Raw genomic sequence first — 115343 nt, 5'->3', positions numbered from 1 at the left:
TTTCTTCGGGTGTAGGATCGTAGCCAGCGCCATAGAAAGCGGAGAGTGCTCCCAGATCAGGGTAATGAGAGGCTGTGGTATAGGCGAGAAAGCCGCCGAAGCAGAAGCCAACGAGCCCGAGCTTCTTAGGCTCAACGATGTCCATATTCTTTATGACATTGAGCGCGCCAATGATCTCCTTGACCGCACGATCTATATTCTTTTGTGCCATCATCATGAGACGCATCGCATCATTGGGTTCGGTCGCGACTTTGCCATGAAAGAGGTCGGGGACCGCGACGACAAAGCCTTCTACGGCTAATTTTTTCGCTAGATCTTGTATATGCGGCTCAATCCCCCACCATTCTTGAATAAGAACAAGACCGGGATGAGTTGCATCATCATCGGGCTGAGCGACAAAGGCGTATGCATTGTCACCGTTGACTGGTAGCTTGACCTGGGAAGTACGAATGACCGCCATGTGAATAGCTCCTTTACTATCGTCAATGCTGGGCCGAAACGCCCTTAGATTGCCCGTTTCTAGTAGAGATAAACGGCGTAGTATGATATTGTACCGTTAGCATAAGATCTTCTTGCATTATATATCATGAATACGAGAGATAGGCTGTACTGGACAGCGAGCTGTAGAGATATCGCGTTTACATCTAGGTGGCATATTGACGCCGCTTCTGTTGTTCTATACAATAGAGATACCATAGAGATGTAGAGCTTCCCCGTCAGGGGTGATGATTCGAGTGAGAAGATGACTGATATACAGCGACAAGACATGTTCATGCTAACAATAATGCGTGTCTCGATGTGCCAGATGCCGATGATGGTATTGGGTAAGATGTCGCTGCCCTTCTCCAGGCCTATTCCGCTCTCGGTGTGAGAGCATCCCAGTGCAAACCTTCGAGGAGTGAGCGATATCCGCCCACTCCTCTTTCTTTTGCCTATTGATAGGCCGTTGATGACGCAATATGCCTGCCAGGGCGACAATGAGGAACGAGAGGTAAAACATGACCAATGTACAGACGCAAGACACGTCATCTGAACGTGTGTATGAGCCAGCCGTGACCGAACGCTATTATGTGACCACTGCCATTGATTATCCAAACGCGCCGCCACATATTGGGCACGCGCTGGAGAAGGTGCTCACGGATGCTATCGCGCGCTATCACCGCTTACGAGGCGACGACACCTTCTTCAGTATGGGTGTGGATGAGAATAGCCTGCATGTCTTGCGTGCGGCGCGCGCGGCTAATGTTGAGCCCCAGGTGTGGGTAAAGGAGCTAGAGGCGGCTTTCCGTCTGGCCTGGAGCAAGCTTGATATTAGCTATGATCGCTGGATTCGCACGACGGAAGTACATCATCGCAAGGTCTCTCAGGAGATCTTTCGCCGGGCACAGGCAAAGGGAGACATCTATCGCTCTGTCTATTCTGGCTGGTATTGTCCTAATTGCAACACTTTCTATAAAAGTGAGGACTTAATTGATGGTCGTTGTCCCAATCATCCAACGTTAACGCCCGAATGGCTGGATGAAGAGAATTACTTCTTCTCGCTTTCGCGCTACGGCGAGCGCCTGCTTGCTCATATCGAAGAGCATCCTGAGTTTATTATTCCTGCCGCGCGGCGAGCGGAGGTTATTAGCGTTATTAAAGAAGGGTTGAAGGATTTTTCTATCTCGCGCCAGGTTCGGCCTGGTCTTGAGAACTGGGGCATTCCAGTGCCGGGAGATCCACAGCAGGTTATCTATGTCTGGTTCGACGCGCTGACAAACTACCTGACGAATGTAGGTTTTCTGGAAGATGAGGAGCGTTTCGCCCGTTACTGGCCTGCTGATGCGCATGTGATTGGTAAAGATATCACCCGTTTCCACTGTTTGTACTGGCCTGCTATGCTCCTCTCGGCGGATCTACCATTGCCCAGGCAGATCCCGGTACATGGATTTATGACGCTGGAGGGACAGCGTATCTCCAAGACAAGAGGCAATGTCATCGATCCAGTGCAGCTTGCCGACAAGATTGGCAGTGACGCTATTCGGTATTATCTGCTGCGTAACCTGTCGCTTGCAGTAGATGGTAACTTCACGCGAGAAGGGTTGCTGCGTGCTTACAATGATGAGCTTGGAAATGATCTTGGCAACCTGCTCCAGCGCTTTGTTGCCATGAGCAAACGCTACCGGGGAGGCGCGATTCCGCAGCCTGACCCCGCGACGGCACTTGATAACGAGCTTCAGAGGCTGGCTGAAGAGTGTGGCTTACGGGTGGCACAGTCCCTGGAGGCGTGGGAGATTGGGCGCGCTTTAGAGGAAGCCTGGAGCTATGTGCGGCGAGTCAACCAGTATATTGAGCAGTGTGAGCCGTGGAAACTGGCACGTCAGGAAGGGCAAGAGGCACGCCTCGATAGCGTGCTTTACACCGTGGCGGAGAGCTTGCGCTTACTCTCAATCTGGCTCACGCCTTTCATTCCGTCAGCATGTCAGCGCTTGCGAGCGCAATTGGGATTAGAGACACTTCAGAATGGAGCATGGCGCGAAGATGGTTCCTGGGGGGCTTGCCCACTGAGCCACGTCGTACCCGGTCCAGTGCTCTTCCCGCGCCTGGATGAAAGTGTGGAGGTGTGATGGTATGTAGTGCACTCGCTCAAGCGTCGCGCCCACATATGGTAGCGATCAGGTCTGCGATATATTGTTGTGAATGAAAGCGTGTGAAGGTGATAAAGGCGAGGGCGAGATGCTTACAAGAAAGCATCTCGCCCTCGCCTTTGTGTGCTAGTTTGCGGCAGGAATGATGGGAAGCAGGATCGAAGAGGGATGCTCAGCATCGTGAAGAATCGTTTGCTGAGCTATGGCAAACTCGGCGTCCACGCCCAGGTCATGCCCCGTATTGGGATTGCGGTCCCAGCGGGGGAAACTGCTACTCGTTATGTCGACACGGATGCGATGACCCTGTTTAAAGAGATTGCTGGTAGACCAGAGATCAATCTCATACTCGTATGCCTGTCCCGGCTCAATGAGCGAAGGAGCCTCACCTTTCGCGTGGTGGCGATGGCGCGCGCGAATGATGCCATCCGTCAAGTTCTGTGCGTAGCCATCAGGGGAGACATCAACCAGGCGAGCGATGAAGTCAGTATCCGGAGCGCTGGAAGTTGCCCATAAGCGAACTGTAATGGGACCGGTCACCTCCGTATCTTGCTCTAGTGGAGGTGTGCTATACACCAGTACATCCTCGCGCTGTTCGATAGGGCGCTGATCGTAGGGACCGGAGCGGTATTCAGGTGTCATCAGGAGCGCGCCGCCACGGGTGGAAACTGGATTCGCGGGATCGTAGGTATAGTTGTCGGATTCTTCTGCCTCAGGTGGTGTCGTACTAAGCGTACCATCACCCTCAAGCGTATTGGCGTGCCCATTGCTATGGAGATAGTAGCGTGTCTCTACCGCGCGCGCCAGGGGCCACTCCTGCTCGTCGCGCCAGATATTGGCTCCCATGACGAAGAGCTTGATAGGAGCTTCGGCCTCAATGCCGTTCTCAACGCCTTTCAGATAGTGATCAAACCAGCGTACCTGCAAGCTAACTAGGTCAATCTTGAGATCGATGAACGCGGCAGTCGAGCCCATGCCAAAGTTGAGTTCTCCTATGGGATTGTTCATCCCACCGTGGCTCCAGGGGCCGACCAGGAGCTTGCTCTGGCGTGCCTCAGGTGTTTTGCCCTCAGTGCGCATGATGCGGAAATTCTCGATGGTGTCTTGTAGGAAGATATCGTACCAGCCAGCGATATTGAAGGTTGGTACTATAACTTTCTCATGCTTGCCAAGGATGGTCATATAGTTAACGCGGTCCTGCTGCATCTCATAGGGGAAAGCATCGAAGAAGGCCGGAGCGACATCGTTACGCTTGAGAGGCGCGAATTCACGCAGTGGGAGTGAGGCGTAGCCTTGAGAGCCGAGCGCGTCGATGTCATTGATCAATTGGTAGAGTGCGGCTCCCAGGATGCGCGGATCGGCCTCGCCTCGATGGCGACGTAAGAGTACGTCGAGACCCATCATCATTTGCCACTGAGCTGTGGTCCCTAGTTCGAGCGCGCCACCACGGAACGTTGTACCGTTTAGCGGATTGTTCCAGGTCTGAATGGGAATGGCTGTTTTTAGCGCGGGCGGCTGGAGGGTCATGGCGGACCATTGCGTAAAGCCGAAGTAGGAGATGCCAAACATGCCTACCTCGCCATTACTATAGTTTAGTTTGGATGCCCACTCAATAGTGTCGTAGCCATCCTCTGCTTCAGCTTGCATTGGTGTCCACTCACCGCCAGAAGTAAAGCGCCCACGCGTATCCTGAATAATGACTACATAACCCTGGCGTGCGACCTGAAGGGGATCAAGGAGCGCGCCAGCCATTGGAAGATCCTTGCCATAGGGTAAGCGCGTTAGCAGAACCGGCCATTGGCCTTCGCTGGCGGGACGATAGACATTAGCGCGCAAGATGGTTCCATCTCTCATCCTGGCAGGAACATCAAAATCGACGGCGACCTGGTGACCCCTGGATTGTGTCATAAGAAATAGCTCCTCTCGCTGTGATGGATCTCTCTATTTATGTATCTCTATCTTGGTATCATACAACGCTGAAGGGGATGGCGGCTAGAAACAGGTTGGCGTCTTCTATCGAGATAGCAAGCGAAAATACTTTTTGAAACGTATACTATAAGTGGTGTCAGCGTGCATGAAATAGGATGGTCTATGTGGTTCTACTATGCGAGGTTGCATGTTGCTAGGAGTGGGAGAAAGCATAAACTGTGCCATTGAGTAATACGTATAAATGCTACCCCTTTTGAGCTTGACACATTTTAAGGCAATTCGTTATACTCTCTTCACATTAAGGATTTATACGAAAACTAATCCTTATGTAAGGGCATCACCTAAATGTGGCATGGTGGTGCCACCGTCATAGCAAGCGCGAACACCTTATGAGAAGAAGCCCATATGCCGGTTTGCACATCGGCGTTTAGATAGAGTGCGTGGAGCATTATGGATCAGGACTTTTCGACGACTGCTTATCTGCTCATACAGAAGGGACCTCTGGTGGGGAAGCGGGTAGAGCTGTGGAAGGATTGTACCACAATCGGACGAAGCCGTGATTGCGACCTCTTTTTGGAGGATATCACTGTTCATCGTAAGCAGGCTAGTATTTTGCGTCTTCCTAATGGCTTTGCCTTGCGCGACGATCATGGGAGTGGCGATAGTTTTGTCAATGGTCAACCGGCGCAGGAGCAACTTCTATACAATGGTGATGAGTTGGAGTTTGGGCACACTCATATGGTCTTCTATGATAGCGAGGGGACACGCCCGTTCCAACTGCCATCCTCACGTGGGCGCGAGTCCCTAAAAGGGAAAGATGCAGAATCTCAGTCAGTAGCTGCTTCATATCTCTATCCAGTTGGTGGACGCAGCAATGTCAGCCAGTTTGAAATCTTTCCAGATATGACGATTGGGCGAAGTCGTGAGTGTGATCTCTTTTTGGAAGACCTCTCCGTTAGCCGCCATCATGCGACCCTGCACGAATTAGAGGGTGGCATGTATGAATTGCTTGATAATAGCTCTGCTGTTGGCACCTATATCAATGGGCGGCGTATCACGCGCCAGGTCTTGCGCGAAGGCGATGTCGTGCAGATAGGTTCTATTCGCTTTGTATATCGGCAGAGCAAGGGTTAATAGGCTTACTGCTCCGTAATGCTTCCAGAAAGAGAATAGCATTGGTCTCAGGTCGGTTGTGTACCGAGAAGACGGGAAAGGGCCTGAACGCGCTCACCATAGTAATCGCGTAGGCAACCGTTGCGCTCGCGTAGTGGTTGCATATAAGCCCGTGTATGCCACATAAATTCCCATACCTCGCGTGGAATAGCCTGCTCATACCCTTGGTCCTGCCGGCGGATATGTGTCGCTGAAATTTCGCGATATGTGTTATTCAAGGTGAGTGGCTGAATATAGGCCGCGAAACGCGTATTCTCAGGCCGCTCTAGTAGCGCATGTAGGGCTTCTGGCCCGTCATTCCCACGTGGTGCGACTAGAAGGCGTGCCTGGGCAAAAAGCCCTTCCAGAGCTTTATCTCGATCCTCATAGTAGCGCGGATCAAGGATTTGAACGATTTTATCAAACCCCATTAAGAAGTAAATCGCCCGTACGTTGGGCAAGCTGTGACGAATCGCCAGTGCTTGCTCCGCATACAAGCCTCGATTAAAGAGTAGGACCCCCGAAGAGCGAAAACGCCTCATTAATCTTGTTAGCAGTTCCAGGCGATCTAGAAAGAGCGGGCGGGTCACACTCTCTTTGTCAACTGTCTGTTTGCTCATGGCTGTGTAGAGACGCATGGGAGCGTGGGCACGTGCGTATTGTTGTGCTTGCTTGAGCATAGCCAGATGTGCCAGGGTGGGAGGATTGAATGAACCAGTGAAGACGATAATATTGCCCTCGGGGGTGGGGGAGCCGGGAAGCGACAACGCGAGCGGTTCGCCACGTGGATCGAGCTGATCCAGGGTATGCTGGATACCTCGCAAGCGCTTCAAGCTTCGTGCGGATAGATAAAGATGTGAGTTCATAGTTTTATTGTATCACCTGTTGGATGAGAAGGTGACTCATAATAGCGAGCATATACGTCTTTATAGTATTGGACTGTTTTTGTGTAGTCAAGAATACTTCTCTTCGTTTGTCGCTGATATATGTATTATGGGGGCGAGTCGATGAAAGTGGTACTCTGATGAGACCGGGTAATCAGGGACTGGGTGGTCTAGTGAACGTCAATTGAGGGAGGGGACTAATGGTATCAACAACGCAGGCTCCAATATTGTTTGTAGAAGATAGCGAAGAGGATACAGAGGTATTTCGTTGGGTGCTGCATAAACTGGCGCTCAATATTCCTCTAGTGCGGCTTGAGGATGGTGAGGAAGCGCTTGATTACCTCTATCAGCGGAACATTTATAGTGCTCCTTCAGCCGCACCCCGACCAGCGCTTATTCTGCTCGATTTAAATTTAATTGAGACTGATGGCAGGGAGGTGCTACAAACGATTAAGTCAGATGATGATTTGAAGGCGATCCCCGTTATCATATGGTCGGGGTCAGATGAAGCACAGGATGTGAAGATCAGCTTCCAGGAGGGAGCAACCAGCTATATTAGCAAACCGCTTGATATCCACAAATTAAAATATGTTGTTGAGATGATTCATCATTATTGGTTTGGTGTGGTTGTGCTGCCTGAGAATACAGAGGGTAAGGCATAACAGAAGCATTAAGGTGAGGTTGAGCCCGATCTGAACAGAAAACGTAGGGGAGGCTGCCCCTGGATAGGCATCCAGAGACAGCCTCCTCTATACTGCTTGTAAGCGCTGCTTACGCCTGAATCAGGCGGCGGAGTACCGTCAGTAAGATACCGCCGTTCTTATAGTATGTTACGTCGATAGGGCTATCCAGGCGCGCGATAGTCTCGAACGTAAAGGTGGAGCCATCCTCACGCGTAACCTTGACAGTGACTGTCTGGCGTGGCTTGAGTTCCTGCTCGATACCCAGGATATCGTACGTCTCATGCCCGGTCAGACCTAATGACTCTTTGCTTTCGCCGGGGCGGAATTGAAGCGGGAGAATGCCCATACCTACGAGGTTGCTACGATGAATACGCTCAAAGCTTTCAGCGATAGCGGCGCGGACACCAAGCAATAGCGGGCCTTTCGCTGCCCAGTCGCGCGAACTCCCTGAACCATATTCCTTGCCAGCGATAATCAGTAAGGGGGTCCCCTCTTGCTGATAGCGCATGGAGGCATCATAAATGGTCATCTCGGTGCTATCGGGCTGGTGAGAAGTATAGTAGCCTTCTTTGCCATTCGCCAGGTGGTTACGTAGACGAATATTGCCGAAGGTGCCGCGCATCATAACCTCATGGTTACCCCGGCGTGCTCCGTACGTATTGAAGTCGCGGCGCTGTACCCCATGCTCCAGCAGGTATTGTCCAGCGGGGCTCTGAGGTGCGAAGCTACCAGCGGGCGAGATATGATCGGTCGTAATAGAGTCATCCAGCACTGCCAGAACACGCGCGTTGCGAATATCCTGTATAGGGGCTGGGTCTCCGCTCATCCCTTCAAAGAAAGGTGGCTCGCGCACATAGGTTGATTCGGGGTCCCACTCGAAGAGCGTCCCCGTAGAATTGGAGAGTGCTTGCCAGTGCTCATCACCCTCGAAGACGCGCCCATAGTTCTCGGCAAAAACTTCGGGTGTTACTGATTTGGTAACAAGCTGGCTGATCTCTTCCTGGCTCGGCCAGATGTCGCGTAGGAAGACCTTTTCGCCTTTATCGTTGATGCCGACAGGCTCATTGACCAGATCAATATCCACGGTACCAGCCAGAGCATAGGCCACGACCAGAGGGGGCGATGCCAGGAAGCTTGCGCGGACCTGGGGATGGATGCGGCCCTCAAAGTTGCGATTTCCGCTCAACACAGCCGTGACCACCAGATCGTTCTCCTGTACTGCCTCGGCGACTGGTTCAGGTAGTGGACCTGAGTTGCCTATGCAGGTTGTGCATCCAAAGCCAACGAGATTGAAGCGAAGCTGTTCGAGAGAGGTGAGCAGGTCGGCATTGCGCAGGTAGTCGATGACGGCGCGTGAGCCCGGTGCCAGACTGGTCTTGACCGCCGGGTTTACCTTCAGGCCCTTTTCGACCGCGCGTTTGGCGAGCAGGCCCGCCGCGATCATCACAGAGGGATTGGAGGTGTTGGTACAACTGGTAATAGCTGCAATAGCCACGGACCCATGTCGTAAATGGGTTTGCTGCCCATCGAGATTGAGTAAGATGTCTTTCCCCTCAAGCACGCTATGTCCGTTGCCGTTGGCGTGTGCCAGGGTTTGCTCGGCATCCTCTTGCGCCTCAACGGCATCAGGGGTTGCGATACCACCCTCGTTGCCCAGGCGAATATTCGCGTTCTCGGTGGTTACATTGGTGGCAGCGGCTTTGAAGCGGTCGGCATAGGCCTCGCGGAAAGCCGTGCCCAGAGCTTTCATAGAGACACGATCCTGTGGACGGCGCGGACCGGCAAGGCTGGGCTCAATGGTACTTAGATCAAGTTCAAGCAGATCATCGAACTGTGGCTCTGGAGTCTTGTCGGTGCGGAAGAGCCCCTGAGCCTTTGTATAGCGCTCGACTAGGTCAACGAGTTTGGGATCGCGTCCGGTAACCCGCATATAGCGCAAGGTTTCAGCATCGACAGGGAAGATGGTTGAGGTCGCGCCAAACTCAGGCGACATGTTCGAGATGGTGGCGCGGTCAGCCAGACCTAGATAACTGAGGCCAGGGCCGGTAAATTCGACAAATTTGCCGACAACGCCGCGTTTGCGCAACATCTGTGTAACTGTGAGAACCAGATCGGTCGCGGTTGCCCCCTCTGGGAGCGCGCCGGTCAGGCGCATGCCAATGACTTCAGGTGTGAGCAAATAAAGTGGCTGTCCGAGAAGTACCGCTTCTGCCTCAATACCACCCACACCCCAGCCTAGCACTCCCAGGCCATTGATCATCGTAGTATGTGAATCGGTACCAACGAGGGTATCCGGATAGGCGACCTTAGTGCCATTATCATCTTTCGTCATGACGACCGAGGCTAGATATTCCAGATTGACCTGGTGGACAATGCCTGTGCCAGGAGGGACGACCCGGAAGTTGCTAAATGCCTGTTGCGCCCAACGCAGCAGAGCATAGCGTTCGCCATTACGTTCATATTCGCGCTCAACGTTCTGCGTGAACGCAAATTGAGTACCAAAGGCATCGACCTGTACTGAGTGGTCGATTACCAGGTCCGCTGGGACGAGTGGATTGATTTTTTCGGGATCACCTTGCAGGCGAGCAACCGCTGAGCGCATCGCGGCGAGGTCCGCGACCGCTGGAACACCGGTAAAATCCTGCAACAGGACGCGCGCGGGCAAAAAAGGATATTCAGCTTCGCTGGTTGCTGCCTGCCGAGGTGTCCAACGAGCCAGGGAGAGAACATCTTCCTGTTTAATCAAATTGTTGTCAGCGTGACGGAGCATATTTTCAAGAATGATTCTGACCGTGAAGGGCAGATGATCGAGGTTTGCTATGCCATATTGCTCAAGCGCGCTGAGGCGGAAGTATTCTACAGCCTCTGATGTGCCCTCGAGCGATGTGCGAGCATGAAATACATCTTTGTATGCCGTCATAAACACAAATCCTTTACTCCATATTCGAGAACCTGAGCGCAGCCTCCTTTATACGAACCCCCAACGCTGCCATTGAGGCAGTTAGCGCTGACGCGCTCAGGCATTCGGTGTAGAGTCCTCGCTAGCCGCGAGAGCGGCGTTAGTTTTCGTATAAGATCTTAGTGGAGAAAAACTAGCGTGGAGGGTGATGAACAATCACGAAATCCTCCAGGGGATTGTTTATCTATGCCTGGAAGTGAATCCTGTGGCCTATGAACATAATCATTATATAACAGGCTGAGGGTGCGATGTACACTTCATATAGACGGTCGAAAGCGCGCCAATATCCGTTGGAAAAGAGAAAATGTGTTGGCCTTGGCATATACTAGATATAGTAGGGAGAGACTGGGATACTCTTGCATGTTTCCTGGTTCCTTGCTATAGTCCATTCTAACTTCTTTTGTGCGGACCGCTGATTGGCCTGCAAAAGAAGCGCCTAATTGACGTCTACCTTTGAGAATCCTCTGGCTGAGTTTGTAGGGTGGGGGGACCATGCAAGCAGCATTAAAAGTAATAGGTTTTTCTTCTCTACATAAGTCTTATAATAGGTGCCATATGTATTGACAAGCTGGCGACATTTTCGATACAGTAGTGGTAACAAAGTCGCTTTTGCGTTAATAGTTTTAGTAATATGCAGGCTAGGGAGGAAGGTGTGTTCATGGGGCTATGTTTGGATCGGGAGGGATGTAATTTCGCGAATCGCGAAAAGGCGCGATTTTGCGCGCGATGTGGTATACCCTTAGCAGGGACCGTGCTGCTAGAGCGGTATGAAATCCTGGATCTAACGAGCCAGGAACGTGGCTCGGTGACGCTCAGCGCCCGTGACCGCCAGCAACAGTTGCAAGTGCAGGTACGTGCGTTGATCCCTCAGGGAGTGACGGTAAGTGAACGCGATGACTTTTTACAGAACGCGGAAATGGCTGCTTCGCTCTCACAACGGATGAATGAGCCAGGGAGTATTCGTGTGCTTGACTACGGCCAGGATGGACCGTTGGCCTTCCTGGTAAAGGTGGAGCAGAAGAGAGATGTGTGGGCTGCTCCTCGTCGTGAGCAGGAGGCACAACGAGCCTGGGATGCTTCTCACGGTGAGGAGGAATTTGGGCTTGATATAGAGAATAATGATGACGATGAGACAACTATCGTGCGTCTTTCCGTGCCGAAGCAGAGGTCGATAGCCAGTCCACATCAGTCAGATGCGCTTCCCCAGGGGCACCTGGCATACGAGCGAGGTGAGTACGAAGAGGCTCTCACATACTATGACCAGGCGATTGAACAAGATGTTGTATCTATTGATGCCTGGAGCGGCAAAGGGATGGCGCTCTTGAGCCTGGGACGCCTGGAAGAGTCGTTGCTGGCATATGACCACGCTATTTCGCTTAATCCTAGCGAGCCTGAATTGTGGACCTCGCGTGCGAATGTATTACATGAATTGCGGCAGTTCGATGAGGAAATGGATTGCTATGATCAGGCATTGAGGTGTGACCCTAACTATATTTATGCCTGGAGCGGGCGTGGTATGGCCCTGGCAGAGCAAGATAAGCCAGAAGAGGCGCTTATGGCTTTCGACAAAGCATTGCTTCTTGATCCACGGCAGAGTGTCGTCTGGCAGGCCATGAGCGATACACTATATAGCTTGCATCGCTATGAAGAAGCGCTTATCGCGGTCGACCGAGCCTTTGAGATTGATGATAGCAATGTTTCGTCCTGGGATACCAAAGGCAATATTTTGCGTCGTTTGGGGAATGCAGCAGAGGCTTTACCATTACATGAGCACGCACTTGAGCTTGATTCTGAGAACGCGACGCTCTGGTTTGACAAGGGGAATGATCTACGTGATTTGGCGCGCTATGACGATGCCCTGGCAACATATGATCGCGCCCTTGAAATTGATCATAGTCTGGCTGGCGCGTGGTATAATCGAGGAAATGTTCTAGCTGCGCAGCAGAAGTTCGAAGATGCTCTGGATTCGTATGGTCATGCCCTTGAATTTGACGATGGTTTGACCTCAGCCTGGTACAATAAGGGAAGCCTTTTGCATGAGCTACAGCGCTATGAGGAGGCCCTGGTGGCCTTTGATCGCGCTCTAGCGGGAGATATTCACTACATCGCAGCCTGGAATAACAAAGGTTTATCGCTCTACGCGCTTGGTCGTTTTGATGAGGCTCTGGCCGCATTGGATCAGGCTACCTCTTTCGCTCCCGAAGAGCCTGATGCCTGGTACAATAAGGCTGTGGTTCTACAAAAAGTTGGTCGAAACCAGGAAGCGATCTCTTGTCAGGAGTGGGCGCGCTCTTTGGAGCAGCAAGCGAGTGGGAGTGAGGTTTCTTAGCTTTATGTGTGGTTGTTGAGATGGGTGGTTTCACCACTAGTGGTTGCTGGTGAGCAAGAGCCATTTGTGTGTTTTTTGAGGCATCACCATCGAGAGGAATATCTGCTCGCAGTAACTTTATGACTCGGAGGAGGGAATGCGACGCTGCGCCGATCAAGTTGATTGTGGTTATGAAAACCGAGACAGCGATTTATTTTGTCGTGCCTGTTCCTTACCGCTCATACATACTATGTTAGCGGGCCGGTATCGTGTAGATGCTTTAATCAGTAAGGGAGGGTATGCTGCGGTCTTCCGTGGCGTAGATCGCAACCTTTCACGTTATATTGGTATTAAAGTCCTTCTGCCCAGTCGCACAACAAATAGCGAACACGAACATTTTCTGCGTGAGGCCCGAATCGCGGCGACGCTGGATCATCCAAATATAGCGCCAGTCTTGGATTATGGTCGGGATGGCCCCAGTGTATTTCTTGTGATGCCGCTCTATACGGCGGGCTCCTTAAGGACACGCCTAGCACATGCCAATGGCCCGTTACCTTTGTCAGAGGCTAAGAGCAGCTTTACCCAGCTTGCCAGTGCGTTAAACTATGCACATACACGTCCTCGACCTGTTATCCATCGTGATATTAAGCCAGAAAATATCCTTTTGCACCAGGATGACCATCGCCTGGTGATTACGGATTTTGGGATTGCGCGTGCTTTAGAACCTGGAGCGCGTGTGGGTAGAACTGTCACCGTACGAGGCACAGTTGGATATATGGCACCTGAACAGACGAGCGGTGTGGTTGATCCACGTAGCGATCAGTATGGGTGTGCTATTGTGCTCTACGAGATGTTAACAGGCTATCATCCGCTTGATCCTGCGGGTGGGACGGTGCCTCCTGTAACGTCGTTAAACCCTGATTTGCCGCAGGCCCTGGATGATGTTGTGCTGCGTGCCATTGCCTCCAACCCTGAGAGTCGTTATGCCGATATGCAGGAGTTTATGCAGGCATTCGACGCGGCGTTCACAACCAGCGCTAAAGTTCCCAGGGTGCGTGTCCCGTATCAAAATCCTGTCGCTCCAGATGTTCACACAGTTCCTTCCTCGCGGCAAGGTTCACGGGGGGCAGTACAGCCTCGCATTCTGGTAATACTGGTAAGCAAAGCGTCGTAGCGCAGAGCACTACTCGGCGAGCCAACACTACGAGTATTGCGGAAAAGTGCCGGGAGGGTGACCTCTATCTTGAGCAGCAGCGTTACTCACAGGCCCTTCAGGCGTATGAGGAGGCTTTGAGTATGGATGCCTTGAACTTCTATGCCTGGAATGGAAAGGGTACTGCGCTCTATAACCAGGGCTATTATCGCAAGGCGTTGGATGCGTACCTGTACGCTACTGAGATTGACGCGAGCAACCCTGTCGTCTGGGTGAGTGCTGGACTGGTGTTTATGCGTTTACAACGTTATCAGCAGGCCCTGGCGCATTTTGAGCGCGCGCTCTCAATCGATGCTCAGTATGTCGCGGCCTGGAATGGGAAAGGCGATGCGCAGCTTGATATGAACCAGCCTGAGGAGGCGTTGGAATCCTATCAACAGGCCCTGGCGCTTGATCCAAAGAGCTTCCAGGCCTGGAATGGTCTGGGCAATGTGCATTCCAGCCTGCTCGACTATGCCGGGTCGGTTGATGCCTATACGCGAGCCTTGATCGTCAATCCTTCCAGCGCGGTGGCCTGGTGTAATAAAGCTGAGGCCTTATTGCGCCATGGACATAATCGGGCAGCTCTGGATGCACTCAATGAGGCGACTGAGATGGACAAAGGCTATGTTCGTGCCTGGCTCTTAAAGGCCGAGGTCTATGAGGCTCTAGGTAATACACAAGAGGCGCAGAAAGCGCGCAAGCGTGCGCGCGCCTGGACCTTGAGAGGCTAGCTAGCAATTGGTGTTTGCCGATACTGTAGATCGTCTTCTGTCTGGCTTGTCGCGCACTGGTATGTGATTCAATATCTTTGAAAGGTTCAATCTATTTTTGTTATTAGTCGAGCAATTGGCTACGAAGATAAAATAGATAAATATCTACCAAATGAAGTGGCATTGTGTATCTATATCTTGAAGACCTACATTTCCGATTGAAGGCTCAGTGGAGATGCCTTTTGCCGAAGCGAGAGACTGTAAATGTCATATAAATGGCATTCAGGGAGCATCTGAAAATGATAGCTCCCCTTTGAATTATCTGGCATGCCCTAGTAGAAGCATTGTCAAAAGCATACCGACCGTCAAGAGAAGCAAGAAAACCAGACCTACAATGATGATACCAAAGGCTGTTGATTGTTGTAGGAGATACAGCGGGAGTGTCTTGAACTGCATACTACGAAATGGCATACTGGCGGCGACTAGTGAGGAGAGAGACGCGTGTTGTGCATCTGAAGCATTGCTATTTTCTCTCCGTCGAGCTGGGGAGAGTAGTCCTTGTTCCTGAGCAGCAGCTACATGTACGGTCGCTGAGGATATGCTTGGAATTTGAGATGGCGCGCGCACTTTGCCAATAAACTTATCAATTGGAGGCATGGGAAGTGTTGTCGCCTCGCGTTGATGGTTGGGCATGATATATGCTTCATCCTGGGGTTGTCGCTTGCCCCCTCAAGTCCGCGTGCCGGGGCATGAAGATGTATCTGTGTGCGCTCCTTCAAAACGTTGTCATAGGCCTGTGCAAATGCCATAATGTTGGGGTAGCGTTGCTCGGGCTTCTTCGCGAGTGCGCGGAGAAACACCTCATCTAACTCGGGTGGGAGCGTAGAAATATACGAGCTGGGAGGTGTTGGTGTCGTATTATGATGATGGTGAAGTAATTGCGATGCCGTTCCCTCGAAGACCGCGCGTCCGGTAATAAGTTGGTACATCATGACCGCAAGAGCATATTGATCCGCCGAGGGACCAACGTGCACCGAGGTTGCCAGCGTGGGATCATCAAATTGCTCTGGAGCCATATAGAGTGGTGTACCCACTGAGCGATGTAGCGAACGCCCATTGCGGTAAAAGGCAGCCAGTCCAAAGTCGGCCAGGAGCAATTTCGGGCGGCCATGCGGAAAGATCAGTGGCAAATTGAGGTGCTGATGCCCTTTGGGATTGCCTCGCTCAACCCGTATCAGGAAGTTTGTAGGCTTAATGTCGCGATGAATAATGCCATGATCGTGAGCATATTGAAGTGCTGCCGCAGCCTGCAAGAGATAATAGCCACCTTCTTCCGCCGAAATAGGCCAGCCAAAACCATACTGCTGGGTGCGTTTCTGTAGCCAATTCCATAGTGAACCTTCTGACATGTAAGGCATGACCAGATAGGTAATTGCAGGTCCATCGGGCTCCATACATTCATCACCAAAGTGATAGAGTGGCAGAATATTCTCATGGTCTAATTCTGCCACAGCGCGAGCTTCGCGCTCAAATCGCGCCGCAGCCTGCTTCCCTTCGGGGGTATTTGGAACCGCTCGTAAATCTCCACAGACAACTTTGATGGCTACTTTTCGCCCAATGCGGGCATGTTGAGCCAGATAGATATCACCCATACCACCACTCTCGACAAGATGTATTAGGCGATAACCGCCGAGAGTTTTCCCCACCAACATATTCATCCAACATTCCCTTAGAGAGAAGGTGCGAGCATAATACGAACTGGTATTTTGCTCACACGTTCTTATTGATACGCTTTTCTACACACAGTATACACTCTACGTAGAAAAAGTCTCCTAACAATGAGAAAAAGGTGCTATTAAATAGTTGATGTATACGCCTTCTGAGATGCGATATTAAAGTATTTGATTTTAAAATATATAGAGATAAAGTACATGTATAAAATAAAAATATCGATATTTACCAAGAAGGTATCGTATAGTGTGATATAAATCAGAAGTATTCCATGTTTTCATTTGGGGAGGATGTGGGTAAGGGAGGGGCCTGTCTAACAAGGCAACTCTCATCTCTTACCCACGCTTGTCACTGGGGAAGATCATACATAGTGAGAATGTAGTCAGAGGCTACTTGTAAGCTAGTTATATGTGCTGGTTGTCTTATCCGTAGAAGTAGCCTGCCGTTCGCAAAGAGTGCGTTCGATGAGGGGGCGCAGGGTCGCATCTGAGGTGTGCAGTGCATTCGATAAAAGGTCGTTTCCCGTTTCATGCAACCACTGTTCTATTTCAGGCATCATGGGTAGACATGGAGTGATATGTGAAAGTATGGCACTTTGTACACCATCACCATATTGCATGGCTTGCCAATAATGTCCTAGTAGCTTCCCCAGTTCATGGAGGGCGAGTGCGTCTTGCCAGGTACGATGGTATCGCGCGCTGTAGAAGAGCGCACAGACATTATCAGAAAAGCGACCATTTTCAAAAAGTGGTTGTGGTGAGCTATCAGGTTCCAGGGAGGGGGTATGTTCGCTAAACATCCAATAGAGGAGAAACGCCGCTTGAGCTGAGAGTTGTGGCTGGTACAGATATGTATCAAGGGGAAGCGTGTGATAAAGCGCGTGCGCGGCATATGGTTCCAGACCATGTAGCCGCTGTAATCCACTCGATAATAATAGAGGATAGAATGCCTCCTGTTGAAGCGACAGGCAGCATTTCAGGATATCTATTTTGGGCCAATCCTGGGCCTGAGCAAAGCCATGGAGCAACTCCTCTAGAGCTTCGCAAGTTCCCATTATGGCAAGGGATCGAGAGGCATATTGCGAGATCGATGGGTCCAGTAACAGGGAACCGAGGAAACGTGTGAGTTCTTGAGACTGAGTTTGGTCCGCGAAAGTAATCAGCGAATGATGTGTGGACATTGGTCGCTTATAATAACCGAGAAGCAGGATTGCCATACGCCGTGTGTAGGCTTGAATATTAGTGGTTGGATCGGTTTGGCGTGAGATGTGAGGCGGATCACCTCGCTCAATTAGACGCAGCCAGATGGGTAGGAGACTGCCCATGCGATCAATCTCATAGAGCATTGCTGGAAGCACACTTCGCCACTGCTGAAACGGGCCAACCTGAATTAATGAGACGATCTGGTTAGCGATCTCATCTTCTGTGATTTTCCGCCACCGTTTCAGCATTAGTAAATGTGTCATCTCATTTCTCAGAAGACTCAATCGTTGTTTTACTTCAGGAGCATTGGTATCGAGCGGAGGTATGGGGCGAAGGGCTAACAGGTGTTCTACCGTACCGGGAAGTGGAGTTGCCTCCATTATTGTATCTTTGGTTGAACTTCCTTGAAGTGGAGATGATAACCTTTCTTGCATCATATATATATTGTCTGATATGTCTCTTTCTGCCTCTTCTGGCATCACTAATGAGGCGTTATCAATATGGCTGCGATTAGTGGTTGTGTCTGACATCTGCTTCTTCCTCCTCAACTTTCCACTATTGTATGCGTAAATATAATTTTGATGGAAGCACGCTTATTGTATCCCGGTGTTATCTGCTGGTCAAGACATACTCGGCGATTTAATTTGGAGTATCTATGATATTTAGCAGGTGCTGGCTGTTTGTTGGTATTATACCTATACTAGACTAAATACAAGCTATTTATGTGGTAGGGAGATTGTATGTCTTCTGTTGATGCTATATTTGAACAGATAATCACACAGGTCCGAGCGTTGTTATATTGTGATGTTGTTTATTTAGAGCTTGTATGCCCTGAACCCCAGTTCGCTCATCCTCTCCTAGCCTGTATCAACAAGCGGAAAGGACTGGTTTCTGACTATGGAAAGCCCGAGGATTGGGATAACGCGAGTCGTAACACAGTTTATGCGTTGCGTGATATGGCGATCCAAACAGGAAGACCATGGATTGGGAATGCGGCGAGATTGCCAGGACAGAGCATCGTAGGGAGCGTCGCTGTTGTTCCATTAGGGGAGCCTGGAGGGATGCTGGGCTCGTTAGTGTGTATGGATATGCAGCCAGATGCATTCTATTATGGTGAAATGTGTTTGCTGGAGCAGATGCTTCCCAGGATTATGCACCAGGTGCTTGAAGGTGTAATACGACTCTGTGAGGTGGATCTGCTTATTTACCAAAAAGAAAAGGCCAGAGCAGATTTTTATGCACAGCAAGAATTTCTCTCCCTCTTATGCCATGAATTACGTCGTCCGATGACCGCTCTCAAGGGATATACAGAATTATTTTTGACATATGGTAGTGAAGAGCCTAAGGTGCATACCGAGTTTGACTGGCAGGCATATTTGCATATGGTACAAGAAAAGACGCTTCAGTTGGAGGAATTGGTCGATGATGTGCAGGATGTCGTTCGTATGAGCAGAGGCTATTTGCGGGTATGCTCGCGTCCGGTTGATGTTGTACGTTTGTGCAGAGACATGGTAAAGCAAGAGCAGAGCCGTTTAGAGCAGCTGGCCCTGGGGATTATCGACTTTGCCTGGAGATCGCGCGTGATATGCCTCTAGTCTGGGCGGACCCGGTGCGTCTACGTCAGGCGCTTGCCAATTTACTTGATAATGCCGTAAAGTATTCTCCACATGGTGGGCTAATTGAGCTCCTGGTTACAGACCAGGCTCCCTATTTGGAGCAGTCCTATTCTGTCATCAGACCAGAGCGAGCGCTTCAGATTGACCCGACTACCAGTTTGGGCGAGCCTCCAGGTGACTCTTACCTTTATATTACTGTTCACGATCATGGTGTAGGCATTCCTCCCCATTTGCAGCAAACGCTTTTCCGTCCCTTCACTCGCCTGGAGCATGATATGCAGATCCGTGTGCCTGGGAGTGGGCTGGGGTTGTATCTCGTTTTGCTTCTGGTTGAACGCATGGGAGGGATACTCCTACTTCAGAGCGATGAAGGGCGTGGCACAAGTATTACACTGGCGCTTCCTATAGTGCAAAAGCACATTGCTGAAGATAGGGTGTCTACGTTGTTAGAGACGCAATCATATCCATTATCGGTCTCTAACGTTAACCATCAAGCGTGGAGTCTACCAGGATAGTAGAGGGCCAGCTTTCTATGCTCTGTGCATCCATTGTATGTAGTGTACCATCCTGACGCAATTTTATACCTACTCCAGTGGATTGTCTTGGGGTGGATAATAGCTTTTTGGATACGGGTGAACATTAGAACGATGTTCACCCATACTCATCAATTTTTCCGCGCCGTAGGCACAAAAGCTTACCCATGAAGAGGGCGCTAGTTGGGAAATGGACGAGTTCTGACAACGCTCGATTGGCTCTTGCTAAATACAGCACAGTTTGTTATAGTGTGCGTATATATTCCTCGTATTAGATGCTTTCGAAGGGAAAAAATATGCGAGTAGGTCTACTTGAAGACGATGTTGCCATTCAGGAAATGGTAATGCTCGTGCTGCAAGATGAGGATTATGAAGTCATCGCGTATCCCGATGCTGAAGCGTGCCTGGATGCCTTGCGTATAGAGGCACCAACATCTAAAACTACCTCCATCGATTTATTGATAGTTGATTGGCGCCTCAACGGTACAATGTCAGGTATTGAGGTCATAAAGTGTGTGCGTAGTGTACCATACCTGGCTGAACTTCCCATTATCTTAACGACAGCTGCGACTTTTACAGATATTGAGTCATTAAGAGATTTGCAAGTATCGCTTTTGGAAAAACCCTTTTCTGTTGATGAGATTATTTCTCTAATCAAGCGTGTTACTGGTCCCTTGGCATCCTCATAGTGCCCAAATGTCCTAGTTACTCTTAGAGCCTGCCTTCATAATTGCTTTTTCTTAGCCTCTAAAATCTCAACCAGGATCAAGCTTTGCTGAGTTTTTGCGCGTTTTACTTCTTCAATCTAACTACAGCAAGCGCTAAATCTCTTCTTTTCCTTAAAAATTGCTGAGCATACATTAGAGTCTGCTGAAAATTTACGAAAAGGGGTTGTCCCCTCTTTGTGGATGCTGTTATGCTTTAACTGTTAACGGACACAGCAATCAGTTTTCGTCTATGTGTTGTAGATGGAATATGCTGTGACGGAGAAGGTAGCTCTCGTAAACACGAAAAGCGCGTACTGAGCGAGGAGCAGAGGGGAATGGCTTGGAGATCGTAGTTCTTCTAGGAGTGATTGGTATATACCGTGTAGCCTAATGAGGTCTTAGACGGAAGCCAACCCTGGAGGGAGCGATATCCTGGTGTGGTTAGCACTGACATACCCTGGTTTTCGCAAGGTGAGTAAGGTACTGACCAGTAAGAGATAGTTTCTTTATAGTTATCTCTGCTGTATCCAAATTGCTGCATGCGTCGTGTTTACTAGTATGAGGTATACAACAGTTTGGCTCTAATAAGCGATAGGGTCAACGGAGAGCTTATCTTCATTGCGAGAGTTGGAGAGGTTGTCTGTTTCAGCTCTCTAGTGTGATTCGCAAGCATTGACGACGAGTAGTCACTAGAAACTGAAGAGGAGAAAATCAATGCAGTCACAAAAAGGTCGTGGTCGCGGTTTTGCTTCTATGAGCCCCGAAAAGAAACGTGAGATCGCCAGCAAAGGCGGAAAAGCAGCTCACGCTCTTGGTACGGCCCACAAATGGACCAGCGAAGAGGCTCAGGCCGCTGGACGCAAGGGCGGCTCAATCAGCCGTCGTCGCTCAAAATACAACGTTCAGGCGTAGCCTACGGTACTGATGTACAGGCATACGTATGCCTGCATCTTTGCTTTAACACTTTCCCACGAGAAGTTTTAAACACCAAAAAGAGAGGTCGATGGCTTTTTTCCGACCTCTCTTTTGTTTGTGAATTACTAGAGTTTCAGGGCCCTTTAGGGTAGAGTAAGATATTTTGTTGGATCCTTAAAGCTGTTGTTGTCTACAACCATGAAATGCACATGTGGGCCAGAAGAGGCTCCTGTACTGCCTTCGTACGCGATAATATCGCCCTTCTTTACATTTTGCCCTACATTCACGATAAAGCTTGCTAGATGTCCGTACACGGTGGCGATATAGCGCCCGTGATTGATTTTGATGGCATTACCTAATCCCGACCAGTCCCAGCCTACCCAGATGACCTGCCCATCATCGGCTGCCTGGACCGCAGTGCCATAGCCGTCTGTCGCAGCCAGGTCAATGCCTGTATGTGGTTTAACACATCCGCACCAGGTTTGATATTCGGGTGAGCCAAAGGGCTGCGTTATCCTCTCGCTCTTCATCGGTCGTATCATCTCTCCAGTGCCCATGACACCGCTATCCGTAACTGCGGTCGCGCAGATACCCCATAAGCCCATGTAAGGTGCATTACAGGAGCCTTCTAAGGTGGTCAGGGCTGGCGTTGGGGTTGGAGTCGCAATATGTTGTGAGATTGATGAGGCCCCTTGCATATTGGTCAGTATGAAGTTGCCAACACCTTGAAAGAGAGGCGTATTTGATCCACCTAGTGGGGTACTGATAAAGATGGTTAGGAGTATTACCACTACCACTCCAACCGTTGAAATGATGGAGAGACGTGAGCGGACTTGTGGCGTGATTTTGTGCTCTAGTTTGCGGGTTTGTCTCGCGTTTGGTGTTGGGGCGGGAATGTAGGTTAATGGTCTGGTGAGCTTGCGTGTTGGGCGACTGCCTGGAAGGGGATTAGTGGTAACCCGGGGGCTCATTGCTGGAGACTGGGGCGTGGGGTAACCGAGTGACATCGATCTCGGGTGCTCTTCATTCGAATGTGTGAGTGGTCCAGTGAAGCCAACGTTGGGCGATTGAGGCTGCCATGCGTATGTCTTGTTCCCCTGATGAAATGACTGACCGGCTATTGGTGTTCTGGAACCAGGCTGTGACCACTCCTGGGCTGGCGTTGTCATGGAAGAAGGAGGGACTGCCTGGGCCGGTTGCCAGGGAGCAGGCATGGGTATGGGGGGAACGTTGGTTGGCGCATAGGTACTCTGCTTTGAGTGTGCCGCCTTTTCATCTGATGAAAACATATTCAGTCCTCGTTGATGGCCTGACCGCCGCATTTTTTCGATTTCCCTTAAATGTAACTGATAAAACTGGGCCTTTCCAGGTTCTGAGTGCCCATATAGCTGAAATAGGCTACCTCTGCTATATTGCTATACCCTGAGAATGAAGATAGCCATATGAAAATACCTCGGGATGATGACGTTTTTGTAATGAAAAGGCCGAACAATGTCTATACATACGATTTTAAGTTGTAAATGCACTAATATTGGAGTAGGTGCATAGATGCATATAGAAAACAAAAGAAATAAAGCAGTACTTTCTGCTGAGTTCATTTTGAGAAATATGAAGCCTATGAGTATACTGTTCTAGTATATTTTTATGTGCATTTATATTTGTATTGCATTATGAGGAGGGGATGGCGCGTGCATGTCACAAGAAATTCCTGAAACAAGTATTAAGAATTGGCAGGATGAGGAGATGAGGAGTGCTTTGGATGCTTCTGGAAACGTGGGCCTCACCAGTGTCGCGGATACGCCTCACCCTCTCCAGGAAAAGCCCTCGCGCTTCAGGCGCGCCTGGGGTGGCCGCACCTTTCGCTTCAATTTAAGCAATTTCCGCCTGAATGGTGGACTTTCCTCGCGGCGCTTTAGTATTGTTGAGGCTTCTGTTTTATTGATTCTAGGCATCCTGGCCTCTAAGGGGCTAGGAGTACTGCGGCAAAGCATTTTCAATGCCTTCTTTGGGATAGGGCCGGAGGCGAACGCATTCTATGCTGCGATTCGTCTTCCAGATGCACTCTTTAATCTCATTGCGGGGGGAGCGTTAAGCCATGCCTTTATTCCTGTATTTCTTGCCTACGAGAAGCGACAAGGACAGGAAGAAGCCTGGAAGCTCTCAAGTCTGATATTTAATGTGATGCTGCTTGTGCTGACTGTTGTGGTAGTGGTAGGCGAGTTCTTTGTTCCGGCCTTTACACGTTCGCTCCTTGTCCCTGGCTATACTGAGGCAGAGAAAGAGTTGACTATCACGCTAACGCGTATTATGCTCTTTCAGCCCTTGATTCTCTGTCTGGGCACCATCGTGACAGGTGTGCTGAATAGCAAGCGGCAGTTCCTACTGCCAGCCTTCGCGATTGCGATTTATAATCTGGGCCTGATTGCGGGCCTGATTTGCACGCGCCTGGTGCCAGAGGTGGGAATATATGGACCAACCATTGGTGTGCTTATCGCCTCGCTCTTACAGGTGGTAGTACAGGTCGTACCGCTGCTCAAGCAGGGAGTTCGCTATTCGTTTATCTGGAACCTGAGGCATCCAGGTCTGCTTGAGGTGTTACGTTTGCTGGGGCCGAATTCGCTTTCGCTCGCTGTAGTGTATATTGCACTAATTATTGAGACATATTTTGTGTCGTATCTGCCTGATGCTGGCAGTCTGGCAGCATTGCATAATGCCGACATGCTTCAGTTGTTGCCCTATTCGTTACTCTCACAGGCTATTGGGCAGGCACTCCTGCCCCATTTGACCGTACATGCGGCAGCAGGTCGTTTCGTGCGTATGAGGCAAATGGCGCTGAGAGTAATGGGGGCTTCAATTCTGTTGACTGTTCCAGCGGCACTCATGCTGGCGCTAGGTGGTCAGTGGCTAATTCGCCTGATTTTTCAGCATGGGGCTTTTGACACACACTCAACTGAGCTAACATATCTGGCGTTGTTAGGCTATGTCTTTGCGATACCCGGAGTGACGGCGGGTGACCTGATGACGCGTGGTTTTTTGGCTTTGAAGGACGCGACTACGCCATTGATTACCAATGTTGTAGCTCTGCTCTGTCGTGTGGGAGGTATTGTAATGTTCCTGTGGCTTTTGCCACGGCCTTACATCATTCTCTCGATACCCCTGGCATATGCCCTGTCGGCCTTGCTAGAGGCGCTCTTATTGAGTGCTCTACTCTTCGGGAATTTGCATAGAAAGGTTCGTCAAGACCGAGGTATGCAGCGTTTACTTCGTTATCGCCTTCACCTAGTCGGAGCGCGTGCCAAGAAAGGATGAGTTTGACTTTTACAAGGGCTTTCATTCTATCATCTCATCCCAGATTTCTCTGGTGGCAATGCGTGTGCTTTTCTGTACTGCTATTATAGGATCAGGGGCATGCATGAATGATTGTTGGCATTGTGAGCGGAGGTTGGGCTCTGAAGCCGTAAAGATTAACGGATAGACCAAATTGTCGTTTGCCCCTGATGGCCTCTGGGATGGCAAGGGAATAAACCCCAAATAGAGAGAAAGGAGTGTGCGGCTTACCTCTCAATCGTAACGCCTTTGTTTGTAGAGCATGCAAGGATAATGATGAGGTTCGCTGCTTCGCGAGATATATGAAAGCACGTGCCGCATATACAGATACAACTGCTCAAGCATCAAGAATGGCAATATCTCAACCGATACAGGGAAATCGGCGTTCGATCCAACAGAGAACGGAAAGCATTGCCGCGCTCCAGGTGCGCATACAGGTGCAGCGCGATGAAAAGGCCCGACTAGCGCGAGTGGAGCAGATCAAATCGCAGGTGGATGCGGGAACATATAAGCTTAATAGCCGCGCTATAGTGAGCGGATTATTACACTCGTCCCTAGACTGGAAGTTTCTATACATGAAGGAAATGGTTATGGTAGAAGGTACACCTGAAGAGGCATAAACTCCTTTTCTGACCCATGGGGATTGAGCAACGTGGTGACTGGTGAGAAGGGTATCTGTATATAAAGCAGATACCCTTCTTTTTTATCTCTCTACTTGAGAATATTCCCCTTGAGCGCCAACAATGCGGCATGAGGTTAATGTCGAGAGTCGCAAAGCTCTGCCGCGCGAGGATAGCTTGCCTTCTTTCTGTAGTTGGTCTATACTGAGGATAGGTCAGTATGTTAAATACTGCTATAGATTTAGTCATAAAGCGGTGTTATGATGCGTAAAACAGATTTTTCTGGTAAACGAAGAGGCCGTTACATTTCTAAGTTCGATGTCTTCCGAGGGTTTCATCTCTCCACCTGTTACCCTTGACCTCCTCATACCTTCCTCATTCTTCACTGTGTTAGTTGTCATGCTATCCAAAGCCATCTGCCTATCAAGCACGTTCCCTGAATTTTGCTATGTATTAAATATACACGCTATCTGCGCGTTTCAGGCATTATTCTGTTTGTAAGCAAGCTTCCAGTGTTATCCATGAAATTGTTTATGGTGGCGCTGGTAATTCGTAAGCACTGATTCAATCAGGTTTTGAGCATTGCTCAATCTCTGGTTTTCTCCATCTGCACAAGCAACCTGGTTAAAACTTTCTAGAGAAAGTGTTCGGTTGTGCTCCCGATACGCGGCTCGGTGTGAGATGGTTTCTCTGGTCGCGTTCACCGAAAGGATTATTATGAGTGATGGTAATTTACGAAAAGCATTAGAGACGTCAAAATACTATCTTGAGATGGTGTCGAAGACACAACTCGATGCAAACGAGGCTCGCTGGTTGATTGATACAACGGTTGCTAATTTCGCGCACTACTATAACAGTGGCTTTATGGAGTATCGAAAGTCTGTCTCTGAAGCCGAAGATGCTGCGGCTGTAGAATGGACTGGGCGAGGAGCTACCTTTAGAGATGCTCTAGGGCGCGAGTTTATTGACTGCCTGGGTGGGTTTGGCATCTTCAATCTGGGGTGGGCTCATCCCAGAGTTGTATCGGCTGTGCAGGCCCAACTAGCTAAGAGCCCATTGCCCACTCAAGAACTCCTCGATCCACTGCGTGGTATGCTAGCGCACTTGCTGGCTGAGATTACTCCCGGAAATATTCAGTATAGCTTCTTTGTGAGTAGTGGAACCGAAGCGGTTGAGGGTGCTATGAAGCTTGCCAAGCTATATACAGGGAAGAGTGGCTTCATTGCCTCCGTGGGAGGTTTTCATGGGAAAACTGCTGGTTCTCTCTCTCTGACGGGCAAGGCCGCATTCAGACGCCCTGCTCTTCCGCTCCATCCAAATATCTATCATGTACCTTATGGCGATGCGGAGGCTGTCGAGCAGCAACTACGAATCGCGCGCGAGGTGGGAAATGATATTGCCGCTGTTGTCATGGAGCCAATCCAGGGGGAAGCGGGTGCGATTGTGCCTCCTGATGATTTTTGGCCGGCCCTGCGTCGTATCTGTGATGAATATGAGGTCTTGCTCATTGCTGACGAGGTGCAGACTGGTATGGGGCGTACGGGCAAGCTATGGGGCGTTGAGCATTGGCAAGTCATTCCAGATATTATGACTTCCGCCAAGGCTCTTGGAGGCGGTGTGATGCCTATTGGTGCCTTTATGGCTACGCCCAAGATCTGGCAGGTGTTCAATGAGAACCCATTTATTCATACCTCGACCACAGGCGGAAATCCTCTAGCTTGTGCCGCTGCTATTGCCGCAATTAACGTGACCCTGGAAGAGAATATTGTGGAGCAGGCGCGAGAGAAGGGCTTATACTTTAGGCAGCATCTTGAGGCTCTGTCTGAGCGCTATCGTGATGTCTATTGTGGCATCAGCGGCAAGGGCTTGCTTCTGGGGCAACATTTCGTAGACGATGAGACTGGCTATGCCGTAGCGGCGGGCCTTTTTAAGCGTGGTGTGTTGATCTCTGGTACGCTGAACAATTCGCGTGTTATTCGGGTAGAGCCACCGCTTATCATAAGTTATGCTGAGATTGATGCCATTCTCAATCGTCTTGAGGATACGCTGTGCTCATTGCGTACCAGCCTCTCGCTACCATCAGTTGGTGTTGAGCAATCACTACCACTTTCTGCAATGACGCTTCATCCCTGGAGTACCGCAGTGTAGGGTAACAATGCCACTCCTTACGCCTTGATTTCCAGCGGCGCAAGGAGTGGCGTTAAGCATTGCTCAAGTCAAGTTATCGATGAGGTGACGAGCGGTATATAACCAGTTTGTGGGAGTATCATTAGGGATTGAACAGCCATTGGCGAGAATGAATTTTCGGCCTTTGGTTTGTGTGATGGCGGAGAGCATCTCATTCTTGAGTTCTGTCTCTCCGCCGTGGGTGAGTGGCCCGCGCTCTAACAGTCCACCCATCAAGCACTTATCCGTTATGGTTCGGGCCTCTTCAAGATTGGGACCAGTCAGGCGGTCACTCCAACTTAGGACGGAGACCGGATAGCGGTTAAAAAACTCAAGATACACCTGATCCGAACTCTGGCCTGGGTCGGCATGTACATGTACTGTATTTAGCCAGCCTCCACTCGCCCCGCGTAATGCCTGTATATCGTACGGATAACCTACATTGGCGTAGTCATCGAGTGTTAGGTCGGCGGTTGTTGCGCCCATGCAAGAGAAGAAGATGCCACTGGCTCCCGCATCGATAGCGGCTTCCATCAGCTTGTTTAAATTGGCTGCGAGTGTGCCTAACCCTTCCCCAAGAATCTCAGCCCGTTTCTTGACGGCATCAAGGGCCTGCTCTTTCCCTAGAAAGTTCATGGCATAGGTCAAAGGGCTGAACAAAGTGAGTAGAATGGGATATTCGCTTCCTAGCATGGAGCGTAATGTACGGACGCAGGTGATCTGTTCGCGGAAGGCTGGTGTGTTGAGGTCCAGGCGTGGTAGGAGGCGAAACTGGTCAATGGTGATGGGTGCGGTGTCTGGTGCTGGATAGGGGAGGTCGGGCATGATTTTGGCGATATCTAATTTGAATGTGTCAACGAAGAATGCTTTCGTGAGCTCAGCCAGGCGTTGGCCTGATCCTTCAGGCTGAAAGTGATGCCAGAAGCAAAATGGAACACGGTCAACCTCTTGCCCCTGGATTGCCGCGCGTACACGCGCGCCGGGTGTCATGGTCTGCATAGCTGCTCCTTCCCTATTCGTGTGGTACCTCTTCAGAAGATATTTTTTCTCCAGAGCGGGTGGTTGTGATTGGTCCAAGTCCTTGTTCGTAGCGTGAACGATCATATTCTGAACGCTTGCGCGAGCGCTCCATGATTTGCTCATCAAGCCAGTTGGCGATCAAGGCGCCAACTGTGGCACCGCCAATGAGTGCAACGAGCTTAACCAATGATGCCATCGAGTTATTCTTCATAATAGATGCTGCCTGTGCTCTTTCTATATGTACCCCAGAGCCATACACTATGGATACGCGAAGCCTTCATGCAAAACTTTGTGCACTCTGTATTAGTTACACGATAGAGACGGCTAATCCGTTGGCAGACGGTGAAAAAGCTTTCGTCTAAGCTCGTATCGTTGTCGCGATGCGGTCAAATAGCTACCCATAATGGTTATCCAGGATCACAAATTATAAGAATGTCCCATACATGTGCTAAAATCGTGCTAAAATCTGCTATTGAGTTTTTAATAAGTGGCTTATAATTGCTGTCGATGAGGTGTGGTATGGAGAAATTGCGGCGGCGTGTGCAAGTGGCCCGGGGAGAGCAACCGGCTGATCTGGTATTGCGCAATGCCCAACTGGTAAATGTATGCAGCGGTGAGTGTTACCTATCCGATGTAGCTGTGGTTGATGGCTATATCGCGGGTATTGATGTGCCTAATTCAGGCTATCGAGGTCGTGAGGAGCGTGACCTGGAGGGTCGCTGGCTCGCACCAGGGCTGATAGATGGTCATATGCATATTGAGAGCACCATGCTTTTGCTTTCAGAATTTGCGCGTCTGGTTGTACCTCGTGGTGTGCTAACGGTGATGCTTGATCCGCACGAGTTCGCGAATGTGTTGGGCATGGAGGGTATACGTTATGTGCTGGATGAGGGACGGAACCTGCCTTTATCAAGCTATGTGCTACTCTCGTCGTGTGTTCCGGCCTCCGCATTCGAAAGCCCGTACCGTGTCTTGCGAGCCGAAGATCTGGTGCCACTGCTGGCTGATAAACGTGTGCTTGGCCTGGCGGAGATGATGAATATGCCTGGAGTTCTTGCTCAGGATGAACAAGTGCTGGCTAAGATCCAAGCAACGTTGGCGCATGGTGGAGTTGTGGATGGGCACGCCCCAGGCCTGCGTGGGAAGGACTTGAACGCGTATGCCGCTGCTGGAGTGATGTCCGACCACGAATGCACGACGGTTGAGGAGGCCCGTGAGCGTGTGCGCCTGGGAATGTGGCTGATGATTCGTGAGGGATCCGCCGCGCGTAACCTTGAGGCTCTTTTGCCTCTGGTGCAAGAGCTCCATCCGCCGCGTGTCTTCTTTGTGACTGATGATCGGGACCCGCAGGACTTGATCTCACGTGGTCATATTGATTCGATGGTGCGCCGGGCAATTGAGCTGGGTCTTGATCCAGTGGAGGCCATTAGGTTAGCATCATATAATACTGCCCAATATTTTCGTTTGTATGATCGTGGGGCGCTTGCCCCAGGGTTTGTTGCTGATATGGTCGTGCTGGACGATATACGCACATTTCAGGTAGAATCGGTCTATAGGGAAGGTGGGCTGGTTGCACGCGATGGTGCGTTGTTAGCACCCATCGTCTCTGCTAAGCGTCGGGAGAGTGCGAATACAATCCATATTAGTTCGCTCTCCCTGGATGATCTGCGGATAGCCGGTGAGCCAGGATCTGTCGAGGTCATTGGTATCCAACCCCATCAGATTACGACATTGCATTTGCGCGAGGAGGCTCCACTTGCGAATGGGTTTATAGTTGCTGACCCAGGGCGTGATTTGCTAAAACTGGCTGTGGTGGAGAGACATCATGCCAGCGGTCGTGTTGGCCTTGGTCTTGTCAAAGGCCTGGGTCTGAAGCGGGGCGCGCTTGCTTCCAGCGTTGCTCACGATGCGCATAATCTGGTTATCGTAGGAACTAATGATTCAGATATTCTCAGTGCGGCACATGCATTAGAGGAGATGGGTGGAGGTTTTGCCTGTGTTGTGGATGGCGTCGTGCGCGCACGTGTTCCTCTGCCATTAGGTGGTTTGGTTTCGCTTGAGCCTGCGCCTGCTCTCCTGGCACAGTTGCAAGCGCTGGATGCCGTCGCGATGGAACTTGGTTGTACATTGGAACACCCTTGTATGACATTAAGCTTCCTCTCACTTTCGGTCATTCCTGCGCTCAAACTGACGGATCAAGGACTGGTTGACGTTGAAACGTTTACGTTGCTTCCACTTCAACGAAGGTAATGTTCCATGCTATTGAAGCTTGTTGAGTATCACTGGGTTGAGCATATCGAAGATGCTCTCCTGCTACTCGGTCGGATGGATATCAAAACGGTTCCGTTGGCCGGGGGGACATATTTATTGAGCCTAAAGGACGAGAGTATCCAGGCGGTAGTGGATCTACGCGACTTACAATTGGCATATGTTACGAGTGACACCCAATATTTGCACCTGGGTGCGATGACCACTCTCCAAACCCTTGTAGACTCACCGCAACTCAAGGGTATTGGCATTGATGTGCTCTCGCAGGCTGCCCAGGCTTCCTCTTCCTCGCGCCTGATTCGCAATTGTGCGACTCTTGGTGGCACCATTGCGACTGGTATGGCCTCACAGGCAGACCTACTGACTGTGTTGGTGGCTCTGGACGCTGAGATTGTTGTGCGTTCAGGCTCGCGTACACAGGTGAATCTTAGCGGCGGTTCTAATGAACGACCTGGTCTGGCCCTCTCGGGCGTTGTGTTTAAAGGTCGACATGAACGACGTATTGCCAGTGCGAACTATGAGCTTGAGCGTCGTCCCAATGAGTTGATTTCCGAGGTAATGCTTCCAAAGCCTGCCTCAGCGTGTGGCACCTCATTCGCGCGTATTAGCCGTTCTCCTACCGATGTTGCCCTCTTGAACGCGACCGCACTGGTGGAGATTGAGGCTGGTCGCTATAAACGTGTGCGCCTTGCTTTTGGTGGCGTCAATATGGAGCCAGTCCGTATTTCAGCTATAGAGCAACAGCTAGAGGGGCAGCCTGCGAACGCCCCTTTGAATGTCTCTCACTTACAGGCTCTTGTGCGCAACGGTATGCCCTTATTTCGTCCACCATCCGATGCGCGTGTAAGTGGCGGCTATCGTCGAGTCAGCGGCGTGAGACTGGCATGTCAGGTGCTTGAAGAGGCAATGAATGTTGCTCACTGGCGTAGTTCAGTTGCGTCAGGTACGGGGAGAGATTTTTGATGGAATTAGAACTGCATATCAATGGCGTCATTACAAGCGTGAATGTTGACGCAACCGAGACGCTACTCTCTCTGCTACGCCGTGAGGGGTATTGCGGAACCAGACAAGGCTGCGAGACGGGCGATTGTGGAGCCTGTACCGTGCTGGTGGATGGAATCGCGCGTCCGAGTTGTGTTATGCTGGCGGCACAGGCTGGCGGTTGCACAGTAATGACTGCTGAAGGGTTACCCGCTCAGAAGGGCTTGAGTACTCTTCAGCAAGCCTTTGTGGACGTGGGTGCAGCTCCATGTGGCTTCTGTGCTTCGGGTATGCTACTCTCTGCCCATGCGCTTTTACAACGCAATAATCACCCTGATGAAGCCGAGATACGTGAGGCCCTCTCCGGTAACCTCTGCCGCTGTGGCGGATATGAGAAACCCATTCAGGCGGTGGAGCGCGCAGCCGCGCTTATGCGAGGTGAACAATCTAAGTTGGTGGAGCCAGAGGTGATCCATCAGAGCGAGCAGAATCCTCTGGCGGCTTTGGGGATGGATCGTGAATTGACTTCCAGTGGTATCACTGATCGCTTGCCCGTGATTACAAGCAGCATGAGCGCCAATGCGGATGCGACATTTACTGTCGTAGGGAAATCGCTTCCCAATAGGAATGCGGTCAAATATGTTACCGGGTCTCCCGCCTTTGTAGCTGATTATGAGCAGAGGGGTATGCTCTATGGGAGTATTCTGGCTAGCCCTCATGCCCATGCAGTCATTCGCGATATTGATGTTGCAGAGGCAAGGGCACTGCCCGGTGTACACGCTGTATTGACGTATAAAGATGTGCCGCGTGTGCCGTACTCCAGCGTTGAGCGTGGATTGCTGGAAAGTGGCCCTTATGATCAATATATGCTTGACTATAATGTACGCTATGTTGGGGATCGTGTAGCGCTGGTTGTAGCGGAATCGGCTGAGATTGCGGAAGAGGCCCTGAAGTTGATCCAGGTCGAGTATGAAGTGCGACCTCACATTCTAGACCCTCGCCAGGCACTCGATCCCAACGCGCCTCGTTTGCATCCTGAATCGGAATCGCGTGGCATCTTTGATGCATCGCGCAATGTCGCTATGCGTGTGCGTACCGAAGTTGGTGATGTTGATCAGGGCTTTTCTGAGTCCGACATCATCGTTGAGGGGGAGTATATTTTACCTGTAACGCAGCCTGCTCCCCTGGAACCCCATCACGTGACGACCTATCTTGATGAGGATGGGGTGCTGGTCGTTCGAAGCAATACCCAGGCACCACATCATGTCCGACGTACTCTGGCTCGTTTGCTCGACCTGCCGTTGCGCAAGGTGCGCGTCATCCGGTCTGAAATAGGTGGTGGATTTGGCATTAAGCAGGAGATAATACTAGAAGATCTCTGCGCGCTGGCGACTCAGGTGACTGGGCGCCCCGTCACGCTGGCATACGCACATGCAGGTGCGTTCACTAGCAGTCGCGTGCGCCCTGCTTACATCATCCGCCTGAAGACTGGTGTCACACAAGATGGGCGGATTGTCGCGAATCAGATGGCGCTCCTGACTGGTACCGGAGCGTATGCTACTCATCCATTGACGGCAGCGGAGGGGGCTGTGCCTCAAGCTCTTTCTCTGTATCCTAGTCCTCATATGCGCTATGTTGCTGAGGTGCTCTATACCAATACCGCGCCATCCGGGTCTTTCCGGGGTTATAGCTCGCCTCAGGAAATATTTGCTCTGGAGAGCCATCTAGATGAGGTGGCGAAACGTGTGCGTCTGGATGCGCTTGAACTCCGCCGCCGCAATTGGATCAGAACTGGTGACGAATTGTCTCTGGCGAAGGCGGCAGCGGCAGGACGGGATGTTGGATCGTTGCTGGTTGAGAGTAGTGGATTGGCAGAGTGTCTGCGCGTGGTGGAAGAGAAACTGGGCTGGCACATCAAACGAGGTGTTGTCAATAATGGACGTATGCGGCGCGGAGTAGGCGTGGCTCTCTCCATGCAAGGGAATCCTCTGGCCCAGTCTTCAACAAGCGGAGCTATCATGAAGCTAAACGAAGATGGCTCATTAGATGTCTTTGTGGGAGCGGGCAATCATGAGGATAATGAATATACCTTGCTGGCGCAGATTGTCGCCGAAACGCTTGGTGTGATGCCTGAGAGCATCGTTGTGTATATGGACGATACCGCGCTGACTCCCGCCGCCTTGGGTGAGAACGCGACCTCTACTTTCTATCTGGCGGGAGGTGCGGCACGCAAGGCCGCTGAGCAGATGCGTCGCCAGATCCTGGCTATTGCTGGTCGCATGCTCAATGCGTTGCCAGAGTCGCTAAAGTTAAGCGAGGGCATCATCTCTGTTCCCAATGTCAACCAGACCTTTACGGTGGCTCAGGTGGCGGCATACGCTCTCTATGTTGAAAATCGCCAATTGATGACAAATGCATCCTGGCGAGTGGCGCAGTCTCCTCTGACATTCGCAGCTATCGGCGCAGAGGTGGAGGTCGATACCGAAACGGGCGCGATTCAGATATCGCGTATCATTACTGCTGTTGATGTTGGACGGATGTTGAACCCGATGCTCTCTGAAACACGTATTCAGGGAGAGGTTGTGCAGGGGCTTGGTACCGCGCTCTCTGAAGAGATCTTCTATGATCAGAAAGGGCGACCTCAGACAAAGCATTTCGACAACTACCATGTTTATAATGCGGTCGATATGCCTCCTGCTCAGGTTTACCAGGTGGAGACGACTGAACCCGCTGGCCCCTTTGGAGCCAAGGCGATTTCCGATGTTGCTCTAGGCGCGGTGGCCCCTGCCATCGCGAACGCGGTTGCATCTGCGACCGGAGTACGCCCACCACAATTGCCGCTTACACCGGAACGTATGTTGCGTGCTCTTCACGCTCATGCTCAGTCTCAGCAGCCAGTTCGCTCATAAATCTCTTATCCGACCTCTCGGTTTGCCAAACTTCTCCTCCGCGAACCGAGAGGGCCTGCGTAGATGAATTATGCCAGGAAGCCATCCTATAGTTCTTCAGAACCCATTTATGGGTACTTCTCTATGCTCAAATATTTCGTAGATTCTAAACAGCTATGTCATAGATGCCAAGGCATAATAGTAATAAACTGGTAGTAATTACTGTGGTATATTCGCAAAGAGTGTTAGAAGAAGGTACATATAATGAAAACGTGGCGAGCAGATCGTCGAGATTGGTGGCCCTTAACGAAGAGGCGTTTCGCCATGATGCGCACTGATACGCGCGCTTTCTCTGGCTATGTGAGCCTGCTCTTATTGGAGCGAATGCGTGAGCCGTTGATGGTAACGATACCAGATAAGGAAGTGTGCATTGCCGACGATGGCTACCTTTGGTTGCAGCACTTCCCGACGGGCGCACGCCATATCGTGACTTCCGTGTACAATGTGCAACGTGAACTGACGCGTTGGTCCATTGCTATTGTGGCACGTCATTATCTAGATGCTGAGGGTTTGCTCTGCTACGAGGACCTGTACTTAACAATTGACGTCTCCCCGCAGGGTGACATCCATTTGCTGGGTGTTGCCGACCTGGATCAGGCGCTTCAGAAAGGGGATGTGACCTCAGTATTCTATGAGATTGCCTGGCGCGAGGCTGATCATCTGATGCTCGCGCTGGAAGAAGATGCTTTACCTATACTCTGGCAAGGAGAGGAGCACTTAGAACAGTTATTGTCTGCGCTCTAGGGCGCGTTGAGGAAGTCTTCCTTTTCGATTCGATAGCATTCCGTATTGCCTTATTTTACCATCTTATCCGAAAACTTGAGTGGGCGCGTGCCAGCCGTGTCGTTTTCGCGTAAGATCATCGCAAACTTCTACAGCAGTGCGCAGGGCTGCGGCTGCCTCATTTCAACCTGAGTGGAGGTGTGCGCACGTACATGTGAACATGTGCTTGTGTGCACCTCTTTTGTGTTTTTTATAAGCGCATGTAAATGCTTATAATAATGTGATTTGCGCGACAGCGAAAGCCAGTAATATATGCTATGCTAGCGAGCATACTACACTCTCATCTGAACACAGATGCTTACAATTGAGTCTCGTTAGGAACATGGGTATCTGGGTTCTGAAGCGTAGCTAGCGTGCGCGTGTCCATAGGGTGAAATAGCCAGGAGCGCGCACCATTGGCGATTCATACGTTATAATGATGCGTAAACTGAATTGCTTTGTGAGCGCAGCAGACTACGAACTTATTTGCTGAATTTACGCTATTTGGAGAAATATTATGGCTGACCTGGAAGGAAGGACCCTTGACCGCTATGAGTTGCGGCAAGTCATCGGTAAAGGCGGTATGGCGGACGTATACGAGGGATACGATACCCGCTTCCAGCGTACTGTCGCGGTCAAAGTATTTAAGCGTGACGATGATGAGATGCGGCGACGTTTTGAGCGCGAAGCCCGTGTCATGGCACAGCTAAGACACCCATATTTGATCCCTATTTTTGATGCTGGGAGCCTCACCATCGAGGGCTATGATTGCTATTATCTGGTCATGCCCTATATGGATGGAGGTACTCTTCGGACGCGCCTACACCGTGCTCCTTTGAAGCCTGAAGAGGCAAGCAAGGTGCTGCATGATATCAGTTCGGCGCTTGACTACATTCACTCAAGTGGGATTATCCATCGCGATATCAAGTCTTCCAATGTGCTATTAGACAAAGAGGGGCGCTGCTATCTCGCCGACTTTGGGATTGCGCGTAGCACAAGCGATGCGACCCAATTGACCTCAACAGGCTTTCTGATGGGTACGGTCGATTACATGGCTCCAGAACTCTTTGAGGAAGATAAGAAAGCTGACGCACGCAGCGATCTCTATGGGTTGGGTGTGCTGCTCTTCGAGATGGTTACGGGTCGTGTTCCCTTTGAAGCGGAGAATCAGATCGCGGTCGTTTCGATGCATATCAATAAACAGCCACCGTCGCCGCGCAAGTTTGTGACGAACCTGCCAGTCGCGGCGGAAAAGGTCATTCTCAAGTCGCTCCAAAAGCGTCCTGAGCTACGTTATGCCAGCGCAAGTGAGATGGCGGAGGCTTTCGCTCAGTCTATTAATATCCAGCCACAGGCTCGCCCGCAGGAGCGTGGCGCTACCCTGCACTCGGATAGGACTGTGCGTACGGAGTTCCCCTCGAACTCTCTTGATTCGTTGCGAACTGAACATGCCAATACCTCCTCTCCCAATGCGCCTTCTCTCCACTCACTGCGTACTGAGCGGGCCGAGCAGCCTCTGGTGCTTCCTTCACCACCTGCCGGGCAGAGACCGGGCGATTCCCAGGGGGGGCAGCATTCCTATCAGCATGGGCCGTCAGGCTCCCAACAGTATAGCCCTTATACGGGAACGCCAACGCGAGAGCAAGGACCGCGAACTTCGCAACACGGGTATGGTCAGCAAGGATATGGACAATCGGGTTATAGTCAGCAAGGTAATCATCAACAGGGATATGGTCAGCCAGGTCATAGCCAGCAGAGCAATCAGCCTGGTTATGGGCAGCAATCTCCTCAACGACCATACCGGGAGCAGGAACCACAGGGCTATGGTGCGCAGCAACGATCCTCCTCTACGCCATCTCCACAACATCGCCCCGCAACGGCGACGCCGACACCCCCTCCTGCTTCTTCCTCCTCCTCGCGTGGCTGGATTACAGCCGGAATTGCCTTGCTAGCTTTACTTGTCATTGGTGGTGCGCTCTTCATGGTGTTGAACAATGGCAATACAGGCACCGGAACAAATGGCGGTTCGCCCACTTCAACTAGCGACCAAAATCCCTCAGTCAGCCTGACCGCAACGGCTGAAGCACAGCAGAATGCTCAGGTGAAATCAACTGCTGAGGTTATTCGTAAGCTTACCTCAACGAACCCTATCTACCAGGACTCATTAACGAGCGCTGAAAGCGATGCCAAATGGGAGACGAATACGAACTGCACTATCTCTACAGATGGCTATCATATCTCGGCGAGTAAGGGCCTATTAGGTACTAATAAGGGGTGCGCGGAGGAGCAGAAACTTTTCAACGATGCGACGATGACTGTTGATATGCTCATCAAGTCCGGGGATGGTGGTGGTATCTACTTCCGGGTCGGAAAGCAAGCGCTAAACGCCTATTCTGGCTATCTCTTTGAAGTTGATGCTAATGGGCATTACAAGGTTGCTTCATCGGGTAATTTCTCCTTTAGTTCCAAGACACTCAAGGAGGATGACATTCCCTCTGGCTTTAAGGCTGGAGATAAGAACACACTCCAGCTTGTCGCGCACGGTGACTCGCTTTCATTCTATGTCAACAATGTCTTCCTGGTTAGCCTGAGTGATGCTGACCATAAGGAGGCTGGTGGTATCGCTTTTCTGGCGAGTGCCCAGAAGTCTGATGCGGAGGTCATATACTCCAACCTGCGCGTCTATAACTAACTAGAATAAAGAACGGCGGTGTGAGCGAGATCACGCCGCCGTTCTTTATTCTAGTTAGTTATGCTCTTGATTCTGGCGTGGAGGGATCAAGTTATGTTCAACGGCATAAGCCGCAGCCTCGCTCCGTCTGGAGAGACCTAGTTTCTCTAGAATATGACTGACATGGTTACGGGCTGTCTTTTCACTCAGGGAGAGTTGTTCCGCGATCTGCTTGTTGGTATTGCCGCGTGTCACCAGGGCCAGGACCTCGCGCTCGCGCTCAGTGAGATCCTCCCCAGGACGGCTTGAGAGTCCTGTAGTAGCCAGGCGAATGGCCTGCTGTTTTCTGGATGTATCAAGCAGTGAGACACCTGTAGCAACTAGACGAATAGCCTTGAGCAGTTCTGCTCGGCTTACATTCTTGAGGAGATAGCCGCTGGCACCAGCCAGCGCTGAAGCTAGCGCTGCGCGGTCGTCTGTATAGGAGGTAATCATCAAGATATTGACCTGGGGTGTGAGGCTTTTGATCTCACGACATGCCTCGATGCCGCTCATCTTCTCCATGCGTACATCCATCAAAATGACCTGGGGAGCCAGCACGCCAACCTTAGCGACCGCCTCCGCTCCATTGCTGGCCTCACCTACAATAAGGATATCTGGCTCTAATTCGAAGGCCGCGCGCATACCCAGGCGCACTACCTCATGATCATCGACAAGCATCAAGCGTATCTTACTCATCCTTGTGCTCCTTTGTTTAGGGGAAGCCATGCCCGTATCGTAAGGCCATGTTGCCCATTTGGCAGAAGATCTAGTGTGCCTTCTAACTCAGCGAGACGATCTTTCATGCCCTGTAAGCCGTGTCCAGAATATAGGCGCTGATCGGAAGCGCCCAGGCGTGGATCTGGCTCTGGTAGCCCCTTGCCATTATCGCATATCTCTACCGTTATGCTTTGTTCTTGCCGACGGAGCGTAACATCGATGTGAGTTGCCTCCGCATGTTTGTAGGCATTGGTGAGCGATTCCTGTACAATGCGAAAGATCGTGGCATGAACGCGCTCAAGATGGCGTGCGCGCTCACCATCGCCGTCGATGTTGATCTCTATCCCCTCCATATGCAGATTGGTGCTTAACTCACTAATTGTTTGGAACTCACGAAGCTGACTTTCGAGCATCTGATGCAGAGTCAGATGCTCTTGATTAAGAGGCTTCAGCGAAAACATATAACTGCGAGTCTCCCAGAGGGCTTGTTTGGAGAGCAGAATCAACTTTTTGAGGCGATCCTCTAGTGGTCTGAGCATCTCTGCATCTTCCTCGGAGGCTTCGATCAGGCGTTGAGTATAGGCGACACAGGTTTCGGTACTGATCTTGAGAATATAGATCAGTTGCGCTACACCATCGTGGATCTCGCGCGCGATGCGATTTCGCTCTGCCTGAGCCGTCAACGAAATAGTCTGTTCAGTCAGGGAGATATTTTCCAGGGCTGTGAGCAGTTGTGTTCCGGCGATAGTCAGAAAGTCTTCTTGTTGATCATCAATAGGTTGGTAGCTCTCGGCACCCAGAATCATGCGTACCTGCCCCTGTTTAGCGAAGGGAAGATATAGTTGGTGGGGAAAGCGTGGTGGATATTTGCCAGGGTGAGGCGATTCAATAGTGCTTAACTTTTGCCCCACCTGGCGTACATGCTCGAAGAGCGGTTGATTGAGTGGTGGTGCCTGCTGTTCCTCCGTGGGTGGAGAGGTATAGATTTTAAGCGGATGTCGGGCATGATCTGTGGTCAGCTCCATCTCCTCCTGTGACGGGCGCGCGATTACTGCCAGTGCAAGGCGCTCAAAACGCCCGCCCTGGCGTAGCTGCGCGGCACTCTCAGTCAGCAGGCGATCCCGTTCGTAGGCTGCGTGAATGATCACATCGCCCAGGTCTAACTGAGCCTTCTGGCGTTGCACATTGGCCTGCTCATTCTGGAGGCTCAAAATGTAACGATCCAACAATGTGACGATAAAGGCAGCTACGATGGCTGCCACTGGCGTATCAACGAGAGAGCCAGCGATATCAATGACATTGGGGGTGCCGATGTATCAGCGTAGGCCGGTGGAAAGCGGATGCCCAGAACAATGAAGAGATCATATCCCAGCGCCGCTGCCAGACCACCCCGATAGCGATAGGCTAGAGTTGCAGCGAAGGCTGTGGAGATGCCATAGCGATAGAAAGGGGAAGAGGTGCCAAAGTAGGGGTGCATGGCAAAAGGTCCACTCAAATAAGTAACGAGCCCACAGATAAGCACATCAAAGGCATAGAGCGCGATAGTGTTATAGGGATTTCGTAAACGTGTCAGTACCGCCGGAACAGGCTCCTCACTCTCTCCCGTTTTTGTTTCATTAACTGGTCGCGCGAAGGGCAGGCGTAAACGTGGAAAGAGGTGGTGGATTACTGGAGCATAGAGCGTAACTACCAGTGTCTGGATTAATGTCACAAAGAGCAAGATTGCGCTTACCCCATATGCTGGTTGAGTTGTATAAGGAGGCTTTGAGCCAACAATCAAGACGAGTGCATAGAGCCACATGCTCCAGCGCCATATCAGAAAGAAGTAGCTTGGAGTCGCGCGCAGATTCTCTCCAGTTCTATCAGCCGTCAGGCGCGCGTAGAACCGTGTTAGCCATGCGGGACGAAAGTTCATATCTCATTAGCCTTTAAATATGAATAGAAGCTTATCTATTTTTGTAGTATCGCGTGCTTATAGGCATACTGTCAATACTTATTGATAATTTCCGCAGTCATGTACAAGTTGTTCGATAGCTTCCTCTGCTGGCAGGATGTATCTCTTACATCAAGTTTAGGATATATCGTCTCATGAGGACGAAGAGCGCTGAACCTGGTAAGTTTATGCTCCTCAGTTGTTTTTAACCTTCTATAAACATATGTATGACTTATGTAGACAAAAATGAACATGTAATTGTCTATTGCTATCATGATATTCTAGTACTTATTTGCTGTTTATGTATATTATTTACGTGCTCAGGTTATTATTTTGATAACAATTGCGCTTTTCACTAGCTGAGAGGAAATAGCCTCTCATTCCTAATAGTGATCATCCTGACACGCGTATAGAAAAATTTCAATCCTTTATTTGCCTTGAAAATGAGGATATGCTATGAATTCAGAGCGGCCGGTCCTGAAAGGACGCAGGTATAGGCTATCTCGATTCCCCTGGCCCAGGCAAGTTGTGGCATTGCTGCTGCTTATCTGTGTCGCTTTGGGTGGACTTATGTCTTTTAAAACTTTCACGAGCGCGAACGCGGCAACTTGTGGCACAACAAATGTTGCTCTTCATCGGCCTACAACAGTTTCTTCATTGGAGAACGATACTCTGTCTGCGAGCAATGCCGTGGATGGCAAGGCGAATACACGCTGGTCGAGCGCATTCAGCGACGCGCAATGGATACAGGTTGATCTGGGAAAGGCTCTATCAGTTTGTGGTATTAGTCTGGATTGGGAAGCCGCCTATGGCAAGGCGTATCAGCTTCAAATCTCCAATGATGCGAAAACCTGGCAAACCATCTATTCAACATCAAATGGAGCCGGTAATGCTGAGAAGCTAACGGTTTCTGGGAACGGACGCTATATCCGTATGCAAGGGATAAAGCGTGGGACTCCGTATGGCTATTCTCTCTTTGAACTGCAGGCATATACAACGGTTTCTTCTAGTTGATGTTCACCATCTTTATTTTGAGCAGGAATGTGCTGAACCTCTTCTCTGTTGTAAACATCCTTGCTCACAAAACTCGCCTGTCGGAGAAAAAGCACGCGTTTGCTGATCTCAAAGAGCTACGATCCCTGTTCCTCTCGTTGAAGTGAAGAGCGGTATCGTTCCATAAACTGCCTAAATTCTGCGAGTTCTGCTTCCAGGCGGGCTATCTTTACTCCGCAATTCATATGCTCTTGCAGTAATTTGTGATAGCGCCTTTCCACATCGGCGAGTTCTGCTTGTGCACGCTGTTCGAACTCAACTCGTTCCGTGCGTCGTTGTCGTTTGGCTTCGTCGCGTTCAGCGCGAGCCTCATGCAAGAGTTCGATCAGACGCGGGCGCTTGTAGTCGAGCAGCGGGTCGCGCGGTGCTACTTTGATCGCGTGAAAAGCGGCCTGACTCTTCCTCATTTTTCGCGAACTACCACGGCGAGCAGTCTTCTGCTTTGCCTGGGCCTGTTCACGTTCCTTGCGCAAATGAGTACTGTGCTCCTGAAACAATTGGAAAGCTTCTCGATTGCGGTAATAGGTCATGTAGTCCAGACCGCTCACTTCTTTGATGGTGAAGGTAGTGACTGGGCGACCCTCGGTCTCTAGCTGAGAAATAGCCTTGCTGAGACGATCAACCGTCATCTGTTTTTGGGCTGCTGCATTGGCACGCAAATGCTCATACTGATCTCCTGGGGCACCGGTCATAGCGCTTCTCCTTCTTCGTCCTGGATCGACGGTAGCGTATCCGCAAACGGCAAATAGCCGCCATCCTGGCGCGTACGCATCTGAATCTCCATGATCCGAATTGCGTCATCAAGAGACTGAACCACCTTGCGAGCCTGCTCTGCGTCGATGGCATGGCCCTGATCGTCATGAAGTTTGGCTTGCAGGATGTAGAGTCTTCGCCACGTCTTGGCCTTGAGCAGGTTACTGTAATGAGGGACCAGATACGGGCAATTGGCACAGATTCCCCGATTATCAGGACGAATACAGGTGCCAGCACTGCAAAATCCGAGAACGGTGGGTCCAATCAGGCCGCAGCGCTCGAATTGTGTGCGCAACGCCTCGTCCATCTGCTCTAACGTTTGTGGAGAAGGAGCTTGGAGGTAGGAACGCCCTTGCTCTGGTGAAAGTGGCGATTGCATCTCTAACAGGAGAGCCAGTAATTGTGCCACTGGTAAACGACTGTAGTAGGCAGTCGCTTCGGGGATAGTGAGCGCCGCTGATGAGCCTTCCCACCTCACCCGATGATGCAACAGATAGGCAATCGCCTCTGCTGGAATATTCAGGGCCGTTCTTGCATGCGTGGCAAGGACATGTCGCAGGAGATGAGGAGCGATGCGGATAGGCTCACCTGCCCGTGTGGTCAGGGTCAGCCCATGGAACAGAAAACGCAGCAGCTGAGCAACATCCTGGGCAGTGAAGTGCCCCAGACGTCCATCGGGGTGGCTGCCCATTGAAACAAGTATGGCTCCGCCACCAAATCATCGGCTTTGTTGCCAAACGCCTCAGGAGAAACCTTGGGAATGCGCCCACCGTGGGCCGCTTGAAGCATTTCCGCTATTTCCTTGAGGTGGCGTACCGCCATATCACTGATGAGAAAAAACTGCCGCTCGCTTTCGTGCTGGTATCCTTTCGGCAAGAGCTTCTGGACGAGCACTCCCATTTTGCGGCCCGTTGGCTGCTGGTTCTTCAGCTCATCCACGACAATGGTTTCAAAACGGGAGGCACTTACCTGCAGGAGTTCGCTAACGCGGCTCCCGTTGGTCAGAGCCAGCGTTGCCAGAGCCGCAGCAAAAAGTGTTCCTCTGTAGAGAGGTTCAGGATCAAAGAGGATGGCTCCAGAGAGTCTCCTCGCCCACAGAAACCACTGGGTAATAGCGCGGGCAGGTGATATGACTCCAGAACGACGCGTACCAATCATCTCGTGACCGTGAGATTGACCAAGCAGTTGCTTCTCAATGAGATCACCGCACCACAGCAGATAGGTCGACGGTCCTTCGTACTGCAGAAAGTAGGCATTGCGCCCCGGCGCATATGCCTCGACCTGTCGTTCTGCACGCCTCTGAACGTCTTTGGTGTACAGGTCTGGATGGCTTTTGACCCACTCCGTCCGATTCCAGAGTGTCAGGATCAGCGTGACGGGCTGTTCAATGAGTTGGACATCCGCCAGCGTCATGGCTTGCTCTGAGACGGAAAACTGCCGATCCACATAGTCAAACTGATAGGGCAGCGTGATCTCTCCTCGCGTGGCGAGCACACAAAGCCTTCGAAATTCCTTGATCAGACGTTCTGCCGCCTGTTTGCGCAATTGAACGAGTTCAACGAGTAAGGGAAACAGAGGAACAATGATGTCCGACTGTTCCTTACGCCGGGCCTCTGTGGCGGCGATCACCGCTTGCTGCTGCGCTTGTTTTTCACAAAATCCCCGAGGGAGCCGGGGCAAAAGATAGGGCTTCCAGAACGCCTGCTGTCGTTCTGAGAGCGTCTCAAAGTACGGTCGCTGATAGACACACGCCAACGTCTCATACCGTTTGAGCATATTGAGATCACCACTGGAGATCAATCTCCCCTCCACAAATGTATCCCACACACGACGCTCAGTCAGCTCAGCAAGCGTCGCCATTCCATAGCTCCTACGCAACCTCCGCAAGAGATTCGTGACCTGGATGCAATACATATACAAGGTTTTTGGCTTCACCCCATCCATAGCACAGCCAATTGCAAGCGTAATGGCGACCACTTCTGGCAGGTCAGCAGCACGAATGAGATACCCCATGACATTGCTTGGCAAGCGCTCCCAATCGATACCAGGAGCGGTTTTGAGCATCGGTGGGAGCCACGCCAAAAACGCCTGGATATGATCTGCCCGCTCCTTCGGATTGTTGAAATGCAATCGCGAAACTCGATCAAGCATCTCTCCAGAACAGCTTCTGGCAGGCCTGGTGTCAACTTCTGGGGTCATTGTTTCCCTCTTTGCGCACGCCCACTTACCATGGCTGGCCTGTCTGTTGGTCCATGCTCTTAATCCAGTTGAGCGTTTCTTCATCATGCATCCACACAACAGGTGCATCCTGATTGGGCAGACACGCAGCTTCGGCCCCTCCACAAGGCGTTGAGGCAGACCGCACCTGTGGCGATTGTACAGCAGAGCAACGCTGAGCAAGATCCTGTTGATAGCCTGCAAGCACAGAAAAGATCGCTTCTCCTTCACGACTCTGATCGTAAATATCAATCGTGTGAATACTCCGCCAGGCCATAATGGTCTTGCCGAATGCCTCTCGTTCGCGCAGGTATTTTTCGGCATCAAACGATTGGGTGCCAGCTCCGCACGCCAGTTTGAGCTTCATCAGATACTCTGTCACAAAGAGGTGTCTCAGATCATGCGGAGAGAAACGAACCGGACACAGCGCCTGCAGCGGAATGGAGTGGCGATACCAATGCCAGTAAAACACATTTGGTGAGTAGGATGTCCCTCGTTCGGTCAGAAAGAGAGAGGCGTTCGGAGCAACATCGATGAGCCGGCGTCGACCCTCTGGATCATGCAGCGGCCTCATCTGCTCAAGATAGGCATTGAGTGCCTCCTGAACGCGAGGGTTGTGGGCAAAATAAATCGTTTTCACTTCGCGTCCATAGCTCCCTTTGTTCATGACCTGCGCTTGGCCAGCAACCCCCTTGTTCTGATACCCACCGATCGTCATGAAGGCAATTTCGTGAAGCCTGGCTCCAGTGGATTGCAAGAGTTGAAGCACCGCTTTCTCACGGAGCGAAACTTCCGGGCTCTCCAGCAGAACATCCAGCACAGCATGAATCCCCTGACGCACATCAGCCAGCTCTTTGCGTATCTCGGGTTTCCACCCCTGGGGCTGATGCTGACGGAGAAAGGCCGTCGGTCGCCGCCGGGACTGCTCATGCGTCTCTTCCCGGATTCCAGCCTGGTCGGGAGCCCCTTTGTTCGCTAACGTGCGTTCCTGGTCGCGTTTGAGAGCCACAAGCACGCCTGAGGACAGTGGGTTGGCAAACGCATACAATCCGGCCTCTCTCATGACCAGATAAAAATCGCGTAAGGCGGCGCGCATGACCTTGAGTGAACTCTCGCGGAGCGGCGTTTCACGAGTCATGACAATCTCAACACTCTCCGTTTCTCTTTGGGGGCGAACGTGGCATTTGAGAGAATCCCGATGGAAGGCAATCAATGCTTGGCGCAACCGTTCTGGAGACGCATTCCAGGGACACTCGCTCTCTGAGAGGAACGCAAAGTAGGACTGAAGGCAAGCGAGGTATGTGCTTCTCGTGCTCGTCGGTCCTTGCTCTTTGCGCAAACGATACCATTCGGTGAGCGGAACAATGATCCGATCCTGTTGATCAAGAAAAATGAGTTCGTAGATATCGCCCGCTTGGCCACGCACACGACGAACCTGTGAAGGCAGCTTCACCTGTTGTGTTGGAGAGCTTGTTGTTGGCATCTTCTTCCCTGCACTTCCCACATCTTCACCACTCAATTCTTCTGCGCAGAATACACCCAAAAAGGGATGTTGTAAACAAAACAGGAAAGAGGTCCTGCGACTCCTCTCGATCACTCACATTAACGTACGGATAACAACGATGATACCCTGATATCCCAGGGAAGACCTGCGACCTCATCTTCTATCCAGAACAATTCAGAGTGCGTGGACTGCAATGCCTCGAAAGCGGTTGATGGCAAGGCAGATACACGCTGGTCAACTGCTTTTGTTGATCCACAGTGGATACAGATTGACCTGGGAGATGGGGCGGTCATTCATAGGGTGGTTCTCAACTGGGAAGCCGCCTACGGTAAAGCGTACCAATTACAGACCTCGAATGATGCCACGACCTGGACCACGCTCTATTCGACCGCGCAGGGAGCAGGCGGCACAGAAACGTTAACAGTTTCTGGCAGTGGACGTTATATCCGCCTCTATGGAACGCAGCGTGGGACTCCGTATGGCTACTCTCTCTTTGAGTTTCAGGTCTATGGTACATCAAGCACAAGTGGAAATCCCGGTGGAGGGAACACACCAACTGCGATTGTGACTCCACCTCCTACCTCTGGCTGGAATATGATCTGGAATGATGAGTTCAATAGTGCTAGCGGAACTGCTCCTGATGCTAACAAATGGTCTCCTGCCGTTGGTGGTGGTGGTTGGGGTAATCAAGAATTGGAATACTACACCAACAACAATAACGCAAAACAGGACGGAAGCGGAAATCTGGTCATTGAAGCGCGCAAAGAGAACTCCGCCAATTATCAGTGTTGGTATGGAACCTGCCAGTATACCTCCGCGCGTTTGATTACGCAGCATAAGTTTGAATTTACACATGGGCGTGTGGAAGCACGTATCAAGATTCCCTATGGTCAGGGAATCTGGCCCTCAATCTGGATGATGGGGAACGACATTGATACCGCTGGTTGGCCTAATAATGGAGAGATTGATATTTTTGAAAATATTGGTCGTGAGCCGGGAATGGTGCATGGAACGGTGCATGGTCCTGGTTATTCTGGCGCGAATGGCATTGGCGGGGCGTATACCCTCCCAGGTGGTGCTCGCGTTGCCGATGACTATCACCTCTTTGCCGTAGAGTGGACGACCAATCAGATTGATTTCTTCCTTGATGGCACTAAGTATTTTACCGTAACCAGAGCAACTGTTGAGCAGCATGGAAAATGGGTATATGACCATCCCTTTTACTTGCTTCTTAATGTTGCTGTCGGTGGAACCTGGCCTGGTAATCCCGATGGAAGTAGTACCTATCCACAGAAAATGTCAGTCGATTACGTTCGGGTGTACCAACCCCAATAACTCACGTAGATTAGGGGGCATACCGCTCTCAGAGCCATGTTGTGGTGAAGCCGCCTTGAATGTTATGCCACAATATGGCTCTTTCCAGAGGTTGTCTTGCATGCGGTGCAGGAGTATTTGCCACAGATCATGTTAATGCGGCCCTGTAAAGAGGCGCATGTTTGTGCCTGTGTAATAGGAGCTTTATGGGAAACGAAGAGCACGCCATTAGCAAGGCTGAAGAAATACTTATAGCCCTGGGGGCTAAGCCTATAAATCAGGCGACTGGCGACGATGTGTCCGGTTTGAGGGGAAAACCTACCAGGATAACAGAGGATATAACCCACCTCTCTCTGTCTGAGAGTGAAGCAGACAATTGGCTGAACTCGACGCCGAAGATACAAGCAACTTCTGAACGTCGCCCACTGGATACTGATTCGTTAGATACATATATCACGTTATCTTTTCCCGAGAAGGAGCAGGCAATAGAGGAGTCCGCTAAAACTGTGGACTACCCTGATAATCCTTTTGAGGTTTCCACGATGATGCCAGATTCTGGCATTCTTGAGGCGGGATTGTTGGAAAGCCAAGCACTCTATATTGATAGTGGTGGTCATATAAAAGCATCCCCTATGCCGGGTTTGTCTCCTTCAGAGGGATTTGCCGGTCTCCGTCGCCGTCGCACAGATGTTTTCACTCCGTTTCCCAACCTGTCTCCTGATCCTGTTCTGAATGTTCTAGATATAGAGCCAGACATCGTGGTCACGCACCAGAGCGAGATAGACAATCTTGAGGCTCTCCAGTATCAAACTACTCCGTCCAATGATACCCCTTTGCCTCTGTCTTCCAACATTCCTCAGCTCAAAATATCTGCGCAATCCGCCAATGCGGTGCGCATTCCGCCAGCATGGAAGAAAATAAAGACGGCTCAAAAAGGGCTGCGAAGAGGCAAGCTCATTGCTTTGCTCGTTTGCCTGGTGCTGTTAGGTAGCCTGAGTGCTCTATGGCTAACGAATATATCTCAGTCGTCATCACAACAAGCATTTTCTCAGACGCCAGGAGCACGTACGCCTACCAATCCAACCAGTGTTGCTACGATGCCATCTGAGGAGACGCGCGCTACTTCTACAGCATCTACTCCAAAGGCGAAGCATACTCCATCTGCAACATCCCCTCCCGTGCGGGCAACACAGCCTCCCCAGGCCAAGCCAACCTCTCCTCCTGCCTCACCTATGGTCTACAAATACTCCTTTGAGAGTGGTGGTACAGATTCCTGGGCTAGCGGTAAGAACATCTCGTCTGTACAAAACAGCACCACGATTGCGAAGGATGGGAGTCATTCGCTGAGAGTAACCTTCAACTCATCAAGCTCCACAGATTATCCGTATGCAGTGGCTTCCAACCTTCCTGGTGCATTGCGTGCTGGGCAGACCGTAACCGCCTATGTATATGTAGCATCGGGCAGCAATGTCCAGGCGAAATTATATATTCAGGATCAGAATTTGACATGGTTCGACCCAGGTTGGACGGCTCTGGATACACTGCCCATTGGGAGTTGGTATCAGTTGCGTTTTACGCTTCCCTCGGGGGCGATTGGATCGGCAACTCGTGTTGGAGTCCAGTTCTATGGTTATAACACAGTTGCTTACATTGATGTCGTGACCTGGTAGTGACCACTACCTCCGAATTTGGTGAAGAAGCTATCCCTATTGGCAAAGCGTGTGGATTATGTGGTATGGTAAGTATGAATACACGCAACTGTTTCCGCTTCGCTTGAGCTGAAAAAGAATAGGTTATCAAGGGACACTATTTTATTCAAGCAACTCGGACGGAAAGCAGAGAAGTACACACATTGAATAGAAGGGACGGTTCTCATCGTGAAAAAAGCCGAGCGCAAGCGTGCAAACCTGATGGCTATACTTGGTGACCTTAACCGGCCTTTGCGTGTTCGACCTGTGCGGTATATGGGGCGTGAATGGTGGGCTATTGATGCCGAAGACACCTGGCCTGGAATGGTGATGGATCTGCGGCGTCTGGGGTTTGAAGCGGCGGCACTGGAGGAAAAGGTGTTGGTTCGCGAGAGCATACCAGCACTCTTTGAGTCGAGTTATGACAACTCAGCAACGCCAGGAGGACTTAAGCCTTTCCCCGCTGTTCACCCAACAATAACAATTCGCAAGGAGTCCTATTCGACTCGCAATTCCGATTTGTCCTACCTCGATGAGTATGATGAGGATGAGGAAGAAGAGGATTCGCTCGAGACAGAGGATCTGGATCGAGATGAGGAAGAATAGGGAGCAAGCGCTGGCTTGCTGCGCACAAAGGAACTGATAAGTAACGTCTATTCACTAGTCCGTGCCTTCAATGAAGCAGGTCGGGCGAGATATTTCCATACAAGGAAAGGTCCAGTTTTAAACATGAGGAGATCATGTTTAAAACTGGACCTTTCCTACTTTTTACTGCTCAAGACCCATCCGGATTGAGTGAAGATCTGTATCTGGCGTTGCTTAACACAGAACGGCACCAATTAGGTATGCTATAATGAAATGTAGAGTGCCGTTGACGTAAGATCTTGAAAAACGAGGAGTGAGCATGCAGAAGGACCAGCAGCAGGAGGCGGGGAGAGAGATAGTTCTTACCGATGCTGAGAAAATGCGCCATGATGGGCAGAAGGGGAAGCAGCCGTCCAGCATGTCGGGTCCCTCTATTGTGATAGAGGAGAGACCAGAGACAGATGAAGCTTCTTTACCAACTCCTATACGTAGGAGTGTGTTGACTGATCAATCGAGCCTGGCTGAGTGTGCCATCCCCTATCGACAAGAGCTTTTGCTGCGTGGCAAATCAAACTATACTGTCACGTGCTTTCTCTCTGATCTGAAGATGTTTAGTGACTTTGCGGGCCTGGATACACCTGTTGGACGTCTCACGAAGGAGCATCTAACTGATTGGCTAATGAAGTTGAAGTTTGGCTCAGACCATACGCCCGCCCCTAAGACGATGGCGCGTCGTGTGACCTTCCTGAAGAATTTCTTCTCCTGGTTGGCGAGCAGTACCATCATTGCTGAAGATCCTTCCGCCAGCCTGACATTGGAGCGCCCAATGCCTCCACTTCCTGAGCTCTTATTTGCTGACGAGATGCAGCGCTTACTCGAAGCCGCGGCTGAGGAGCCTCGCTGTCAATGCCTAGTCTATCTGGTCTTGTTCGCTGGTCTTAAGAAGGAAGAGGTGATGCGCTTACGAACACATCACATTGACCTCTCTGATCCCCAATATCCCTTGGTCACAGTGCACTTTCCAGCTTCAACTGGTAAGCAGCATCGTGAGCGTCGTCTGCCTATGCCACCTGAATTTCCTACCATTTATCAGCGTTATCAACAGCAATATCAGCTCACGGATGAGGTGTTTAAGTGCACAGACCGTAACCTCAATTATATTTTGGCTCGGGCAGTCAAAGCTGCTGATATTAAGAAGCGTGTCACACTGCAACTCTTGCGTGATACCTATGCCGTTGAGCAACTTCGATCTGGAGTCACGCCCGAAGCTTTGCGCGAGAAGCTTGGCCTCTCAGATGAAGCCTGGTTGGAGTCGCGTGAGAAGTATCGTCGCCTTGCCTTCCCCAAATAAGTTGTACCCTTTCCGCGAACTACTGGTCCTCTATGTGTAGAGGACCAGTGAAATTCTTCTCAATATTCAGCGCTTTGGAGCATGGATAGTAAGAGTGCTTGTGGCACGATATTTCGTTAGCGCATGGGCATAGGAGGAGGTTGGATGGGTGATTGTTGGTTATAGACAATATGCTGTATTGCCTGTCGGTTGAGAAAACTGTTTAGTAGTATGCTGTTGATAATAATTGCCAGAATGGCGAGAGGTCCGAGGCATATCAGTCCCAAGCCCAGAGTGAAAATTGTCCCCAGGATCATAAAAGGCCAGTAGATAAAGATGCTTCCGAGCAGTAGAAGCAGACCTATCGTAGTTTGCCCCGCGTTCAACCAACCTATCCCAAAGATCCCAAAGAGCGAAAGAATGACCTCAATAAGCAATGAGTTATTGGTTGGGCGGGGCATAACCTGTATATGTTGTGCCTGGTACGAATAGGTCTGGTAGGGTGAGGCTTGGTCTTCCGAATAGGCATTATTGCGCCTATTGGATGATTCATAGAAATATGTCTTTTGTGGTTGAGCCGGAAATTCCTCTGTTGGAGGCATGAGCTTCCCATGGTATGGTCCCTCCTCGTAGGTGGGAGGAACGTCAACATTTGCCTCCAGTGAATCATTGTAGATTGTAGCCTCTTGAGAATACTGAATGCGCGATCCGACGATTGCTCCACAGGCAGGGCATATTCTGGCATGAGCAGCTATCTCGGCTCCACAATATTCGCAGCGCATTACTAACCGTGTCTTTCTATTCTTCAGGTCGTGCCTGTGTGTTTAATGAAAGAAGTTATTGAAAACGAGTTAAAGCCTCGTTTTCTTCTGTATAAGTGAGCCAGCCCTGGTCTGTCCGGCGTATAGCTAGTGCTCCAACATCAGCGACAGACCATATTTGTAGATCATCGAAGGTGCTGAAATAAAGTTTATTATTTTCGGCAGTTTGAGTGCTCCCTCGCGAACCTACTGGAGATACTACCAGTATAGAGGGCTGTGCCCTTTCAAATAGTGTACGCAGGACAGAGGGATACGGTTTACTGATCGCGCTTTCCACTTGGACGATATCTGCGTGCAAGTCAGATGGTTGGATACTGCTCAGGATCCCTTGGAGCGCGTAGGTACTGGCACCTGCTACGCTGAGCAAAAGAAGTTTAAGCCCTGGCATTATCAAACGTATAACCAGACAATTATCGCGTGCTTCATCGCTGCTTTTATGGAGTGATGTGGGCCAGAGGACCTGAAGTTGCAGGTTTGAGCCCAGTTCCATGCTATCCCCTTGTTGGACAGCGAAGTAGGGTATGTCATGCTCACTTATAGTACGTCGCCAGCGGGCATAGGTTGCGGTGGGATGGAGCATTCCCGCATCTATTACTCTTCCAATCGCGTATCTTTCGACAACATCTTGTAAACCCGTAATATGGTCCTGGCGTGGAGTTGTCAAAAGCACGGTATCTAGCGTGCGTTGCCAGAGAGGGAGTTGACTATCCAGCGTTTGTGCCAATGCTGTACCATCCATCCCCCATCAATCAAGCTGATATGGTCATCAGCAGTGTGAATAAGAATAGTGCTTCCTTGCTGGAGCTGTGTTGCAGTGCCAAGATTTAGAAACATGATCTGCAAGGCGCGTGGTTGTTGCTGGGCCTGGATGAGGGTCAATCCCCATGAACTTAGAATGAGTAGGACCACGCTTACACGAAACACCTGTGGAAGCCTGCTATGCCCCCGTTGTTGTGCGGGTGAGGGGCGTGGATACTCATCCATTGAGCCCGCTTCATCGGCCTTCGTTTTTCGTGCTTGTTGTTTTAGCAGCGCGTAGCACATGAGTGCCAGCAGCGTATAGTAGCACCATGCCAGAAGGATATGAGTATTGCCAACCTCAATAAACGACCAGGGGAGATGATAACACCAGTCAATACTGACTGCGATGTAATGGGTTATGGGCCAAGCGATCAAGATGCAACCCTGAGCAAATAAGGGGTGAAGGGGACCTAGAATACTGACGAGCAGACCAAGCACAAGTACGCCTCCCAATAGCGGTACCGTAAGCAGGTTTGCCAGTGGGGCTATTAAAGAGACGTTATGAAAGGTGATTGCCACTATGGGTAGGGTTGCACCTTGAGCAGCTAATGTGACTGCGAGCATCTCCGCAATATACGTTCCACCTGGCAGTGGCGCGAGAAAATGGAGCAGGCGTTGTAACGTTGGGGTGAAAAGTAATATGCCGAGTGTGCCGACGAACGAGAGCTGAAACCCAACATCCCATAGTGTCAGTGGATCGTGCATGCTCATAAAGAGCGCGGTGCCTGCTAACGCGGTATAGACGTTATAACGCCTCCCCAGGCGTGGTGTAATATAGAGTAGCGCTCCCATAATTCCTGCTCTCATGGCAGCGGGACTTGCGCCACTAAGAGCGGTGTAAGAACCGATACAGCCAAGAACAAGGAGCGTTCCTAGCCAGAGTCGCCAATCTCGTCGCTTCTGCGCTGGAAGTAGCATGCGTGGTTGACGGTAGAGTTTGGAGAGCCCACGTGAGAGTAAGCCCGCGAGTAGGGTTACCTTGAAACCCGACGCCGCGATCAGGTGGGCTGTTCCAGTTGCATCGAAGGCTGGTGATAACGGTGAAAGCGAGGGGGTACGCATACTGAGGAAGATTGCTATTAGTACCGCAGCCTCTGGTTGAGGGAGTATGCGTGCGATGTTCTCTGAAAGTGTGACACGTAGGCGGAAAAGCGCTTCAATGAGAGGATTGCCTTCGTGACCTGTAACACGAACATAAGGAAAGCTCATTGACCCAAGTACATCTGGGGGGCATAGCTTGGTGGTGCCAGCACCCCACGTATTTCGACGACGTCTCCATAATTGGCACCATATGAATCGATGCTTGTATTCCCTCTTACTGTGATGCGAATCTTTCCATCGGTCGTCTGCCAGGTTTTGCCATTGTCTCTGCTTATCTCTCTGGTTTCGACCAGCAAAGAGCGACTCCGTGTTGTCGTGGTGGGTTCCGCATTAATAACTCCACGGATGCGAATCTGGTGTGAACCTACAAGATGGGCGATGGATTGGGAGTTCTCGCGAGGAGTCGCTATGGTATAGCGCCATGCCCCAAGCAGCAGAAAGATTGCTAGCGCGCAGGCAAGGCGCCCGTATGGTTGCTTCCAGTAGATGATACATCCTGCTATTGATATTCCCATACCTGCTAACCAGAATAGAGATGGCAGTGGCAAAATGCTCGCAAGCATTATGCCCCCAAGTGCAGAGCTTGTGAGCGCTACGAGCAGGAGCCCTCGTAGGTCAAGGGTTGATGCTGCTCCTGGTGTGCGTTTATTTTTCACTGGTTCTTCCCTACAATCCCCGCTACATTTTCCACACATTGAATAAATGCGGTGCTGCTAAAGCTACTCCTATATGAGGGTGCTCAGAATGTTACCAACTCTATTTTTAGACCGTGACCATATCCTTAATGCGCTTATAGATATCATTGCTAATGACCTGTAGAAGTTGGTCGACAGAGGTATAGGGGCCATGCTGTGTGCGGTAGTTAATGATATTTTTTGCTGTTGTACTGCTCACGTGGAGTACCTGGCGCATCTCGTCCTCGCTTGCGGTATTGATATTTACAATCTGTGTCGTATCCGTGTTATTGGATGTTGAGGTTCCTTTCGTGGTGGGAGTGCCTCCGACATTGCTGGGTAGCGTCTCGCCGACTTTGGCTATATATATTTCCTCCCCATCAGTCAATGGGGCCGCCAGATTAAGCGCGACCAGATTCGCATTGGGTAGTGGTCCACCGGCTGCGGCGAGGAGATGATAGACGCGCGATCCCATTGCCAACGTATAGATGCCTGGCTTCTTAACGGCACCAACCGCGTAGACCTGTAGTGTTGCACCAGTTGAGGAATTCTCTGTGTTCTTTTTGGGGTCAGTGCTTTTGGAGATATCCTGTTGCTTAGATGGAGGTAATGTGTTGCTGGTTGTAGAACCTGGCTGCCAGATCAGGAAGAGCGCGAGGCATAGTGAAAGGAGTAATCCAATTGTGAGCCAGCGTTGCCATTGAGGCTTTGCTGTCTGATTGTCTGTTTCTTCTGGCATTTGTGGTGGGTTAGGAAGCTCATCAAGATCTACCTCGTTGGCTAACTGTTTCTGTGGTAGCGTTAGCAGCGGAAATTTGGCAACTGGTCGAATTTGAGCAGGCTGAGCTAGTGTTGGAGCTGAATGCGTGGTTTGACTGCCATTCGTCACGTCTACGATGTGATTTGGCTGTGTTACCTGCTTGGCGAGATGAAAGTGGTCATCTTCTTCAGGTGAAAATGATCCTGGAGTCGTAGATGTATTATATGCCATAAAAGGCATCCCTCCTTACCACAAAACAACATCTTTTTCGTAGCTATTGAGATATCTCTGATTATCTGGCGTTGGGGTGATGCCAGCACCGCGACCTGAATAGCTACCACGTTTCTAAGTATAGGTAGCAACGGGGATATAAGTCAATGTGTTTAAACAAAATAGGTAATATAGTAATGTGTGTGAATATAGATCACAATATGAGTAATAAATATTCTTTACTTTGTAATAGCATACTAGTGCTTGGATGCCGTGTAGAAGGCATTGGAGGAACCCTCTTGAGACCTGTTGACGTTTGTGGTATATTTATCTAAGACGTTCCCGTAGCTCAGTGGATAGAGCATCGGCCTCCGAAGCCGTGTGCGCTGGTTCGATTCCAGTCGGGAACATTTTTCATGCCTGCTTTTAAGCGTAAAGTGTCCATTGCCAAAGCCAATCAGTGCCCAACAATGGTAGAGATTGGTGCAATAAGCGTAATGGGAAGAGATGATGAGAACTAAAGGATTATGTGCGAGGGGGCTGTAGTTCTTACAACGCGCGACCGGTGGAGACATAACGCCTGTTCTGGAGTAGCGCTTGAGGTGGCGAGACGCGCGTGTAAGGATCTTGACGAAGTTACTGTTTGGCGTGGGTACGGCAATCGGGACAGCAACCGAAGAAAGAGAGTGAGTGCCCTTCAATCGTAAAGTTTGTCTGGTTGCTGATTTTTGCAATCTGTTCGCCTGGCAGGCAAATGTCTACTTCGACGACACGGTGACATTGGTTGCATGTCAGGTGATGATGGTGGCTGTGCCCACAGACACGGTAGTGATGTGTTCCATCAGCAAATTCAACGCGATTAAGTAAACCCCGGTTCACAAGTTTTTCCACTGAGCGATAAACAGTCGCGCGGCCCAAACGCGGTTCCTCTTTGCGAATATCCTGCCACAGATCATCAACAGTAAAATCGGTTTCCTTTGCCGCCAGTTCGACAAGACGTTGCTCGATGAGTCGTCTTGGTCGTGTCCTGCGCTGACTCACTTCATCAAATGCGGCCCGAATCTGATCTTCTATAGTGAATCCCTCTGTCACCTGGATCGCCCTCACTTTCTTGTAATTGGAGCTTCCTGCTAATTGCTTGAGCAACCGGATGAAAGGCTTTTGCTTAGATATGATTCCGTTCTCTGTGCATCTGCTCGCCATCGTATCCTATCATGCATGGTTGGATACCTGCCAGTGTAGCACAAGCCCTCGGGCATAGACAACTCTATACGCCTATTGAGATAGTATATCATATGTTCTAAGCTCGTAAAAGCCAACCTCAAGAAAGATCATAAAATTTGAATCTTCCCCGAAATATTGATATTGTATCTCAATAGTCTTGATTTTTACACAAAAACATGTCATACTTGCATTGTGGTTTTAGACGTTTCTTTAGTATCTAAATGTGGAGTGCGTTTTCGCGTATGAGAGTTGCATTTGTGGGGAAGGGTGGGAGTGGCAAGACAACCTTCTCGTCTTTGTTCTGCCGCTATTTAGCTGACCTTGAGGCTTCTGTTATAGCTATAGATGCTGATATTAATCAGCATCTGGGCATGGCTTTGGGCCTCTCTGAAGGGGATGCAACAATGCTGCCCCCTTGGGATTGGAGATAGAACGCATAAAAGAGTATGTGCGGGGTACCAATCCGCGCTTGCCTTCAGCGCGGGCGATGCTCAAGACAACACCTCCTGGCCTGGGGTCGCGTCTGCTGCGTATTGATAATGATCCACTTCTGGCTCATTTCGCACGCGAGGTTGCTGGTGTGCGTCTGCTCGTTACGGGGCCTTTAAGCCAGGATGATTTAGGTCAACGCTGCTATCACTCTAAGGTGGGTGCAGTTGAGCTACTGCTGAATCACCTTCTCGATAGGGAGCGTGAGTATGTTGTTGTGGACATGACTGCGGGTGCTGATTCGTTTGCCTCGGGCATGTTTACTAAGTTTGACCTGACTCTCCTGGTTGTTGAGCCTACATTAAAGTCCCTTGGCGTCTATAAGCAGTATAAAGAGTATGCCCGTGAATATGATGTGTCACTCTGTGCGGTTGGCAATAAGGTAGAGTCAGATGACGATGTGGCGTTTTTGCGCGCACAGGTTGGGGATGATTTGTTGACGTGGATAGAACGTTCCGCGTATGTGAGGTCACAAGAGAAAGGGTTGCAACTGTCTTTTGATCTGTTGGAGGCTCCACAGAGACAGGCTCTGGCGCGAATAAAAATGGCGCTTGACGCTTGTTCGCAAGACTGGGAGAAACGCTATACTCAGGCTGTGAATTTTCATCGCCAGAATGCTCTGTCCTGGGGGAATGCCGCCATTGGTGAAGATGTGACGATGCAGATTGATCCTACATTCTCTATGGCTCAGGTTGTAAGCGTCCTATCGTAGTTACTCCATAAGTGTGGTATTTCTGTTTTCGTGAAAGGAGTTTCCGATGTCCTTAGATGTTTCCCCCGCATTGATTGAGCAGGCTCAGCAAGGTGAGATTCGCACGGACGATTTCTTACACTGTATTCAAGATTCTCTGCCCTGGGCGTGGAACTTGATCGAATCCCTGGCTATACAACTCCGGCAAGGGAATGCGGTCTTTACGGACAATCAAACCCCTCCTCCAAGTGAGTATGAGCGCGGGCAGTTACTACGCGTGCTTTCCAGTGACGCTATGCGCAACGCAATTGAGGCGCACTTTGGGGTCAAGCTGGCCTTTCAGAACTGTCATCGCGTAGCTCTTTTCCGACAAGATCAGCTTGGAGAAGTATATCAAGATTTTATCTCTCCTCGTAGCCAGGTCCTTAATCAGACGCCTGAGTTGCGCGACTGCTAAGAATATTCCTAAAGAAGGAACTATCAGATAGAAAAGGGAAGTCTCTCATCACTGTGAGAGGCTTTCCTTTTTTCTTTTGGGGATGAGTGTCTTTCTGCCCGATCCGCTCCGAGAAAGATCAGCCAAAAACTAGGTACATCTCCTAATGACAATTTCTTGTTTCTGACCTATGATACATATGATCGATCAATGATACTTGTTGGCGCAGGCTTTTAAGAGCTTGTTGGCTTGTATGCATATCTTGGAACATATGATATCACCCAGGATTATATGGATGGGTGTGACGTATATACGGAACGCTATCTATTGCGGTGTCATGAGTGATGCTCATGGCACTACAAAAAGGAATATTCGATGAAGAAGAAATTGTGCTTTGGCCTCTTAGGATGTTTGCTTGCTCTTAGCGCGCTTCTTTTAACCACACCAAGCGCTTTCGCGCATGAGAAGCGAAATGTTGGTAAGTATACATTTGTGGTAGGATTTCTTGAGGAGCCAGCGTACGCGAACGCGAAGAATGGTCTGGATCTGACTATTTGCGATGGGAATATATGTAATTATACCATGAAGGATGGGGTAAAAGTGGTGGCGAATCCCGTCGAGAACGCGGAGCAGTCATTAAAGGCCGAAGTGAGTCAGGGTGGCGCTCAGCCTATGGCGCTAACACTTGGTGCGCGTTTCGGTAACCCTGGCAAGTATGCCGCCTATTTCTTGCCAACCGCCGAAGGTGCTTACACTTTTCATATTTATGGTACTCTGAATGGACAGAAGATCGATGAAAAGTTTACCAGTGGCCCCAATACCTTTGGCGAAACTCAGAAGCTTGCAACGTATCCATCCTCCTCAACAAATACAGCTAGCACGGATGATAATGCTGCTCTGACACAGCAACTCAAAGATGCTCAGGCAAGCGCGCAAACGGCGACTACGCTTGGTATCGCAGGGATTGTTGTTGGATTGGCTGGTATTGTTCTTGCGGCTGTTGCTTTCACGCGCAAGCCACGCGTGACGAGCGCTGATGCCCAAAAGGAGTCCATTGAAAGCCTGCGTGGCTAGCGAGTGTAATGTGTATGTATTCTTCACCAACAAAGACAATTCGCTTTGTTTCAATATGGCTAGGAAAGAGCGCGAGAATTCTCGCGCTCTGTGTGCTTGTGTTGCTACTCAGCCCGTTACGTGCTTCAGCACATGCTCAGTACGACCATAGCGATCCAGCAGCCAACGCGACGCTGCCTCCTAGTCAGCCCCCTTCTGTGGTACGAGTCTGGTTTAGCGAGGATATTGAGCCAGCTTTTAGTAGGTTGGAGGTCTATAACAGTGCTCGCCAGCGTGTTGATTCTTCCGATAGTCATGCTATCCCCAATGACCCGGCAGGCCTGATGGTTTCGTTGCGTCCCCAATTGCCCGATGGTGGTTATACTGTTGTCTATCGCAATGTCTCACGTGATGATGGGCATTCAGTGGTGGGAAGCTTCAGTTTTGTGGTGGGTAATGCGCCACAGCCAACGCCCGATAATGCGCTTTTGCAGCAACTCCAATCTTCCAGTGACAGCTTTAATGGGTGGAGTATCACGATACGCTGGATTAATTATCTAGGTATGGCGGGCCTGGTGGGAGCGATGACTTTTCTGCTTCTGATTGTGCGCCCAGCTCTAATACTCCTAAAGGTAAATCCAGCGATGAAGTCTGATCAGGAGCTATTGAGTGTACGGAGTGAACGCGTGCTCCAGTATGTCGCGGTGGGTAGCCTTGCTCTTTTGCTCGTCGGCTGGGTGGCTTTTACGCTCTATCAGGCAAGTGTCGCGGGTGCGGGCAGTGCATTGAACATGGATGTGCTACGCAGTCTGCTCTTCGCAAGCCATTTTGGGAGTATCTGGCTGGCTCGCCTGGGTCTGATTATACTGGCTGGTCTCCTCTGGCTTTTCTGGCGTTATAGAAATGACGAAGAGGGCGTAAGCTATCTCCTTCCTGTATACCTCTTTTTGCTGGGCATTGCTGTCATGATGACCACGTCGCTGAACTCCCATGCCGCAGCCAATAGCAACGCGGGACTCTGGATTCTGTTTGATGTACTCCACCTGAGCGCGACGGGTTTCTGGATTGGTGGGCTCTTCGCATTCATACTCATACTTCCTGTGTCCCTCCGAATATTGTTGCCAGGGACGGGGGATCGAACGCGTTTTTTTGCTGCTCTTATCCCGTATTTCTCGCGTGTCGCTATTGCTAGTGTCATATGTCTCCTGGTTACAGGTCTTCTTGAGGCTGGTAGTCATGTCGCGGGCGGCGACTGGCTAAGTGTGAGTGCCTGGGTGGCGTTGCTAACCAGCCCTTACGGTATCGCACTGGATATTAAAGTTGGCCTCTTTGTGATTTTGCTGGCTCTTGGGGCTTTTGCTCTTCGTAAGGTCAGTCCACGGATGCGGGCCTTCGCAGCTGATTCATCCCCTGACACAGGCGCCAGTTCACTTGGTGCTGGATTGTTGCAGCGTGTTTTCAGGCGATCAATTCTCGTTGAAGGGCTCATTGGAGTGATGGTATTACTTGTTGTTGGAGGCTTGACCAGCCTGAGTCCACCCACGCAGCTAGTCTCTACGAGCGCCAGTAAAGCGATTGTTAAGCAGGGAACGGTTGGAAGCCTGAACTATAATCTGGTGGCAAATCCTGGCACTGTAGGCAGTAATGTCTTCTCACTTCAGTTGAGTGACGCAAGTGGGAAACCTGTTACCTCGACTGAGTCGGTCTTGTTGCGTTTTACAATGCTCGATATGGAGATGGGCGTGCAGGAGATAACACTCAAACCAGTTACTGGAAAGCCTGGGTTATATAGCGCAACAGAGAGTGTGCTGAGTATGGCTGGCGATTGGCAGATGACTATATTAGTGCGCCGGGCTGGCTTTGATGATGCCCGAACTTCATTTCGCATTGTCATTTAGCGTTTTTGGAGGGAGCATTGACAGACGTTTTCAGCACCTGTATGCTTTGAACTACATGCTGCCGATAGTTTTAACCATGAGACCTTCGATAATCACAGTTCTGTAATAAAGAGGTGCCTTGATGACATTTGCGCGACGTTCTGGGGGACAGCTAGCCTTACTAGTCCTTTCTCTCGTTGGTATTGTTATTTCGATCTACCTGACCTATGTGCATTTCAATAGTGGCGCACTGGTATGTACGACAAGTGGTCTGGTGAATTGTGAGCGTGTGCTTTCCAGTACCTATTCTCAGGTACCCGGTACCTCAATTCCTATTTCGGTGCCGGGTATGCTCTGGTTTCTTGTGAGCGGCGTACTGGCAGTGCTGGCATGGTTTGTCTGGCCCGCGAAACGGAGTGTTCATATCATTGAGTTTGCCTGGGCCTGCACTGGGTTGGTTACTATCCTCTACCTGGTTTACGTTGAGCTTGTACGCTTGCATACGATCTGCGCATGGTGTACGGCTCTCCATGTAATCATACTGGCGATGTTGCTCATAACCGTCTTTCTGATCTATGGTGGTCAGGAGGATGATGAAGATGAGGAGATCGAAGTTGTGTCTCCTGTACGTCGCTAGTCTGCGTTTCTGCCTGAGACTGGATATTCCTCAAGCTATCTCGACTGTGGACTGCTGGCACATTGTTTTGATCTAGTACGTGCTCTCTACAGAGTGACGTTCTGTCTACAACAATGTGTAAATCCAGTGAAACCTTGCGAGGCGTTACCTTTGGTAGCTTGAGATGTTTTACTGCTACCTTTGTTAGCGTGTCGCACTGGCTTCCTTGCTCTTCGGAGGTCGAGATGATGATGAGACGCTGGCTTTTTCTGGCGTTGACGCTCTCATTGGCGATTATAGTGGGTGTCTTTGGACTGCGTACCTATGTCTCACGTGTAATCTCTCCTCCACAACCTGTTCTCAAGGTCATGGCAAAGAGTTTATATAAATATGAAATGTGCGCGCAGGCGTATGCCTTCGCCTATGCTGATGCCTCCAACCCTTACAAAACGGACTATACCTTCGCCGATCCCTTCCGCAAGGCGCGAGATACGATCATTCCCCACATGCTTGATTATAATCCTCAGACGCGAACTGTGAATTTTTCTGTTGATGTCATCATACCCGAAGTGAATACTTATCATCTCCCCCTGGCGGGAGTTCATGAAGAGGATGGTGTCTTTGTGCTCTTACCAGATCAGGGGCAGCATTTGCAACGCACACAGATGCCACAGTTTATCCTTGCCTCATTGCTACATGGTCGCGTTGCCATTGTGAATTACACCTGTCCTCAAAAGTGGTCCTGGGCAATGGCTCATACTGAATAGGCGAGAGGAGCGCAATATACGCTCCTCTCCTGACAACATATGAAGAGGGTTGGTGCTATTCCCACTTGAATGTGCGTATAGCTATGAGTAGAATGAGAATTGCCCAGATCAGTAGCACAATAAGCTGGAAGAGCGGAAACGAGGAACTACCAGTCATCGTCATCTGAAGCGCCTGGGTCAGGGCTGTCGATGGAAGAATACTTGAGACTGCCGCGATGGGTGCGGGTAAATGGTCCAGGGGAGGATACCACCGCCGACGAGTAGGAAGAGCAGGAAGAGTCCATTGGCCCCTGCCAATGTCAGTTCCGCGCGAAGCGCGCCAGCCATTGCCAGCCCCAACGCCGAGAAGGTAATTGTTCCCAGTACAATGAAGAGCAGTGCCAGAGGGATGGAGCCCTGTGGTTGCCAGTGATAAAACAGAACCGCGACTCCGACGAGCAAGAGAAGCTGGACCACTTCTAGCGCGAGAATGGAGATGACTTTGGCAAGGATGAGCCCGCCTCGCGAGAGCGGCGAGCTTCCAAGGCGTTTCAGCACTCCGTAATAACGCTCATAGGCTGTCGCGATCCCCAGATTGACCATTCCTGCCGCGATAATCGCGACCCTAAGATGCCTGGTAGGAGAAAGTTCACAGCACTTCCACTGATCCCCGGCACAATATTGAGTGAGGCAAAGAAGATCAGGAGCATGATCGGTATGATTAAGGTAACAAGGACGTTCTCACCCCGCCGCGAGGTCAGAAGGAGCTCGTACCGGGTCTGTTGAAGTACCTGCTTGAGAGGTGTTGCCGCTCGATTGCTTGCTTTTGCGGATATGTCTGTTTGCTTACTTGCGTGTGTAGCCATGCTTAGTCTCGAACCTCCGATCCAGTCAGGCGTAGGAACAGATCTTCAAGTGAGCCATGCCCGGTACGTAGCTCGGAGAGAGTGATGTGTTGGTCTCGCAGCCAGGTGGTGACCTCGACAACAAGTTGAGGAACCTCCTGTCCTTCCCGCGTCTCTAGCAGATAGCTACCTGGACGTACCTCTTCCGCTTTGCTCGCGGAGGGGAGGCTTGCGAGGTGCGTGCAATCCAGGCCAGCGGGTGCGACGAAACGCACAATGTTGGCGTTCTGGACCCCAGTAATGTTTGCTGGTGTATCCAGTTTGATGAGTTCGCCATGATCGATGATGGCGATGCGGTCTGCCAGGCGCTCGGCTTCATCCATATAATGTGTTGTTAGCAGGATGGTTACACCATGCGCTTTTAGATCGCGAATGATCTCCCAGGTTGCCAGGCGTGCCTGGGGGTCCATACCCGCTGTTGGTTCATCCATAAAGATGATTTCTGGGTTGCCAACCAGGGCTACCGCCAGAGCCAGACGCCGTTTCTGTCCACCTGAGAGGCGCCGACAGCGCGTTTTCTGGGCACTTGTGAGCCCGACCAGTTCAAGGAGTTCATTAACATCGCGAGGTTGCTCAAAATAGCCCGCGAAAAGTGTGAGCACTTCACGGGCTGTTAGAGCCGGATACAGGCCGTCCTGCTGAAGCATAACGCCGAGACGTGGTTTAAGAATCTGTGCGTTCTGTATGGGATCGAGGCCAAGGATACGAAGAGTTCCTTCATCAGCCTTGCGATAGCCTTCAAGTGTCTCAACTGTAGTGGTCTTCCCGGCCCCATTTGGCCCTAACAGGGCAAAGACCTCGCCGTAGTGCACGCTAAAACTCAAGCGCTTTACGACATGATGAGAGCCATAGCTCTTACTAAAACCTTCAACGACAATCGCCTCGCTTGTAGCGGGAGACGTAACTGAGCTCGTCTGTGTCGTCTGCGTGCGTGCAGACATATTCATGCTCCTTATGATGAGAGATTAAAGCAGATATTCTGTGTTCTCAACATACCTTACCGCAGTTCTTGTTGGCTGACAAGAGATAGTAGATCCTTGAGTTTGTTTATAGTATGACTCTTATCTGGGCTTACTCTCCGTTTTTCTTATAGCTTACCGATTGTAAAGAGGCATAGAACCTTTCATTGAGCTGAGTAATAATGTGTTTGATTACGTTGAGGTATTGGTGGTATTGAAAGATTTGACGTGGCATAATCTCAGGTGTTACACTATCGGGAAATCTTTGCATAGTATTGTCCTGTGTGTTCTTTTGCGAGAACTCCCAGGCTCTTCTTTTAGGGTAGATACATCGTATACTGCCTCCATGTGAGGCTGTCCAGCATACGTAGCTTGACGTGTGCTGGCCTTTTTTTAAGGAGGATATTGCCGTTATGTCTTCGGAGCACTTGTCTGGTGCCTTTGATGAGAAGTTTGCCAAAGAGGGTCTTACCTTTGATGATGTGCTGATAATTCCTGCTGCTTCCTCTATTCTTCCTTCTGATGTTTCAACGCGGACCCGTTTCTCGCGTAATGTAGATATTAATGTTCCTATCGTCAGCGCTGCTATGGATACAGTGACAGAGGCACGTCTAGCGATTGCCCTGGCACGCGAGGGTGGTATTGGTGTAATCCACAGAAACCTCTCTATTGAAGATCAGGCACGTGAAGTTGATAAGGTGAAACGTTCTGAGTCCGGTATGATTACCGATCCTATCACGCTGGAACCTCATGCTCCTCTGCGCGAAGCTCTTGATGTCATGGCGCATTTCCATATCTCTGGTATCCCCATCACTGAGAATGGCAAACTCGTTGGCATCCTGACAAACCGTGATATGCGCTTTGAGACCAATGTGGATCGCCCTATCTCAGAATTGATGACGAGTAGCAATCTGATTACGGTTCCGGTGGGAACAACGTTGGAGCAGGCTCGTGAGAGCCTTCATCGTTATAAGGTTGAGAAGCTACCTGTGGTAGATGACCACGGTATGTTGAAGGGCCTCATTACGATGAAAGATATTCAGAAGAAGACCATGTTCCCTCACGCCGCGAAGGACCAGTTTGGTCGCTTACGTGTGGCCGCTGCCATTGGGGTTGGTACGGAGTCTGAGCAGCGCGCTGGCGCACTGGTGGAAGAGGGCGTTGACGTAATTGTAATTGACACATCGCATGCACACTCGCACATGGTAATTGAAGGCGTGGCTCGTATTAAAGACCTCTTTGGTAAGCGTGTTGACGTGATTGCTGGCAACGTTGTGACAGCTGAGGCGACGCGGGCTCTTATTGAAGTTGGGGTGGATGGTGTCAAGGTTGGCGTTGGCCCTGGTTCCATCTGTACAACGCGTATCATTGCTGGTGTGGGTATGCCCCAGATTAGCGCGGTATATGATTGTGCTCGTGTCGCACGCCAATATGGTGTGCCGATTATCGCTGATGGTGGCGTGCAGTACTCCGGAGATATCGCTAAGGCCATTGTCGCAGGCGCGGATACAGTGATGATTGGTAGTCTGCTCGCGGGTGTCGACGAGAGCCCAGGTGAGTTAATTATCTCTCACGGCGAGCGCTTTAAGGACTATAGAGGCATGGGCTCAGTCGCCGCTATGAAGCAGCGCAGTTATAGCAAGGATCGTTACTTCCAAGAAGGGAAGGACGAGTCCCAGGTCATCGCTGAGGGTATTGAAGCGCGCGTCCCCTATAAGGGTATGTTGAGTCCCTTTATCTATCAGCTTGTAGGTGGTCTACGTCAGTCAATGGGCTATGCAGGAGCATCTGATATCGTGGCGATGCAGGAGACGACGCGTTTTGTTCGTATCACTAATGCGGGTCTGCGAGAGAGCCATCCCCATGATGTCATGATTACTAAAGAAGCCCCCAACTATGGGAGTAAGGGACGCTAAGGCGCCCTTTAATATATCAAGCAGCCCCCTTCATTTAAGAGGTGAAGGGGGCTGCTTTTTGGTATAACCCTGGGTTCAATGTACTTTTATGAGATAGCTCTCAAGCTTGCAATAGGACCCTGGTACTAAAAGTCCTGAACAGCCAGAAACCCCTTATGACGCTTATGTATATAAAATGCCACGATAATCTGTGTATAAATAAACCTATTATCATATTACACATATAAATAGTTATTAATTAGATTATGCACTATCCTATGATAGCCAGGTGGTACTATGTTTTTTCAAGTCTTCTATAAAGCTGCCGTATAGCTTTAGTAACAGTTGTAGTGATATGGTTTCTACCCAATCACTAATAGATAATGAGGTGGCAAGGAGTCGCCTTATTCATTTGAACAGCGTTATCTCGGGGTGTGTTAGAGGCATTTCTGGGGTAGTACGAAAGGAGCTTTCTTGAAAAAGCAGCAGATTCACCAGACATCGAAACAGCCGAACAACCTGAAATATCTCCTGATCAAACTAGGACTGGGATCGATGCTTGGTCTCATGCTGATGGGAGCCATGCTTGGTCTCGGGACGCGTACCGCGTCCGCAAAAGAACATACCAGCGCGGCCCCAACGGATGTGGTCTCGATGATTCGCGAGGTCTTTGGCTCTTATTCTGGTCAGGCGATCAATGTCGCACGTTGTGAGTCACAGTTCAATCCAGGCGCGACCAACTCGACACCAATTGGCGGGAGCCACGCGGCAGGCGTCTTCCAGATTCTTTATCCTAGCACCTGGAATGGGACGCCGATGGCTGGAAGCTCGCCATACGATGCCTATGCCAACATCAAAGCCGCCTATCATATCTTCCAGCGCGATGGTTATAGCTGGTATGAGTGGCAGTGCCAGCCGTAATACAAGGCAGGTATGCGCGCTGTAACGTGCGTGAAGAAGAATAAGTAATATAGGCGCAGGAAATAAAAGCCTGCGCTAGCGAAGGAGCAATCCCTGTTGAGAAAGGGATTGCTCCTTCCATTTATTTGGATGTGTGGTTGGCAAGGAAAGCAAAGAGCTCTTCCCAGGGATAGGGACCGGGACAGAAGTGGCGCCCTACAGGGTCCATCGAGTAGTGACCTGTAATGCCCCCGCCAGCATCCGCACGTTGTTTAGGGATTGTGTGGCGTTCGCAGATACTACGTATCAAGCGGAAACTCGTTTCTGTCTGAATAGGTGTGAGCGCGTCAGAGTTGTCGTGACTCGGCTTGACATGCTCAATAGAAATCGTCACATAGTTAGGATTGAGCGTTGGGTCCCACCAGGCATCATGTCCTTCGCTCACATAGCCGTTTCCCCAGGCTGCGTCATGCTCGCGAACTGATTGCACAATAGTCCCATCACGTCCGATGGTATAGTGTGTGCTCACGTCAGCGCGTTGAAAGAAGTCGCCTACCTCCTGAGCACTTGTGAAGCCAGCCGTACCATGTACAATCAACCAGCGCACCGAATGCCCCAAGCGCCCCACAAAGAAGTTTGGTGAAGGCATCCATAAAGTTCCTGCTTCATCCATGTCAGCATTGCCTCCTTAATATATTGTGTTATCTACGCTCTGTCATGCCCTTTTCTTTATGGTTGCCTGATTGGAGTTTGCTCAGCTTGAGCTTCGCTAGGTTGAGCTGGCTGTGGTCGTGTCATGAGTCTGTTGAAGTAACTATAGAGTATGCGGAAGAACATGCTAAAAAGCGGAAGAGAGAACCAGGACCAGAAAACTATTGTTGGCTGAATACCAGGGATAAATAATAATAATAACGAAAGGCAAATGATAACAGGAAATAGCAAAGGAGCGGTCAGGCGATATATAAACACCTCACGTCCAATATTCACGTCAGTTAAGCGGCCATGCCATACAGCGTAGAGCCAGAGGCATTGGCCTAGAAAGCCGCACCCCGCTAGGACTAAAACATAGATAATGACGGCCTCAGCATGATTACCATATTCCCCCAATAGGTTCATCGCAGCCGGGAAAAAAGCTACCAGCGCGAGATAGAGCAAGCTCAGATTTGTAAAAGGGACGTCTGCGCGTTTCACTATATGCATGAGATTACGATGAAAACGCCAGTAGCCTCCAATGACTGCAAATGTAATCACGTAATAAATAGATTTATTTAGTAGTAGGGTCAAGCCATCATGAAAATCCTTTGCCTCTGTGGGAATACGAATATCAAGGACGAGCAATGTCATCGCGATAGCAAATACGCCGTCACTTAACATGATCAGTCGTTCGGTACCTAGCTCTATTTCGAGGGGTACAATTGACTTCAACCATTGTGTTTGGGGCGGCAAATCTCTCTTCTGCATGATCCCTTCTTTCTTAATAGGGGAAATATAGACTATCGTAAGCAAGCGTTATTGTAACATACATGCAAATCTTGCTGATTGAGCGTATCTTTCTCCTCTGAGTTGCAATATGCTAACATATTGGTGGCTTGAGTAGAGCCAAGCCTGAGGCTCGCGTATTAGCATGAGAGCGCGTGCGTGTAGATTAGCCAAGATGTCCCAGCCGATTGCGTCCCGTCCGCCTATAGAATAGAATAACTAGGGTCATTCCAAACAACACACTCATTTGCAAGAAACCTGCCGTGCGCGGAGGAAAGAATGGTTGATTTAAAACAGACACTGAGCCGTTTTTTAGCAATCCCTGGCGTGCGCCAGGCGATCATTGTGGGTCGCGATGGCCTGATGATAGAGGGCATGACTCGCGATGGAAAAGAAGATATGGAAGCCGTTGGGGCGATTATGACTACGGGCTTGAGTACTGCTGAGGCGCTTGGTCAGGAGATTGCGCGTGGGAGTGTTGTTGGGGTGATTATGGAATATGAGCATGGCTTAGTCAGCGTCGACCCTCTGGGAGATTTTGCCTTGATGGTAACCCTCTTCGATAGCGCCTCGAATCTTGGTCGCGTACGCCACCTGGTCCGCACTAGTCGTGGCGAGATCCTTGAAGCTCTTGATATAGCGTAACTGGTAGGGAATAATGGTCAATAACTTTTGTTTGGCGTGTATACGGAGGGCGGCGCGTTCATGGAACAGCTGACAAATCTGGTCATTTCTGATCGCGAACTCATTACTATTACGGCCTTATTAGCGAAACTGATGAACGATACCAATGCCACTTCGACAATGCTGATTGACAAGAGCGGACAGGTGGTAGCGGTTCAAGGTTCTGAGTCGCGTAGCAAGGCAACGACTCTTGGAGCTTTGCTGGCGGGTGTTTTCTCCTCTTCGCGCGAAGTGGCGAAATTGCTCAACGAAAAGGATTTCCGCAGTATCTTTCAACAAGGTGTGCAGGAAAATATCTTTACCTCCATGGTTGAGGAGCAGTGGCTTCTGGTCATTATTTTTGATAAACTGACTCATATTGGCCTGGTAAAAGTGCTTTCGAAGAAAGCCGCCGATGAATTGGGGCGCATTCTGGAGCGCGTTCGTACTGATACCTCGCGCACCAAGTCTTCGGTTATCAATCTCCAATTCCGCTCGTCTGTCGAAGATACCATTGATCTGCTCTTCCGCGATTAAGGGGCCTGGCTCATATGGCGTTCATTAATATTGCGACCCGCGAGATCCATTGTAAGATTGTGTACTATGGCATCGGCTATTGCGGGAAAACTACCAATTTGCAGTACGTTCACCAAAGCATTAATCCGCAAGTGCGCGGAGAAATGCTGTCTATCAAGACGGATACTGAACGTACGCTCTTCTTTGATTTTCTTCCTCTGGAATTGGGACAGATCCAGAACTTTCGGACTCGTTTCTATCTCTATACTGTTCCGGGCCAGATCCTCTATGAGCGCACACGCTTGGCGGTGCTCAATGGGGCCGATGGTATCGTATTTGTTGTTGACTCACAGGCTGAGAAGTTCGAGGAGAATGTTCAGAGTATCGCTGAACTTGAGATGAATATGCGTCGGCTCGGCAAGGATCTTGGCAATTTCCCTTTCATTATGCAGTGGAACAAGCGGGATATGCCCAATGCCTTACCTGTGCCAGTGCTTGATCGCTATCTCAACCGACGACGTGTCCCAAGCTTTGAAGCGGTTGCTTCCAGCGGTAAAGGTGTGTTTGCGACACTGCGTGCGATTAGTAAGAATGTCATGACACATCTGTAGCAGCACGGTCCGCGCTGTATTTTTTTACCGTACTTCTTGTGTATTATGTGAATGAGCATTTCAAATTTGGAGATCTCGTATCTACTCTGGAATACAAGAACGGCCTCCCTGTATGATACAGGAGGCCGTTCTTGTTGAAATAAATGAAATGTGGACGAAATACTATACCTGCTCAAGTCTTCAGCAACACAATCTTTGCCTTGATATAGGCTAGCCGCGTAGGGTCGCGATCAGACGTTTGGGCTTTAACAAAAGATCTATGGCATGGTGAGGGCTGGAGACGATGACGTCAGCAGCTTGTAACGCGCGTATCGATACTCCTTCCTCTCCCATAACTGCGATACCAAGTGCCGCCAGGCGTAACATGGTAGTATCGTTAGCCCCGTTGCCGATAGCCACGACCCTGGAAGGACCCAGGTCACGGACATAGCGCAATTTCTCTTCACTGCGGTGGGCAATGTTGAGGCGAAAACCTAGATCACGCTCCAATTCTTGTAAATGATTGTGGGTGCCAGCGGTGATTAGATGAATGGTAAGCTGTTCGGAAAGTTCATCGAGCCGTTCTGCGATGCCTGCAATTGCGACTCCATCAACGGCTAGCGTTCCATTGATGTCAATAACTGCATGCTGTAGTTCAATGGTTTCTCGTTCTGGGATATCGATCTTTAACATAGTGATCCTACCAATTCTTCAAGAAGGGCACTCGAAAGAGCTCCCTTACGGACGACGTGATGTTGTATGCTCTGAACGTGATCTGCTTGCATAGACCCCTGCTTGCCAGGAGGTCCTATACACATGTATAGAAGCGCATATTGTTGTTCATCAATGTGATTGCGTGCTGAAAGATTAAGCGCCGAAGTCGCTTAGAGTGGTAAATGGTGCTTGTTGTGTATGGAGCAGATGCAGCAACGCCTCAAGACCTTCCTGAGCACCCTGGCGTTGTTGTTCGCTCAGGTTGGTTGCCTGGGCAAATTCATCTTCATCCAGAATGATGTGTTTCCCGTTGATGTTGATCCATACGTCTAAGAGTAAGTCGACCTGTTCAATAGATGTGTCACTAATGTAAGCTGGCTCTGCTATATTGCAGTACCAGCCCTTGGGCTTTCCATCGGGGTGAGCGATGGCGAAGATGTTAAACCAGCGATCTATGTAATAGTACTCAAGGAAACTGTCACCTTTTTCAAAGCACACATAGCCCAGATCGCGTGTTGGAAGTGTCCAGTAGGCTTGAATAAGAAGGCCGTTTGGTAACTGTTCAACAACTTCACCTTGATAACGTATGGTTTCTCGTCTTTGCGGTGACTGCTTAATGATTGTTATCATGTGGCACCCATCTTCCTCAGTAGTTTCTGCTTCTCCCCACTCCACTTGTCCCCATCTCTTTCCCTGAGCCTATCCACATGTATCGTCATGTTTTCTCAATCTGTCCACTTGCTTAGCAATGTACAGTGTATCGCAACTATGAGGCATTATGCAATGGTTTTGGGGTTGACAGGGCTATTTCATTCTTAGCCGACCTTTCTTCATAGATTATTGTGTGTCCTTATTGCTCTCAGGGGTTATGTGTTGAGCTAGAAGCACAATAACGGAACAATAAATTATAGTGTGCTTTGTCTGTTACAATCCATGCCTTCTCGTTGGTATTGCCGCAAGAATAAAGCCGCTGCCATCAAGCAAAAAAGGTGATAGGATAAGCAGCGGCCGGTATGTCTCTAGTAGGCCTTTGTGCTATACTATAGGCGCTATGTTGAGTTTAGACTTTATCTGTCAGTACCCGCAGGTTGTTCGTGAAGCATTGCGGCGACGACATGAAGCACATAATATAGATGAAGTATTGCGATTGGCAGAGCAACGTCGGGGATTAGCGACCCGCAATGATGGCCTCTATACTTCGCTTAAAGGCTTACGGGCAGGAGCACGCAATGCGCCTGCGGAAAATCGTCCTGGCTTGAATAAGCAAATCAAGGCGATCATGCAGGATATTCGGCAGCTTGAGCTTCAGATTGCAGATGTCGATACCCGGCTCCAATTATTATTGATGACTATCCCCAACCTGCCACAGCACCAGGTACAAGATGATGCGGATATCGAGCTTCGTCGTTGGGGAGAGGCTGCTACCTTTCATTTTACCCCACTCGCTCATTGGGAGCTTGGAGAACGCCTGGGAATACTCGATGCTACTAGTGCCGCCCAGATTGCAGGCAGCCGTTTCATGACCTTGAAGGGGTATGGTGCCAAGTTAGAGCGGGCATTAATCTCCTTTTTCCTGGATATACACACGCGTGAATTTGGCTATACTGAAATCATTCCTCCGTTTCTAACTCGCCGCGCTGCCATGCTGGGTGCTGGTCAATTGCCCAAGTTTGAAGAGCAGGCATACGCCTGCTCTATGGATGAGTTATATTTGAATCCGACGGCTGAGGTGCCTCTGGTGGGTATGCATATTGATAGCATTCTTAACAAGGAAGAATTGCCCTTACGTTATGCTGCCTGGACGACCGCGTTTCGACGTGAAGCTGGTTCCGCCTCGCGTCACCAGCGAGGGCTCTTGCGTTTGCATCAGTTTGATAAAGTTGAGCTTTTTCAGGTGACGCCACCAACTCAGTCGTACGCGATCCATGAACAGATGTTGCTTCATGCCGAGACACCTCTTCGTCTCCTTGAGTTGCCATATCGTGTAGTCGATCTCTGCGCGGCGAATCTCCCATTCTCCGCGTCGAGGACGTTTGATATTGAGGTGTGGCTACCAAGTTTGCAAGAGTATATCGAAGTCTCTTCGGTAAGCAATTGTGAAGGATTTCAGGCGAACCGGGCGAATATTAAATATCGGCCTCGTAATGGAGCACGGGCGGAATATGTGCATACCCTCAATGCCTCTGGTTTGGCAGTAGGGCGTACCATGGCGGCGATTCTGGAAGTGTATCAACAAGCTGATGGGTCCGTCGTCGTTCCAAAAGTACTACGCCCCTATATGCGAACTTCCCTGATACCGCCAGCAAGATAGGCGAGCCTGAGCCCGCTTGGTGAGCTCAAGAGGAGGGAGGAAGTTGCGGTGGACTGACGAAAAGCAGGCAATTTTGCCGTGGGGAGTGTGAAATGTACCACATTTGTTGCAAGACTCTTTCCATTTTGCAAATGTTGTGGTATAGTATCTCTCGGAAGGATGGCGGAGTGGTCTATCGCGGCTGTCTTGAAAACAGCTGGGTTAACAGCCCCGGGGGTTCGAATCCCTCTCCTTCCGTTTATCTATTAGGGGACCTATAATACGAATTTCTTCTTGACTCTTTCTTGTGTTGGGGAAGATCGGTGTAGGTACCCTTTTTTTATTCATTGCACAATCAATGAGGATGAGCAGTTGGATAGCTAATCACTGATTTTGTAAGCTCTAGCGCGCAGCCGTTATGTGGAGCAAGGGATTGATGAAGCAGATTTGTGAGGCCAACGGAAAAGACGCGATGTTGCCGCGCTAGGACCAATTTCTGGACGGACGGTGAAATACGGTGTCACTTATAGGTACGTTGAGCCAGTTCAATTTCTCACATGTCTTATTGCGCATCGAAACCTATGCTAAATCTGGTTTGCTAACGGTTGCGCAAGGTTCTCAACGCGTTGAGTTCTACTTTCGCGATGGGCGGCTGATGTGTATCGGTCCGGTGCGGGCAAATACGCTTGGTGAACGTTTGTTACAGGATGGCGTCATTAGCCCACAAGCATTACAGCAGGCTCTCGCGATGATTGGGGCAGGAGAAGCTAGTGAGACGCGTGTCGCGCTCGCGCTTATGGATCTTCAGCTTCTGGGTCAAGAGGAACTTCGTGTTTGGGCGAACCGCAAAGCCCTCGAAGTGCTCAATGTTTTAATGCTCTGGCCTGGTGGTGAAGTCTATTTTGATGAGGGCGTTGCTACTCCTCCTGATCGCTTGCTAATAGCGCTTTCGGTCTCGTCGCTCCTCGCGCTGGCGAATGTCAATCCATTGCCTGCACAGTCAGGAAGTCCGTCCTCGCCTCATCCTGCCGTTTCTGCTCCTGTTCAGCGTCCTCAGATGGGGCAAAGCCAACCAACGCCGTCATCTATATCTCGGGTGCAGCCTACTCCATTGCTTCATCAGACTCATGGTAATAATGGGGTCGCCTTTGAGGCGGCGCAAACGACACCGAATACGGCTTTTTCTGCTAGCGCTACCAATCAGCCTCCTGGGTCTGAGCCCCCTCGTCCGTCACAGCCCGTTCCACCTCAACAGGTTGTGCGCCAACCAGATGCAGAGGTCCAGGCACCCGCACAGAAGATGAGCGCCTCCCAAATGCTTTTCGATTCGTCTGTTACGCCGACATCACTTCCTTCAACTGAGGCGCTCTCACCTGTCTCACAAACCCCCGATACGAGTTCTGTGGGGTTGTCGTTGGGTGGAATGCTCAATAATGTGTCGTCGACAGGCCCGCTTCGCCCCGAACCAGTGATGAATCCTGTGCGCCCTCCCTGTGTTGATACCTCCTTTATGGGACCGGATATGGTGTTGATTCCTGCCGATCTTTCGTCCTACCGTGCTCAAAATCCGCAGTTCCAGCTTACGCCTGAGCAGTGGCGTTTGCTGACACGTGTGGATGGTCGCACCGCGCTTCAGACGGCTTGCCAGGATCTTGCAATGCTTCCTGAGATGCTACGTCAGGTAGCAGGCGAATTAATCGCGATGGGACTGATTCATGTCGCTCCAGCGGAGGTGCTCAATCACGCTGAAGAGATGTTTGCAGCGTCGCAGGAAGCGGCAAATCCGATGATGAACACAGTACAAGGTGGATATGTTGCTCCAGGCTATGCGGCGACAAGTGCTTCTCCATGGTCGCCCGCGATGCCAACGTCCCCCTCCTCGCCGCAGAATGGCTCCTCATTCTCTTCTCCATTCTCTTTTGAGACGGAGTCACAATGGGGAAATGGTGGCAATGGCGCGACGTTTGTTCCTGGACGTGGATGGGTTGCGGGTGGTGGTCCTCAGATGAACCAGTCAACTAATACTACCGCTAGTGGCGTCTATTAGATAATATCTGATGCGCGTTTAGTCCTGATACAGGTCTGATGCGCATCTTGCTGGTTGTATTTATGTATCGTGCGTACATCTGAGTGCGGATTGTGTGTTGTTTGTAGGGCTGAGGGGGAATATGTGTGAAGGGTCGTGTTGCTTCTTTCCATCGCAAATCTACTGAGGCACCAGGGGCCGCCGAGCGGTTGGCGAGTTTGTTAATTGGTCGAAGTCCAGCCATGAGCGAAGTTATGACGACAATTCGCCAGGTGGCACAGTATCCCGCTACAACGGTTCTGTTACAGGGAGAGAGCGGGACTGGTAAGGACGTGGTTGCCCATGCCATTCATGAGCTCAGTAGCCGCTCTACGTATCCTTTTGTGGATATTAACTGTGCCGCTATTCCTGATACTCTCCTAGAGACTGAGATGTTCGGCGTTGAGGCTGGCGCGTTTACTGACGCTAAGTCCTCACGTGAAGGACACCTCTTGCGTGCCGATGGCGGAACGCTCTTCCTCGATGAGGTTGGCTCCATGCCCCTGCTTCTCCAGGCGAAGCTACTACGCTTTCTTGAGACACGTAGCTTTAGACGTGTTGGCAGTACTAAAGAAATCCACGTTGATCTGAGAGTGATCTCTGCCACGAATGTTGATTTACAAGCAGCAGTCAATAGCAAGGCATTTCGTGACGATCTCTTCTATCGCCTCAAGGTTATCACTATTTATCTTCCCCCGCTTCGGGAGCGCCCAGAAGATATTGAACCGCTGGTGGAGCATTTTATTGGTCTGTATAACAATAGTTCAGATACTCCTCTACGTATTCATCCTGAGGCTATGGAATTGCTCAAACGCTATCACTGGCCCGGCAATATCCGCCAGTTGCGGAGCACAATTCAACATGGTCAAATTATGTGTGAGGAGAATGAGATCCTGCCTGGCGATCTTCCTGAAAGCGTGCGTCAGGTGGAGCAAAGCGACTGGCAGCGCTTGCTTGAGTTGCGCGAGCAGATGCATCTGCCTGCTGATGGGCTAGATCTGCGCGCGTATCTCTCCTCTATTGAGCGAATGTTTGTGCATGAGGCATTGGAGCGTTGCCAGGGCAACCAGGTACGCGCGGCAGCGCTCCTACGCCTCTCCCGTGACCAACTTCGCTATCGCTTGCCTGAAAAGTAGACGTTACGCTGTGGTCTCGCTTTCCGGCCAGTCGAGCATGAGCGCTTTGACACTTCCCCCCGGTTTGATGATGGCTCCGCCTTCGGGAATAACCAGTAAGGCGTTGGCTTGCAGGAGCGAGGTCATGATATGAGATCCTTGATTACCTGTGGTGCGCGCGATAAAGCGCCCCTGTTGCCAGGTGACGTGCGCTCGTATATAGTGACGGCGTCTGGCGGTTTCCTGTATGCCGTTTTCAACAATGACATCGATCTGTGGGCGGAGGAGTTGGGTGTAGCCTTGCAGCTTGCGGATAACTGGGCGCCCAAATAGTTCAAAGGTAACTGCGCTGGAGACAGGATTGCCAGGTAGACCCAGCAATGGAACACCAGAGATGTGTCCAAAGGCCACGGGTTTACCTGGCTTCATATTGATACGCCAGAAGTTCATCTGGCCCTGTTCATGCATAATATCCTTCACCAGATCAAAGTCGCCAACGGAGACACCACCCGATGTAAGAATGAGGTCATAGTTGAGCGCGGCCCCGAGCTTTTCGCGTAAGTTCTCAGATGTATCTCGTGCGATCCCCAGGCGATGAGGGATGCCTCCTGCGCGTCTTACGGCTGCTTCTAGCAAGTAACTGTTACTATTACGAATCTGCCCTGGCTGTAACTCGACGTCGAGGTCGACTACCTCATCACCTGTACCCAGGATGGCGACTTGAGGTGCGCGAATAACATCGATGTGGGCATAGCCTAGTGTTGCTAGAATGCCGATTTCCCATGCTCCAATCTCTTGCCCTCGCTGGAGAACTTTCTGCCCGTTTTGCATGTCTTCCCCAGCGGGACGGATGTTATTGCCTGGTGAAACTTCATGTAAGATTTCCACCCAATCACTCTGAGACCCATCTGAGTTTGTCAGTTCAACCTGAATTATGGCATCGGCTCCAGGGGGAACTGGTGCTCCCGTCATGATTCTCATGGCGGTCCCCTCTTCCACGCGTGTCTGTGAGACGTAGCCTGCGGCGACACTGCCAATGACGCGTAGGCGAGCGGGCTGATCTTGCTTAGGCTTGCTATCTTTGCTCAGGAGGGCAAAGCCATCCATAGCTGAATTATCGAAGGGCGGAATCGCTTCGTGCGCAATAATATCCTGAGCCAGAATACTGCCGATAGCTTGATCGAGCGGGAGAGAAATAGTGTCGAGCGGTTGTATCTCTGTGAGTATACGTGTGAGAGCTTCCTCAACGCTAAGCATGGCTTTTCTCCTATGTATGTGCTTATATTCGATGCTTTGCGGCGTCGTTTCACGTGTCTATCAGGATGGAGTATAGCACCTATTGCCAGGCAAAAAAGAGAAGCCTGACCTGCTCAAATAATAAAAGCAGTGCCAGGCTTCTCTTCTAAATGATACCTCGTACGGGATTCGAACCCGTGATCTCCACCTTGAAAGGGTGGCATCCTAGGCCGCTAGACGAACGAGGCAGGTTGTCGACGACTCATCGTTTCGACCTTTGGATTGTACCTTATTGTCCGTGAATTGTCAAGCATTTGTTTGTGATCTTGCCAGGAGATTATGTTCATTTCTTTATGCGTCTCTCGGTATACTTAAGCAATGATGTAAGCGCTTCTTCTAGCTTCCTTGCTGCCTGTGGTTGATTGCGAGGTGAAGAGCTTGAGTGCCGGGGTGTGAGAGGCCTGGAATTGCTTAAGCAAGCACCTAGATTGATCTCAACAGAGCAGGCGAGCTGTACCCAGTGGTAGCTATGTATGGTACAATACGACGCACATTGATAGTATTCTTTATTCTGTTAAGAGTATTGAGAGAAACATATGGCGAATTCGAAGCAACGTAATTCCGCCGCACAGCGTCGAGAGCAGGTGCGTCAGCAGCGGAACCAGCGTTTGAATACAAACCAGAAAAGGCGCTCTAGAGGTAGGCGGGGGCAGAGAAATAATCAACCCTGGCTGCTGGTGGGTGGTATTCTGGTAATGGTCGCGGTTGTGATAGGAATCTTCGTTTGGGCTTCCCGGCAGCAATCGGCTGATGTGGTCAAGGGGAGCGCTGACGCGCAAGCCGCGTTGACGAGTCTAAGCCCTCAGACCTATAAGACGGTGGGAGCGGGGAACGCGAAGACGCTGTTTAAAGAGGTACCCCCTGGAACTTCTATTCCGAAAGGCCCCACCGGAAAGCCTCAATTGCTGTATGTAGGCGCTGATTGGTGCCCTTATTGTGCCGCGCAGCGCTGGTCTATTGTCGCGGCATTGAGCCGATTTGGCTCCTTTGGTGGGAAGATAGATACCATTTCATCCGCTGAGCAGAATATTATTACCTTCTCGTTCCATGGGGCTAAGTACACTAGTCCCTATATCGACTTCGTGGCGATTGAGACCCAGGATAACAATGGGAAGACTCTCGACACTCCGAGTGCTGAGCAGCGTTCGCTGATTGATACATATGATGCGCCTCCTTACACCTCGCCATCGGATAAAGGGGCAATCCCTTTCATGCTTGTAGGCAATGTGGCAACCTCTTCAGGTTCATTTTTCCCACCTCAGACGCTTCTGAACCTCTCCTATGCGGATGTGGCGAATGATCTGAAGAACCCCAATTCCGATGTGACTAAGGGCATCGTAGGCGGAGCTAATTACCTGACTGCCGCCATTTGTAAGGCAACCAATAACCAGCCTGCCGATGTCTGCACACAAGAACCTATCCCTACTTTGAGCAGTTCGCTGTTTGCGAAGAGTTCAAATCCAGGAAGCACGGCTTTGGCGTTGAACGCAGTTCAAATGGCTTTACCAGAACGCCGTCGATACTAGTACTTCGTGTACCCGTGCTAGAGATTTTGGTCTCGTGATAAAAAAGGTCCAAAGGTGTTCCATATGGGACGTCTTTGGACTTTTTTAGGATAATGAGAAATTACCCTCATACTTGTGTGCGAGGCAACAAATTTAATGCTTCTGTTCTCAAAGTCTCTGTTATAGATATATAGAAATCTTGAATGACGTCGCCAATTTTTTGAGGATTCTCACTCGCAATTTGCACCATTTCCGGGTACGCTGGTACAATACAGCACAACGAATGCTTAACCCTCTGAAGCAAGACCCTGGATGATGAAGTGCAGAGGACCCCTATTCATGAAGGACTGGAGGTGCTACTCTATGCTTCGGGGGATATGGATCAGCCTTATCGTCTTGATCCGCTTTGTGCGCTGGCGTTGGCGCCTCTGGCGACGTCTACACTCTAGAGAGGATAGTACACAGGAGCTTATGAAGCGAACAGTGCTCATCGTGCGTCATGGGCAAACGACTTGGAATACCGAACATCGCCTACCTGGGCAATTGCCCGGTGTGGCGCTCAATGAGCGTGGCCACCAGCAGGCTGCGCGGCTGGCGGAGGCGCTTACAGTGCTGCCCATCAGTGCGATTATCAGTAGCCCCCTGGAGCGCGCACGCGATACGGCGGCATATATCGCAAAGGGACGAGATCTTCCCATTCAAATTGAACCTGATCTGGCCGATACGGATGTTGGTCCCTGGGCAGGTAAAGTCATTAGTGAGTTGGCGAAGGAAGATCCTGCCTGGTCAGCGTATGTCAAGGACCCAACGATTGCCCCTGAAGGCGTAGAAACCTTTCCGCATGCGCAGCAGCGTGTAGTCGCAGCAGTAGAGCGTTGGTTGGCACAGGATGGCACTGGAGCGTACCCGGTTTTTGTTGCCCATGCTGATGTGATTAAATTGCTCCTGGCGCACTATACTGGTCTGGAGGCGCGTCGCGCAGGCTCTATACATATAGATAACGCGTCGGTCAGTTTGATAGAACTGGAGACGGATCATCAGCCTTATGTTGTAGCGATGGGGTGGAGTCCTCATCCTGGATGGCTGAAGCCACCTACTCAACCTGCTCAGGAGAATAAGGGCACTGATGATTCCCAAGAGATGGGTGAGCAGAAATCCTGAGCGGCTTCAAATAATGCGATTGAAGGTGGTTATCCGCCGGAGGTTTGTGTGTCGTCGTTTGATTGTCCCTAGGTCTATAAGGTGGGATAATACCAGGCTGACATTAGCATTTGTCAACGAGGGAAAGCCATTGTAGCATCCTTTCTCGGGAGTGGAATGGGGTATCTGTATGGGTATGTCTTTCGCTACCAGAGGAGCGCAGGCGGTGTAAGCCGCGTCTATTGGGTGACTTCGCACCTGGAAGGGAAGCATTGCATGTTCGATCCGCGTGATCCTTACGAACGGTATTACTGGCATTATGAGTCGCGCCGCCCGCTCTCACTAGCGCAGATTATAGCGCTGGGAAGCGTGGATGCGAAGACTGTGGCCTTGATCTGGCTCTTACTGGAGAATGGGGCTTCGCTTACGGTTGCGGGACCAACCGATCCACAGCCGGGCGTTGGTAAGACGACAACCCTGAACGCTCTGCTCCAGTTCCTTCCTGAGGGGACGGCTCTAGCTTATATGGCGGGGATGTATGAGGATTTCGCTTTTACGCAGATTGAAGGGATAGATCCCGCGACGACCTATGCCCTTTGCAATGAGGTCAGTGATCATCTGCCAATTTATATGTGGGGGCGTGTGGCGCGTCGCTATCTCTCGCTTCCAGCCCTGGGCTATCATATCGCGACCAGTGTGCATGCTGATACGATTGACGAAGTAATGCGTATGTATACGCGTACCCTGCGTGTTGGTGCGGAAAATGCGCGCCGCCTGGGTATCGTTGTGAACATTGGCCTTGTTGGACGCCTCTATCCACCGCGTCGTCGCTGGTTCAGCACTCATTTTATTCAGCCAAATGTGAATCCTACCAATCCTGAAGCTGTTGAGCCGTTGCCACTCTCACTCTGGGATCAGGTTGATGACTCCTTCCTACACGCCGATGACAAAATTCTGGATGAGATCGCGAATTGGCTACATATCTCTCGCCAGCAGCTTAAAGAAGAGGTTCTGAAGCGTCAGAAGATGCTTGAAGAGGCCTCACAAGGGTCTGGCATTGACCAGGAAGAGATGTTTGAGGCCGTGGCTGCGTTTCGTGAGCAGCAAGCCTGATGGTGATGTTGCTGAGATGGTTCAATGGTGAGCCTGTTCCCCAGTTACTTTCCCTCACAATACCGCGTGAAATAGAAGAAGCCCGGCTATTGTTTTCCTTAAGAGATGGCTGAGTATCTTATGCGAAAACCTTTGCCGTCTAAATGGTGGTGCGCACAAATTACTGGTACGAAAACCTGAGCGCGTTGTGCCCCGCGCGGAGGTCAACGCTAGCAACCTTACAGGTGCCGTTGGTTTTCGTATCAACCCCAAACCCGCCATAGTTTTCAAATAAGAGTAAGTTTCAGAAAGGAGCGCCAGATGTTGTCCACAAGCATATTGTATGCCAGCGAAGGGCGCTGGCCGCGTATCTGCAACCAACAATAAGATAACAATCGAAGAAACGAGGAGCTATCCTATTATGCCCTACTCTGTAGCCATGCTCAGTGTCCATACCTCTCCGCTTGATACCCCTGGGAGGACCAAGGATGCTGGTGGCATGAACATTTACATCCGTGCCCTGGCCGCTGCGCTCGCGCGTCGTGGAATCAAAGTCGACATTTTTACCCGGTGTAGTGATCCACAGCTTCCCCAGATTGTACAACTCGATAGCCTGGTTCGCGTCATCCACATTTCAGCAGGCCCACAGTCTCCTGTTCATAAGCATCACCTCTATCAATATTTGCCCACCTTTGCTCGCCAGATAGAAGAGTTTAGAAGTAGCGAGGATGGCTACTATGACGTGGTGCATAGTCATTATTGGCTTTCCGGGGTTGCTGCTCTAACTCTAGCCGAGCGCTGGAATGTGCCTCATGTTACCATGTTCCATACTCTGGCTCGCCTCAAACAGATGGCCCATCCTGATGAACCCGAACCACCCCTGCGTTTGGAGATGGAACAACAACTTGTCCAGCAAGTGGACCACATTATTGCTGCGACCAGCGATGAACGCTCGCAACTCTTGCGCTTCTGTGGTGCTGCGTCGAATTCCGTAAGTGTGATCCCTTGTGGCGTGGATCTAGAGCTTTTTGCGGCTCATGAGAAGGAAAATGCGCGTGCCAAATTGGGCCTGGAGACATCAAGACCACTACTTCTCTTTGCCGGGAGGCTTGACCCTTTCAAGGGACCTGATGTCTTATTGCGTGCCGCCTCGCTAATGAAAGAGGATGCTCTGGTTGTGATCGTGGGGGGGCGTTCTGGGCAGGATGAGGATGTCTACAAATTACGCGAACTGGCTGTACAACTCGGAATTGCTGAGCGGGTTCGCTTTCTGGAAGCGCAACCGCAGACCTGTATGCCACTGCTTTATAGCGCCGCCGATGTGACGGTAGTGCCTTCTTACCATGAGAGCTTTGGCTTTGCTGCTGTGGAGTCATTAGCCTGCGGTACTCCAGTAGTGGCAACGCGCGCGGGTGGCTTGATGACGGTGGTGCAGCATGAAAAAACTGGTTTTCTTGTTTCGCGCTGTCCCGGTTTCTTCGCGGAGCGGCTTGATGCTCTCCTGCGTGATCCTGCGCTACGCCAACATATGAGTGTTGCTGCACGTTCTTCCGTGTTACAATTTGGGTGGGCGCATGTAGCTGAACAGGTTCATCACCTCTATAATGTCCTGGTGGATGAGGCAAATTGCTTGCTCGCGCAGTAGAAGTCATGCGGATGAACCAGGCGAGTAGACGCTTGTGCGTGGGGAGCGTATGAGCAACGAAGAGCGATTAGAGTGGGATAATTTATTGCTGACCAAGCTCACCCCTCCATGGAGACGGGGTGAGCTTGTGGTGCGTGCCAGATTGGTCGCGCGCCTTGAGCAGGCAAAGCGGTATACACTCACCTTGCTCTCGACACCAGCGGGCTTTGGCAAGACCTTTCTTCTGGCTGAATGGTTTAGTTCTACCACGCTGCCATGCACCTGGCTCTCACTAGATGAGGGCGATGACGAGTTTACGCGCTTCTGGCGGTACATAATTGCCACTCTACAGACACTCTATCCACAGGTGGGAGGGGATGCGTTGGGATTCCTCCTGGCTCCCCAGAGCTTACCCGCCGCGTCGATCTTAATTTCTCTGCTCAATGATCTCGCGACTATCCCTTCAGATATGATCCTGGTCCTGGATGATTATCACGTGTTGACCTCCGACGAGGTTCATAACTCTCTGGCTTTCTTCCTTGAGCGTGTCCCGCCACAGATACATCTGGTTATCGCGGGTCGGACAGATCCGCCTTTGCCTCTAGCTCGCTTGCGCGCACATGGCGGATTGCTCGAATTGCGCACCCTGGATTTGCGGTTTACTCCTGATGAGGCAGTAGCATTTTTACGCAATGTAATGGCTCTCTCTCTCCAGCACGAGGATGCTCTCGCGCTTGCTGAGCGGACTGAAGGCTGGATTGCTGGTTTACAATTGGCCGCGCTTTCACTTCAGAGGCAACCTCAGAGTGATCTTGCACCTCTGGCGCGCCTGTTTAGCGGCCAGGATCGTTATATTCTGGAGTACCTGCTCGCAGAAGTATTGCAGTGGCAACCTCCTGAAATTCAGGAGTTTCTGCTTCGGACCTCCATACTCACTCAACTCTGTGCTCCTCTATGCGTGGCGGTTACAGGACAGCAGAACTCACATGCGATGTTAGAAAAGTTGGAGCGCGCAAATCTTTTCCTGCTCCCACTGGACAATGAGCGGCGTTGGTATCGCTATCATGCTCTTTTTGTTGACCTGTTGCGCTACCAATTAACGCGAGGCTCTGCCCCTATGTTGCCTGAGCTTCATCGTCGTGCTGCATCCTGGTATGAGCAGCACTCTTTCTTGCCTGAGGCGATGACACATTTGTTGGCACTGCCAGATGATGCTGTAAATACAGCTCATGCGATAGACCTCATCGTCGAACACTCTCAGTCACTTGTATTGCGTGGCGATGCTTCCCTTCTTCTCTCATGGACAAAGCGCCTACCAGAGCACTTGAGGCGAACTCCTGATATCGCACTGGCATCCGCGTTGGCATTGCTTGTCAGTTCGCGTTTTCATGAGGTGGAAGAACTGTTACAGATTGCCGAAGCAAACATGCCAGAAGTATTGGAGGATGTGGATCAATGGATAGGGCGGCTGGCGGCTTTACGCTCAACAGTCGTTGTCAATGTTGGTGGGGAGGTGGAGGAGGCTATCTCGCTCTCGCGCCAGGCTCTCGAACTTCTGCCCGCCCATGATTCTATCGGACGAGGTATTGCCGCGCTCAATCTTGGCGATGCCCTGATGAGGCAGGAGGCGTTGATAGCCGCACAAGATGCTTTTATCCAGGCCGTGCGCTACAATGTACAGGCGGAAAACTATTTTGTAGCCTCAACAACCTTAGCAAGCCTGGGCAGCTTGTTGGGCCTACAAGGGCGTTTGCGCGACGCCGAGCAACATTACCGCCTGGCGTTACGCTACGCCCGGCAGGAGGGACGCACGTTGCCGACGGCTGGTAAAGCGCATGCCTTCCTCGCAGACATTTTTCTAGAGAGAAATGAAGTTGAGGCTGCTGTAGAGGAGGCCCGAGAGGGTCTACGCCTATGCGAACAGTGGGGGCACACACGGCACATATGCGATAGCTATCTCGCCTTGGCGAAAGCGCTACACGTACATGGTGAACGAGCTCAAGCTTTTCAGATGCTCGATGAAGCATTACAGGTGGTCACAAAAGCGCGTGATGAGATAGCGCTTTACTCCTCTGCCGATCTGGATCTACTGGTCACGCGACTGGATATTGGGCGGCAGCGGTTGCATGCGTGGCAGGGAGAATATGATATGGTTGAGGATTGGGTGCGCGAGCGCCGCTTCGCGGAGGAGTCACTGCTAGAACTGGTGCGCCAGGAGCTTTTCATCAGAGTATTGATCGCGCGCGGTCAATATCGCGAGGCCCAACGCCTGCTTCACCCCCTTCTTGAGAGTTCGCGCGCGAGACGCCTTGGGCATTATTCTATCGCGCTCTCGAGCCTGGATGTGCTTGCCTATGTGGCGCAAGAACAGGAGCAGGAAGCGTTAAAGCAACTAATCAACACCCTTCAGCAGGCACAATCAGAGGGTTATGTGCGGACCTTTGTAGAGCAGGGCGCTCTCTTGATCCCTTTGCTGCGTACTCTGTCCAAGCATGATGACGTAGGTGCGTATGCCAGGCGTTTATTGTTAGCGTTTCCATCCGGCCCCGAAGTCAGCGTTTCCTCAGAACTTGTCGAGCCGCTTCGTGAGCGCGAACTAGTGATTCTCCGTCTACTAGCTGCTGGTCTCTCCAATCGCGATATTGCCGAACAACTGGTGCTTACCCTGGGAACTGTTAAGTGGTATGTGAACGCGATCTACTCCAAATTGAGTGTACGCAGTCGCACTCAAGCTGTGGCGCGTGCGCGTGAACTGGACCTGCTGTCCTGATAAAATTATCTCACCTACTCTTCCACATGATCCTACCCATTTTCCTAACTTTCGATAGGTGTCTCCTTGCCAGGTTGGTGGCTACACTGTTGCTCAGAAACAATGAGCAAAGGAGATTGCTAGTATGTATCGGGAGGAAGACATGCGGCCCGCGATTGAGATTTCTGGGCTGAGTAAGGTCTATCATCAGCGGCGAGGGGTGGACTTTATCGCCGTGGACAATTTGAGTCTCTCTGTACCTCCGGGTCAGGTCTTTGGTTTTCTTGGGGCCAATGGTGCGGGCAAAACGACTACTATTAAGATGCTGTGTGGGCTGATAATTCCTTCGAGTGGTCGCCTACGGATAAATGGCTATGATGTGCAGCGAGAGCGTTCGTTGGCGATGCGTCAGATAGGAGCTGTGCTGGAAGGGACACGTAATGTCTACTGGCGTCTATCAGCATGGCAAAACCTGCTCTACTTTGGGCGACTGAAGGGTTGTCCTGGGAAGGAGGTGCGGTCGCGTGCGGAACGGCTCCTACGTGAGCTTGATCTCTGGGAGCAGCGCGATATGAACCTCCGTTTCTTCTCACGTGGAATGCAGCAGAAGGTTGCCATCGCTTGCGCGCTGATCGCTGATCCATCGATTGTGCTACTCGATGAGCCAACACTAGGTTTGGATGTCCAGGCTGCGCATACATTAAAGACATGGATTATGAATCTTGCCCATGAGCAGGGGAAGACGGTCATCTTAACCACACATCAGCTTGATATCGCTCAGGAGTTGTGTCAACGGGTTGCGATTATGCGGCGTGGACGCCTTCTGACTTCCCAGACGCTCTCGGACCTTCTCTCGCTCTTCCGCGAGGAGCATTATCATATTCGTGTGCAGGGGCGGCATCGTCAGGCTGTAATGGAGGCGTGCTCTGACTTTGAGGTTACCGAAGAGGATGGTTCCACGCTTCTCTCTGGAGCCGTAGAGCGACAAGAGGAGCTATATGTGTTGTTGGAGCGCTTGCGCCACCAGGGATTTGCCTTACTGGATGTGCACCGGGTTGAGCCGGATCTAGAGCAGGTCTTTTTGCGCTTGATGGAGAAGGAGGAGAATCATGTCGCTGTCCATGCTTAGTCTGCCTTTTACTGTGCTGTATAACGAGACGCGTAAGCGTTTCCTGATCTTCTGGGATTATCGTTTTAATGTGATTGTGCAGCTCCTGACAGTCATGCTGATTTTTGTGGGTGTTGCTTTCTTCTTTGGGCGAGGAAGTTTCAACCCCCAGGAAATGCCAGAACTTCTGATCGGCTATGTGGTATGGTTTTATGCTCGCATTGTCATTATCTATACAGGAGCAGATCTGGTGGGTGAGGCGTCTGCTGGAACCCTAGAGCAAATGTATATGAGCCCTGTGCCTGTCGAGATCTTGCTCATAGGTCGTATGCTGGCGATGCTCTTTACCACAACCATTCTAGTGTTGTTCCCAACCCTAATTTTGATGGGCGTCTTGCATATAGCCTTACCTCTGCGTTGGGAGAGTATTCCAGTCATCCTGCTGACATTGCTTGGCTTCTTTGGTTTTACGCTGATCTTGACCGGAGCGGGCTTGGTTTTCAAGCAGGTCGAGTCGTTGGGAGACCTAGCGCAGAACATAATGCTCTTTATGACCGGAGCGCTGTTACCTGTAAGTGTTTTCCCATCCTGGCTGGCGTTCATTGCTAAAACGCTACCGATTACGCAAGGAATTATTGTCTTGCGCGAGGTCTTATTGACGCAAACGACGCTAGCTGAGGTGTGGTGGAATGGTGATCTTACCTGGCTATTGTTCAACTCACTGGCGTACTGCTTCATTGGTTGGGTGATCTTCAAGCTCTGTGAACAGGTTGCGCGCCGTCAGGGAACACTAGGTCAGTATTAAGAAAATGGTCTGGTCAGAGGATGTATCATGAAATTACATCCTCTGACCAAATCGTTTAGTTTATCTGCTTTGGGCGTATTATGCCTTCTCCAGATTGAGCATCACATCGAAATTCGGTGTACCCCAACCAGTGGTGTAGTCCCATCCCGCAGTCGCAGGATAGAAGAGATTGTCGCCCTGAGTGATATCGGTATAAGGTGTATTGCTGCCCGCTTGATTGGCTAAGTGATAGAACTCAGGCACACCACCAATGTAACTCTTCCGGCTTTGCTTGAGCCCCTGATCGATCAGGAGCGTACCCGCAGCCATGATGGGCGCCGCCGCGCTGGTACCACCACTCCGCACCCATGCGCTATCGTAGTAGATAGCAATGTTTGGATAGGCCGCCGCCGCGACATCCGGAATCTGGCGCAGGCCATTGGGTGCCTTGAGAATCTGTGGTGGTAGGGAGCGCACGAAGACTCCTTTGAGAGTGCCATCGTAGGCTGTTGAAACACCATGCCCTGCCTGCCAGGAGGGAAGCATAAAGGATGGATTCTGACTTACGCCGCCACCGGTTCCCCATGAGTTCTGACAGACTGGGGTGCCATCATCGCCACCCCAGACGGTCTCGCTGGTCCGCTGCTGACTATCATTGACCTGAAGGTAGGTGCCGCCAACCGAGATGGCATAGGGAGCGCTCCCGGGGAAGGAGACCTCTGCGATCAATGGTACACGTGTGCGCAAGCTGTACGCGCCGCAGTCGCCGCTACTGATGAAGACCGAAATGCCTTCCGCTGCCAGTGTACGCAGGCTATTATTAATGGCGATCTGGTCACTCGCACTGAACATTTCTTCTCCCAGTCCGTAGCTCACGCTTAGAACCTGGACTTTGTTATCACTGGCGACGCGGTTGAAAACATCGATCATAGACTGCGCGAACGACTCGATTTCCGAGGTGAGAGTGCCATCGCTTTGCAGTTGAGTCTGATAGACCAGGATTGTCGCCTGGGGAGCCAGTCCCGCTACAAGTTCAATATCCATTGTGGCCTCGCCCTCGCCGGTTCCCGGAGGTAAGGGTGTTCCAACATCAATATTCTGGATTGTGGGCATGGGCTGACCTGTACAAGACATGTAATTCTTGATGTCGTTGATATCGTAGGGATCGCCGAACTCCGCGATACCAACTGTCATTCCCTGTCCCTTAAGACCCTGCTGGTAAAGAGCGTTGAGGCGATAGGCAGAGGCCAGCTTAGTATGGGTCAGGGTTTGCTGGGCTCCATAGGAGGCGCAGTCTCCCTCCTGGCCCAATTGTTGCTGCTGCGTGCTCTGACGTGGGGGACGGATATTGGGGAGGGCAAGGTTATTCAAGCCAGAGATGGTCTGCACATAGGGAGCTATAGAGGAGGGGAGATGGGGTTCTTTGTTCTGCATATAGAACTGTTTGTCCAGGAGTTTGAAGGCGTAGAGTCTGGTGCCCAGCGAACTCTCAATGGTGCCAACTGTAGCTTTGGCCTTGATTGCTGTATGTAGGGAATCAACGCTGATCTCTGTGTATCCCTGTTGAGCAAGCCAGTCCTGTATTTGTTTGGTCTGCGCATCAGGCATCGCGAAGCGCTGTGTAATCTGTTGAGGCGTCAGGAATTTGCGATACTGAGGCGTTCCAGGGTTATAGAGTTGCCCAACGAAGGTATTCATGGCGTCATCGTCGAAAGCTAGCGTAAAGGTCAGTACAAATTGATTTGTCGTTGCGAGAGGTGTGCCAATAACCGCTGCCTGGGCCTCTAGTGGCTGATCTGAGAGTGGGCCAGGCTTGCGTGTGGGCGCTGTACGTGAGCCAGAATTGTCGTATATATCGCTATTATTGTTGCTATCATTGCCGCCAGTTGAGCAGGCGTTAAGTAGGGCGCTAACGGCTATCAGTGTTAGCAGTAGTATGGTAAGTGAAGAGCGCTTTTTCCTATTCATGAATTGGCCTCCAGAGAGAAGGAGCGGATGGGACATGCACAAGTAGTGCTTCTAGCACTGAGTGTATCCGATAGCTGGCCTCATATTCTGTTAACAGAGCCATTTGTAGAATATGAAATTGCCCACAGCGAATGTACTGCTCTGTAAACGTTGCATGAGCTGGAAATTCGGTTTTATTATCTGTCTGGAGTTGGAAAGGCGCTAAAGGGTAGACTTTCGTTGTCCTCTGTGGTATAATCAACTCATCGCAAGACAACTATTGGTCAGGCATCCATGTCAGGAAGCCATGAAATGACTTCACTGGCGTAGTCACTCGAATGTACGAGTAGGGGTCTTCTGCTTATGGATTCAGTCTCAACATCATCACCACATTATCGGGACAATGTCACGTTGCGGGTGGTTGCTGAGACGAATACCGATGCATAGCGGCACGCACTAGGGATATCTCACCCTGGTGTTTTTTTATACCTTGAAAACTGTATATTCGCTCTAACGTGGTCGGGAACATCCCTTCATTTGCTCCATCCCGCATTTCGAGTTGGGACGTGTGGACCGTTTCCGTTTTGGATTTTGAGCGGTATTTGCTCGGCGAAGAAAGGAGGCCGCATCTCTTTTTTGAGCGTTTGGTGCCGTGTTCGCGAGCCTACATCGGTGTAGGTAACGTGGGCAGGCCCGTTGATGAAACGGTAAGTGGTACGGTAGTGGTTTTAGAATTCAAGGAGAGTGCAGACCATGAACTCTAGCATGATCAATAAAATTGCAAAAGCCAAGCGTTACGCGGAAGAGCCAGAGCGCATTCAGTTTGCTCGTTTCGAGGCCAACTTCCAGGGCGAAAACGATGTACATACCACAACCTTCGATAATGGCGAGTGGAATTGCACCTGTCGCTTCTTCCATGATTGGGGCGATTGTTGTCACACTATGGCGATGCAGCGCGTGCTCGGCGTGACGATCCCCGAAGCCTACCGCCATGGTGTTCCTATGGGTCTGGGTACCAGCCCTCTTGTCCACTAACTAACACTACGTAATCCACTCTTTAACGCGAAAAGCCAAAGAAACGAGAGCACTGACCGTATTTCATTTCCCCTGATGGGTTGAGATCCTGTAGCGCGGTCAGTGCTCCATTTTGTCTGGACACGAATCAGGTTATATTCGCGAATAGAGAACGATTCATGCCAAGCTTTGTCAATGCGCGATTAATGCTAGCTGTCAGCGGACACGTCTCATACTGGTGTCGAAGAAGCCCCTAGAGCACGCTACCATAGGCTACATACAGGAAGATAATGACAGCGAAGAGGAAGGTCGCGAGAACTGCAATAGTGATGAGGTCGCGTTTCACGTAGGTGAAGTGCTCGACTGTAATCATCTGGGCGGCTGCTCGCTGACCTCGGGCTTTATTCTGGCGACTGGTAGCCAGGCGCGCGCGGGCGCTGCCTGTGGCTGGCGCGATTTCAGGCTCTACCTCTTTGGTCTCTGCCTTGGTAGCGGTTGTAGCCTTCTTTGAGCGTGTTTTCTTCTCCTCTATGATGGGCTTATCAACCTCTTCAGCATCGACGTCTTCGCTCTCGGTTTCGGAGGCTACGGCTAGCTGCTCTTCTTGTTCTGCCTCGGCTGTTGCTTCTGTTTCAGCGAGGGAGCTCTCTTCTTCGCTCTCTTCTGTCTCAGGCAGGACCAGTTCAAAGCCTTTTGTGCGTGCTGTCTTCTGTCGCTGCGCGTTTCTGCGTGCTGTCGCTGATCTCTTAGCCATGGTATTGCATTCTGCCTTTCGTTCGTACCATAATAAAGGGTGCCCTCCTGCTCAACAGCAGTGTGCAGAAGGTTTGATAGAAGAAAAATGATAACTATGGCATTCCTGTTTGCACATTGCTTGCATTGGTGCCATTATACATGAATCCCGGATATCAGTCGAGTAGGTATGCATACGTGTATCCATACTTGAAAATATGAAACACTTTTCTTGCTCTTTGCTAGTGGCACTGGTTATAATAATTGCTAATAACCTTTTGTTTATGGTCTCTTCTGCTCTAAAGGAAATTTTAAGCTATGTTGAAAAATACGCCAAAACCAGCATCTCTCTCTCATCGTATGCGCCCTCTGGTTACTAACCCCTCTCGGCAGCCTCGTGCTAGAACTTCAATGACCTCTCCTTTTACTTTCTCGCGGCACTCTATCGCTAAGTTTACGCGTCCTGATCAGAACGAGGATCGCGTACTTTCGCTTCCCCGTTCCGGGCTGGGTGCGGTCTTTGATGGTGTAGGTGGGGAAGATGGTTATATCGGCTCTCTAGTGGCTTCACAGACGATCAGAGCTCATTGGAAAAAAGTACTGTCCACGCACCCTCGTGTCTCGTCTGAAGCACTGTTTCCTTGCTCAGCGATAGATCTGCGCGCCACATTGGATCAGATTATCATGGAGGCTCATGAACGGCTCTGCGCTGAGAGCGTGCGTCGGACAAAGGATGATGGTTCGCCACTGCGTCCTTGCACGACTATTGCCCTGGTTGCGCTCTGTCAGGACCCTGACTCAACTGCCTGTAAATTAATTTGTGCTCATGTGGGTGATAGTCGCATTTATCTCCGACACGCTAATGGCACCTTTGAACGTGTGACCGATGATGATGGCTTCTTTTCGTTGTTGGTTGCTCGCCAGATGTTGACTCCAGAGGATGCGCGTCGCATCGATCAAGCTAGCGAGCCGTCACAGCTAAGCCATCTCGAGCGCTCGTACTTTGATCGCCGTAATGGCATTACTCAGGCGCTCGGTGATCGGGTAGATCCATCCGTGCATATTACTGAAGTGCCTTTTGAGTCTGGGGATCGCGTCCTGCTGTGTACCGATGGCGTGCATGATAATCTGACAGATGAGGAGATTGCTGAGGTGTTGGGGGAGAAGGCTCGTACCTCCGTGGCGAGGAAGATGGTGCTACGTGCGCTTGATGTCTCGCGCCAGGAGACGCAAGGTATCCTGCGCTCCAAGCAAGACGATATTAGCGCTCTGGTTATCAGTCGTAATTACTAAGCTACATCTAGTTGCCAACGATGAGTGGTAGAGCTTTTCAGCGATAACCATGCGAGAATTGACAACTGGTAGCTACTATGCTACCCTGGATCGTGGCAGTAAAGGGCAATGGGCGAAGAAACAGAAGGTGTTTCAGCTATTGTATGTCTGCTCGGCAACTTGAGGCTAGTCCCCACCTGGCAACTACCTCTGGAAAACCTGAGCGCATTGTAGTTCCTACAAAACCCGACGCCGCCTAAATGGGTGCTAGCGCTGACCCTATGAGGGTATGGCGCTCAGGGGTTGGGCAGGGAGTTTGCGCTGGCCACGCCAGTGGCACCGTACCCTCACATGAGGGCTGGTTTTCGTATAAAACCCTAATCTTTTTGTTTGTTATTGGTCGTGTATCTTATGCTCTCGCAAAATAATTGCGACCATGCTGTATACTACCTACCCCAGTCGTAATGCTTTGAAATCTCTATATAACTGCTAAGCAAGGTAAACACTTATGGCTCGTATAGTCGTCGCAATGAGCGGCGGCGTAGATAGTTCGGTCGCCGCCGCGTTACTAAAGGAACAGGGACACGAAGTCATTGGAATTATGCTTCGCCTCTGGTCGGAACCAGGGGTCATCGAGGCAGAAGACGATGGCGTCGAGCGTGTTGTGCAAAATAAATGCTGCTCATTAGAGTCGGTTGATGATGCTCGCCGTGTCGCGCGTATGCTTGACATGCCTTTCTATCTAGTAAATGTAGAACAGGAATTTAAAGATAGAATTGTCGACTCGTTTTATGAAGATTATGTGGCTGGTCGGACACCCAATCCCTGCCTGACGTGTAATCGCCATATCCGCTTTACCGTCCTGCTCAACAAGGCCCTGGCTCTGGATGCCGACTATCTGGCGACAGGTCATTATGTGCGTGTTGATGATGATCCCATGACTGGTAAGCGACGTTTGCGTCGTGGGGTAGACCCTGAGAAGGATCAGTCCTATGTACTGCATGTACTCAATCAGCATCAGTTAGCGCATGCTTGTTTCCCGCTAGGTGGCTATACCAAGCCACAGGTGCGTGCGATGGCGGCAGAGCGGGGAATGTTGGTGGCGACCAAGGCCGAAAGCCAGGAAATCTGTTTCGTGGCTCAGAACGATTATCGCGGTTTCATAGATCGCTATGCTAGTAGTAAGCAGGAGGAAGAGGGGCTTGTGCCCGTTGGGGCAACCAGTCCCGCGACCTCTATGCAGCCTCTGATTAATATTCCACGCCCAGGTCCGATCTATGACCGGCGTGGTACTCTGCTGGGGCGGCATCGCGGATTAGCCTACTATACCATCGGGCAGCGTAAGGGCTTAGGCTTGACTTCGCCTATTCCGCTACATGTCTTGAAGTTGGATAGCGAGCAGAATGCGTTGATCGTTGGGCCAGCCGCCGCATTGGAGCGGCAGGAGTTTGTTGTCGGCAAGATGCATTATGTGAGCGGTGAGGTACCCACCGCCCCGTTTGAGGCCCTGGTACGTGTACGCTATAAGGCACCCGAACAGCCCGCGCTGGTTACCCCACTTGACGGGCAGCGGGCACGAATACAACTTGTACACCCACAGCGCGCGATCACCCCCGGACAGGCCGCCGTGCTCTATGGCGGGGAGGACGGTGTCGAAGTGTTGGGTGGAGGGATTATCGAGGAATGACCGATCAAGCACATATACGCAATTTCTGTATTATCGCGCACATCGATCATGGTAAGTCAACACTTGCTGATCGTCTGCTAGAGTTCACTGGGACCATTTCCAAGCGCGAACTGATGGAGCAGACGCTCGATCAGATGGAATTAGAGCGTGAAAAGGGTATTACCATCAAGGCCCAGGCTGTACGAATGCGCTATACTTCGCAAGAGAATGGCGAGGAGTACGAGCTAAACCTGATTGATACCCCAGGACACGTTGACTTTGCCTATGAAGTGTCGCGCAGTCTTGCGGCCTGTGAGGGCGCCTTGCTGGTTATTGATGCTACGCAGGGTATTGAGGCACAGACTCTGGCAAACCTCTACCTAGCGTTGGAATCAGACCTGGCTATTATCCCTGTTATCAACAAGATTGACCTGCCAAGCGCTGATCCTGAGAAGGTGAAGCAGGAGGTAGAGGATGTGATTGGTCTGCCCAAAGAGGAGTGTATCCTGGCTTCCGCGAAAGAGGGTATTGGCACACAGGACATTTTGGAAGCCATTATTAAGCAAGTACCATCCCCCAAGGGGGAGCCTGAAGCACCGCTACGCGCCCTGGTCTTCGACTCACACTATGATGCCTACAAAGGCGTTATCGCCTATGTACGTGTCGTGGATGGTGCGCTCCATGCTGATGAGCGCGTGACGATGATGGCGACAGGAAGTAATGCCGATATTTTGGAGGCGGGTTACTTCCATCCACGTCTGACCTCGGCTGGCGAACTGACAACCGGCGAGGTGGGCTATATTGCTACGGGCTTTAAGAACGTCAAGGACTGTCGCGTTGGTGATACAGTGACATTGCCGGCCGTGCGGACAGAGGTGGCACCACTGGCAGGCTATCAGCCAGCAAAGCCTATGGTTTTCGCTGGTATCTATCCCGTCGAAGGTAATGACTATCCTTTGCTGCGTGATGCCTTGGATCGCCTCAAGCTGAACGATGCTGCGCTGCACTACGAGCCAGAGACTTCGGGCGCGCTGGGCTTTGGTTTTCGCTGTGGTTTCCTGGGCCTGCTGCATATGGAAATCATACAGGAGCGCCTGGAGCGCGAATATCGGTTGGATATCCTGGCGACTGCTCCTAGCGTGGCCTATCAGGTGACGAAAACTGGTGGTGAGGTCATTGAGGTTGATAATCCCTCGGAAATGCCCTCTTTTGGCGATATCGAGCAGATCGAGGAGCCGTGGATGGATGTCTCTATCTTCACGCCCTCTCGTTATATTGGTACGATCATGGAGCTGGTGACGGCGCGCCGGGGTGTCTATAAGGACCTCAAGTATATTGAGGCAGAGCGTGTGTTACTCACTTATTCGCTCCCCCTGGCCGAACTGATCGTGGATTTCTATGATCAGCTCAAATCGCGCACGCAAGGTTATGCCTCGCTCGATTATGCCTATGCAGGCTACCAGGCATCTGATCTGGTGAAGCTAGATGTGCTTGTCAATGGTGTGGCAGTAGACGCGCTCTCGTTGATCCTGCATCGCGAGAAGGCATATTATCAGGGCCGTGCTCTGGTGGAGAAATTGCGTGGCCTCATCCCTCGCCAGCTCTTCGAAGTACCGATCCAGGCCGCTATTGGCGCGCGTGTTATCGCGCGCGAGACCGTCAAAGCCATGCGTAAAGACGTACTGGCGAAATGCTATGGTGGCGATATCTCGCGTAAACGCAAATTGCTGGAGAAGCAGAAAGAAGGCAAGCGGCGCATGAAGGTCGTGGGTAACGTTGAAATTCCCCAGGAAGCCTTTATGGCTGTGCTTTCGCTCGGCGAAGATTAACAGTAACAGGAATGAGGGACCACCAGGTGCAAGCGGTATATCTGCACCTGGTGGTCCCTCTTATTATGCTATTGTGAGGCTGCATTCTCGTCTGTAGCGCCGAAATGGGCCGTGCGCTCGCGGATATAGGGAAGCAGATCGCCTACCAGCGTGTAGCGGTCGAGAGGCATGATATATGCGCCCTGCACATGGGGCAGAATCGCGTCGAAGAGCCCTTTAATGATCTCCAGGCTAACCGCGCTAGCCTGGTCGCCTGCCAAGCGTAGGCGCTCACGGACCGCCTCGGGAATGATGATCCCTGGAACTTCGTTGTGGAACTTTTCAGCCTGCTGATAGGAGTGCAAGGGCTGTAATCCAACAAGTATAGGGATAGGGACCGGGCCATAGTTGCGTGTATAGCGCTCAAAATAGGTGATCAATGTCTCGGGATCGTAGACGGGTTGGGTCATGATATAGTTTGCCCCTGCCTCAATCTTGCGGTGCAGGCGCTCTAGATCTAATTCTATATCAGCCGCAGGTGGTGTTGCTGCGCAGCCGATGAAGAAAGAGCCAGGTGTTCCCAGCCTGCGCCCGCGCCCATCGAGTCCTTGATTGAGGTTGTTGAGGATTGCGATCAGACCGATGCTATCTACATCCCAGATACCAGTTGCGTTGGGGAAATCGCCATATGTAGGGGGATCGCCAGTGACCGCTAGAATGTTGCGTAGATCAGTAGCGTGTGCGCCAACCAGATCACTCTGGACAGCCATCAGATTACGGTCACGTGGAGTAAAGTGGATAATGGTCTCAACCCCTACATGCTGTTGAATCAGTCGTGCCGCTGCCACGTTGCTCATGCGCACATGAGCCATCGCGTTGTCTGTAATGTTGATCGTATCCACACCCACGTCACGCAGGTATTCAGCGTTTTGTAGGAAGCGCGTAAACTTGACACTACGTGGAGGGCGCATCTCTGCGCTGACTACAAAGCGCCCTGCCTGGAGTTGCTGTGCTAAATGGGTTCTGCGTGCCTTCGGATTTCCAGTGGTTTCAGTATCTCGTTCGTAGACCACTTCTAAATGGGCCGGACGCTTCGTTGGGGGAGCTTCGGAGATGACATTGGGAGCGTACTCGGCTAGTACCTTTCGCATGGCAGCGATATGTTGGGGCGTTGTGCCGCAGCAGCCTCCAATCAGGCGTACTCCGCTTTCGAGGAAGCGACGCGTGTAGTCAGCAAAATAATCGGGAGTAGAGACGTAGATGAAGCGATTTCCGACGCGTTTGGGAAGGCCCGCGTTGGGTTGAGCCGCAAGCAAGAAACGCTTGGGATCTTCGCTACTCATGCTCTCGATAACGTTATAGGTTCCAGCAGGCCCTAGCGCACAATTGACGCCAACCACGTCTGCGCCCAGTTCGCTCATCGTTTGCGCGACGGTCAAAGGCTCCTCTCCGCTAGAAACGGTGTTATCTTCGTCAAATGACATCAGAGCCACGATAGGTACATCGGTCAAACCGCGAATGGCTTCCAGGGCCACACGCATCTCTTCTAGATTAGTGATTGTCTCGATAATAAGAAGATCAACACCTGATTCTAGTAGGGCCTCTGTCTGCTCCTGGAAGGCTATGCGCGCCTCTGCAAGGGTGATATTCCCCAGGGGGCCATATGGCTACCAAGGGGACCAATATTCCCTGCGATAAAGATTGGCTGTTCGCTCAACTCACGCACCTCACGCACAAGCTTAGCTCCTGCGCGGTTAATCGCGTGTACCTGCTGTTCTAGTCCGTGTTCGCGCAAACGGAAGCGATTGGCTCCGAAGGTATTCGTTTCGATGATTTCAGCTCCTGCCGCCACGTAATCCAGATGAATTGTCTTGATTAGTTCTGGTGAAGTCAGGTTCAATTGCTCGAAACAGCGCTCATAGGAGATGCCACGGGCATAGAGTTGAGTCCCCATTCCACCGTCACAGAGGATAGGGCCTCGTCTTAAACGCTCTATGAAAGGACTAAATCGTTGCATGTCGTATTTTCTCTCCTCTGCCCGTAGTCTTTTGCCCTCGATTGGGGTATGGCCGTTCTATCGCCGTTAGAAGAGTATATCATTTTGAGGTCCAGGCAGTCTAGCCACCATAGCCTGCTTCAGGTTTCGTTGTGTAGCATAGCGCATCGATCAATTGGCTTGCTTGAATATATGGTCTTCAAGACAAAATGACGCCTGTAAACTGTTGTGCGTGCAGCAGTTTACAGGCGTCATTTTCATGAGATCTCTTCTCGTTAAAGACTAAAAAAACATCGGTAGCCGATTATAAACGTTTTTTGGTACGGCTACCGATGTGTTTCTTCTTATTCTACACAACTCCTGTACTTCTTCAAGCGAATTCCTGATTCCACGTTGGCCAAGAAGTATTGGCTTTTCCAGGCTTTGTGTTCCTGTTTGGTCTCTCCCAGATGCGCGGCTATAGGAGCCGTAAAAGCCTGACAACCTCATGAGACGAGCTATAACTCGTAAAGTGAGTTGTTTGACGTCAAAGTGGTGAGAGACTCAGGACGTGTATAGACAGCCCGCATCGACGGGCACTACTTGTCAATCTGATACACCATCCCTAGCACACGAATTGGTTTCTTCATTGGTAATGCCATAAGGCCTCCTCTCGGATTACTTATGCAAGGCCTAAAGCCAAGTGCCAGAGTACCTTTCCTCTCTGGATGTTCCTCTCATGTGGAACACTTTGATATTAACATATACAATTTGAAATGTCAAGACCTATTGTAGGTATTTGCGAAATATGTTTACTAGAATTTATACTCTGCAATACTTTATTTGTGTAGCTGAGGGCGTGCGAATGCGACGTTCATCATACGCTTTCAAGTGGCTCTGCGAGTAGATTGATCTGATGTGTGCGGATGTTAGATGCCAGGCGTTGGCTTGCCTGCATACTTTTGGGCGCTTGCAAGCGCAGAGAAATTGTGGTAAAGAGTAAATTTTTAAGATAATATAGTAGAGTTTTGGTGCAATTTTAATGAGAATGACCACCCCTGAGCATATATCAGGGGTGGTCATTCTCATTACTCCTTACTGAAGGTAGACGTTAGCGTAGATCGTTGCGCCCTTCTTCAGGAGAGGACATACCAGTGATGTCGCGATCCAATGTAGGTTCGCGGCTGCTTAAATTGGGATCCTTGCTCATCGTCTGGTCTTGGCGATCAGTCGTCTTACCCTTGGCAGCGGCGCTATCACCGTGGAAAAGGTAATTAGATGAGTTTGGATCGAGCGCGCCTGGGGAGCCTGCTCAACCATTTGCGCGAAGTGATCCAGGTCGTGCTGGAGCTTCTTCTCAAATGATCCACCAACACCTAGCTTCTCGCCTACCTCGCCAAGAATACCGGCTGGGGGCTCATAATTGATGTTGACATGAACCTCAGTCTGATTGTTGGATGTGGGCTCGAAGGTAACCTTACCAAAGTTTTCAAGCCCTCTGGTTGAGTGCCACCCAATCTGTCGGTTTTCAACCCAGTTCTCATTGACAGCATCCCACTCATGATTGCCTGCGACGTCAGCAACCCAGTGGCTATTCTGATCGTCTTTGTATGTTACCTCTTTAACAAAGGACATAAATTTAGGGAAATCATTGAAGTGGGTGAAAAGAGAGTACACCTGATGCGTTGGTGCGTCAATAGTAACTGTAGCGTTATGTTCAGCGTATTTCTTTGTCATAGTGATGAACCTCCTTCAATATCGGTGTCTATCTTATCGCAGATAGATGCGCTTTTTGTTGGTAGGTCTTATCTTTCCCACGTGCGGTTCGCTAGAATACTTTATAGACACTCCCCTGTTCACTGTTTACACTCCCATTTCGTTACAATATGTAACTTTTGAGCTGGATTGCGTGGGGTGAGGGGGCTGTTTTTAGGCCGGAGTGCTGGCGTTTGTAAAGTTTTTTGTTTTCGCTTAATTTGTGCTTATTGGATATGCTGGAGAGCTTCGTGTGCCGTACGGTAGATCTGGACGTTGTGTCCTATAATCTGTAGAGAGAAGGTTTATCAGTAGCCTTTCAAGACTTCTACATAACGCTACGTGCTAAGAAGTTGCTGGTAGGATCTGCTCTGATCATTGGATCTGGTGGGCAGTGGTAATTTGGAAATAACCAGAGCTTCTTCTGCGTTCTATTTAGTGGAGCATATCTGCTGGCATGAGAGTGGTGATAAAAGTAGCTTTCGTTCGCTTGATATCGGTCCGCAAATAGGAATGTTGGGCGGAATTTGGCAATTCATTTTGGTATTTTTTGCTCTTAGTGTAATATAGACCTAGATACAAGAGGTTTTACTCTCTTTACTGAAACTTGGCGTCCTAAAAGTACGTATAGAGGGTATTGGGTAGAGAAAGTTGACCTCATGCGCCTACTAGTTTTCTTGTATCGGACCGGCTGTATCGAAATACTTTACATTCGAAACGTTACATATTTTGCGATGATGTGAGGTAACACGCTATGTCAACCGCAACCCTGGAAAACAAGCTAGACAAAGCTATGGAGCTTGTCGGTGGTTTAATTGACCCGGAAATTGCCGAGTCATACCCTTCGCTCGAGGCTCGCATCCTGGCGCAAGCATTAGAAAATGTTGAGATCGCGGAGCGCCGCTTGCGTGAAATCCAGAAATTAGTAGGCGATTTCAGCGAGGAAGTCCTGATCTAGTTACCTCTATCGCGCGTGACTGATAACCTTCGCGCGGTGGAGGTAACTCCCCCTTCCTTTTCACTTGAAAGGTTATTATGTAGTGCACGCTCCCTCAAAGCGTAATGACCCCATGCTCTTTCCCACTCTTAAATACTAGCTTGACAATTCGTATAGTCACTAAGGGAGAGGCGGGCAACGACCACTGATTGTGGCTGTATCCTTCCTCGATGTTATATATGCTCGCCTTTCCCACCACCATTTTTTCCTCTCTTGCTACATGGCATTATTTACTCTTCTTAACTGTCGAGTCTTGACCAAAGTTAGCGTGGCTGATGGGTGGGGGGAATGCATGCCTCTGATCGATCTACATGCCTTTTCTCTTTAAGAGGCTTTGTGGCTCATTCTCTGCTTGTGTTTAGCCCGACTCATGGTAAGGTTGGGCTTGAGAACAAGAGCTTCCTTATAATAAGTGAAGGATAGAATGCCAAAAGCCGGGCGGAAAGACACTCCGCCCGGCTTTCTCTAAATGCTCTATTAGCTCGCGCAACTCAGGTCAAGCTCGGGATCGTGTAGTTCCTCATGTAGATCGTCTACAACTGGTTCGGGTATCTGCTCCTCGCCGGGTTGTTCCATAGCGTGCGCGATGATCTCTTCTACATCCGCCAGGCTATTAATCCTGACCAGTTCGTTGCGTACCTGCTTCGCGCCGGGGAAATGTCCCAGATACCAGCCCATATGTTTGCGTAGCTCGACAAAGTGTTCCTCGCCTTTGAGGCGTGCATGCACACGGGCATGTTCTAGAGCCATGCGCAGACGCTCCTCACGTGAGGGCATGACATCGGGGAGGTTCTCAGGTGTTGGCTCGATGCCATTATTAATTATGTCTTTGAGTCGTGGCTTGTTCTGGAAGAGCCAAGGGTTGCCGAAGCTTGCACGCCCGATAAGGACACCATGGACACCTGTTTCACGAATACGCCGGGCTGCGTCATAGAGGGTATGAATATCTCCATTGCCTAGGATCAACGTATCAGTCTGGCGTACGATCTCAGCAGCTTGCGCAATGGCATCCCAATTTGCCTCGCCCTTATAATGTTGTGCAAGTGTGCGCCCATGTAGAGAGATATTAGCAAGATCCATCTCCAGCAGATCTTTGATCCAGTCGGTAATCGTGATCGAATCATAACCCAGACGCGTCTTGACTGATACTGGCAGCAGTCGGCGCTCACTGGGGAGGCTCTCACCCCAGATTTGCTCACGGTCCAGATTCATCTGACGGATATGCTTGATGCGCTCTGGCTCCATCCCTAGTTCTTCAAGCGTCTGCCCATTGGCCCAATCGCGCACACCATCCTGTGTTGCGCGAATAATTGCCTTGGCGATGTCAGGCACGCGGATGAGCGCGGCTCCCCCCCCTTTGTTGGCGACCTTGCTGGCTGGGCAACCCATGTTGATGTCGACGCCGTCGAAGCCAAGCTCACAGACGACATGGGCTGCGCGATAGAAGTACTCGGGTTTGCAGCCAAAAATTTGCGCGACGACCGGACGTTCGGCCGGCGTATAGAGGAAATCACGGAAGATGCGATCACTTCCACGCCAGAGACCTTCCACGTTTGTGAACTCGGTAAGGACGATATCCGGTTTCCCATAGAGTCCATGCATAGTACGGCAGGGGGCGTCGGTGACGCCGTCCATTGGTGCCAGGGCGATGATTGGTTTTTGAATGGTATTCCAGAAAGATGTGACTTTCATTACAGGTAAATTCCCCTGGGATTGGTCTTGTACGCCCGGTATACCGGGTGTGAGCGGTTCATGTGGCGCTCGTTTTGACTAATGATATTCCTCTATGATACATGCTTTACCTATATCGGTCAAATCTGGCGCAATGGTGATCTTGCATTCCTGTTCTGACTATCGTTTACGTGTGAGATTGAAGACCAGATTGAGGGCGAGGATCAAGATACTGAAGATCGCAAGGGCCACAAAAAGCAACTGGCTGAGGAAATGTTGCCAATTCGTGTTGTCCTGGCTGTATGGAGGACCGCCTCCTTGCGGAGGGGTTACTGCGACAACTGAGGGGATACTTCCAATAATCTGCACTATGATATAGAAAGCAATAAGCCAGAGAGTCAACGAAATCACTGCCAGCGCTAGCCGTTGTGTAGGGGTGGGTGTCAGGTGCATATGCGTTTTCGTTGAAAGCTTTTGCCCTAAACCATCTCCCATATAATCGTAGTAAGTTAATGTTTCTTGATTCTTTCCGAGTGGTACGTGGCGCATTCCATTCCTGTCGTCCATAGATTGGCGTGACATGGTTGCTTTGCCTTTCTTCCCTGATGGCGTTCTGTCCAAATATGATCGTATGTGCATACATTATAAGCTGATCCCTCGTTCAACGCTAGGGATCAGCGCAGCGATTTATGGAAAGGATCAGTGTGTATGGATATACGAGGCCTGATGGAGGACGTTGAGAGCGTGTCGCAGAGGTATGCGGAGAAGTTTGACATAGAGCGGGATGACACGTGGTTTGTCTTGAAGTTGCAAGAGGAGTTTGGCGAGCTTATCCAGAGTTATTTGATGCTTGTGGGGAAGGCGCGTACAAAGGTAAAAACAGCTGAAGAAATCTAGATTATTGCTGTTGTTTCATCTCTGTGCGCCACTTGTCGACGAAGAGTTTGACGGTGAGGATATAGGTCGATTCATCGTTATTGTCTTCCTGGGGCGCGTAGACTGGAATGATTTTGTCTACAGTGGTCAGGCCCCATTGGTCTACGTATGTGAGCGCGATCAAGCGATACCAATCCTTAAAGCCCTCTTCCCAGCTTGCATAACGCCTATAGCCATTGTATTCGGGCTCGCCTTCCCGTGAGCGGATATTACCCAGTGAGAGTGTTGTTTGCGCGACCCCGAGCTGACCGAAATGACTTTCGTGCCAGAAGAAGGCCAGGGCATATGCCGGGTCAATGCCATATTGTACGCCATATTTGTACAGCGTATTTCCCTTGCCTTGCGCGGGAGAATTGTTGCGAGCGAGCACAGTATCAATATAGGCAGCGGTAATCGTTGGTTTGCCCATCACCTTATAGGTACGGCTAACAGGTTTGGTCCCCAGCCCATTCGTCTCATCGAATGGTTGTATATTTTCAAATTGCACAGTGGGGGGATGCGTCAGAAAAGAGAGGACATTCGAACCAACCAGCACACTGACGAAGATGCAGACAAGTACGAGTAAACAGCCGCCAGCACCCAGGATGCTATACAGACATGAGTTATGTCTGGGTTTGCGTGGAGGGAGTGGAGTGGGTGTCATAGGCACGACTGGATGATTATAACTCCACTGGCGTTGATCTGGTTGTACTGGCGTTGTTGGAAAGTCGTGCATATCAAGTGTTCCCTAGACCGTGTCCGCAAAGGTATTTGTATTTGTATAAGCTCATAGAAAGTGTTCTCTCCTGCTATACGCTGGATGGTATGTACGAGTTGCAGGTGTCACTCATTGGGGGATGCATGCGCCCTTGCTGTGTCATAGGTGTTTCATAAACTCGGTGAGGTGATGTATAGTTGGTTACTATCTGTAAGCTCACCTTCTTATGAGCGTCTTCGATGGCGGAAGGTTTCTAGCTTTTCTATGAGATATAATGACAGCAGGCAATGCCCCCTCAACGGAGAAGGGGCATGAAAACCAGGCTAGGGTCTTATGTGAAACCAATGCCGTTATTGCTGCTAGCCATCGTTGAGGTGGCGTTGGAGTATTAGGAATGACAGTGCGTTCCAGTTTTGCATAAGGAATATACCAGCAAAGGGGAAAATGGATTCATATGTCTCAGATAACTGCTGCGCGGCTGGCACAGGTTCCGGCAGCCACCGATCTCTATAATATTGACCATCTGCTCACTGATGAGGAGCGTATGGTGCGCGATACCGTGCGCAAGTTTGTGCGGGAGCGTGTGCTTCCCATTATAGATGGGCATTTTGAAGCTGGTACCTTTCCACATGATCTTGTGCCAGAAATTGCTGAACTAGGCTTGTTAGGAATGCACCTGGAAGGCTATGGTTGCGCTGGTATGAGCGCTGTCTGTTATGGTCTGGCGTGCCAGGAGTTGGAGGCGGGAGATAGTGGGCTGCGCTCGTTTGTCTCTGTGCAGGGCTCTCTGGCAATGTTCCCTATTCATGCCTTTGGCTCTGAGGAGCAGAAAGAGCGCTGGTTACCACGTATGGCACGTGGTGAGGCAATTGGTTGCTTTGGCCTGACTGAGCCTGACTTTGGTAGCGATGCCGCTGGTATGCGTACAACCGCGCGCCGTGATGGTGATGAATATATTTTGAATGGCTCCAAGATGTGGATTACTAATGGGGGGATCGCTGACGTGGCGATTGTGTGGGCTCGCGCGGAAGATGGCATTCGTGGCTTTCTGGTCGAGCGTGGGACGCCAGGCTTTACAACTAGCAATATTCATCACAAGCTCTCTCTGCGAGCCTCTATTACCTCCGAGTTACACTTTGAGGAGTGCCGCATACCTGCTAGCAACATGCTGCCCAATGTCAAAGGAATGCGTGGTCCCCTCTCCTGTTTGAATGAGGCGCGCTATGGTATCTCCTGGGGGGTTATGGGTGCGGCTCGTACCTGCTTTGAGACCGCCCTGGAATACGCGAAGACACGCATTCAGTTCAAGCGCCCCATTGCTAGTTTCCAACTAGTACAACGCAAACTGGCGTTGATGGCGACTGAACTTGTGAAGGCGCAGCTCCTCTCGCTGCAACTGGGTCGCCTCAAAGATGAAGATTTGCTGCACCCTGTTCAGATCTCCGTGGCTAAGCGCAACAACTGTAGAGAAGCGTTGGAAACGGCCCGAGAAGCACGCTCAATTCTGGGAGCCAGTGGCATTACCCTGGAGTACCCTATTAGCCGTCATATGAACAATCTAGAGTCGGTCTTTACCTACGAGGGGACCGATGATGTCCATACTCTTATTATCGGTCAGGCCCTGACTGGTATTAATGCTTTCGAGTAACTATGTGTATGATGGCGGGTGCCCAGGCGCCCGCCATCATACTATTGAATATCCCCTTTTCAGGTATTCTCCTGGTGGGTAAAGACAACGAGGCGTTGATCATAGCCATTCTCAGTCCAGGCTCCGCTACAGGTTATCAGGTTCAAGTGGTGCTGGTTTGTTGGACCAAAGACATCATTTTGAGCCTCTTCGCCAGGATCGTTGGCGGAATAGCTTTTGGCCCCATCAACGACATAGGTCAAAGTTTTTCCCTCTCCCGTTACAATGAAAATCTGTGCCCCCTTCGCAAGGGTATTTAGCGACCAGAAGACAGCAGGATCGCCTCCTACGCGGTCGATGTGCCCGGCGATAATAGCGTTTCCTGCTTGTCCCGGGGCTGCGCCAAGCTCATACCAGAAGACACTAGTCCAGTAGGGCGAATTGATAGCCTGTGATGTAGGAGCATCCATCTTGCCCGACGCGGTCGAGCCAACTCCTATGACAGGTGCATCGAGGCTCAGGTTTGGGATGCGGAGTCTGGCAGGTTGCCAGGGAGCTACATTCGTCATGTATGCTTGTGCGCCTGACTGCTTGGTCTGCTGATTATAGTTGTAGACCAGCAGTCCAAATAATGCTATCAGCACCAATCCACCGTAAAATAGTAGCTTTTTCATGTTTTCCTATGGAAAAAAGGATATATGCTTGAATATGCTATTTATGAGTATAACGGTGCGTCATTGTAGCGTCAAGAGGTGGCTTTGACGGCGACAAAAAGAAGCAGGAGCCCGAACATATCATTCGGGCTCCTGCTTCTTTGTTTACTTACAGGTTGGCAGATTTTTGAGTCCTCGAGGTCCCAGATCATTGCCATAGTCTGAGATTTTCCAGGTGCCATCCTGGTCTTTTTGGAGCGTAATGGTCCATTTATAGGACTCTTTCAGCCCTTCGCGCTTAATATTATAGGTGTAAGTCTGGGAGGTATCGGTGCTTGTGGCGCTATCCGCAACCTCAGGATAATCCGAAATGGGTCCATAGCACTTATCATCCGCTTGACCCTGACGTGCGAATTCGTCTTGTGAGATTTGGATAGTGATGGAAGGCCCTAAGTTACTATAGGCGCTCGCATAATCTTTCGCTGAAAGCGCAGTCAGGAACTGAGTAGTTGTCCTGGCTGGACCAGAGCTGGCGGCGATACCTTGAAATAGATTCATTCCAACAAAGAAGGCTATGACGGCACAAATAAGCAAAACCGCCGCGCCTACAAACACAAATTTGCGTATACGTTTGGGTTGTGGTGCTTCACGTTTAGGGCGTCCTACTCGCTGCGTTGGTGGTGGCTGGTCAATCCGTGTCATGCCGGGAGGACGCTGAGGAATGGCTGGTACCTTTCCGGTTCCATTGAGTGCCGCCATTTTCCGGCTGGCGAGCTTCTCCCAGGCTTCCCCTTCTCGTCCCTGTCGTCCTTGCATGCTCGATCCTCCTCGTGTGCGAAGTTGCTCAGTAACATCTTCTATGAAAACCCGCGTCACTAGCGCGGCAAGCGCTCTGGTTTTCGAAAGGTCATAAGCTACATGTTCCACTATACATGGTTTGTGACTATACGTCCAGCAAGATTGTACCTCTTACCCGGGTTGTGGTCTGCTCCAACAGCTTTCGGGCCTGTCTGGCTTGCGCCTGGGTAGTCCGCTCTTTTGTAATAAGAAGATAGGACTGCTCAGCCTGTTCCGCGAGCAATGAAGCATCGATGCCACTAAGCACGGGTGGGCTATGCAGAATCAGCAGGCTGGGATGTGGAGACTGCCGCGCCATAAATGCTTGTGCTGCCTGCAAGATCTCTGCCAGTCGTGACATAAGTAGTCGAGAGATTTCGGCTGCTGAATTTGTTTGCCTGCCTGCTTGTAGAAGTGAGAGTTCAGGTAAGAAGGTGGGCTGTATATAGCTCATGAGATCCTCATCTCCTGTTGCTAGCAGGTCGCTGAGGCCTTTGTCTTGCTCAAGACCGAAACGGCGGGCAAGACTTGGAGTACTCAGATTCGCATCGACCAGCAGAGTAGGAACGCCATTCTGTGAGGAGGCGATGGCGAGATTTGCTGCGACCAGACCCGGTTCGCGCTCTGGGGTTGGCGCGGCAAGTAGAATGACATGCTGCGATCCTTTTTGCTTATCAAGAGCGAAGCGGATATTGGCGAAAAGTGCCTGGTATGCGCGATTATAGTCCGAGTTTGTATCGTAATCGCTGAGCAGAGAGAACTGCTCCTGATCCTGTAAACCCACGGTATTGTGCTCCTCATTATGATGCGGACGCCTGTTTTAGCTTCCCTTGTCCCTTCTCAGCTACACTGGCACGCGGGATCTCACCAATAATTGGTAGTTGTAGCAGATCTTCTAGTTCCTCTTTGCTGCGCACACGGTCATCAAGATATTCCATCAAGAAGGCCAGGGCTATGCCTATGAGGAGGGCAACAAAGACCAGAGCTAATAGGAGCAATGGCCGGTTACTGGCAGGTCCACTGACCTGCGCGGGATCAGAAGCGTTGCTAAGCACCTGGGCTGAGGCTTTCGGATGAATGGCGGTATCGTTCACGCTGTTCCCATTGCGGATCTCGTAATCTAGAAAGGTACTGCCCTGTTGTGTGAAGACCTCGCCTATAGCGGTTGCAATAGCCTTCGCGCCCTCGGGTGTGGGCCAGGTGGCTGTCACTGTCAGTAGGCTACGTGCATGTACTGCGGTAAGTGAGCCTACCAGAGATCCGGCCTGGATATCATTGATCCCCTGAGGGCCTCCGTTGCGAGTGTAATCGGCCTGAAGTTGTGCCTGAACGCGTGCCGTAAACTCCTTTGTATTCAGCGTTGGACCTGTTACGATCTCGTCTGCCAGGGCTTCGGAGGCGGTGATGTAGTCGCTAAAATTTGCGTTGCTATTGTTGGGATCGGCCTGTAAGCCGATGCGCATAGTTATATTTGACTGGTACGTTTTCAGCGCACCAGGCGTTTTGGCGAGTTTATAGTATTGAAAGCCAGCAAATGCTGCTGTCAAGACGACCAGGAAGAGAATAATCCAAAGTCGCCGTCGTATAGTCGCCCAGTAGGCTCGTAACTCCACGTCTCTCGACCCTTTCTCAAACGAAGTGTGTTAGTTAGTTCTGGCCTCGATAGCATTAGAAGACGATATCGTTCATAGGGTGCGGGCTGTCCTGATGGGCTGAGCTACCCTGCATTTTGGCCTCGATAAACTGAAGAATGCGACGCTGGAAACGCGGCGTGTCGAATTCAAGTGCATGATTGCGTATCGCGAGTGGATTATAGGCGCGAGCGTCGAATTTTGCCAGGACTTCAGTCAAGCTCTCAACTGTCTGTTCGCGGAAGAATGCGCCTGTCACTCCTTCGATCACCGTCGATAGAGCACCGCCCGCGCCATAGGCGACGACCGGGCGTCCTGCCGCCTGCACTTCCAGGGGGGTAATACCAAAGTCCTCCTCTCCTGGAAAGAGAAAGGCGCGACAATGAGTTACATAGCGCACCACCTCGTGATCTGGCAGGTGCCCCAGAAATTGAATTGTTGGGCCTGCCATGCGCTTTAAAATCTCCTCATCGCGCCCGCCTCCAATAACCACCAGGGGCAAGCGCAGACGATTGCACGCCTCAATTGCCAGATCTATACGTTTATATGGTACCAGTCTACTCAAAATTAGGAAGTATTCACCAGCTTGAATGTTGGGATCGAAAGGAAAGCGGCTGGCGTCAACTGGAGGGGGAATGAAGATGGACTCGCGTCGATAGTACTTGCGAATACGTTCGGCGATAACAGGAGAGTTGGCGATAAAATGGTCAACGCGCATTGCAGACATCTGGTCCCACACGCGCAGGCCCGTAATCATGAAGGGTAGCACCGTGCGAGCAATCTTACCGAGCTGCTCGCGCTCGACATATTCCTCATAGTTCCAACACCAGCGCATCGGCGTATGGCAATAGCAGATATGTGTGGTCTCTGGGCGCGTAATCACACCCTTACCGAACGCGCTTGAGCTACTTAAAACCAGGTCGAAGCCACGCAGGTCAAGCTTCTCCATCGCGAAAGGATAGAAAGGTAAATATGGTTGATGATGCTTCGTTACCATTGGTAACTTCTGCATAAAAGAGGTGCGAACATCAATCTTCCTGAACGCCGGATCAACGCGGTCAGGGTCATAGATTGATGTATAGATGGGGGCGTCGGGGAACAGCTCATGCAGGGCAAGCACCACACGTTCCGCCCCGCCCATCTGATTGAGGTAATCGTGAACCAGTGCGACTTTCATAAACCTAGTAAGCTCCTCGTCTCAGTAGTACCGCCGGGATTGTGCTCAAAAGTATCTGGAAATAGAGCCGCAGCGAGAAGTTTTCAATGTAATAGAGATCCATCAGCACGCCCTCGTCGAAGCTGAGATTGCTGCGTCCGCGAACCTGCCATAGACCGGTCAGACCCGGTTTCATCGCGAAGCGTCCCTTCTGCCAATCTTCATACATTGCTACTTCGGCGGGCACTGGTGGGCGTGCGCCAACCAGACTCATTTCGCCACGCAATACATTGAAGAACTGCGGAATCTCATCGATACTCGTTTTGCGGATGAAGCGCCCAATCGGAGTGATACGAGGATCAAATTTCATTTTGAAGAGGGGGCCTGCCGCTTCATTTTGGGCGATCAGAGCCGCCTTACGTTGTTCCGCGTCCCGATACATCGAGCGGAACTTATACATATTGAAATGCTTCTCGTTCAGCCCAACTCGCTCCTGCTTAAAAATAATCGGTCCAGGAGACGAGATCTTGACTGCCAAGGCCACACAGAGCCAGATGGGGGAACCAACTAGAAGCACAAAGGCTGATCCGATAAGGTCTACCAGGCGTGTTACAAAGCGCTGGGCCGTGTTGAGGGATGCCTGCCGAATGCCGATAAGTGGAATGCCCTCAATGGCCTCCATATCGATACGCGAGAGACTCAATTCATAGAGATCGGGAATAAGTTTGAACGAGGTTCCTAGGCGTTCGCAGAGCTTAACACTACGGACTGCCTGCTGATGTAGATTCGAGGGTAGCGCGATGATAACCTCATCAATTTGCATAGAGCGAATGACCATGCCGATATCATCGATGGTACCGAGCATCTTAAAGCGCCCGAAATCGCTAGGGGGTTCCGTCATATCATGCAGGAAGCCCACGATGGAATAGCCAAGATTTGGACTGGCAACGATATGCTGCATGACCATCTTGCCCAATCGTCCCGAGCCGACGACCAGCAGGCGCGTCTCTCCTAAACCCATGCGGTACAGCATGCTCATTCCAGCCGAGACCAGCAGACGGCCAATGACAAGAACCAGAATGGTTACCAGCCAGGCAAAGATGAACATCAGGCGCGAAGTTGCGGGCGGCTGAAAGGCAAAGTAGTAGGTAATCAGACAGGCCAGACCTACAGTTGCGGACCCGATGATAATTTGTGTCTGGCGGAACCAGGTTCCGGTCAGGCGCAGGCGGTAGAGTCCGCGAATGGTGAAGATGGAGAGAAGGCCCAGAATAATGGCGATCTCCAGCCCCACATATGTATCTACCTTTGGTAGACCATAGTAGACCGTATCATTGATCAACAAGGTTGAGCGCACGCCAAACAGCACATTGCTCAAAAAGCTATGTGGCTCTTCAAAGGCCGCGCGCAACGAATAGGCAAGCTGAAACGAGACATGAGTGAGCCAGGCATCAAGAATGAGCATTGCGATACACTCAAAGATGCGCCATTGTTGGCGATGTGTTCGTCGTCTCGAGATAGCTTTTGTGATAGGACCGGTGGCTCCAGTAGCGCCTGAAAAGGTAGGCTGTGGCGCGTTCTGGGTCCGACTAAGTTCTGTTCTGCTCGTATCTATATTCATAAGCCAGTGCTTTACTTTAGGTGAAACTAAGGCATTTTTACTTCCCTGTATACTTCGATGTAGAAGTTATGCCTCGATATGTTAAAAGAGTTGTTCTTCTTAGTAAAACGCCTTTTGACGAGCGAAAGAGACAAACTATATAAAGGTTCTAAGAAATAGCTGATGATAAAGATCGCTCTTTAGCTGCCTGTTCATACACCTTGATGGTATGAGCAACCATCTGCTGAGCAGAGAAGCGCTCCATCACTGTATGGGCTTCTTTGCGACACCGCTCTTGCAGTTGCGTATCGGTCAGAGCCTGGAAGAGCGCGGTCGCGAATGCCTCGCTATCGGCAGGCGGGACGCAAAGTGCCAGACCTGCGCCTGCCTCAGGCAGGCTTGAGACATTGGTCGTTACCACGGGTGTTCCTCCTGCGAGTGCCTCGGCGACCGGAATGCCAAAGCCTTCGTAAAGTGAAGGGAAGGCAAAGACGCTCGCCGACTGATACCAGAGCCCTTGCTCATCGTCGCTTACATATCCTGGAAAGAGGACATGTTCCTCCAGGCCCAGTTGTTGTATACGCGCGAAGATCTCATCATAGAGCCAGCCTTTGCCACCAGCCAGAACAAGTTTCTCAGTGATTCCTTTTCGCTGGCGCAAAATATTGTACGCTTCGACCAATATAGGGATATTCTTGCGTGGTTCGAGTGTTCCCAGATAGAAAATATAGCCCTCGTTGAGCCCATACTTTTGACGGAAGCGCGTACGTTCCTCCATTGGGTAGAGGTGCGCGAAGCGCTTATCGATACACATGTGGACAGTATGGACCTTCTCAAGAGGAATGTCCGCTAGTTCATGTACATCACATCTGGTGCTTTCCGAGACACTGATGATGGCCGTGGCTTGATGTAAGCTACGTAGCGTGAAGGTACGATGATACACGCGTTTAGCCGTAGTAAGCACTTCAGGGAATCGGAGAAAAGCGAGGTCATGAAGGGTGACAACGCTTGAGCAATGCCGTGGTAGCAGAGCAGGCAGGACATTCACTGGTGAATGCAGTACATCTATTCCCCGCTGACGAATTTGAGTTGGTAATGTCAACTGTTCCCAGGCGACGCGTGATGCTGGCTGAGATTGGGACCAGGGAGCTGACACATAGGTAATCTGCTCATGTTGAGCGTCAAGCTGCTCGATAACTTCTTTCCCATTCACAAATACCGTATAGTGGTGCTTTCCAGGCTGGGTTGCCAGCTCACGCAGCAGAGTACGTATGTAGCGACTGACACCACCATTGCGATAATTTTGGCCGAAGGATAGCAACTGAGCATTAATCCCTATGTGCATATAGACTGCAATCTCCTATGGCTGTATAACGTCACATTTTTTTCTGAGGTAACAACTCTCAGAACTATCTCTCCCCTCTATACCAGCGCCCATTGCAGGCGATTATCTGCCAGAAGGGGCGCGATTTCACCCCGCGCGTAGAGAGTACCAAGCGCGGACTGGATGGTAGTCTGATAGAGGACGTGTTGCGCAAGAGTACTGATACTCGTGCCCTGTGCCTCTGCCACCTCACTGAGCAAATCAGCGAGTGAGCGTGGTTGCCCATATGCTAGTCCATGCCTGATAGTGTCCAGTATACCCTCTAGGCGTTCAACTGTATAATATATGGCCCTATTAGCCTGTTCCGAAGAGGTATAAATCTCTCCATGCCCTGCTACTACATAAGAAAACGCTGGAACCTCCTGTTTCAACACGTTTAATGTTGTCAACCCCTGTTCTATATCACTGTAAAAAGGTATATGGTGTTTGTCTAGTATTTCTGGGGTAAGAAAGGCATCTCCCGCGAGAAGTGTCTCGCCAAAGGCTACTCCAACCTGTTCGCTGCTATGACCGGGAAGCGAGAGCAAGCGCAGTGGTATGCCCGCGATCTCCTGCTCATTGCCAACCACAATTTCATCCGCTAAGCAGGGTTTCGCCATGAGAAATTTATGTTGCAACTCGCGTGGAGGTTGTGCTCCGCTAAAGAGGTAGAGCGGCTCAAGGATTGGGCTTGCCATTACTGATGCTTCAACGCGTGTGGCATAGACACGAACCCCTGTTTGTTTGACAATATGGTGTGCGCCACCAAAATGATCGGCATGTGCATGGGTAATAAGAAGCGCGCGTGGCTCCAGATTGAGCTTTGCGACAGCACTGAGAATGGCTTTGCCAGTGTCTTTATCCATACCGCTATCGACGATCAGGCAGTGCCTCTCATGGGCAAGAATACCGATATTTCCGCCACCCTGTAAGATCCAGGTGCGATCATTGAGTTGGTGTATCTCTAAACGTGCCATCGTGTCATCCTTTACTATGTATGTTGCTGTGCCATACTGGCGATACAGAGTGCCGTTTGCTTGACTGCGTTGGCGAAGGCCTGATTGACCAAAGCGTCATTATTGGTGGTTGTACCTACCAGACTTGTGATAATGGTAGGTACATGTTCACTTAGCAGCGCGAGTGGTTGACTACTAACCGTCATTGGTAATACATAAGGAGGTATGCCATAAGCCAAACAGGTTGCCTCCTGTACCATGTGTAAGAACGATTCATTCGCCTGAAGTACGCTTGGTTGATAGCCATAGAGGTAGTGGGCTTCCACATCCGCAAAGCCCCAGGTATCCAGGTGTCGCCGCAGAAGGTTGAATATCTGCTCTGGTGTCTGTCTGGGGACCAGATGAAAGTCCAGGTATGCGCAGGCTTCTCTGGGCATTTGCTCACCTATAAATGGTACTGGTATCTCCTGATTTTGCCCCTCAAGCGATGTTAAGCTGCAAGTGGGAACTAACATCTGTGTATAGTGAAGCTGTAACCCTTTTAAACCAAGCGGCAGTGCTGGTAGTGACCAGCGTTGGGCCAGGCGCGGAGCGCTATCAGGTAGCGCCGAGATCGCGGTAAGGTATTCATCATCAGGACCATCGAGCTGATCGTAGAAGCCTTCGATCTGGATATTTTCGCGCTCATCCTTGATACTCTGGAGTGCCCAGAGGAGTCGCCAGAGGGCATTGGGTGCGACGGCTCCATGCATTGTCAATAGATCCTGCTCTGTTGGGATGCGTGCCTGGAGTTTGACACCTAGTCGGCCCTTACATCCGAGCATGAGTAATGGAATGCCATCACTTCCCCAACCGGCTTCGTAGCTTCCAAAGCTATCATCCCATAGACAGGCATGCGCGTGGAGCCGTTCTCTATGGGATTGGAGAAAGGATGAGAATGTGGTCGCCCCCGGATCGGGAGCCACCTGGATCAGCCATTTTAGTGTGAGTGGTAGTTTGCCAAGTAGTGTCTGAACCAACTCCAGGGCGCGCAAACGTGCAAGAATAGGAAAAATATCCCACATCTGCTGTGCTGCGGGTGAGCTATTGTACAGCAGCAGCGTGAGTGGTGACTC

General features: G+C 50.7%; 95 protein-coding genes, 3 tRNA genes and 2 pseudogenes (2 of these 100 cut by a window edge). 53 read left to right on the top strand and 47 right to left on the bottom strand.

What is annotated here, in order from left to right; genetic code table 11:
• Window positions 1–460 carry the 5' portion of a dienelactone hydrolase family protein gene (locus tag K3T82_RS06710; RefSeq protein WP_220192710.1) on the bottom strand. It extends 236 nt beyond the left edge of the window, so the window shows 460 of its 696 coding nt (coding positions 1–460); the start codon lies at window positions 458–460; its stop codon lies off the left edge, out of view.
• A 538-nt stretch (window positions 461–998) separates the two neighbouring features.
• Here K3T82_RS06710 and metG point away from each other — a divergent pair.
• Window positions 999–2606, top strand: a complete 1608-nt coding sequence (gene metG / locus K3T82_RS06705) for a methionine--tRNA ligase (RefSeq protein WP_220192709.1) — start codon at window positions 999–1001, stop codon at window positions 2604–2606.
• A gap of 147 nt (window positions 2607–2753) precedes the next feature.
• Here metG and K3T82_RS06700 read toward each other — a convergent pair whose 3' ends face one another.
• Window positions 2754–4532: a CocE/NonD family hydrolase gene (locus K3T82_RS06700; RefSeq protein ID WP_220192708.1), complete on the bottom strand. Its 1779-nt coding sequence runs from the start codon at window positions 4530–4532 to the stop codon at window positions 2754–2756.
• A 471-nt stretch (window positions 4533–5003) separates the two neighbouring features.
• On the opposite strand from K3T82_RS06700, the gene K3T82_RS06695 reads away from it, so the two are divergent.
• Complete coding sequence (locus K3T82_RS06695; protein WP_220192707.1) at window positions 5004–5687, top strand: FHA domain-containing protein; 684 nt, start codon at window positions 5004–5006, stop codon at window positions 5685–5687.
• Between the two features lie 47 nt (window positions 5688–5734).
• On the opposite strand, the gene K3T82_RS06690 is transcribed toward K3T82_RS06695, so the two are convergent.
• Window positions 5735–6571: a nucleotidyl transferase family protein gene (locus tag K3T82_RS06690; RefSeq protein WP_220192706.1), complete on the bottom strand. Its 837-nt coding sequence runs from the start codon at window positions 6569–6571 to the stop codon at window positions 5735–5737.
• 218 nt (window positions 6572–6789) lie between these two features.
• Between K3T82_RS06690 and K3T82_RS06685 the strand changes: the two genes are divergently transcribed.
• A complete protein-coding gene (locus K3T82_RS06685) occupies window positions 6790–7251 on the top strand; it encodes a response regulator (protein WP_220192705.1) in 462 nt (153 codons plus the stop codon).
• A 109-nt stretch (window positions 7252–7360) separates the two neighbouring features.
• Here K3T82_RS06685 and acnA read toward each other — a convergent pair whose 3' ends face one another.
• Complete coding sequence (gene acnA, locus K3T82_RS06680; protein WP_220192704.1) at window positions 7361–10192, bottom strand: aconitate hydratase AcnA; 2832 nt, start codon at window positions 10190–10192, stop codon at window positions 7361–7363.
• 697 nt (window positions 10193–10889) lie between these two features.
• On the opposite strand from acnA, the gene K3T82_RS06675 reads away from it, so the two are divergent.
• The 3 genes from K3T82_RS06675 to K3T82_RS06665 all read left to right on the top strand — a co-directional run bounded on the left by K3T82_RS06675 (window position 10890) and on the right by K3T82_RS06665 (window position 14465).
• Window positions 10890–12560: a tetratricopeptide repeat protein gene (locus K3T82_RS06675; protein ID WP_220192703.1), complete on the top strand. Its 1671-nt coding sequence runs from the start codon at window positions 10890–10892 to the stop codon at window positions 12558–12560.
• 136 nt (window positions 12561–12696) lie between these two features.
• The gene (locus K3T82_RS06670; protein ID WP_220192702.1) at window positions 12697–13713 is read left to right on the top strand and encodes a serine/threonine-protein kinase; all 1017 of its coding nucleotides are present in this window, start codon (window positions 12697–12699) and stop codon (window positions 13711–13713) included.
• A gap of 35 nt (window positions 13714–13748) precedes the next feature.
• Complete coding sequence (locus K3T82_RS06665; protein ID WP_236031252.1) at window positions 13749–14465, top strand: tetratricopeptide repeat protein; 717 nt, start codon at window positions 13749–13751, stop codon at window positions 14463–14465.
• 554 nt (window positions 14466–15019) lie between these two features.
• On the opposite strand, the gene K3T82_RS06660 is transcribed toward K3T82_RS06665, so the two are convergent.
• Window positions 15020–16162 carry a serine/threonine protein kinase gene (locus K3T82_RS06660; RefSeq protein ID WP_220192700.1) on the bottom strand — a complete coding sequence of 381 codons (1143 nt, stop codon included), beginning with the start codon at window positions 16160–16162 and terminating at the stop codon, window positions 15020–15022.
• A gap of 413 nt (window positions 16163–16575) precedes the next feature.
• Window positions 16576–17757, bottom strand: coding sequence for a hypothetical protein (locus K3T82_RS06655; RefSeq protein ID WP_220192699.1), 1182 nt, complete (start codon window positions 17755–17757; stop codon window positions 16576–16578).
• 360 nt (window positions 17758–18117) lie between these two features.
• Here K3T82_RS06655 and K3T82_RS06650 point away from each other — a divergent pair, with 360 nt between their 5' ends.
• The 4 genes from K3T82_RS06650 (at window position 18118) to K3T82_RS06635 (ending at window position 21145) form a co-directional block, all read left to right on the top strand.
• Window positions 18118–18972, top strand: coding sequence for a sensor histidine kinase (locus K3T82_RS06650; protein ID WP_220192698.1), 855 nt, complete (start codon window positions 18118–18120; stop codon window positions 18970–18972).
• Entirely contained in the window at window positions 18963–19508 is a 546-nt protein-coding gene (locus K3T82_RS06645; protein WP_220192697.1) for a sensor histidine kinase, read from the top strand. Before K3T82_RS06650 ends, K3T82_RS06645 begins: the two co-directional genes overlap by 10 nt.
• A gap of 314 nt (window positions 19509–19822) precedes the next feature.
• Window positions 19823–20215 (top strand): response regulator, encoded by a 393-nt coding sequence (locus tag K3T82_RS06640; RefSeq protein ID WP_220192696.1) that lies wholly within the window; start codon window positions 19823–19825, stop codon window positions 20213–20215.
• 732 nt (window positions 20216–20947) lie between these two features.
• Complete coding sequence (locus K3T82_RS06635; protein WP_220192695.1) at window positions 20948–21145, top strand: KGG domain-containing protein; 198 nt, start codon at window positions 20948–20950, stop codon at window positions 21143–21145.
• Window positions 21146–21291: 146 nt separating this feature from the next.
• Here the strand turns inward: K3T82_RS06635 and K3T82_RS06630 are convergent, their stop codons facing one another.
• Window positions 21292–22437 carry a M23 family metallopeptidase gene (locus tag K3T82_RS06630; RefSeq protein WP_220192694.1) on the bottom strand — a complete coding sequence of 382 codons (1146 nt, stop codon included), beginning with the start codon at window positions 22435–22437 and terminating at the stop codon, window positions 21292–21294.
• Between the two features lie 403 nt (window positions 22438–22840).
• On the opposite strand from K3T82_RS06630, the gene murJ reads away from it, so the two are divergent.
• From murJ to K3T82_RS06615, 3 genes are all read left to right on the top strand, one after another.
• Window positions 22841–24457 (top strand): murein biosynthesis integral membrane protein MurJ, encoded by a 1617-nt coding sequence (gene murJ, locus K3T82_RS06625; protein ID WP_220192693.1) that lies wholly within the window; start codon window positions 22841–22843, stop codon window positions 24455–24457.
• A gap of 368 nt (window positions 24458–24825) precedes the next feature.
• The gene (locus K3T82_RS06620; protein ID WP_220192692.1) at window positions 24826–25095 is read left to right on the top strand and encodes a flagellar biosynthesis anti-sigma factor FlgM; all 270 of its coding nucleotides are present in this window, start codon (window positions 24826–24828) and stop codon (window positions 25093–25095) included.
• Window positions 25096–25812: 717 nt separating this feature from the next.
• On the top strand, window positions 25813–27243 hold the full coding sequence (locus K3T82_RS06615) for a putrescine aminotransferase (protein WP_220192691.1): 1431 nt from the start codon (window positions 25813–25815) through the stop codon (window positions 27241–27243).
• Window positions 27244–27306: 63 nt separating this feature from the next.
• Here K3T82_RS06615 and K3T82_RS06610 read toward each other — a convergent pair whose 3' ends face one another.
• Both K3T82_RS06610 and K3T82_RS06605 read right to left on the bottom strand, forming a co-directional pair.
• Window positions 27307–28260 (bottom strand): uroporphyrinogen decarboxylase family protein, encoded by a 954-nt coding sequence (locus K3T82_RS06610; RefSeq protein ID WP_220192690.1) that lies wholly within the window; start codon window positions 28258–28260, stop codon window positions 27307–27309.
• A 13-nt stretch (window positions 28261–28273) separates the two neighbouring features.
• Window positions 28274–28477, bottom strand: coding sequence for a hypothetical protein (locus K3T82_RS06605; protein WP_220192689.1), 204 nt, complete (start codon window positions 28475–28477; stop codon window positions 28274–28276).
• 323 nt (window positions 28478–28800) lie between these two features.
• On the opposite strand from K3T82_RS06605, the gene ade reads away from it, so the two are divergent.
• The 5 genes from ade (at window position 28801) to K3T82_RS06580 (ending at window position 37932) form a co-directional block, all read left to right on the top strand.
• Window positions 28801–30531 (top strand): adenine deaminase, encoded by a 1731-nt coding sequence (ade, locus tag K3T82_RS06600; protein ID WP_220192688.1) that lies wholly within the window; start codon window positions 28801–28803, stop codon window positions 30529–30531.
• Between the two features lie 6 nt (window positions 30532–30537).
• Window positions 30538–31512 carry an FAD binding domain-containing protein gene (locus K3T82_RS06595; protein ID WP_220192687.1) on the top strand — a complete coding sequence of 325 codons (975 nt, stop codon included), beginning with the start codon at window positions 30538–30540 and terminating at the stop codon, window positions 31510–31512.
• Window positions 31512–34439, top strand: a complete 2928-nt coding sequence (locus K3T82_RS06590) for a molybdopterin-dependent oxidoreductase (protein WP_220192686.1) — start codon at window positions 31512–31514, stop codon at window positions 34437–34439. The genes K3T82_RS06595 and K3T82_RS06590 overlap by 1 nt, the downstream gene beginning before the upstream one ends.
• 243 nt (window positions 34440–34682) lie before the next feature.
• Window positions 34683–35222: a DUF402 domain-containing protein gene (locus tag K3T82_RS06585; protein WP_220192685.1), complete on the top strand. Its 540-nt coding sequence runs from the start codon at window positions 34683–34685 to the stop codon at window positions 35220–35222.
• Window positions 35223–35757: 535 nt separating this feature from the next.
• A complete protein-coding gene (locus K3T82_RS06580) occupies window positions 35758–37932 on the top strand; it encodes a serine/threonine protein kinase (protein ID WP_220192684.1) in 2175 nt (724 codons plus the stop codon).
• Between the two features lie 54 nt (window positions 37933–37986).
• Here K3T82_RS06580 and K3T82_RS06575 read toward each other — a convergent pair whose 3' ends face one another.
• Genes K3T82_RS06575 through K3T82_RS06565 form a run of 3 tightly spaced genes read right to left on the bottom strand, consistent with a single transcriptional unit; the run spans window position 37987 to window position 40585 of the window.
• Window positions 37987–38649, bottom strand: coding sequence for a response regulator transcription factor (locus K3T82_RS06575; protein WP_220192683.1), 663 nt, complete (start codon window positions 38647–38649; stop codon window positions 37987–37989).
• Window positions 38646–39932, bottom strand: coding sequence for a sensor histidine kinase (locus K3T82_RS06570; RefSeq protein WP_220192682.1), 1287 nt, complete (start codon window positions 39930–39932; stop codon window positions 38646–38648). The genes K3T82_RS06575 and K3T82_RS06570 overlap by 4 nt, the downstream gene beginning before the upstream one ends.
• Complete coding sequence (locus K3T82_RS06565; RefSeq protein ID WP_220192681.1) at window positions 39917–40585, bottom strand: hypothetical protein; 669 nt, start codon at window positions 40583–40585, stop codon at window positions 39917–39919. Before K3T82_RS06565 ends, K3T82_RS06570 begins: the two co-directional genes overlap by 16 nt.
• A gap of 588 nt (window positions 40586–41173) precedes the next feature.
• Here K3T82_RS06565 and K3T82_RS06560 point away from each other — a divergent pair.
• Window positions 41174–41617, top strand: coding sequence for a discoidin domain-containing protein (locus K3T82_RS06560; RefSeq protein ID WP_220192680.1), 444 nt, complete (start codon window positions 41174–41176; stop codon window positions 41615–41617).
• 116 nt (window positions 41618–41733) lie between these two features.
• On the opposite strand, the gene K3T82_RS06555 is transcribed toward K3T82_RS06560, so the two are convergent.
• The 4 genes from K3T82_RS06555 to K3T82_RS06540 are packed head-to-tail and all read right to left on the bottom strand — an operon-like array spanning window position 41734 to window position 46109.
• On the bottom strand, window positions 41734–42348 hold the full coding sequence (locus K3T82_RS06555; RefSeq protein ID WP_220192679.1) for a hypothetical protein: 615 nt from the start codon (window positions 42346–42348) through the stop codon (window positions 41734–41736).
• On the bottom strand, window positions 42345–43100 hold the full coding sequence (locus K3T82_RS06550; protein ID WP_220192678.1) for a hypothetical protein: 756 nt from the start codon (window positions 43098–43100) through the stop codon (window positions 42345–42347). The genes K3T82_RS06555 and K3T82_RS06550 overlap by 4 nt, the downstream gene beginning before the upstream one ends.
• Window positions 43016–44608 (bottom strand): hypothetical protein, encoded by a 1593-nt coding sequence (locus tag K3T82_RS06545; protein WP_220192677.1) that lies wholly within the window; start codon window positions 44606–44608, stop codon window positions 43016–43018. The genes K3T82_RS06550 and K3T82_RS06545 overlap by 85 nt, the downstream gene beginning before the upstream one ends.
• A gap of 25 nt (window positions 44609–44633) precedes the next feature.
• Window positions 44634–46109 carry a site-specific integrase gene (locus tag K3T82_RS06540; protein ID WP_220192676.1) on the bottom strand — a complete coding sequence of 492 codons (1476 nt, stop codon included), beginning with the start codon at window positions 46107–46109 and terminating at the stop codon, window positions 44634–44636.
• A 147-nt stretch (window positions 46110–46256) separates the two neighbouring features.
• Here K3T82_RS06540 and K3T82_RS06535 point away from each other — a divergent pair, with 147 nt between their 5' ends.
• The 4 genes from K3T82_RS06535 (at window position 46257) to K3T82_RS06520 (ending at window position 51068) form a co-directional block, all read left to right on the top strand.
• Window positions 46257–47465, top strand: coding sequence for a family 16 glycosylhydrolase (locus K3T82_RS06535; protein ID WP_307811074.1), 1209 nt, complete (start codon window positions 46257–46259; stop codon window positions 47463–47465).
• A 185-nt stretch (window positions 47466–47650) separates the two neighbouring features.
• Window positions 47651–49114: a hypothetical protein gene (locus tag K3T82_RS06530; RefSeq protein ID WP_220192674.1), complete on the top strand. Its 1464-nt coding sequence runs from the start codon at window positions 47651–47653 to the stop codon at window positions 49112–49114.
• Between the two features lie 207 nt (window positions 49115–49321).
• Window positions 49322–49738, top strand: coding sequence for a hypothetical protein (locus K3T82_RS06525; RefSeq protein WP_220192673.1), 417 nt, complete (start codon window positions 49322–49324; stop codon window positions 49736–49738).
• Between the two features lie 298 nt (window positions 49739–50036).
• The gene (locus K3T82_RS06520; RefSeq protein ID WP_220192672.1) at window positions 50037–51068 is read left to right on the top strand and encodes a tyrosine-type recombinase/integrase; all 1032 of its coding nucleotides are present in this window, start codon (window positions 50037–50039) and stop codon (window positions 51066–51068) included.
• Window positions 51069–51184: 116 nt separating this feature from the next.
• Here the strand turns inward: K3T82_RS06520 and K3T82_RS06515 are convergent, their stop codons facing one another.
• The 5 genes from K3T82_RS06515 to K3T82_RS06495 all read right to left on the bottom strand — a co-directional run bounded on the left by K3T82_RS06515 (window position 51185) and on the right by K3T82_RS06495 (window position 55435).
• Window positions 51185–51829, bottom strand: coding sequence for a zinc ribbon domain-containing protein (locus K3T82_RS06515; protein WP_220192671.1), 645 nt, complete (start codon window positions 51827–51829; stop codon window positions 51185–51187).
• Window positions 51830–51884: 55 nt separating this feature from the next.
• Complete coding sequence (locus K3T82_RS06510) at window positions 51885–52592, bottom strand: ComEC/Rec2 family competence protein (protein WP_220192670.1); 708 nt, start codon at window positions 52590–52592, stop codon at window positions 51885–51887.
• The gene (locus K3T82_RS06505) at window positions 52544–53878 is read right to left on the bottom strand and encodes a ComEC/Rec2 family competence protein (RefSeq protein WP_220192669.1); all 1335 of its coding nucleotides are present in this window, start codon (window positions 53876–53878) and stop codon (window positions 52544–52546) included. Before K3T82_RS06505 ends, K3T82_RS06510 begins: the two co-directional genes overlap by 49 nt.
• Window positions 53875–54426: a ComEC/Rec2 family competence protein gene (locus tag K3T82_RS06500; protein WP_220192668.1), complete on the bottom strand. Its 552-nt coding sequence runs from the start codon at window positions 54424–54426 to the stop codon at window positions 53875–53877. Before K3T82_RS06500 ends, K3T82_RS06505 begins: the two co-directional genes overlap by 4 nt.
• 106 nt (window positions 54427–54532) lie before the next feature.
• Window positions 54533–55435, bottom strand: a complete 903-nt coding sequence (locus K3T82_RS06495) for a ComEA family DNA-binding protein (RefSeq protein WP_220192667.1) — start codon at window positions 55433–55435, stop codon at window positions 54533–54535.
• A gap of 317 nt (window positions 55436–55752) precedes the next feature.
• Here K3T82_RS06495 and K3T82_RS06490 point away from each other — a divergent pair.
• Window positions 55753–55824: transfer RNA gene (locus tag K3T82_RS06490), tRNA-Arg, on the top strand.
• 226 nt (window positions 55825–56050) lie between these two features.
• Here K3T82_RS06490 and K3T82_RS06485 read toward each other — a convergent pair.
• On the bottom strand, window positions 56051–56506 hold the full coding sequence (locus tag K3T82_RS06485; protein ID WP_236031031.1) for a Fur family transcriptional regulator: 456 nt from the start codon (window positions 56504–56506) through the stop codon (window positions 56051–56053).
• Window positions 56507–56880: 374 nt separating this feature from the next.
• Between K3T82_RS06485 and K3T82_RS06475 the strand changes: the two are divergent.
• The 6 genes and pseudogenes from K3T82_RS06475 (at window position 56881) to K3T82_RS06450 (ending at window position 62567) form a co-directional block, all read left to right on the top strand.
• A pseudogene (locus tag K3T82_RS06475) lies at window positions 56881–57839 on the top strand (ATP-binding protein).
• Between the two features lie 46 nt (window positions 57840–57885).
• Window positions 57886–58275 (top strand): SCO5389 family protein, encoded by a 390-nt coding sequence (locus K3T82_RS06470; protein WP_220192663.1) that lies wholly within the window; start codon window positions 57886–57888, stop codon window positions 58273–58275.
• Between the two features lie 354 nt (window positions 58276–58629).
• Window positions 58630–59328 carry a hypothetical protein gene (locus K3T82_RS06465; RefSeq protein WP_220192662.1) on the top strand — a complete coding sequence of 233 codons (699 nt, stop codon included), beginning with the start codon at window positions 58630–58632 and terminating at the stop codon, window positions 59326–59328.
• 14 nt (window positions 59329–59342) lie between these two features.
• Window positions 59343–61205 (top strand): copper resistance CopC/CopD family protein, encoded by a 1863-nt coding sequence (locus K3T82_RS06460; protein WP_220192661.1) that lies wholly within the window; start codon window positions 59343–59345, stop codon window positions 61203–61205.
• A gap of 121 nt (window positions 61206–61326) precedes the next feature.
• A complete protein-coding gene (locus K3T82_RS06455; RefSeq protein ID WP_220192660.1) occupies window positions 61327–61821 on the top strand; it encodes a vitamin K epoxide reductase family protein in 495 nt (164 codons plus the stop codon).
• 224 nt (window positions 61822–62045) lie between these two features.
• On the top strand, window positions 62046–62567 hold the full coding sequence (locus K3T82_RS06450; protein ID WP_220192659.1) for a hypothetical protein: 522 nt from the start codon (window positions 62046–62048) through the stop codon (window positions 62565–62567).
• Window positions 62568–62744: 177 nt separating this feature from the next.
• Here the strand turns inward: K3T82_RS06450 and K3T82_RS06445 are convergent, their stop codons facing one another.
• The 3 genes from K3T82_RS06445 to K3T82_RS06435 are packed head-to-tail and all read right to left on the bottom strand — an operon-like array spanning window position 62745 to window position 64392.
• Window positions 62745–63149 carry an ABC transporter permease gene (locus K3T82_RS06445; protein WP_220192658.1) on the bottom strand — a complete coding sequence of 135 codons (405 nt, stop codon included), beginning with the start codon at window positions 63147–63149 and terminating at the stop codon, window positions 62745–62747.
• Window positions 63098–63412 (bottom strand): hypothetical protein, encoded by a 315-nt coding sequence (locus K3T82_RS06440; protein WP_220192657.1) that lies wholly within the window; start codon window positions 63410–63412, stop codon window positions 63098–63100. The genes K3T82_RS06445 and K3T82_RS06440 overlap by 52 nt, the downstream gene beginning before the upstream one ends.
• A gap of 2 nt (window positions 63413–63414) precedes the next feature.
• The gene (locus K3T82_RS06435; protein WP_220192656.1) at window positions 63415–64392 is read right to left on the bottom strand and encodes an ABC transporter ATP-binding protein; all 978 of its coding nucleotides are present in this window, start codon (window positions 64390–64392) and stop codon (window positions 63415–63417) included.
• Between the two features lie 431 nt (window positions 64393–64823).
• On the opposite strand from K3T82_RS06435, the gene guaB reads away from it, so the two are divergent.
• The gene (gene guaB, locus K3T82_RS06430; protein WP_220192655.1) at window positions 64824–66326 is read left to right on the top strand and encodes an IMP dehydrogenase; all 1503 of its coding nucleotides are present in this window, start codon (window positions 64824–64826) and stop codon (window positions 66324–66326) included.
• 453 nt (window positions 66327–66779) lie between these two features.
• Window positions 66780–67226: a transglycosylase SLT domain-containing protein gene (locus K3T82_RS06425; protein ID WP_236031029.1), complete on the top strand. Its 447-nt coding sequence runs from the start codon at window positions 66780–66782 to the stop codon at window positions 67224–67226.
• A gap of 121 nt (window positions 67227–67347) precedes the next feature.
• Here K3T82_RS06425 and K3T82_RS06420 read toward each other — a convergent pair whose 3' ends face one another.
• Together K3T82_RS06420 and K3T82_RS06415 are read right to left on the bottom strand one after the other, a co-directional pair.
• Window positions 67348–67878 (bottom strand): N-acetylmuramoyl-L-alanine amidase, encoded by a 531-nt coding sequence (locus K3T82_RS06420; RefSeq protein ID WP_220192654.1) that lies wholly within the window; start codon window positions 67876–67878, stop codon window positions 67348–67350.
• 56 nt (window positions 67879–67934) lie between these two features.
• On the bottom strand, window positions 67935–68666 hold the full coding sequence (locus K3T82_RS06415) for a TMEM175 family protein (protein ID WP_220192653.1): 732 nt from the start codon (window positions 68664–68666) through the stop codon (window positions 67935–67937).
• Window positions 68667–68963: 297 nt separating this feature from the next.
• Here K3T82_RS06415 and K3T82_RS06410 point away from each other — a divergent pair, with 297 nt between their 5' ends.
• From K3T82_RS06410 to K3T82_RS06400, 3 genes are read left to right on the top strand one after another with little or no spacing between them, the layout of a single operon-like run.
• Complete coding sequence (locus tag K3T82_RS06410) at window positions 68964–69329, top strand: roadblock/LC7 domain-containing protein (RefSeq protein WP_220192652.1); 366 nt, start codon at window positions 68964–68966, stop codon at window positions 69327–69329.
• 60 nt (window positions 69330–69389) lie between these two features.
• The gene (locus K3T82_RS06405; protein WP_220192651.1) at window positions 69390–69884 is read left to right on the top strand and encodes a roadblock/LC7 domain-containing protein; all 495 of its coding nucleotides are present in this window, start codon (window positions 69390–69392) and stop codon (window positions 69882–69884) included.
• Between the two features lie 14 nt (window positions 69885–69898).
• Window positions 69899–70474 carry a GTP-binding protein gene (locus tag K3T82_RS06400; protein WP_220192650.1) on the top strand — a complete coding sequence of 192 codons (576 nt, stop codon included), beginning with the start codon at window positions 69899–69901 and terminating at the stop codon, window positions 70472–70474.
• A gap of 210 nt (window positions 70475–70684) precedes the next feature.
• On the opposite strand, the gene K3T82_RS06395 is transcribed toward K3T82_RS06400, so the two are convergent.
• Both K3T82_RS06395 and K3T82_RS06390 read right to left on the bottom strand, forming a co-directional pair.
• Complete coding sequence (locus tag K3T82_RS06395) at window positions 70685–71146, bottom strand: HAD family hydrolase (protein ID WP_220192649.1); 462 nt, start codon at window positions 71144–71146, stop codon at window positions 70685–70687.
• A 174-nt stretch (window positions 71147–71320) separates the two neighbouring features.
• Window positions 71321–71797: a ribonuclease FAU-1 family protein gene (locus K3T82_RS06390; RefSeq protein WP_220192648.1), complete on the bottom strand. Its 477-nt coding sequence runs from the start codon at window positions 71795–71797 to the stop codon at window positions 71321–71323.
• Between the two features lie 421 nt (window positions 71798–72218).
• Here K3T82_RS06390 and serS point away from each other — a divergent pair, with 421 nt between their 5' ends.
• The 4 genes from serS to K3T82_RS06370 all read left to right on the top strand — a co-directional run bounded on the left by serS (window position 72219) and on the right by K3T82_RS06370 (window position 76658).
• On the top strand, window positions 72219–73478 hold the full coding sequence (serS, locus tag K3T82_RS06385) for a serine--tRNA ligase (RefSeq protein WP_220192647.1): 1260 nt from the start codon (window positions 72219–72221) through the stop codon (window positions 73476–73478).
• Between the two features lie 153 nt (window positions 73479–73631).
• Window positions 73632–73715, top strand: a tRNA-Ser gene (locus tag K3T82_RS06380).
• Window positions 73716–73974: 259 nt separating this feature from the next.
• On the top strand, window positions 73975–75504 hold the full coding sequence (locus tag K3T82_RS06375) for a DUF4388 domain-containing protein (RefSeq protein ID WP_220192646.1): 1530 nt from the start codon (window positions 73975–73977) through the stop codon (window positions 75502–75504).
• Window positions 75505–75629: 125 nt separating this feature from the next.
• On the top strand, window positions 75630–76658 hold the full coding sequence (locus K3T82_RS06370) for a sigma-54 interaction domain-containing protein (protein WP_220192645.1): 1029 nt from the start codon (window positions 75630–75632) through the stop codon (window positions 76656–76658).
• A 3-nt stretch (window positions 76659–76661) separates the two neighbouring features.
• On the opposite strand, the gene K3T82_RS06365 is transcribed toward K3T82_RS06370, so the two are convergent.
• Both K3T82_RS06365 and K3T82_RS06360 read right to left on the bottom strand, forming a co-directional pair.
• The gene (locus K3T82_RS06365; RefSeq protein WP_220192644.1) at window positions 76662–77894 is read right to left on the bottom strand and encodes a molybdopterin molybdotransferase MoeA; all 1233 of its coding nucleotides are present in this window, start codon (window positions 77892–77894) and stop codon (window positions 76662–76664) included.
• Between the two features lie 153 nt (window positions 77895–78047).
• Window positions 78048–78121 (bottom strand) — tRNA-Glu (locus K3T82_RS06360).
• A 348-nt stretch (window positions 78122–78469) separates the two neighbouring features.
• Between K3T82_RS06360 and K3T82_RS06355 the strand changes: the two genes are divergently transcribed.
• The 7 genes from K3T82_RS06355 to K3T82_RS06325 all read left to right on the top strand — a co-directional run bounded on the left by K3T82_RS06355 (window position 78470) and on the right by K3T82_RS06325 (window position 87956).
• Window positions 78470–79459 (top strand): DUF929 family protein, encoded by a 990-nt coding sequence (locus K3T82_RS06355; protein WP_220192643.1) that lies wholly within the window; start codon window positions 78470–78472, stop codon window positions 79457–79459.
• Between the two features lie 342 nt (window positions 79460–79801).
• Window positions 79802–80599, top strand: a complete 798-nt coding sequence (locus tag K3T82_RS06350; protein WP_220192642.1) for a histidine phosphatase family protein — start codon at window positions 79802–79804, stop codon at window positions 80597–80599.
• Between the two features lie 156 nt (window positions 80600–80755).
• A complete protein-coding gene (locus tag K3T82_RS06345; RefSeq protein WP_220192641.1) occupies window positions 80756–81691 on the top strand; it encodes a hypothetical protein in 936 nt (311 codons plus the stop codon).
• Between the two features lie 400 nt (window positions 81692–82091).
• Complete coding sequence (locus tag K3T82_RS06340; RefSeq protein ID WP_220192640.1) at window positions 82092–83315, top strand: glycosyltransferase; 1224 nt, start codon at window positions 82092–82094, stop codon at window positions 83313–83315.
• 49 nt (window positions 83316–83364) lie between these two features.
• Entirely contained in the window at window positions 83365–86064 is a 2700-nt protein-coding gene (locus tag K3T82_RS06335) for a winged helix-turn-helix domain-containing protein (protein ID WP_220192639.1), read from the top strand.
• Between the two features lie 124 nt (window positions 86065–86188).
• Window positions 86189–87172, top strand: coding sequence for an ABC transporter ATP-binding protein (locus K3T82_RS06330; protein WP_220192638.1), 984 nt, complete (start codon window positions 86189–86191; stop codon window positions 87170–87172).
• The gene (locus K3T82_RS06325) at window positions 87153–87956 is read left to right on the top strand and encodes an ABC transporter permease (protein ID WP_220192637.1); all 804 of its coding nucleotides are present in this window, start codon (window positions 87153–87155) and stop codon (window positions 87954–87956) included. Before K3T82_RS06330 ends, K3T82_RS06325 begins: the two co-directional genes overlap by 20 nt.
• Before the next feature lie 78 nt (window positions 87957–88034).
• Here K3T82_RS06325 and K3T82_RS06320 read toward each other — a convergent pair whose 3' ends face one another.
• The gene (locus tag K3T82_RS06320) at window positions 88035–89903 is read right to left on the bottom strand and encodes a S53 family peptidase (protein WP_220192636.1); all 1869 of its coding nucleotides are present in this window, start codon (window positions 89901–89903) and stop codon (window positions 88035–88037) included.
• Between the two features lie 732 nt (window positions 89904–90635).
• On the opposite strand from K3T82_RS06320, the gene K3T82_RS06315 reads away from it, so the two are divergent.
• Window positions 90636–90917 carry a hypothetical protein gene (locus K3T82_RS06315; RefSeq protein ID WP_220192635.1) on the top strand — a complete coding sequence of 94 codons (282 nt, stop codon included), beginning with the start codon at window positions 90636–90638 and terminating at the stop codon, window positions 90915–90917.
• A gap of 232 nt (window positions 90918–91149) precedes the next feature.
• Here the strand turns inward: K3T82_RS06315 and K3T82_RS06310 are convergent, their stop codons facing one another.
• Entirely contained in the window at window positions 91150–91650 is a 501-nt protein-coding gene (locus K3T82_RS06310; protein ID WP_220192634.1) for a hypothetical protein, read from the bottom strand.
• A 296-nt stretch (window positions 91651–91946) separates the two neighbouring features.
• Between K3T82_RS06310 and K3T82_RS06305 the strand changes: the two genes are divergently transcribed.
• From K3T82_RS06305 to lepA, 3 genes are all read left to right on the top strand, one after another.
• A complete protein-coding gene (locus K3T82_RS06305; protein ID WP_220192633.1) occupies window positions 91947–92921 on the top strand; it encodes a PP2C family protein-serine/threonine phosphatase in 975 nt (324 codons plus the stop codon).
• A 487-nt stretch (window positions 92922–93408) separates the two neighbouring features.
• Window positions 93409–94587 (top strand): tRNA 2-thiouridine(34) synthase MnmA, encoded by a 1179-nt coding sequence (gene mnmA, locus K3T82_RS06300; RefSeq protein WP_220192632.1) that lies wholly within the window; start codon window positions 93409–93411, stop codon window positions 94585–94587.
• Window positions 94584–96395: a translation elongation factor 4 gene (gene lepA / locus K3T82_RS06295; protein ID WP_220192631.1), complete on the top strand. Its 1812-nt coding sequence runs from the start codon at window positions 94584–94586 to the stop codon at window positions 96393–96395. The genes mnmA and lepA overlap by 4 nt, the downstream gene beginning before the upstream one ends.
• 68 nt (window positions 96396–96463) lie before the next feature.
• Here the strand turns inward: lepA and K3T82_RS06290 are convergent.
• Together K3T82_RS06290 and K3T82_RS06280 are read right to left on the bottom strand one after the other, a co-directional pair.
• Window positions 96464–98328 (bottom strand): annotated as a pseudogene (locus tag K3T82_RS06290) (bifunctional homocysteine S-methyltransferase/methylenetetrahydrofolate reductase).
• Between the two features lie 1227 nt (window positions 98329–99555).
• Window positions 99556–100086, bottom strand: coding sequence for an SRPBCC family protein (locus K3T82_RS06280; RefSeq protein WP_220192629.1), 531 nt, complete (start codon window positions 100084–100086; stop codon window positions 99556–99558).
• Between the two features lie 772 nt (window positions 100087–100858).
• Between K3T82_RS06280 and K3T82_RS06275 the strand changes: the two genes are divergently transcribed.
• Window positions 100859–101062: a hypothetical protein gene (locus K3T82_RS06275; RefSeq protein ID WP_220192628.1), complete on the top strand. Its 204-nt coding sequence runs from the start codon at window positions 100859–100861 to the stop codon at window positions 101060–101062.
• 516 nt (window positions 101063–101578) lie between these two features.
• Here K3T82_RS06275 and K3T82_RS06270 read toward each other — a convergent pair.
• Both K3T82_RS06270 and K3T82_RS06265 read right to left on the bottom strand, forming a co-directional pair.
• Window positions 101579–102793 (bottom strand): tRNA dihydrouridine synthase, encoded by a 1215-nt coding sequence (locus K3T82_RS06270; RefSeq protein WP_220192627.1) that lies wholly within the window; start codon window positions 102791–102793, stop codon window positions 101579–101581.
• A 159-nt stretch (window positions 102794–102952) separates the two neighbouring features.
• Window positions 102953–103354 carry a hypothetical protein gene (locus K3T82_RS06265; protein ID WP_220192626.1) on the bottom strand — a complete coding sequence of 134 codons (402 nt, stop codon included), beginning with the start codon at window positions 103352–103354 and terminating at the stop codon, window positions 102953–102955.
• A gap of 126 nt (window positions 103355–103480) precedes the next feature.
• Here K3T82_RS06265 and K3T82_RS06260 point away from each other — a divergent pair, with 126 nt between their 5' ends.
• Window positions 103481–103669, top strand: coding sequence for a nucleoside triphosphate pyrophosphohydrolase family protein (locus tag K3T82_RS06260; protein ID WP_220192625.1), 189 nt, complete (start codon window positions 103481–103483; stop codon window positions 103667–103669).
• 1 nt (window position 103670) lies between these two features.
• On the opposite strand, the gene K3T82_RS06255 is transcribed toward K3T82_RS06260, so the two are convergent.
• Window positions 103671–104423, bottom strand: coding sequence for a glucosaminidase domain-containing protein (locus K3T82_RS06255; protein ID WP_220192624.1), 753 nt, complete (start codon window positions 104421–104423; stop codon window positions 103671–103673).
• Between the two features lie 436 nt (window positions 104424–104859).
• Here K3T82_RS06255 and K3T82_RS06250 point away from each other — a divergent pair, with 436 nt between their 5' ends.
• A complete protein-coding gene (locus K3T82_RS06250) occupies window positions 104860–106053 on the top strand; it encodes an acyl-CoA dehydrogenase family protein (protein WP_220192623.1) in 1194 nt (397 codons plus the stop codon).
• 59 nt (window positions 106054–106112) lie between these two features.
• On the opposite strand, the gene K3T82_RS06245 is transcribed toward K3T82_RS06250, so the two are convergent.
• From K3T82_RS06245 to K3T82_RS06205, 9 genes are all read right to left on the bottom strand, one after another.
• A complete protein-coding gene (locus K3T82_RS06245; RefSeq protein WP_220192622.1) occupies window positions 106113–106706 on the bottom strand; it encodes a class F sortase in 594 nt (197 codons plus the stop codon).
• 144 nt (window positions 106707–106850) lie between these two features.
• Window positions 106851–107501: a hypothetical protein gene (locus tag K3T82_RS06240; protein ID WP_220192621.1), complete on the bottom strand. Its 651-nt coding sequence runs from the start codon at window positions 107499–107501 to the stop codon at window positions 106851–106853.
• 127 nt (window positions 107502–107628) lie between these two features.
• Complete coding sequence (locus K3T82_RS06235; RefSeq protein WP_220192620.1) at window positions 107629–108306, bottom strand: CpsD/CapB family tyrosine-protein kinase; 678 nt, start codon at window positions 108304–108306, stop codon at window positions 107629–107631.
• Window positions 108307–108322: 16 nt separating this feature from the next.
• Window positions 108323–109135: a YveK family protein gene (locus K3T82_RS06230; protein WP_220192619.1), complete on the bottom strand. Its 813-nt coding sequence runs from the start codon at window positions 109133–109135 to the stop codon at window positions 108323–108325.
• A gap of 55 nt (window positions 109136–109190) precedes the next feature.
• Window positions 109191–110330 (bottom strand): glycosyltransferase, encoded by a 1140-nt coding sequence (locus K3T82_RS06225; protein WP_220192618.1) that lies wholly within the window; start codon window positions 110328–110330, stop codon window positions 109191–109193.
• Window positions 110331–110334: 4 nt separating this feature from the next.
• A complete protein-coding gene (locus tag K3T82_RS06220) occupies window positions 110335–111930 on the bottom strand; it encodes a sugar transferase (protein WP_220192617.1) in 1596 nt (531 codons plus the stop codon).
• Between the two features lie 148 nt (window positions 111931–112078).
• Entirely contained in the window at window positions 112079–113254 is a 1176-nt protein-coding gene (locus K3T82_RS06215) for a glycosyltransferase family 4 protein (RefSeq protein ID WP_220192616.1), read from the bottom strand.
• 77 nt (window positions 113255–113331) lie between these two features.
• Window positions 113332–114249 (bottom strand): MBL fold metallo-hydrolase, encoded by a 918-nt coding sequence (locus K3T82_RS06210; RefSeq protein WP_220192615.1) that lies wholly within the window; start codon window positions 114247–114249, stop codon window positions 113332–113334.
• A gap of 14 nt (window positions 114250–114263) precedes the next feature.
• Window positions 114264–115343, bottom strand: the 3' portion of a protein-coding gene (locus tag K3T82_RS06205; RefSeq protein ID WP_220192614.1) for a peptidase dimerization domain-containing protein. It continues 204 nt past the right edge of the window; the window shows 1080 of its 1284 coding nt (coding positions 205–1284); the start codon falls outside the window, past its right edge; its stop codon occupies window positions 114264–114266.

The sequence above is a fragment of the Ktedonospora formicarum genome (genome assembly GCF_016587355.1).
In the GTDB taxonomy this organism is placed as follows: domain Bacteria; phylum Chloroflexota; class Ktedonobacteria; order Ktedonobacterales; family Ktedonobacteraceae; genus Ktedonobacter; species Ktedonobacter formicarum.
Note: the sequence above shows the minus strand (reverse complement) of the source record. Positions and strands in the feature narration are given on the sequence as shown.

Bases quoted from the DNA above. Each gene is read 5' to 3' on its own strand.
- metG (WP_220192709.1), top strand. From the start codon at position 999: ATGACCAATGTACAGACGCAAGACACGTCATCTGAACGTGTGTATGAG.
- K3T82_RS06700 (WP_220192708.1), bottom strand. From the start codon at position 4,532: ATGACACAATCCAGGGGTCACCAGGTCGCCGTCGATTTTGATGTTCCT.
- K3T82_RS06695 (WP_220192707.1), top strand. From the start codon at position 5,004: ATGGATCAGGACTTTTCGACGACTGCTTATCTGCTCATACAGAAGGGA.
- K3T82_RS06690 (WP_220192706.1), bottom strand. From the start codon at position 6,571: ATGAACTCACATCTTTATCTATCCGCACGAAGCTTGAAGCGCTTGCGA.
- K3T82_RS06685 (WP_220192705.1), top strand. From the start codon at position 6,790: ATGGTATCAACAACGCAGGCTCCAATATTGTTTGTAGAAGATAGCGAA.
- acnA (WP_220192704.1), bottom strand. From the start codon at position 10,192: ATGACGGCATACAAAGATGTATTTCATGCTCGCACATCGCTCGAGGGC.
- K3T82_RS06675 (WP_220192703.1), top strand. From the start codon at position 10,890: ATGGGGCTATGTTTGGATCGGGAGGGATGTAATTTCGCGAATCGCGAA.
- K3T82_RS06670 (WP_220192702.1), top strand. From the start codon at position 12,697: ATGCGACGCTGCGCCGATCAAGTTGATTGTGGTTATGAAAACCGAGAC.
- K3T82_RS06660 (WP_220192700.1), bottom strand. From the start codon at position 16,162: ATGAATATGTTGGTGGGGAAAACTCTCGGCGGTTATCGCCTAATACAT.
- K3T82_RS06655 (WP_220192699.1), bottom strand. From the start codon at position 17,757: ATGGAGGCAACTCCACTTCCCGGTACGGTAGAACACCTGTTAGCCCTT.
- K3T82_RS06650 (WP_220192698.1), top strand. From the start codon at position 18,118: ATGTCTTCTGTTGATGCTATATTTGAACAGATAATCACACAGGTCCGA.
- K3T82_RS06645 (WP_220192697.1), top strand. From the start codon at position 18,963: ATGCCTCTAGTCTGGGCGGACCCGGTGCGTCTACGTCAGGCGCTTGCC.
- K3T82_RS06640 (WP_220192696.1), top strand. From the start codon at position 19,823: ATGCGAGTAGGTCTACTTGAAGACGATGTTGCCATTCAGGAAATGGTA.
- K3T82_RS06635 (WP_220192695.1), top strand. From the start codon at position 20,948: ATGCAGTCACAAAAAGGTCGTGGTCGCGGTTTTGCTTCTATGAGCCCC.
- K3T82_RS06630 (WP_220192694.1), bottom strand. From the start codon at position 22,437: ATGTTTTCATCAGATGAAAAGGCGGCACACTCAAAGCAGAGTACCTAT.
- murJ (WP_220192693.1), top strand. From the start codon at position 22,841: ATGTCACAAGAAATTCCTGAAACAAGTATTAAGAATTGGCAGGATGAG.
- K3T82_RS06620 (WP_220192692.1), top strand. From the start codon at position 24,826: ATGGCAATATCTCAACCGATACAGGGAAATCGGCGTTCGATCCAACAG.
- K3T82_RS06615 (WP_220192691.1), top strand. From the start codon at position 25,813: ATGAGTGATGGTAATTTACGAAAAGCATTAGAGACGTCAAAATACTAT.
- K3T82_RS06610 (WP_220192690.1), bottom strand. From the start codon at position 28,260: ATGCAGACCATGACACCCGGCGCGCGTGTACGCGCGGCAATCCAGGGG.
- K3T82_RS06605 (WP_220192689.1), bottom strand. From the start codon at position 28,477: ATGGCATCATTGGTTAAGCTCGTTGCACTCATTGGCGGTGCCACAGTT.
- ade (WP_220192688.1), top strand. From the start codon at position 28,801: ATGGAGAAATTGCGGCGGCGTGTGCAAGTGGCCCGGGGAGAGCAACCG.
- K3T82_RS06595 (WP_220192687.1), top strand. From the start codon at position 30,538: ATGCTATTGAAGCTTGTTGAGTATCACTGGGTTGAGCATATCGAAGAT.
- K3T82_RS06590 (WP_220192686.1), top strand. From the start codon at position 31,512: ATGGAATTAGAACTGCATATCAATGGCGTCATTACAAGCGTGAATGTT.
- K3T82_RS06585 (WP_220192685.1), top strand. From the start codon at position 34,683: ATGAAAACGTGGCGAGCAGATCGTCGAGATTGGTGGCCCTTAACGAAG.
- K3T82_RS06580 (WP_220192684.1), top strand. From the start codon at position 35,758: ATGGCTGACCTGGAAGGAAGGACCCTTGACCGCTATGAGTTGCGGCAA.
- K3T82_RS06575 (WP_220192683.1), bottom strand. From the start codon at position 38,649: ATGAGTAAGATACGCTTGATGCTTGTCGATGATCATGAGGTAGTGCGC.
- K3T82_RS06565 (WP_220192681.1), bottom strand. From the start codon at position 40,585: ATGAACTTTCGTCCCGCATGGCTAACACGGTTCTACGCGCGCCTGACG.
- K3T82_RS06560 (WP_220192680.1), top strand. From the start codon at position 41,174: ATGTCTTTTAAAACTTTCACGAGCGCGAACGCGGCAACTTGTGGCACA.
- K3T82_RS06555 (WP_220192679.1), bottom strand. From the start codon at position 42,348: ATGACCGGTGCCCCAGGAGATCAGTATGAGCATTTGCGTGCCAATGCA.
- K3T82_RS06550 (WP_220192678.1), bottom strand. From the start codon at position 43,100: ATGGGCAGCCACCCCGATGGACGTCTGGGGCACTTCACTGCCCAGGAT.
- K3T82_RS06545 (WP_220192677.1), bottom strand. From the start codon at position 44,608: ATGACCCCAGAAGTTGACACCAGGCCTGCCAGAAGCTGTTCTGGAGAG.
- K3T82_RS06540 (WP_220192676.1), bottom strand. From the start codon at position 46,109: ATGCCAACAACAAGCTCTCCAACACAACAGGTGAAGCTGCCTTCACAG.
- K3T82_RS06530 (WP_220192674.1), top strand. From the start codon at position 47,651: ATGGGAAACGAAGAGCACGCCATTAGCAAGGCTGAAGAAATACTTATA.
- K3T82_RS06520 (WP_220192672.1), top strand. From the start codon at position 50,037: ATGCAGAAGGACCAGCAGCAGGAGGCGGGGAGAGAGATAGTTCTTACC.
- K3T82_RS06515 (WP_220192671.1), bottom strand. From the start codon at position 51,829: ATGCGCTGCGAATATTGTGGAGCCGAGATAGCTGCTCATGCCAGAATA.
- K3T82_RS06505 (WP_220192669.1), bottom strand. From the start codon at position 53,878: ATGAGCTTTCCTTATGTTCGTGTTACAGGTCACGAAGGCAATCCTCTC.
- K3T82_RS06495 (WP_220192667.1), bottom strand. From the start codon at position 55,435: ATGGCATATAATACATCTACGACTCCAGGATCATTTTCACCTGAAGAA.
- K3T82_RS06470 (WP_220192663.1), top strand. From the start codon at position 57,886: ATGTCCTTAGATGTTTCCCCCGCATTGATTGAGCAGGCTCAGCAAGGT.
- K3T82_RS06465 (WP_220192662.1), top strand. From the start codon at position 58,630: ATGAAGAAGAAATTGTGCTTTGGCCTCTTAGGATGTTTGCTTGCTCTT.
- K3T82_RS06460 (WP_220192661.1), top strand. From the start codon at position 59,343: ATGTATTCTTCACCAACAAAGACAATTCGCTTTGTTTCAATATGGCTA.
- K3T82_RS06455 (WP_220192660.1), top strand. From the start codon at position 61,327: ATGACATTTGCGCGACGTTCTGGGGGACAGCTAGCCTTACTAGTCCTT.
- K3T82_RS06450 (WP_220192659.1), top strand. From the start codon at position 62,046: ATGATGATGAGACGCTGGCTTTTTCTGGCGTTGACGCTCTCATTGGCG.
- K3T82_RS06445 (WP_220192658.1), bottom strand. From the start codon at position 63,149: ATGGTCAATCTGGGGATCGCGACAGCCTATGAGCGTTATTACGGAGTG.
- K3T82_RS06440 (WP_220192657.1), bottom strand. From the start codon at position 63,412: ATGGCTACACACGCAAGTAAGCAAACAGACATATCCGCAAAAGCAAGC.
- K3T82_RS06435 (WP_220192656.1), bottom strand. From the start codon at position 64,392: ATGTCTGCACGCACGCAGACGACACAGACGAGCTCAGTTACGTCTCCC.
- guaB (WP_220192655.1), top strand. From the start codon at position 64,824: ATGTCTTCGGAGCACTTGTCTGGTGCCTTTGATGAGAAGTTTGCCAAA.
- K3T82_RS06420 (WP_220192654.1), bottom strand. From the start codon at position 67,878: ATGGATGAAGCAGGAACTTTATGGATGCCTTCACCAAACTTCTTTGTG.
- K3T82_RS06415 (WP_220192653.1), bottom strand. From the start codon at position 68,666: ATGCAGAAGAGAGATTTGCCGCCCCAAACACAATGGTTGAAGTCAATT.
- K3T82_RS06410 (WP_220192652.1), top strand. From the start codon at position 68,964: ATGGTTGATTTAAAACAGACACTGAGCCGTTTTTTAGCAATCCCTGGC.
- K3T82_RS06405 (WP_220192651.1), top strand. From the start codon at position 69,390: ATGGAACAGCTGACAAATCTGGTCATTTCTGATCGCGAACTCATTACT.
- K3T82_RS06400 (WP_220192650.1), top strand. From the start codon at position 69,899: ATGGCGTTCATTAATATTGCGACCCGCGAGATCCATTGTAAGATTGTG.
- K3T82_RS06395 (WP_220192649.1), bottom strand. From the start codon at position 71,146: ATGTTAAAGATCGATATCCCAGAACGAGAAACCATTGAACTACAGCAT.
- K3T82_RS06390 (WP_220192648.1), bottom strand. From the start codon at position 71,797: ATGATAACAATCATTAAGCAGTCACCGCAAAGACGAGAAACCATACGT.
- serS (WP_220192647.1), top strand. From the start codon at position 72,219: ATGTTGAGTTTAGACTTTATCTGTCAGTACCCGCAGGTTGTTCGTGAA.
- K3T82_RS06365 (WP_220192644.1), bottom strand. From the start codon at position 77,894: ATGCTTAGCGTTGAGGAAGCTCTCACACGTATACTCACAGAGATACAA.
- K3T82_RS06355 (WP_220192643.1), top strand. From the start codon at position 78,470: ATGGCGAATTCGAAGCAACGTAATTCCGCCGCACAGCGTCGAGAGCAG.
- K3T82_RS06350 (WP_220192642.1), top strand. From the start codon at position 79,802: ATGCTTCGGGGGATATGGATCAGCCTTATCGTCTTGATCCGCTTTGTG.
- K3T82_RS06345 (WP_220192641.1), top strand. From the start codon at position 80,756: ATGGGGTATCTGTATGGGTATGTCTTTCGCTACCAGAGGAGCGCAGGC.
- K3T82_RS06340 (WP_220192640.1), top strand. From the start codon at position 82,092: ATGCCCTACTCTGTAGCCATGCTCAGTGTCCATACCTCTCCGCTTGAT.
- K3T82_RS06335 (WP_220192639.1), top strand. From the start codon at position 83,365: ATGAGCAACGAAGAGCGATTAGAGTGGGATAATTTATTGCTGACCAAG.
- K3T82_RS06330 (WP_220192638.1), top strand. From the start codon at position 86,189: ATGTATCGGGAGGAAGACATGCGGCCCGCGATTGAGATTTCTGGGCTG.
- K3T82_RS06325 (WP_220192637.1), top strand. From the start codon at position 87,153: ATGTCGCTGTCCATGCTTAGTCTGCCTTTTACTGTGCTGTATAACGAG.
- K3T82_RS06320 (WP_220192636.1), bottom strand. From the start codon at position 89,903: ATGAATAGGAAAAAGCGCTCTTCACTTACCATACTACTGCTAACACTG.
- K3T82_RS06315 (WP_220192635.1), top strand. From the start codon at position 90,636: ATGAACTCTAGCATGATCAATAAAATTGCAAAAGCCAAGCGTTACGCG.
- K3T82_RS06310 (WP_220192634.1), bottom strand. From the start codon at position 91,650: ATGGCTAAGAGATCAGCGACAGCACGCAGAAACGCGCAGCGACAGAAG.
- K3T82_RS06305 (WP_220192633.1), top strand. From the start codon at position 91,947: ATGTTGAAAAATACGCCAAAACCAGCATCTCTCTCTCATCGTATGCGC.
- mnmA (WP_220192632.1), top strand. From the start codon at position 93,409: ATGGCTCGTATAGTCGTCGCAATGAGCGGCGGCGTAGATAGTTCGGTC.
- lepA (WP_220192631.1), top strand. From the start codon at position 94,584: ATGACCGATCAAGCACATATACGCAATTTCTGTATTATCGCGCACATC.
- K3T82_RS06280 (WP_220192629.1), bottom strand. From the start codon at position 100,086: ATGACAAAGAAATACGCTGAACATAACGCTACAGTTACTATTGACGCA.
- K3T82_RS06275 (WP_220192628.1), top strand. From the start codon at position 100,859: ATGTCAACCGCAACCCTGGAAAACAAGCTAGACAAAGCTATGGAGCTT.
- K3T82_RS06270 (WP_220192627.1), bottom strand. From the start codon at position 102,793: ATGAAAGTCACATCTTTCTGGAATACCATTCAAAAACCAATCATCGCC.
- K3T82_RS06265 (WP_220192626.1), bottom strand. From the start codon at position 103,354: ATGTCACGCCAATCTATGGACGACAGGAATGGAATGCGCCACGTACCA.
- K3T82_RS06260 (WP_220192625.1), top strand. From the start codon at position 103,481: ATGGATATACGAGGCCTGATGGAGGACGTTGAGAGCGTGTCGCAGAGG.
- K3T82_RS06255 (WP_220192624.1), bottom strand. From the start codon at position 104,423: ATGCACGACTTTCCAACAACGCCAGTACAACCAGATCAACGCCAGTGG.
- K3T82_RS06250 (WP_220192623.1), top strand. From the start codon at position 104,860: ATGTCTCAGATAACTGCTGCGCGGCTGGCACAGGTTCCGGCAGCCACC.
- K3T82_RS06245 (WP_220192622.1), bottom strand. From the start codon at position 106,706: ATGAAAAAGCTACTATTTTACGGTGGATTGGTGCTGATAGCATTATTT.
- K3T82_RS06240 (WP_220192621.1), bottom strand. From the start codon at position 107,501: ATGCAAGGACGACAGGGACGAGAAGGGGAAGCCTGGGAGAAGCTCGCC.
- K3T82_RS06225 (WP_220192618.1), bottom strand. From the start codon at position 110,330: ATGAAAGTCGCACTGGTTCACGATTACCTCAATCAGATGGGCGGGGCG.
- K3T82_RS06220 (WP_220192617.1), bottom strand. From the start codon at position 111,930: ATGAATATAGATACGAGCAGAACAGAACTTAGTCGGACCCAGAACGCG.
- K3T82_RS06215 (WP_220192616.1), bottom strand. From the start codon at position 113,254: ATGCACATAGGGATTAATGCTCAGTTGCTATCCTTCGGCCAAAATTAT.
- K3T82_RS06210 (WP_220192615.1), bottom strand. From the start codon at position 114,249: ATGGCACGTTTAGAGATACACCAACTCAATGATCGCACCTGGATCTTA.